Source organism: Microvirga lotononidis (assembly GCF_034627025.1).
Lineage (GTDB): Bacteria > Pseudomonadota > Alphaproteobacteria > Rhizobiales > Beijerinckiaceae > Microvirga > Microvirga lotononidis.
Genome location: NZ_CP141048.1, coordinates 4743247 through 4857238, shown reverse-complemented (window position 1 = coordinate 4857238; position 113992 = coordinate 4743247). Strand labels below are relative to the sequence as shown.

Below are 113992 nucleotides of genomic sequence, written 5' to 3'. Positions count from 1 at the left end.
ATCCTCAAGTTGTAAATATTCAACCTTCAATCAAGTTTCAGTTGCAGGTTCTCGTTAACTGCTCTGGCTACACAAGCGGGCAGGCGTTCATTCCGATCCGACCGAACCCTGTCCTTGTGCTCGCGTGCCTCATCCCGGCGAATGCAGCGCCGCATCGGCATCCCAGCCGCGCGAGAACACCACCCGGCCGTTCTCCAGCCGGGCGGTCCCGTCGCAGATCAGGCGCAACGCCTTCGGATAGAGCTTGTGCTCCTGGACGATCACGCGAGCCGCGAGGCTCTCCTGCGTGTCGCCGGGGACCACGGGCACGACGGCCTGGGCGATGATGGGGCCGGCGTCCAGTTCCGGTACCACGAAATGCACCGTGCAGCCGTGGACGAGAACGCCTTCTTCCAGGGCGCGGCGGTGGGTCTGCGTGCCCCGGAACAGGGGCAGGAGGGAGGGGTGGATGTTGACCGTCCGGCCAGCCCAGCGCTCCACGAACCAGTCGGTCAGCACCCGCATGAAGCCGGCGAGGCAGATGAAGTCGATGGCGTGCGAGGCGAGCGCCGCGTCCATCGCCTGTTCGAAATCCTCCCGGGTGGGATGCGCCTTGTGGTCGATGACGCAGGTGGCGATCCCGGCCTCCTTCGCCCGCTCGAGACCAGCCGCGTCCGGGCGGTTCGACAGGACGAGGGCGATCTCGGCCGGAAAGTCTTCGGCGCGAGCGGCCTCGATCAGCGAGACCATGTTCGAGCCGCGGCCCGAGATCAGAATGGCGGCGCGGCGGCGGGACATCAGAGTTTCAGGGACCCCGAGGTCCGGACGCGCTCGGCGCCCTCTTGGCCCACAGTCTCGCCGATGCGGACCGGGTTCTCGCCGGCCCCGGCCAGACGCTCCATCACGGCCGCGGCCTTGTCGGCGCTCGCCACCACGATCATGCCGATGCCGCAGTTGAAGGTGCGCAGCATCTCGGCCTCGGCCACGCCGCCGGTCCGAGAGAGCCATCCGAAGACGGGCGGGGCGGCGATGGCGTCGAGATCGAGGCGCACGCCGACGCCGTCGGGAAGGACGCGCGGGATGTTGTCCGGGAAGCCGCCGCCGGTGATATGGCAGAGCGCGTTGACGCCGTCGCCGCCCTTGAGCACCTCCAGAAGGGGTTTCACGTAGATCCGGGTCGGCTCCAGCAGGGCCTGGGCCAGCGTCTTGCCGGACGCGAAGGGGGCGGGGGCGTCCCAGGCGAGGCCCGAGTGCTCGACGATCCGCCGCACCAGCGAGAAGCCGTTGGAATGGACGCCGGAGGAGGGCAGGCCGATGAGCACGTCGCCGACGCTCACGTCCTTCGGCAGCAGGGTGCCGCGCTCGGCCGCGCCGACCGCGAAGCCCGCGAGGTCGTAATCGCCCCGGGCATAGAGCCCCGGCATCTCGGCCGTTTCGCCGCCGATCAGGGCGCAGCCCGCCTGGAGACAACCTTCGGCGATGCCTTTGACGATGTGGACGCCGACCTCGGGCGAGAGCTTTCCGGTGGCGAAGTAATCGAGGAAGAAGAGAGGTTCCGCGCCCTGGACGATGATGTCGTTCACACACATGGCCACGAGGTCGATGCCGATGGTGTCGTGGATCCCCGTGTCGATGGCGATCTTCACCTTGGTGCCGACGCCGTCATTGGCCGCCACCAGGATCGGGTCCTTGAAGCCGGCCGCCTTGAGGTCGAACAGTCCTCCGAACCCGCCGATCTCCGCATCGGCTCCGGGCCGGCGCGTGGACCGCACCAGGGGCTTGATCTGGTCGACCATGGCATTGCCCGCATCGATATCGACGCCCGCCTGGGCATAGGTCAAACCGTTCGTCTGCTTCTCGGTCGTCATGGTTCACCCCGTGTTGGCTCGGGCAGTAAGGCGAGAGGGAGCGGGAGGCAAGGGGAGAGTGTGCATTTTGCGAACCCGTCCCTTCACGTCATCACCGGCCTTGCGCCGGTGGTCCCGGTTCTGTGAAACGCCTTGCCTTTCGGATCGGGATGGCCGGGACAAGCCCGGGATAACGGCGGAGAGAGGCCATCTTATCCCCACCCGGCCGACCCGACGATTGAACTCCGCCCTCCGACCCGGCATCATCCCCTCCGATGACCATTCCGAACATCATCACCATCGGCCGCCTCATCATCGTGCCCATCGTGATCGTCATGATCATGCAGCAGCGGTGGGCCACGGCATTCGCGCTTTTCGTCGTGGCCGGGATATCCGATGCTGTCGACGGGTTCATCGCCCGCAAATTCGACATGAAGAGCGAGTTCGGGGCCTATATCGATCCCCTGGCCGACAAATCGCTCCTGGTCTCGATCTACGTAACCCTCGCCATCGTGGGGGCAATCCCCGGCTGGCTCGCCATCGTGGTGGTCTCGCGGGATGCCATGATCGTGGCGGCTGTGCTGTTGTCCTGGGTCATGAGCCGTCCAGTCGAGATCAAGCCGCTGATCGTCAGCAAGCTCAACACAGGGGCGCAGCTTGCCTTTGCCGCCTACGCGCTCGCCGCGAACGCCTTCGGCGTGGGACTCGGAGGGCTTGAGGAAATCGTCATGGTGCTGGTGGCGACCTTGACCATAGCCTCCGCCGGTGCCTATCTCGTGGGTTGGCTGCGCCACATGTCCACCTGACGGCCAAAAAGATACAGTATGGGGAACCGATGACGGTCCAACGGCAGATCGGATTTTGGATTGCGGCGCTGGTCGCCGCGGTTCTACTGCTGTTCGTCCTGCGCGGCATCCTCCTGCCGTTCGTTGCCGGCTTCGCTCTCGCCTACCTGCTCGATCCCCTCGCCGACCGGCTGCAGAAGGTCGGCATCGGGCGCCTCGGCGCGAGCCTCCTCATCCTGATTCTTTTCGTTTTCATCCTCATCATTGCCCTCATGATCCTGGTGCCGTTCGCGGCGCAGCAGGTGGGGGCGTTCGTGGAGCGGCTGCCCGGCTACGTGGCGAGGCTTCAGGAACTCGGGGCGGAGCAGATCGGTCCTCTGATCCGGAAGCTCGGAATCGAGGACGCGCTGCCTGCGGCGCCTCCTTCGGTGGGGAACCTCATCAGTCAGGGCATCGCCTGGATCACCGCCTTCCTGCAGGGCCTCTGGTCCGGCGGGCAGGCGCTCATCGGCATCTTCTCCCTGCTGGTGGTCACGCCGGTCGTCGCTTTCTACATGCTGGTCGACTGGGACCGCATGGTCAGAACAGTGGATTCCTGGATGCCCATGAGGCACCGGGACACGATCCGCGCCATCGCCCGCGATATCGACCGCGCCATTGCAGGGTTCGTCCGGGGCCAGGCCCTGGTCTGCCTCATCCTCGGCACGTTCTACGCGGTGAGCCTCGCCATCGTCGGGCTGAATTTCGGCGCCCTGATCGGGATGACGGCCGGGTTGTTGAGCTTCATCCCCTATGTGGGATCGCTCACGGGGCTCATCCTCTCGGTGGGGGTCGCCATCGTGCAGTTCTGGCCGGACTGGACCATGATCGCCGCGACGCTGGGCATCTTCATCTTCGGCCAGTTCGTGGAGGGCAACATCCTGTCGCCGAAGCTCGTGGGGGATTCCGTCGGCCTGCACCCGGTCTGGCTCATGTTCGCCCTTGTGGCGTTCGGCGCCCTCTTTGGATTCGTCGGGCTGCTGCTGGCCGTTCCCCTTGCCGCCGCCATGGGCGTCATCGCGCGCTTCGCCTTGCGGCAGTACTTGGCAAGCCCCCTCTATCGCGGCACGGAGCCGATGATCCTGAAACCCAAGGTCGGACCCGAGAAGGTCGATCTCGATGCGTGAGGTGCCCAAGCAGCTCGCCTTCGACTTGCCCCTCGATCCCCGTTTCGGCGCCGAAGATTTCCTCGTCAGCCCGTCGAACGAGCAGGCTTACGGCCTCATCGAGAGCTGGCCCGACTGGCCTGACACGATCCTGCTCCTCGTCGGCCCCCGTGGCAGCGGCAAGAGCCACCTCGCTTCGATCTGGGCGACGAATGCCCGCGCCTGGACCATCGATGCCTCCGGAATCACGCAGGACAAGGTTCCTCACCTCATATCCAACGGCGCGCTCGCCATCGAGGACATGGACCGGGGTGAGCGGGACGAGGCGGCCCTGTTCCATCTCCTGAATCTCGCGCGCGAGAGGAAGGCTTCGCTCCTGATCACCTGCGAGACGCCTCCCGACCGGTGGTCCCTGCGCACGCCGGATCTGCTGTCGCGCCTGCGCCTCGCCCCGAGCGTGTCGCTGGACGCGCCGGACGATGCGCTGCTCAAAGCCGTGCTGGTGAAGCTTTTCGTCGACAGGCAACTCGTGGTCGACACCTCCGTTGTCGATTATATTGCTCTGAGGATCGAACGCTCATTGGCGAAAGCCTCCGAACTCGTGGCGCTTCTCGATCGGGAAGCCCTGAGCCGGGGGCGCCGCGTGTCCCGGGCGATCGCGGCGGAGATTCTTGGTGCCGCACAGGAAACGGATGAGAGCGAGTGAAGTCTGACACTAACGCCGCACTGACGAACCGTCGTGAAACCGTCACGAAGCCGAGAGCAAAACGATCTCCGAAGAACGAGAATGCGGAGAACGAAGTGCGCAGCGCGATTGCTCTGAAAGAGGTGGAGACCGTCAGCGAGGCTCCGTTGCCGAAGGCGCCGCCGGACATCGAGCTCGATGGGGCGGTGCTGCGGAAGTTCCCCCAGCGCTTCATCAATCGCGAGCTGTCCTGGCTGGAGTTCAACCGCCGGGTCTTCGAGGAGGCATCGAACCGCAACCATCCGCTCCTCGAGCAATTGCGTTTCCTATCGATCTCGGCCGACAACCTGGACGAGTTCTTCATGGTCCGCGTCGCGGGCCTGATCGGGCAGGTTCGCTCGGGCGTCGCCACGGCCTCCCAGGATGGGCTCACGCCGCAGGAGCAGCTGGCGAAGATCTCCGTGGCGGTGTCCCATCTCGCCTCTGACCAGCAGCGGCGCTGGCGCGAGTTGCGGGACGCGCTGCTGGAGGAGGGCATCGTCCTCACCGAAGGGGCGGGGCTGACGAAGGCGGAGGCGTCCTGGCTAGAGGATTACTTCCTCAACCACGTCTTCCCCGTGCTGACGCCGCTCGCCATCGATCCGGCGCATCCCTTTCCGTTCATCCCCAATCTCGGCTCCTCCATCGCCCTGAAGCTTGTGCGCCAGAGCGACGGCAAGGTGCTGAATGCGTTGATCCGTCTGCCGTCGCGGGCCGAGCGGTTCATCCGCCTGCCGGATTTCGCCGAGACGGGCGCTACCCGCTTCATCGCGCTGGAGCAGATGATCGTCCTCTACACGAGCCGCCTTTTCCCCGGATACGCGGTGCAGGGGCAGGGCGCCTTCCGGGTGATCCGCGATTCCGACATCGAAGTGGAGGAGGAGGCGGAGGATCTCGTCCGCCTGTTCGAGACGGCGCTCAAGCAGCGCCGGCGCGGCAGCGTGATCCGGCTGGAGGTCGAGGCCGCCATGCCGGAGGACCTGCGCCTCTTCGTGGCCGAGGAGATGGAGGTGTCCAACGACGAGGTCTTCGTCGTCGAGGGCATGATGGGCCTGCGGGACCTGTCCCAGCTCGTCGCTCTGGAACGGCCCGACCTCAAGTTCAAGCCTTATAATCCGCGGTTCCCCGAGCGCATCCGCGAGCATAGCGGCGATTGCTTCGCGGCGATCCGCGAGAAGGACATCATCGTCCACCACCCTTACGAATCCTTCGACGCGGTGGTGCAGTTCCTGCGTCAGGCGGCCCGCGACCCGAACGTGGTGGCGATCAAGCAGACGCTCTACCGCACATCGTCGGATTCCCCCATCGTTGCGGCGCTCGCCGAAGCCGCCGAGGCCGGTAAGTCCGTCACCGCCCTCGTGGAGCTGAAGGCGCGCTTCGACGAGGAGGCCAATATCCGCTGGGCGCGCGACCTGGAGCGCGCCGGCGCCCAGGTGGTGTTCGGCTTCATCGAGCTGAAGACGCACGCGAAGCTGTCCATGGTCGTGCGCCGCGAAGGCAGCCAGCTCATCACCTATTGCCATGTGGGCACGGGCAACTACCACCCGATCACCGCGCGCATCTACACCGATCTGTCCTATTTCACCGCCGATCCGGCGATTGGGCGGGACGTGTCGCGCATCTTCAACTTCGTGACCGGCTATGCGGAACCCGCCGAGCTGGAACGCATGGCGGTGTCGCCCCTCACCCTGAAAAAGCGGCTGCTCCAGCATATCGAGGAAGAGGTGGCCCATGCCAAGGCGGGGCGGCCGGGGGCGATCTGGGGCAAGTGCAACTCCCTCGTCGACGCGGACATCATCGATGCGCTGTACGACGCGAGCGCGGCGGGCGTGCAGGTCGATCTCATCGTGCGCGGCATCTGCTGCCTCAGGCCGGGCATCCAGGGCCTGTCGGAGAACATCCGGGTCAAGTCCATCGTCGGGCGCTTCCTGGAGCACACGCGCATCTATGCCTTCGGCAACGGGCAGGGGCTGCCGAACCCGAAGGCCCATGTCTATATCTCGTCGGCCGATCTCATGTCGCGCAACCTCGACCGTCGCGTCGAGGCCCTGATGCCGATCCTCAATCCGACCGTGCACCAGCAGGTGCTCGACCAGATCATGCTCGCCAACCTCCTCGACAACGAGCAGAGCTGGACGGTGCTCCCCGACGGCTCGAGCCAGCGGGTGGTGCCGGCCAAGGGCGAGGAACCATTCAACGCTCACAAGTATTTCATGACAAATCCGAGTCTGTCGGGCCGTGGCAAATCCCTCAAAACCTCCAGCCCCAAGGCGCTCGCCAAGCGCGGGCAACGCTGACATGCAGGCCGTAAGCCAGGAGGCCCAGGGACGGCTCAAGATCGGCCGTCCCGTCGCCATCATCGATATCGGGTCGAACTCCGTGCGCCTCGTGGCCTACGAGGGGCTCTCCCGCGCCGTCACGCCGATCTACAACGAGAAGGTCCTCTGCGGCCTCGGGCGCCATGTGGCGACCACCGGCCGGTTGGACGACGAGGCCGTGGACCGGGCCCTGAGGGCGCTCGCCCGGTTCCGCGTCCTCTGCGACACGATGCACGTGTCCGAGGTCTTCGTGCTGGCGACCGCCGCGGCGCGTGACGCCTCCAATGGTCCCGCCTTCCTGGAGGCGGCCGCCGAGGCCTGCGGCCAGCCGATCAGCCTGCTGTCCGGGGCCGAGGAGGCGCGCGCCTCCGCGCTCGGCGTCATCGCGGGCTTCCACGAGCCGGACGGCATGGTCGGCGACATGGGCGGCGGCAGTCTGGAACTGGTCGACGTCCTGGGCTCCCGGGTCGGGCAGGGGATCACCATGCCCCTCGGCGGCCTCGCCCTGCAGGACGTCAGCGGCGGTTCGCTGAAGCGAGCCCAGCGGATCGTTCGCGAAGCCCTGGAACGGGCTCCGGAATACCTGGAAGACCTGCACGGCCGCACCTTCTATGCGGTCGGCGGCACATGGCGCGCCCTGGCGCGACTGCACCAGGCGGCGCGGGATTATCCGCTCCACGTGATGCACGGCTACGTGATCGACCCGGACGACGGGCTCGACTTCCTGCACCTCGTGGAGGAGGCCGATTCCAAGACCCTGAAGGACATCGAGAGCATCTCCGAGGCCCGGCGTCCGCTCCTCGCCTATGGGGCCATCGTGCTGGAGGAGATCATCCGCCTCGGAGAGCCGAAGGAAGTCGCCATCTCGGCCTTCGGCGTGCGCGAGGGCGTCCTGTTCGACCGCCTCGATCAGGAGTCCCGCGAGCGCGACCCGCTCCTCGCGGCGGCGAGCGACCTCAACCTCCTGCGCTCGCGCTCGCCCCGCCATGGGGTGGAGCTGTGCCAATGGACCGAAGCCTTCATCCGGAGCCTGGGCCTGCCGGAGACGGATTACGACACCCGCCTGCGCCGGGCGGCCTGCCTCCTGGCCGATATCGGCTGGCGGGCGCATCCCGATTACCGGGGCGAGCAGAGCCTCAACCTGATCGCCTACGGGGCCTTCGCCGGCCTCGACCATCCGGGCCGGGCCTATCTGGCCCTGTCGATCTTCTTCCGGCACGAGGGGCTCTCGCCCGACAAGGTCAGCTCGCGGATCAAGTCCCTCGCAGGCCCCCGGCTCCTCGAGCGGGCGCGGCTGCTCGCGGCCCTGATGCGCATCGCCTATCCGGTCTCGGTGGCCATGGAGGGGATCCTTCCCCAGGCGCCCCTCACTGCCCGCGGCAATCAGATCGTGCTGAGTCTCCCGGCCGGTCTGGAGCCGCTCGCCAACGAGCGCCTCACGGGCCGCCTTCGCGGCCTCGGCAAGCTTCTCAACATGGATCCCGTCGTCGAAATCCGTTAGAACGCCATCATCGGTCGCGGCTGAAGCTGATCGACTTCGGCCGCGCGCATGTTTATGGCTTTACAGAGCAAGGGACTTCAATACTTTCTCTTCCCACTGGGAAGGAAGCTTAGCCTTTGGGGACAACCATGGAATTGATCGACCTCACAGCCGTTCGCAACGCCGAGCGGTCCAGCGAGCCCTACAACTACGTTCTGGCTTCGAATCTTCTGAAGCAGGACAAGATCGACGAGCTGCGGCGGGACTTTCCCGACATCGACAAGCCCGGCTATTTGACCGTCGACGAGGTCAAGCTTCACGGCCGCTTCAAGAAGCTCATCGAGGAGCTGGAAGGCCCCGAGCTGACCGAGGAGCTGTCCAAGAAGTTCGGCCTGGACCTGCACCAGTATCCGCGCCTGACGACCATCATGAAGAAGTCGCAGCCCAAATACGGGTCCATCCACACGGACGGCCCGTCCAAGGTCATGACCATGCTGGTCTACATGAACGACGAGTGGCAGCAGGACGAAGGCGGCCGCCTGCGCGTCCTCTACGACGACAAGAATTACGACAAGTTCAAGCTGGAAGTGCCGCCCGTCATGGGCACCATGTTCGCCTTCCTGCGCTCCGACAATTCCTGGCACGGCCATCTGCCCTTCTCGGGTGAGCGCCGCGTGGTCCAGATCGCCTGGGTGAAGAGCCAGGCCGACGTGGACCGCAAGAAGAAGCACAACAAGCTTGCCCAGGTCTTCAAGGGCATCTTCGGGCGGTAACCCGCTTTCCGAACCGACGACTTCGTCATGGCCGGGCTTGTCCCGGCCATAGGCATTTAAGGGGGGCGATAATGTCGGATATCAGAACTACCGGGACGCGGACCGTCTACGAGAACCGCTGGATGCGCGTGAGGGAGGATGCGATCGTCCGCCAGGACGGATCGCCCGGCATTTATGGTGTGGTCGAGAAGACGGACTTTGCGATCATTGCCCCGGTCGACAACGGCGTCATCCACCTCGTGGAGCAGTACCGGTATCCGGTACAGGGCCGTTACTGGGAATTGCCGCAGGGCTCATGGGAGGACGCTCCCGGAACCGACCCGCTGGAACTGGCTCGCGCCGAATTGCGCGAGGAGACCGGTTTGACGGCACAGACCATGCGCCATGTGGGTCATCTGTTCGAATGTTACGGATACTCGAACCAGGGCTTCCACATCTACCTCGCGCAGGGGCTTCGGCAGGGCGAGGCCCGCCGTGAGCACGCCGAGCAGGATATGATCAGCCGGGCCTTCCCGTTGGACCAGGTCATGGCGATGATCACGGAAGGAATCATCAAGGATGCCGCGACGGTCGCGACACTCGGACTTCTGCGCCTGAAGGGGCTGATCTGACTCGTCAGACTTCAGCGATCGCCCTCAACTTCACCCGGCCGCGCTCCAGCACCAGACCGAGCTCGCCGTTCTTAAGGGCGAGCGCCTTGTCCCCGAACAGCTTGCGGCGCCAGCCGTGCAGGGACGGCACGTCGGCATCGTCGCTGTCGGCGATGGCTTCCAGCTCCTCGACGGTGGCGATGATCTTGGGCGCGACGCCCTCCTGCTCGGCCACCGCCTTGAGCAGCACCTTCAGCAGATCTACGACGGATCCGGTGTTCGAACGGCCGCGGCTGCGCTCCGGCACGGGGATGGTCGCCATGTCGCGGGCCAGCGCCCGTTCCACCGCGTCCAGGATCTCGCCCCCGGTGCGGGAGCGCTCGAAGCCGTTGGGGATGGTGCGCAGGCGGCCCAGTGCCTCGACGCTGCGCGGGGCCGAGGTGGCGATGTCGATCACCGCGTCGTCCTTGAGGATGCGCCCGCGGGGCACGTCCCGCGCCTGAGCCTCACGCTCGCGCCAGGCGGAGACCTCCATGAGCACGGCGATCTCGCGCGGCTTGCGGAGACGGCCGGCGAGACGGCGCCAGGCATTGCCCGGGTCGGCTTGGTAGGTTTCCGGAGAAGTGAGGATCGCCATCTCCTCGGCGAGCCATTCGAGCCGGCCGTTCTTCTGCAGCTGCGCCATCAGCGCCTCGTAGACCTGCACCAGATGGGTGACGTCCGAGAGGGCGTAGGTCAGCTGCGCGTCGGTCAGCGGGCGGCGCGACCAGTCGGTGAAGCGGGAGGATTTGTCGATCTTGGCCTTGGCCAGATCGTTGGCAAGCTGCTCGTAGGAGACCGAGTCCCCATAGCCGCACACCATGGCGGCGACCTGGGTGTCGAAGAGGGGGATCGGCACGATGCCGCCGAGGTTCCAGACGATCTCCAGGTCCTGCCGGGCCGAATGGAAGACCTTCACCACGTCCGGGTTGGCCATCAGCGTCATGAACGGCTCAAGGCTGATGCCCTCGGCCAGGGGATCGATGAGATAGGCGTCCGCAGGGTCGGGGCCCGCCATCTGGATCAGGCAGAGCTTCGGGTAATAGGTGGTCTCGCGCAGGAACTCCGTGTCGACGGTCACGAACGGATGCTGGCTGAGACGGTTGCAGGCGGCGGCCAGGGCGTCGGTGGAGGTGATCAGGTCCATGGAGCGTTCATAGCCTATCGGAAAGGGGCCCGCGAGTCCGTCATCGACGGACCCGCAGTTTGTCGGAGGATAAGGTAAAGCTTCGCCCGGGCGAAAGGAATAAGGTCAGGCGCCGGCTCGGTTCCGCGCAAGGTGCTTGCGCCGCGCCTTCGCCTGCCGCTCGGCGCGCTTCATGAGCCAGTCGAGGATGTTGTGCTCGACCACGAGGCCGGTCTCCGCGTCCTCCAGACGATGGATCCGGTCGACCCGGAAGCCGCGATAGCCGTCCTCGGACAGGATGTCGATCCCGCCCAGCAGCATCTTGCCCGGCCCCACCTTCAGCTCGCGCGCCAACACCCAGCGCCGGCTCGGATTGCCGGCCTGGTCCACATAGTCGAGTTCCAGCGCGCCCTCCAGCGGATAGACGTGCCAATTGCCCTCGATCCGCTCCTCGACGGGAGCGTTCCGGGCCGGTCTCAACAGGGATGTCGCAAGGGTGCTAACCATAGGAAGAATATGGGAATTCACCCTTTGTTCCGCAAGGATTTCTGAGCTGCTTGAGGTGGAAAATTCGTTGGAAAACAACGGAAGTGCGAAGGGGGACAGCGAAGATGCCGCTGTCATCACCGGCGGCCGTAAGGCCGGGAGGGGATTCATGGTGCTGTGCTTGTGAGTGGATTCCCTTCCCCTCCACTGCGCTTCGGCCGAGAATGACACTCTCGCCGATGACACCCTCTCCGTCATGGCCGGCCTCGTGCCATCCCGATGCCGAAAAGACCCCTGGCCGTCATTCCGGGGCCGCGCAGCGGAGCCCGGAACCCAGAACCGCTGACGACCCAAGGATCGAGCGCGACGGCTGATGCAGCGTTTTATTCTCGGGCGTCGTGTCTATGGGTTCCGGGTTCGCCTGCGGCGCCCCGGAATGACAGCCCCTCCCGGCCATGACGGCGAGAGTTGGTTGGGGCCATGTTATGTTCTCACTTTGTTCTTGACAGTTGCTGCAACCTTGGCTATATCGTTACGCATCCCCGCCTGACGAGGGGCGCGCTCGCGAGGCGTCGCAGTTGTGGGGTGGGGAACGGTCCTGCCGCAGGTCTCGCACACCTGGGGCCGGAGGCCCTTGGCAGCCCTGTGCTGGTCCAAGTCGAAACGCCTAAAAGTACCGTGCGGGACGAGCAGTTCGGCTCTTCCATCAAACATTAGACATCGAGCCGGGCTGCCATCGCGCCACCCTCGATCTCCTGAAAGGCTCGCAGCGCAAGCTGCGGGCCCCAAGGTGCTGGCTCTTTGACATCTCACCTTCACTCACCGTCATCCCGGACGGAGCGTAGCGCAGATCCGGGATCCAGACCCGCCGACAGTGCAAACAGAGGCGTCACGCGGCCCGACTGTTCTTGAGAAGGCGTGGCCCTGGGCTCCCACCAACGCAGGGACGATAGTATCGAGGTTCGGGCATCCCACTCGTCCAACGATCCCGCAAGGACGTTCGCTTGCAGATCGAGCTTGGCTATGAACTGAGAAACAGGGATTCCATGAAAACTTCCAAGGCCTTGGCAATAGGCTTCGGATGGGTCTCCAGGATCATGTGATATCCGTCGATCGGCACAATTTGGGCATCCGGCCTTAGTTCTTGAAACTGGCGGACATAGCGATACGGCAGAAGCCTATCTCTCGTCCCATGAATGACCAGAATGGCCTGGGGCAGTCCGGTGATGATTTGCCGAACATCCACATCAAGGGCGAGCTTGGCTCTGTGCTTGGCGATCTTCGGCGTGAGCAGCTTCAGGGCTTTGTGCATCTCTCTCCGAATATCCTCCGACCCGGTCTGCCCCATCAAGAGCCAGCTTATCGGGGCAAAGGGGATGGCGCGAAGGGGGATAAAGGGTAGCAAATGAACTGCGGCTCTCAGCAAGCCGAGTTTCGGGAAGGAAGCAATGAAAACGACACCCTTCACCTTGTCGGGGCGCTTTTCCGCGATCATGGCAACCAGAGGACCGCTGAAGGACTCTCCGGCCAAGACCAGGGGGCCTTCCGGTAACCGCTCTGCAAGCCACTGCGATAGGCCTTCATAATCGAGATCGGGATCTTCAGGCAGGCTAAAGATTTGGGCCTCGAAGCGGTCTTCGAGGCATTCCATCAGGCCGCGACGCAGCTCAGGGACGCCGTCAATTCCCGGGAAGAGCAGCAATTTCGGTTTCGGGCCGGACATGAGGCCTCAAGATGCTCGAGTCACTTATTGTGAACCTTGTTACGCATGGCATTGAAGTACAATCCTTTCCTTCCGCCTTGACTTCCCCCGACTCCCATGGATGTTGCGCTTAAATCGAACCAGCAGGCTTTTTCCATGTCCGCCTCCATGCACCGTTATCGTTCCCACACCTGCGGCGCGCTCCGCGAATCCGATGTCGGCCAGGTTGCCCGGCTCTCCGGCTGGTGCCACCGCATCCGCGACCATGGCGGCGTGCTGTTCATCGACCTGCGCGACCATTACGGGATGACGCAATGCGTGATCGATCCGGATTCGGCTGCCTTCAAGCAGGCCGAGGCGGCCCGGTCGGAATGGGTGATCCGGGTCGACGGCAAGGTGCGCAAGCGCCCGGCCGGCACCGAGAACCCGGAGCTGCCGACCGGCATGGTCGAGGTCTACATCACGGACATTGAGGTGTTGGGCCCGGCGGCCGAGCTGCCGATGCCGGTCTTCGGCGACCAGGAATACCCGGAGGAGACCCGTCTCACCTACCGGTATCTCGACCTGCGCCGCGAGAAGCTGCACAACAACATCATGAAGCGCGGCGCGATCATCAACTCGCTCCGCAGCCGCATGCAGCAGAGCGGCTTCTTCGAGTTCACGACGCCGATCCTGACCGCCTCCTCGCCGGAAGGCGCGCGCGACTTCCTCGTGCCGTCGCGGATCCATCCCGGCAAGTTCTACGCGCTGCCGCAGGCGCCGCAGCAGTTCAAGCAGCTGATCATGATCTCCGGCTTCGACCGGTACTTCCAGATGGCGCCCTGCTTCCGCGACGAGGACCCGCGCGCCGATCGCCTGCCGGGCGAGTTCTACCAGCTCGACGTGGAGATGAGCTTCGTCACCCAGGAAGACATCTTCCAGACCATGGAGCCGGTGATCCGCGACACCTTCAAGGAGTTCGCGGACGGCAAGCCGGTCACCGAGGTCTTCCCGCGCATCCCGTATTTCGAGTCGATGCTGAAATACGGCAACGACAAGCCGGACCTGCGCAACCCGCTGATCATCGCTGACGTGTCGGAGGTGTTCACCCGTGAGGACGTGACCTTCAACGCGTTCAAGAACGTCATCAAGTCGGGCGGCGTCGTGCGTGCCATCCCGGCGACGGGCGCCGCCTCGCAGCCGCGCTCCTTCTTCGACAAGCTGAACGACTGGGCCCGCTCGGAAGGCGCGCCGGGCCTCGGCTACATCGTGTTCGAGGAAGACAACGGCCAGATCATCGGCAAGGGCCCCATCGCCAAGTTCATCCCCGAAGCCGCGCAGGCCGCCATTCGCGAGAAGGCCGGGATCAAGGCGGGCGACGCGGTGTTCTTCTCGGCCGGCGTCGAGGACAAGGCGGCGTCTCTCGCCGGCAAGGCGCGCACCCGCATCGGCGAGGAGCTCAACCTCATCGACAAGGATCGGTACGAGTTCTGCTGGATCGTCGACTTCCCGCAATACGAGTGGAACGAGGACGAGAAGAAGATCGACTTCTCCCACAACCCGTTCTCCATGGCGAACTTCGACCACGACGCCTTCATGGCCCTCGACCCGACGGACAAGGACACGATCCTCAAGATCACGGCCTTCCAGTACGACATGGTCTGCAACGGCTACGAGATGGCCTCGGGCTCGATCCGCAATCATCGTCCCGACCGGATGGTGAAGGCCTTCGAGATCGCCGGCTACGGCGAGAAGGAGGTCATGGAGCGGTTCGGCGGCATGTATCGCGCGTTCCAGTACGGCGCACCGCCCCACGGCGGCATGGCGGCGGGCGTGGACCGGATCGTGATGCTTCTCTGCGGCGCGCATAACCTGCGCGAGATCACGCTCTTCCCCATGAACCAGAAGGCGGAAGACCTGCTGCTCGGCGCGCCCTCCGAGGCGACCCCGAAGCAGCTGCGCGAGCTGCACATCCGGACGAACCTGCCGGAGAAATGAGCCGCCAGGACGTCACCGCCATCGTCGTGACCTTCGACAGCGCCCATGCGCTGCCGGAGTGTCTTGGCGCGTTACAGACGGACGACGTGCCGGTGATCGTGGTGGACAATGCCTCGGCGGACGGCACCGCCGCGATGGCCGAGGGGCAGGGCGCCCGCGTCATCCGCAATGCCCGCAACGAGGGCTATGGCCGCGCCAACAATATCGGCGTGCGGGCGGCCGACAGCGAATTCGTGCTGATCGTCAATCCGGACTGCATCGTGGACGTGGGCGCGGTCGCGGCCCTCATCGATGCGGCGCGACGCTATCCCGATGCGGCGTTCTTCGCGCCGCAGATCGTGGAGCCGAGCGGACGGGTGTTCTATCAACCGCGCTCCCTCCTCGCCGCCTCGCTGACCAATCCCGGCGGCAAGCTCGTCCTGCCGGAAGGCGAGGCTTGTGCGCCGTTCTTCTCCGGCGCCTGCTTCCTCATCCGCCGCGAAACCTTCCTGCGGCTCGGCGGCTTCGACGAGAACATCTTCCTGTTCTACGAGGACGACGACCTCTGCCGCCGCGTGGCGGATTCCGGCTCTGCCCTGATCTATGTCCCGCAGGCCGTCGTCAGGCATGGACGCGGCCGGTCGAGCGGCGACAAGCCCGGCCGCGTCTTCACCTCCCGCTGGCATCAGGCCTGGTCGCGGGCCTATGTGAGCCGCAAATACGGGCTGCCGAACCCGGCGCCGGGCATGTTCGGCATCAATGCCCTCAAGACCCTGGCCGCGAGCCTGACGTTCCGGCGCAAGCTCGTCGAGCGCTACGGCGGCTCGGCGGCCGGAGCCTGGGCTGCGATGCGGGGCCGCAAGGCGTTCTGACGGGGCCACCGGGGGATACCTCGGGCGTATTGCCGTCGTACCGCGGTTCATTTAATGGCTTTGACGGACAAGCTCCGACAAGCGGGGCGCAGGAGAGAAGGTAGACCGGCACGATGGCTCCTGCGCGTCCCTGGCAAGGTGTGAGGATCGAGAGCGCGATCGCCGGACCTCACAACAATCTCACCTTGATCCGCCTTGCCCTCGCCCTCGCCGTCGTGGTGTCCCACGCCTTCAGCGTCACCACGGGCGAGTTGCTCGACGAGCCCCTGGCGGCGTCGACCGGCTTCACCCTGGGCGAGCATGCGGTGAACGGCTTCTTCGCCATCTCCGGCTTCCTCGTCACCATGAGCTTCGACCGGCGCGGCTGGCGTGACTATGTGATCGCCCGGACCTTGCGCATCGCGCCCGGACTGATCGTGGCGGTGCTCGTGGTGGCGCTCCTGCTCGGAACCGCCATGACCACGCTGCCTATCGGCGAGTATCTCGGGAGCCCGACCTTACGCCGCTTCATCACGGCGACGCTCACGAGCCTCAAGAGCAACACGGAGCTGCCAGGCGTGTTCACCGGCAATCCCCTGGTGCTTCCCATGGGAACCGTCTGGACCCTCAAATACGAGGTCATATGTTACGCGGGCGTCCTCCTCATGGGCCTTCTCGGATTGCTGCATTCCCGCACCGCCGCGCTCGTGCTTGTCGGCGGGCTTGCGATCGGGTTGGTGGGGCTTGATCTCCTTCAGCCGGACGCTCCGAAGGGCGTGCAGACGGCCCTCCGCCTGCCGCTGATCTTCGCGTTCGGCGGCGCGCTTTACGTCTGGCGAAGCCGGGTCCGTCTCTCGGGGCTACTCGTTCCGGTGCTGCTCCTCGCGACGTGGCTCAGCGCCGGATCCTTCCTGTACAAGACGCTGCTGTTCATGGGCTCAACCTACAGTATCCTGTGGCTGGCCTTCGCGCCGATGCTCACACGCTTCGGGTACGAGCCCAAGGCGGACCTGTCCTACGGCACCTACCTGTATGGCTGGCCGATCCAGCAGAGCCTGCATGCACTCTGGTCGGGCATATCCGCCGGCGCGCTGCTGGCGCCCTCGCTGGCGATTACCCTCATGGTCGCAGCCGTGTCATGGTATCTGATCGAGAAGCCGGCTTTGGGCCTCAAGGCCAAAGCGCTTGGTCGCCGCACGCTCAGGACGATTGAGCCCGCAGCACCTTGACGGCCGCGATCAGCTCGCGGATCCGGTCGCTCTGCAGAAGCGGAATGATGGTCGCGATCTTCTCCCGCGGCAGCTCCCACCATTGCACCTCGAGCAGGGCCGCGATGGTCTCCTCGTCGAAACGATAACGGATCACCTTCGCCGGATTGCCGCCGACGATGGCGTAGGGCGGGACATCCCTGGTCACGACGGCCTGGGCCGCGACCACGGCGCCATGCCCTACGGTCAAACCTGACATGATGATGGCGCCGGAGCCCAGCCAGACGTCGTGACCGATGACCACGTCGCCCCGGGAGGTATGATAATCCTCGCTCCTGGGCGCCCCGGGCCAAAGCTCCCGGAAGGCCGAGAAGGGATAGGTGGTGCCCCAATCCGTGCGGTGGTTGCCGCCGAGGAGGATCTCCACCTTGTCGGCGATGGATCCGTAGCGCCCGATGGTGAGCTTGCGGCCCGATTCCGGGAACCTGACCTTGGGCTTGCCGTAGGTAAACTCCCCGATCTCATACCCGTAACGCCCAGCCATGCGAGCCAGGTGGACACGGGTCTGGTTGTGCGGGTTGCGCCAGTTCTTCAGGCGATGCCGCAGCTTCATCGCGCGACCCCGCGGCTTAAGACAAGGACATTGACGACAGGGTGAAGGGCGCGCACAAGAGCCTCCAAATTGGTTTGGTCAGTGCAAGGAGCGTCGGGGATGGGAGACAACATCTCGCAGGATCTGAAATCGGGAGCGATGTTCTATCACCAGCATCCGCGCCCCGGAAAGCTCGAGATCCAGCCGACCAAGCCGCTCGGCAACCAGCGCGACCTGGCTTTGGCCTATTCTCCCGGCGTGGCTGCACCCTGTGAGGCCATCGCGGCCGATCCGGCGGAGGCCGCCAATCTCACGTCGCGCCAGAACCTGGTGGCCGTCATCTCCAACGGCACGGCCGTACTGGGCCTCGGCGACATCGGCCCGCTCGCCTCCAAGCCCGTGATGGAGGGCAAGGCGGTCCTGTTCAAGAAGTTCTCCGGCATCGACGTGTTCGACATCGAACTGGCCGAGAAGAACGTCGACAAGATGGTCGAGGTGATCGCCGCGCTCGAGCCGACCTTCGGTGGCATCAATCTCGAGGATATCAAGGCGCCCGAATGCTTCGAGGTCGAAGAGCGGCTGAAGGCCCGCATGGGCATTCCGGTCTTCCACGACGACCAGCACGGCACCGCCATCATCGTGGGCGCGGCGGTGACGAACGCGCTCGAACTCGCCGGCAAGCGCATCGAGGACGTGAAGATCGTCACCTCGGGCGCCGGCGCGGCGGCGCTCGCCTGCCTCAATCTCCTCGTGTCGCTCGGTGCCAAGCGCGAGAACATCTGGGTCACGGACATCGAAGGCGTGGTGCATGAGGGCCGCAACGAGCTCATGGACCGCTGGAAATCGGTCTACGCGCAGAAGACCGATGCACGAACGCTTGCCGATGTCATCCCCAATGCGGACGTGTTCCTCGGCCTTTCCGCCGGCGGCGTCCTGAAGCCGGAGCTGCTCGCCCAGATGGCGCCACGCCCGCTGATCATGGCGCTCGCCAATCCTTATCCCGAGATCATGCCGGAGGAGGCGGAGGCTGCCCGCCCCGACGCGATGATCTGCACCGGCCGCTCGGACTATCCGAACCAGGTGAACAACGTCCTGTGCTTCCCCTACATCTTCCGCGGCGCGCTCGACGTGCAGGCGACCACGATCAACGAGGAGATGAAGGCCGCTGCCGTGAAGGCTATCGCCGGATTGGCCCGTGAGGCCCCGTCCGAGGTGGTGGCGCGCGCCTATGGCGGCGAGGCGCATCCCTTCGGCCGCAAATCCCTGATCCCGAGCCCCTTCGATCCGCGCCTCATCCTGCGCATCGCTCCGGCGGTCGCGAAGGCGGCGATGGATTCCGGCGTCGCGAAGAAGCCTCTGGAGGATATCGAGGCTTACACGGAATCGCTCGGCCGGTTCGTGTTCCGCTCCGGCTTCATCATGAAGCCGTTGTTCTCGCAGGCGAAAGCCGATCCGAAGCGCGTCATCTATGCGGAAGGGGAGGATGAGCGCGTGCTGCGCGCCGTGCAGGTGATCGTCGAGGAAGGCATCGCCAACCCGATCCTGATCGGGCGCCCGAACGTCGTCGAGGCGCGCATGAAGCGCTTCGGTCTGTCGATGGAGATCGGACGGCATTTCGATCTGGTGAACCCCGAGGACGATCCGCGCTACCGCGATTACGTCGCCACCTATGTCGAGGCTGCGGGACGCAAGGGCATCACGCCCGACGCGGCGCGGACGCTGGTGCGCACCAACAACACCGTCATCGGCGCGCTCGCCGTGAGGCGAGGGGACGCGGATGCGCTGATCTGCGGTCTCGAAGGCCGCTTCCAGTCCCGCGTCAAGCACATCAAGGACATCATCGGGCTCGCGCCCGGCGTGCACGAGATGGCGGCCCTGTCGCTCGTCATCACGTCGAAGGGCGCGTACTTCCTTGCCGACACCCATGTGCAGTTCGATCCGACGGCGGAAGAGATCGCCGACATGACGATCGCCTGTGCCAGCCATGTGCGCCGTTTCGGCATGGAGCCCAAGATCGCGCTCCTATCCCACTCGGATTTCGGCGCGGCGGACAGCCGCTCGGCGCTGAAGATGCGCGAGGCCTTGGCCTGCATCAACGAGCGCGCGCCGGATCTCGAGGTCGACGGCGAGATGCAGGCGGACGCAGCCCTGTCCCAGATGATCCGCGACCGGATCAATCCTAACTCGCGCCTGAAGGGCGAGGCGAACGTGCTGATCATGCCGAACCTGGACGCGGCCAACATCGCGTTCCAGTTCACGAAGGTCCTAGCGGATTCGCTTCCCGTTGGCCCGATCCTCATCGGCCCGGCCAAGCCCGCCCATATCCTGACGCCGTCCGTGACGGCGCGCGGCATCGTCAACCTGACAGCCATCGCGGTCGTGGAGGCGCAGGCGGCGGAACAGGATCAGCCGTCGCTGATCTGAGGAACGGCCTAACAGGCGCCGCCTTGTCGGATTCTCCTCTCACGTCAGGCCGGGCCTGTCCCGGCCGTCCCGATACGGAGAAGCGCCGCGCCCTTCCGATCGAGATCACCGGCACAAGGCCGGTGATGACATGAAGGGTGATGGCGGGGCGTCACTCGGCCTTTGCGCTCACGTTCAGCTTGTCGAGAATGGCCTTGGGATCGGGGAGCACGACCGCTTCCGCGATGCCGAAACCTGACGGGTCCTTAGGAGTCGCATTGATCGTAAGCTTGCCGGGCTTGGCGATGAAGCGGGCAATGGCTTGGCTCAAGGCTTGAGCCTGATCCGAGCTGCCGAGCATCGCCGGCACTACGAAGGCCGCAGCCGCGGCATAGGTCCGGCGCAGCGATTCCGGCGTCGTCTTCTGCTCCTTGGCGGCCTTGGCCATGTAGCGCTCGAACAAGCCGCTGTTCTGGACCGTGAGGTCCAGGGCCTTGGCCTTGGCTCCGACCAGGGCGACGGTCGCAATGGCCGTGTCGGCGTTGAAGATGTCCTTGCCGACATTGCCGATGCGGCCGCTCAGGCCGACAGTGCCCATGTCCTGGCCCTGGAACGAGACTTCGTTGAGCATGATCTCGCTCGTAGACTCGTTCCATGTGGCGGCGGCGCCGAACGACACATCGACGTTCTTATAGCCTAGAGCCACAAGTTCCTTGATGCCGTCGTCGCTGCTGTTCGAGGGCAGCGCCATCGCAAAATTCTGCAGCCCGATGCGGATATTGGTCGGTACGGCGTTGATCGGGCGGTCCGCAGTCAGTTCGAAGCCCTTCAGCGCGGCTTGAACCTTCACCTTCTTGCCTTCGTCGTCCGTGGTTCCATCGATGGAGAGACCGGATAGACGCAACGTCCCCAGAGTCGGGACGAGGCTGCGCATCGCGGCCGGGTCGATATCATCGAAGGATTTCCCCTGGAGCGTTCTCAAGCCTTCGATCGTCTGCTTGAAGGAGAAACCCGTCAGGCTCAGGCCATCGATCTTCACCCGGTTGTCTTTGTCGGAAAACTCGAAGCCTTCCCATCGGACGTCCGCCGGCTGACCGTTTGCGCTGCCCGTATAGGCGATCCGGCTGATGCGGCCTTGGCCAGGGGAATCCTTGCCTTTCGAGCTCACCTCGATTCCCGAGGCTTCCATGCCGCCGATGTGAAACGCATCGAGGAGATCGGCGATGACGGAAACGAGGCGGGCCTGGTCGCCCGAGGACAGATCCTTGCGATCGGCCATCTCGGTCATGGCACTCACGGTGCCTGTCCAGGAATCCCTGGTCGGGCGTCCTTGGAAATCCTGCCCGTTGAGCCTGGCGATCCTGACGGTCACGCCGTCTTCATTGTCTGCGACTTCGGTATTCTCGATGGAAAAAGTGCCGTAGAGTCTGATGAGCGGAGCGTTATCGCTATCGGCCTTCGTCTCGTACAGCCGGGCCAGAGCGGGAAGATCGAGCTCGTTCAAGCTCGTGCGGCCCATGCTGATGAGAGCGCTGTTCTTGGGGCCGCTCGTCTCGGTCGCGCTGGTCTCGATCAGGATAGAGGCGACGCGGCCATCCGCAACATCGCTGAGCGTAGCGTTTCGATAGGTCGTCGTCTGCGACTGCGTGCCGACGGTCTGCGTCACCCGCGCCTCGGGAATGGTGATCCGCTTCACGGTGATGCGCTTCAGCCGGCTTTCCATCGGCTCGGTCGAAGTCGCGGAGAACAGTGCCTCGATGTCGGCCCGCGATGAAGAGACGCCGGAGAACTCGATCCGCTTGGCCTCATAGGTCGTCGACCCGAATGCGAAGCTCACGTTCTCCAGGCTGAAGGTGTCGGCGGATTGCGCGAAGGCCGCGCTCCAGAGGGGAACCTTGACGGCGCCTACCGTGACGCGGTGAGTGCCGTTGTCCAGCATGAGGTCCCGGATCACTGCAGGTTCGAGCTGCAGAGCCACGCAGCCTGCCGTCAAGGCGAGTGCGCAGACACCCGCGCGATAATGAAGTCCCATCTCAGTCCCCCAAAGCCGGCGAATCTGGCGCCGGTCGAACCTTAATGAAAATGTCCCGGGAGAATAGGGCGTGACGTAACGATTTTACAACGAGAACGAGGTGCCGCAGCCGCAAGAGGCGGTGGCATGGGGATTCTCGATCTTGAAGGATTGGCCGATCAGGTCGTCCACGAAATCGATGACGGAGCCGTCCATGTACTGGATCGACACCTCGTCCACGACCACGGTCGCCCCGTCCCTTTCGATCACGAGGTCGTCGTCCTGCCGAGTGCGGTCCACGTCGAATGCGTACTGGAAGCCGGAGCAGCCGCCTCCGTTGACGCTGATTCTCAGGTGGGAGCCGGCGGGCTCGGACGACATGATCTCGTTGATGCGGCGGGCGGCGCGGTCAGTCAGGGTGATACCGGTCATGGGCAATTCCAGTCCTTGGGCGGACGCAATTCTTGCATAAAGTGTTAAGAGCAAGGTAAGTGCGCACTGACAAGGCTTCAACCCGGGGAAGATCGTGCGGCCCTATGGCGAGAGATGGCGAGCCCCTTATGCCTGCGACCCTTGGGGAAGCAGAGGCCGGCTGTTCCCGGAGGCGGTGTCGCCGACCCGCAGCGAATTCCAGCGCGACCGGGACCGGATCATTCATTCCTCGGCCTTTCGGCGCCTGAAGCACAAGACGCAGGTGTTCGTCTATCACGAGGGCGATCACTTCCGGACCCGGCTGACCCATACCATCGAAGTGAGCCAGATCGCCCGGGCGCTCGCCCGCTCCCTCGGCCTCGACGAGGATCTGGCCGAGGCTCTGGCGCTGTCCCACGACCTCGGCCATACGCCCTTCGGCCATACCGGCGAGGACACCCTCGACGAGTGCATGGCCGGGTTCGGCGGCTTCGATCATAACGCCCAGGCCCTGCGGGTGGTGACCCGTCTGGAGCGCCGCTACGCGGAATATGACGGGCTCAACCTCACCTGGGAAACCCTGGAGGGGCTGGTCAAGCACAACGGCCCGCTCCTGGATGCCGGGGGGCAACCGACCCTGCGCTATGCCGCGCGGGGCGTCCCGCTGGCGATCCTCGAATACAACGCCCTCCAGGACCTGGAACTCGCCACCCATGCCGGAGGGGAGGCCCAGGCGGCCGCCATCGCGGACGACATCGCCTACGATGCCCACGACATCGACGACGGGTTGCGGGCTGGGCTGTTCAGGATCGAGGAATTGCGCGCGGTGCCGTTTCTCGACGGCCTCCTCACTGAGATCGACGCGCGTTATCCAACTCTCGATCTCTCCCGGCGCATCCATGAGCTGACCCGGCGCGTCATCACGCGCTTCGTCGAGGACGTGGTCGCCGAGGGCGAGCGCAGGATCGCCGCGCTGTCGCCGCAGAGCGCGCAGGACATCCGGCAGGCGGGCGACACCATGGTCTGCTTCTCGAAGGGCATGACGGAGGCCGACGCCTCCATCAAACGCTTCCTCTACGCCCACATGTACCGGCACCCGGACGTGATGCGGGTCCGCGCCCAGGCGGATTCCGTGCTGCGGGACCTTTTCAGACGCTTCAAGGCCGAGCCGGAGCTGATGCCGGAGGAATGGCAGGCCGACCTGCCGAAGGACGACGAGCCAAGGCTCGCCCGTCGGGTGGCTGACTACATCGCCGGCATGACGGACCGATATGCGATCCTTGAACACCGGCGGCTGTTTGACGTGACGCCGGACCTGCGTTAGCGCATCGTGCGGAAAAGTGGCTTCGGTTTTCCGCTCTGGACGGTGCGCTCATTTCGGGATGAGATCATCGGATGAGCCCCAAAGGTGGCTTCCGCTTTTGGGCCGATGACCGAGCGCACGATGGCATTCAGGGCCCGGGGCCCTTCAGAGATAAAGTACCATGAACATTTTCGGGCTGTTTGAGAAGCGGGTTGCGGATGCGCTCGGCCGGTTGGCCGAAGAGGGCAAGATTCCATCGGGGCTGAATGTCAGCCGCGTCGTGGTCGAGCCGCCGCGCGATCCCTCCCATGGCGACCTCGCCACGAACGCCGCCATGGTACTGGCCAAGGAGGCGCGCATGAACCCGCGTGCCCTGGCCGAGCTTCTCGTCGCCGACCTCAAGGACGATCCGCGCGTCACCAACGTGGAGATCGCCGGTCCCGGCTTCATCAATATCCGGTTGGTGCCCTCGACCCTGCGCGAGGTTCTGCGGGCCGCTGTCGTCGACAGCGACGGTTTCGGCCGGAGTGGGCAGGGGGCGGGCGCGCCGGTCAATGTCGAGTATGTCTCGGCCAATCCGACGGGGCCGATGCATGTGGGTCATTGCCGGGGCGCAGTGTTCGGCGACGCCCTGGCCGGGCTCCTGGATTTCGCCGGCTACAAGGTCACGCGCGAATACTACATCAACGATGCCGGCGCGCAGGTCGATGTTCTCGCCCGCTCGGCCTATCTCCGCTACAAGGAGGCCTTGGGCCACGATATCGGCGAGATTCCGGAGGGGCTTTATCCTGGCGATTACCTGAAGCCCGTCGGCGAGCGGATGGCCAAGGAATACGGCACGAGCCTGCTCGACAAACCCGAAGCCGAATGGCTGCCGCTCGTGCGCGAGACCTCCATCAATGCCATGATGGACATGATCCGGGAGGACCTCGCTGCCCTCAACATCCATCACGACGTGTTCTTCTCGGAACGCTCCCTGCAGCGGGGGCCTCAGGATCAGGTCAAGGAGCTCATCACGGAGCTGCGCGGCCGTGATCTGGTCTATATGGGCCGCCTGCCGCCCCCCAAGGGCCAGAAGGACGAGGACTGGGAGGACCGGGATCAATTGCTCTTCCGCGCCACCGCTTTCGGCGACGAGGTGGATCGCCCGCTCCTGAAGTCCGACGGATCCTACACTTATTTCGCCTCCGACATCGCCTATCACCGCTCCAAGTTCGAGCGGGGCTTCGCCTCTATGATCGACGTGTGGGGCGCGGACCACGGCGGCTACGTGAAGCGCATGCAGGCGGCCGTGAAAGCCGTTTCGGACAATAAGGCCGATCTCGACGTGAAGCTGTGCCAGCTCGTGAAGCTTCTCCGCGGCGGCGAGCCGGTGAAGATGTCGAAGCGCTCGGGTGACTTCGTGACCCTTCGCGAGGTGGTTGACGAGGTGGGCCGGGACGCCACCCGCTTCATGATGATCTTCCGCAAGAACGACGCAACCCTGGATTTCGACCTGGCCAAGGTGGTCGAGCAGTCCAAGGACAACCCGGTCTTCTACGTCCAGTACGCCCACGCACGGTGTGCTTCGGTCTTTCGTCAGGCGGCGGAGGCGTTCCCGGGCGCCGACTTCTCGGCGGCACAGCTCGAGAAGGCGGATCTGTCGATCCTGAGTGACGACGCGGAAATGGACATCGTCCATCGCATCGCCCAGTTCCCCCGGACGATCGAAGCCGCGGCCGAAGCCCACGAACCCCATCGCGTCGCGTTTTACCTGTACGACCTGGCGAGTGCCTTCCATAGTTTATGGAATAAGGGCAAAGACTTGCCGCAATTACGCTTTGTTAATCTAACTGATAAAGATTCAACACAAGCGAGACTCGCTCTCGTGCATGCCCTCAAGGGCGTGCTCGCATCTGGTCTCGCAATCCTGGGCGTCACGGCACCCGACGAAATGCGATAGTGTTTCTTCAGGCGGATCAACCGCTTACGAAGCGTTCGCGTCGGGTTTCGTTACGTCGTGCAGGCGGAGCAACGGTGCTCCTGTCGCGTAACTGGAGATCCGGCGCATGAGCGAATCAGTAAAGCCCCGTTTTGCCGTCGACCTTAACGAGATCGAACGGCAACTCGCGCAGGCGGGAACCCCGCAATCCCAGCCGGCTACCGCCGGGCGGAACGATCCGCTCGCGGAATTGGCCCGGATTGTAGGGCAAGACGATCCCTTCCAGGCCATTTTGGCTAATGATGGTTCCGCCCGGCCGCGCCAGCAGGGCTCGTCGATCGACGACCTCTTTGCCGTCCGCGACACCGTGCCGCACGCCGCGCGCGAAGTGCCGGTCCGCGCGCCGCAGGGAGGTCACGCCGCGCCGTCGTTCGATCTCGGCGGATATGCGCAGAGCCATGTTCGTGCGCCCGAGCCCGGTTATGCCCACCAGCCCGCTCACCAGGGGCACGACGCTTACGGCAACGAGGCCTACGCGCAGGACTACTATGCCGATCAGGCCGGGCCTTACGCGGACCAGGAGTACGATCAGCAGCAGGATTACGCTCCGGTCGAGAAAGGCCGGTCCCGCAAGAGCGTGGTAGCCATCGCCGCGGTCGTGGGTGCCGTCGTGCTCGGCGGCGGCGGAGCCTACCTGGCTTCGGGCTCGTCAGCGATCACCGGGGGAGAGCCGCCCCTCGTGAAGGCCAGCAACGAGCCCACGAAGGTCCAGCCGCAAAATCCGGGTGGGGTCGAAATCCCGAACCAGAACAAGCAGATCTACGAGCGCGCCAACCAGAATGCGGCGACAAAGGTCGTCAATCGGGAGGAGCAGCCGGTCGATCTGCAGCAGGCCGTGCGCATGAATGGCGGCGCTGTAGCCGACGCCACGGGCGGCACGATCCCCACCAGTTCGGTCAAGCCTCATCAGACCGCCAGCCTGAATCTCGGGGAGCCGAAGAAGGTCCGCACGGTCACCATCCGTCCCGACGGCACCGTGGCGGGCTCGGAGCGCCCGGCCGCCCAGCCGGCAACTCCCACGACCATGACGCTGCCGCCCCAGGCCCAGGCCCAGCCTGCTCCCGTTCAGACGGCGTCCACCCAGCCTCGCGCGGCGGCGAGCACCCCGGTCGCGGCGCCCGCTACGCCTTCTCCGGCTCCGAAGCCCGCGGCAGCCACGCCCGCACCGACGCAGGTCGCATCCGTTCAGCCGATCGCTCCCGCAACGGCAGCTGCGGAAACGACGCCCACCGGCGGTTTCGCCGTGCAGCTCGGCCTCGCCAATTCGGAAGCCGGCGCTCAGACGGCCTTTGCCTCGTTCCAGCGCAAGTATCCCGATCTCGAAGGCATGCCGTCCCTCATCCGCAAGGCCGAGGTGAACGGCAGCACCATCTATCGCGTGCGGGTCGGGCCCCTGTCCAAGGAAGAGGCATCCTCCCTCTGCTCCAAGCTGCAGGGACAGGGTGGGCAGTGCTTCGTCGCTAAGAACTGATACGGCTTGGCGGTCGAGATTTCTTGACCCTGCCGAGCAGGAGACTTAAGGCGCGGGTATGAACACCCGCGCCTTTATTGCTGGATGCTCCGGCACCGAGCTCACCCTGGACGAGGCCTCTTTCTTCAAGGAGGCAGATCCCTGGGGCTTCATCCTGTTCCGCCGCAACGTGGAGAGCCCCGAGCAGGTGAGGGCGCTCTGTGCCGCCTTGAGGGACGCGGTCGGCCGGTCCGACGCGCCGATCCTGATCGACCAGGAGGGTGGCCGGGTTCAGCGCCTCGGGCCGCCGCATTGGCCCAAATACCCCTCCGGCCGCACCTATGGCCGCCTTCATGCGAACGATCCGCTCGTTCAGCGCGAGATCGCCCGGCTCGGAGCCCGACTGATCGCTCACGACCTCCGCTCCGTCGGCATCACGGTCGATTGCCTGCCGGTCCTGGACGTCCCCTCGCCGGGCGCCCACGACGTGATCGGCGACCGGGCCTACGGCCCAACGCCGAGTCAGGTTGCCATCCTGGGCCGGGCGGCCGCCGAGGGACTCCTGGCGGGCGGCGTGCTGCCTGTGGTCAAACATATGCCGGGGCATGGCCGGGCCGGAGCCGACAGTCACCTGGCCCTGCCCGTTGTCGATGCCTCCCGGGACGAGCTTGAGCGGCACGATTTCGCGCCTTTCCGCATGCTCACCGACATGCCCCTCGCCATGACGGCACACGTTGTCTACACGGCCCTGGACCCGGAGCGTCCCGCGACGACCTCCCCGGTGGTCATGCAGGACATCATCCGCGGCCATATCGGCTATGACGGGCTGGTGATGACCGACGACCTGTCGATGCACGCCCTTTCCGGTTCGTTCCGGGATCGGACGGAGGCCGCCTTCGCGGCCGGCTGCGACATGGCCCTTCACTGCAACGGCAACATGGAGGAGATGCGCGCCGTCGCCGAGGCAGCCCCCATCCTGGGCGGGGAAGCCCTGCGCCGCGCTAACGCTGCGTTAGCACGCATCACCCATGATCCGGAGCCGTTGGATCCTGTGGATGCACGATCCAGGCTCGATTCTGCTCTTGCGATGATCGCCTAAAGCTAATGAAGCTTCGAACCCCATGAGTTGAGTACGGTCGATGGCAAACCCCTTACCCTTCGAGGATGTCGAGCGCACGGAGCGGGCCGAGAGCGAGCCCGCCCTGCTCGTCGACGTGGATGGGTTCGAAGGGCCGCTCGACCTGCTGCTGGAACTCGCCCGGCGTCAGAAGGTGGATCTCCACCGGATCTCGATCCTGGCCCTTGCCGAGCAGTACATCGCCTTCATCGAGGCGGCGCGGCGCATGCGCCTGGAACTGGCGGCCGATTACCTCGTGATGGCGGCCTGGCTTGCCTATCTCAAGTCGCGCCTCCTGCTGCCCGAGCCGCCGAAGGGCGAGGAGCCGAGCGCCGAGGAACTCGCCTCGGCCCTGGCCCTGCGCCTGCGCCGCCTGGAGGCGATCCGCGAGGCCGCCAAGAAGATGGGCGAGCGTGCGTGGCTCGGCCGTGATGTCTTCGCCCGGGGCGCACCGGAGCCCGTGATCATCCTCCGGGATTCCCGCTACGAGGCGAGCCTCTACGACCTTCTCAAGGCCTATGCCCAGCAGCGGCAGATCCAGTTCAACGCGAAGGTTTCCCTCCACAAGCGGAACGTCTGGTCGCTGGTCGATGCGCGGGAGGCCCTTGAGCGTCTGGTCGGCCACTTGAACGACTGGGTGACGCTCGACACCTATCTGATGGAATACATGGTCGAGCCCGCCATGCGACCGACAATTCTCGCCTCGGCCCTGTCCGCAACCCTGGAAATGGTGCGCGAGGGCAAGCTGACGGTCCGGCAGGACGAGGCCTTTGCTCCGGTCTGGGTCAAGCCCGTGGCCGACCCGGCCGAGGCAGGAGTTTGATCACGATGCTGCCCGACACGCAGGACGACACGACCGAGATGCCCGAAGCCGAGGCGCCCGAGATCAGCCATGTTCCCGATCACGGCGAGGCCATGCGGATCGCCGAGGCGCTTCTGTTCGCTGCGCCCGCGCCCTTGAGCGCCGACGAGTTGAGCGGGCGCCTGCCGGAAGGCGCGGATGTGGGCAAGATCCTTCAGGATCTGACCGAGCTGTATGCCTCCCGGGGCGTCAATCTCGTCCGGGTGGCCGGCAAGTGGACCTTCCGCACCGCCGGCGACCTGTCCTTCGTGCTCGCCCGCGACGTGGTCGAACAGCGCCGGCTGTCGCGCGCCGCCATGGAGACCCTGGCGATCATCGCCTATCACCAGCCGGTGACCCGCGCCGAGATCGAGGAGATCCGCGGCGTTGCCACCTCCAAGGGCACCATCGACACCCTGCTCGAGACGGGCTGGATCCGCCTGAGGGGGCGCAGGAAGGCTCCCGGCCGTCCGGTGACCTATGGCACGACGCCTGGCTTTCTTGAGCATTTCGGGCTCGACGCCATCGAGGACCTGCCGGGTCTCGAGGAACTCAAGGGCGCCGGCTTCATTGAGGGGCGCGTTCCCTCGGACTTTTCGGTGCCGACACCCTCCGATGCGGATGCCCTGCGCGAGGACGAGGATCCGCTGGAGGACGATCTGCTCCAGCCTCTCGACATGCATCAGACCGAAGTGGGCGAGGAATGAGCGCAAGGCCCGCCGGGTCCGCACGCGACCTGTTCCGTCTGCCCCGCTGGGGGCAGCGCGGAACGGCAGGCGCCTCGATCCCGGCCCAGCTGTCCTTCGAGAACATCGTCCAGGCCTATGACAGTCAGCGGGCGCTCGACGGCGTCTCGCTGACCATCGAGCCGGGCGAGATCGTCTGCCTGCTCGGCCATTCCGGCTGCGGCAAGACCACCCTGCTGCGCATCGCCGCGGGCGTCGAAATGCCGACCTCGGGCCGGGTGCTCATGGACGGGCGCGAAGTCAGCGGGCCGAAGACTTTCCTGGAGCCGGAGCGGCGGGGCATCGGGCTGATGTTCCAGGACTATGCCCTCTTCCCGCATATGACGATCCTGCAGAACATCATGTTCGGCCTGAAGGATCTGTCGGCCTCCGAGGCGGGCATCGCCGCGCGGCGCGCTTTGTCCCGCGTCGGTCTCGAGCATTATGCCAACGAGTACCCTCATACGCTCTCCGGCGGCGAGCAGCAGCGGGTGGCGCTGGCCCGTTCGATCGCGCCGCGTCCCGGCGTCCTGCTCATGGACGAGCCGTTCTCGAACCTCGACCGGCGCATGCGCGACGCGATCAGGGACGAGACTGTCGCAATCCTGAGAGAAACCGGCGCTACGACCATCGTCGTCACGCACGATCCGGAGGAGGCGATGCGGATCGCCGACAGGATCGTGCTCATGCGTTCCGGTACGATCATCCAGCAGGGCGAGGCGGAAGAGATCTATCGCCGGCCGGCGAACCTGTTCGCCGCTCGCTTCTTCTGCGACTTCAACGAGCTCGAGGGCGTGGTGCGCAACGGCCAGGTTTCCTGTCCGGTCGGAGTATTTCCGGCGCCGCACCTTGGCGATGGCCCGGCCATCGTCTGCGTGAGGCCTCAGGGCCTGAAGCTCAAGCCGGCAGGCTTCTGCCTGCCGGGACGTGTGATGTCTCGTCGCTTTCTCGGCGAGGTCGATCTGGTGCACATTGACGTGCAGGGGGTGGATCGCCCCTTGCAGGCCCGCGTTCACGATCCCGTCGGCGTGAAGGAGGGACAGGATGTGGGTATCGAGATCGCTACTAAGGATGTCCTTGTTTTCGCCGCCTCCGACGCATAGGTTGACGGCGAGTTCATATCGAGAAGTCGCGCCCTTCGGGGCGCTGGAGGAATTGCCATGGGTGGCACGAGTATTTGGCACTGGATCGTCGTCGGTCTGATCGTCGTCCTTCTGTTCGGACGCGGCAAGATCTCCGACATGATGGGTGACGTTGCGAAGGGCATCAAGGCCTTCAAGAAGGGCATGTCCGAGGACGACAACACCCCGGCAACGCCGGTGCAGCCGTCCGAGCCGGTCCGCACCCTCGACCATCAGGCCGGCGCTCCCACGAGCACCGCAACGACGGACCACAAGGTCGGCTAAGGTTCGTGCGCCGCCGCTTTGGAGCGGCGTGTCAGTACGCGTGAGTACCTAAGAGGCAGGTTCGAGGCCACGTCATGTTGGACATGAGCTGGGGTGAGGTCATGGTGATCGGCGCCGTCGCGTTGATCGTGATCGGCCCGAAGGACCTGCCGAAGGCGCTGCGGACGGTCGGGCAGGTGACGGGGAAGCTTCGCCGCATGGCGGCCGAGTTTCAGGGGCAGTTCAACGAGGCCATGCGCGAGGCCGAGCTCGACGATGTCAAGAAGCAGCTCCAGGGGATGAACGATTCCGTCTCGTCCGTGGGCACCCCGAACTTCAACCCGATTCAGACGATCCGGGACGAGCTCAAGACCTCGATCGAAGCGCCTGTCCCGGCCGCCGCCAAGGCTTCCGAGACCGAGACCGGACAGGTGGTCCCGCCGGTAACTGCCGAACAGGCGGCATCCGAGCCGGCGAATCCGGTCCAGGAAGCCTCCGACGCCTCGGTCCAGGCGGTGGTGGAGGGGCGCGAGCCGGCCCCCGCCGATCCGCTGATCGACCTGCCGCCTCCGCCGAACGTCGATCCGGCTGCGGAGATCGCCGAGTCCCTTAGGCGGGAGGCGGAGTACGAGGCCCAGCAGGCTGCCCTTGCCGAGCAACTTTCAGAAAAACCAGAAAAATCGGACGCGAAAGCCGGATGACCACCGCCGCTGAAGACGATGAGGTCGAAGCTTCGCGCGCGCCTCTGATCGAGCACCTGACCGAACTGCGCTCGCGCCTGATCAAGGCCCTGGCCGCTTTCGTGGTCATGTTCTTCATCTGCTTCGCCGCCGCGAAGTACATCTACAACGCGCTTGTCTGGCCCTACGTCCTGGCGGTCGGGTCGCCGGAGAAGGCGCACCTCGTCTATACTCACGGTCTGGAATATCTGTTCACGCAGATCCAGGTCGCGGCTTTCGGCGCCGGCTTCCTGGCCTTCCCGGTCATCGCCGTGCAGATCTACAAGTTCGTGGCGCCTGGCCTTTACAAGAACGAGCGCCGGGCCTTCGTCCCGTACCTCTTCGCGACGCCGATCCTGTTCATCATTGGCGCGGCCTGCGTCTATTTCATCGCCATGCCGCTCCTCATGCGCTTCTCCGTGGGCATGCAGCAGCTGGCGACGGACAATTCTCCCGCCATCGAGTTCCTGCCGAAGGTCAGCGAGTACCTGTCGCTGATCATGACGCTGATCTTCGCCTTCGGCATCTGCTTCCAGCTGCCCGTCATCCTGACCCTGCTCGCCCGCGCGGGGATCATCGACTCGCAGTTCCTGAAGGACAAGCGTCGCTACGCCATCGTCTTCGTCTTCGTGCTCGCCGCGGTTCTGACGCCGCCGGACGTGATCAGCCAGTTCGCCCTTGCGATCCCCACCTTGCTTCTTTACGAGGCATCCATCTTCTCCGTGACCATGGTCGAGAAGAAGCGTGCGGAAGCCGAGGCCGCACGCGCGGCAGAGGGGTAGAGGCCGAAAGGACTCCACATCGGCCGCCATCCTCGGCATATGTTGAAGAGGCGGCCCCGTCGGACAAGGGCAGGACCGCTCGACGAAGCAGGTCCTCATCCCATGCACGACATCCGTTCCATCCGCGAGAATCCCGCGGCTTTCGACCAAGGCCTCCGGAACCGGGGCATGGAGCCCCTGTCCGCGCAGCTGATCGCCCTCGACGATGCCCGGAAGGCCGCGATCTCTGCCCTGCAGGCCGCCACCGAGCGCCGCAATGCCCTGTCCAAGGAAATCGGCCAGGCCAAGGCCAAGAAGGACGAGGCCCGTGCCCAGGAGCTGATGGCCGAGGTCGCCCGGATCAAGGAGACGATGCCGGAGCTGGAGGAGAGCGAGCGGAACGCCGAGAAGGCGCTGTTCGAGGCACTTGCCGCCATTCCCAACATTCCGAAGGCCGATGTGCCGGTCGGAGCCGACGAGCACGGCAACGTGGAGCGCCATCGCTTCGGCACGCCGCCGACCATGAACAGCGCCAAGCAGCATTTCGAGATCGGCGAGGCTCTCGGCCTGATGGATTTCGAAACGGCGGCCAAGCTCTCCGGCTCGCGCTTCGTCGTGCTGAAAGGCGGCCTGGCGCGCCTGGAGCGCGCCCTCGGTCAGTTCATGATCGACCTCCACACCACCGAGCACGGCTACACGGAAGTGAACCCGCCGCTGCTGGTGCGGGACGATGCCATGTTCGGCACCGCGCAGCTGCCGAAGTTCGAGGACGACCAGTTCTGGGCCTTTCCGGGCAATGCGCTCGAGCAGATCGTGGCCGCCGCGCTCGAAGGTCAGCCGCGCGATGCGGTCGCCAAGCTGGTCAAGGACGCCCGCTACGGCATGATCCCGACCGCCGAGGTTACGCTCACCAACCTCGTGCGGGAGCAGGTCCTCTCCGAGGAAGAGCTGCCCCTGCGTTTCACGGCGCTCACCCCGAGCTTCCGCGCCGAGGCGGGATCCGCCGGGCGCGACACGCGCGGAATGATCCGCCAGCACCAGTTCGTGAAATGCGAACTCGTCTCAATCACGACGCCCGAGACCTCCGCCGACGAGCACGAGCGCATGCTCACGAGCGCCGAGAACGTGCTGAAGAAGCTCGAACTGCCGTTCCGCACCATGACGCTCTGCACGGGCGACATGGGCTTCTCCTCGACCAAGACCTATGACATCGAGGTGTGGTTGCCGGGGCAGGGGATGTATCGCGAAATTTCGAGCTGCTCGGTCTGCTCCGATTTCCAGGCCCGTCGCATGAATGCGCGCTACCGCGCGGCCGGCGAGAAGCAGCCGCGTTTCGTGCACACGCTCAACGGCTCCGGCCTCGCGGTCGGGCGTACGCTCGTGGCCGTGCTGGAGAACTATCAGAACGAGGACGGCAGCGTCACGATCCCGCCGGCGCTCCAGCCCTATATGGGCGGGATGGCTCGCCTCGAGCGTCAGGCCTGACATGCGCATCCTCTGCACCAACGACGACGGCATCTATGCTCCAGGGTTGAAGACGCTGGAGGCCATCGCCCGCAACCTGTCGGACGATGTCTGGGTCGTCGCGCCCGAAACCGATCAGAGCGGCGTCGCCCATTCGCTTTCGCTCAACGACCCCTTGCGACTGCGCGAGATTTCCAACCGGCACTTCGCCGTGAAGGGCACGCCGACGGATTGCGTGATCATGGGCGTGCGCCACCTCATGCGGGATGCCAGGCCCGATCTCGTCCTCTCTGGTGTGAACCGGGGCCAGAACGTGGCGGAGGACGTGACCTATTCGGGCACGGTGGCTGGCGCCATCGAGGGCACGATCCTCGGCATCCCATCCATCGCGCTCTCGCAGGCCTATGGGCCAGGAACGCGCAATGCGCCGCGCTGGCAATGCGCGGAGCATCACGGCCCCAAGGTCGTGCGCAAGATCCTCGAGGCGGGCGTCGACAAGGGTATTCTGGTCAACGTCAACTTTCCCGATTGCGAGCCCGAGGACGTCGAGGGCACCGCTCTCGTCAACCAGGGCCAGCGCACGCAGGAGCTCCTGCGCCTCGACGAGCGCCAGGACGGGCGCGGCAATCCTTACTTCTGGATCGCCTTCGAGCGCCGCCCCTTCACGCCCGGCAACGGCACGGATCTCTGGGCCATCGCGAACAGGCGCATCGCCGTCACGCCGCTTCGCATCGACATGACGGACGAGCCGACGCTGACGCGCTACGCGCAGGCCTTCGGCGGTTGAGCAGGCGGGCGCGATGAACCAGGACATGCCTTTCCTGCCTGAAGCGGATCTCCGCGACGAGCAGGAGGCGATCGGTGCCGCGTCCTTCATCCTGTCCCTGCGCGCCAAGGGCATCCGCGACACGGCGCTTCTGCGCGCGATGGAACTCGTGCCGCGCGAAGTCTTTGCGCCCCGTCGCTTCACCGATCTCGCCCGGACGGACGTGGCGCTCCCGCTGCCCTGCGGACAGACCATGACGGGACCTGCCACGGTCGCTGCGATGCTCCTGTCGCTGGGCGTCCAGGCGGGCCAGCGCGTTCTGGAAGTCGGCACCGGCAGCGGCTACGTGACCGCCTTGCTGGCGAGGCTCGGCGCGGAGGTCACGAGCGTCGAGCGCTTCAACACGCTGGCGGAAAGCGCCGCGCAGCATCTCAAGATCGTCGAGGCACGAAAGGTCCGCCTTGAAGTCGGGGACGGCCTGGCTGCGAGGGTTCGGGATCGCTTCGATCGCATTCTGCTCAACGGCGCCTGTCCCGCGATCCCCGAAACCGTGACGAACCTTCTCGGGCCGGGCAGCCGGCTGGTGGGAGCGGTCACCGTCGAGGGCGTGCCGCATCTTGTGCGGATCGAGCGCAATGCCGAGGGGGAATTGGCGCAATCGGTCGGCGCGGCCTTGCGCCTGTCGCCCCTTGTCACCGGCATTGCGGCAACTCTCTGACCGGATCGAAATAAATTTTCTGACAGGGTTACGACAATCCGCCTAACGTCAACCGTTGCTTAACCTGAACAGGCTTTTAATGGCTCCATCGAGTTGCGTTCGGTTGGGGTTGAGTGATGCGGTTGCGTGTGTGTTCTGGGCATTGGGGTGCGGTGTCGCGGATCGCTCTGGTGGGGTTGATCGGCAGTGCGGCGGCAGCCTGCAGTACCGATAGTGCGCGGTTCGCCGAGAACCCGTTCTCGAACCCCTTCGCGGCCAGCGAGCGCATGGACAGCACGGCTTCCATGGCGCCTCAGCCCGCTCCGTCCTATTCGGCTGCGCCGATGCCGACGCCGACCGTTCAGGCGCAGGCCCTGCCGCCTGTGCAGTCCCAGCCCCTGTCGCAGCCTGCCCGCATCGCCTCCGCTCCCGCCCCGGTCCAGCCGCGTCCCACGCCGGTCGCACAGGCTGCGCCGGCGCAGCCTGCGAGCCGCCCCCAGTTCCGTCTCGTCGACACTTCCAAAGTGCCCGCCGCGACCACACCGGTCACCGCCGCCGAGCCGGTGAAGCGTGTTCGTCCGGGTATGGCGCAAACGGCCCAGGCTCCCGCTCCGTCCGCTCCGGCTCCTGCCCGCTCCGCGCCGGTGCAGGTCGCGGCCGCGACCAACGAGCCGCTGGTCTCTGCGCCCAAGCCGCTCGTGTCCGCTCCGAAGCCCGTCGTGGAGCAGCCCAAGGTCGCGGCTCTCACCCAGCCCGAGCCGGTCAAGCCCGCCGTCGTGCAGCCGGTCGCGCCGGCTCCGCAGCCGGAGGCCGCCAAGGCCCCCGTGCCGGAGCCCGAGCAGACCGCCAGCCTGTCGGGTGACTTCCGCTGGCCGGCCCGCGGCCGCGTCATCGCCGGTTTCGGCGCCAATGGCGGCAATGAGGGCATCAATATCGCTGTTCCCGAAGGGACGCCGGTCAAGGCTGCCGAAGCCGGTACCGTGACCTATGCGGGCAGCGAGGTGAAAGGCTACGGCAATCTCGTCCTGATCAAGCACGAGAACGGCTACGTTTCCGCCTACGCCCATAACGGCTCGCTCAACGTGAAGCGCGGCGAGCAGGTGAAGCGCGGTCAGGTGATCGCCACCTCCGGCCAGACCGGCAACGTGACCTCGCCGCAGCTCCACTTCGAGATCCGCAAGGGCGCGCAGCCCGTCGACCCGATGAAGCATCTCGGCGGCTGATCAGGCCAATGGTTTAGATCGGTCCTCGACAGTCGAGGCCGGTCGAATGAGGGGACGGTGGAGCTCAGCCACCGTCCCTTTGCCGTTTCAGATTGTTTTCCCCAGCCGCCCCGCGAGGTCCTGGATGAACTGCCAGGCCGTGCGCCCGGAGCGGGCCCCTCGGGTCGTCGCCCATTCCAGCGCCTCGGCGCGAACGGCGTCGCGGTCCGCCTGAAGTCCGAGATGGTCGACATAGGCGAAGACCATGTCGAGATATTCGTCCTGGCTGCATTTGTGGAAGCCGAGCCACAGGCCGAAGCGATCGGAGAGGGAGACCTTCTCCTCCACGGCCTCGCCCGGATTGATGGCGGTGGAACGCTCGTTTTCCATCATGTCGCGCGGCAGCAGGTGGCGACGGTTGGAAGTGGCATAGAAGATCACGTTGTCGGGCCGCCCCTCGATCCCTCCTTCCAGCACCGCCTTGAGCGACTTGTAGGAGGTATCGTCCGCGTCGAAGGAGAGGTCGTCGCAGAAAACGATGAACCGGTGCGGATCCGAGCGCAGCAGGCCCATGAGGTCCGGCAGGGTCTCGATGTCCTCCCGGTGGATCTCGATCAGCTTGAGAGGAAGCGCATCGGCCGGCTTGGCGTGGTTGATCTCCGCGTGGACCGCCTTGACCAGGGAGGACTTGCCCATGCCCCGGGCACCCCAGAGGAGGGCATTGTTGGCCGGCAGGCCCCTGGCGAAGCGCTGCGTGTTCTCCGCCAGTTGGTCCCGGACCCGGTCGATGCCCCGCAAAAGACTCATCTCGACCCGGTTGACCCTGGGGACCGGGGAGAGCCTGCGACCGGCGGCCTGCCATACGAAGGCGTCGGCCTGAGTGAAATCGGCGTGAGCCGTGCCTGAGGGGACGAGGCGCTCGAGAGCGTCGGCGATCCGCGTCAAAAGCGCCAGGGATTCGGAGGAGTTCAGATCGGCGGGCATGAATTTCCGGCTTCAAGAAACGGTGAGGATGCCGTGCTTAGCGCGAAAATGGCGGCCCGGTCCATGGATTCGAGGGCATCGGCCGTGCAAGGAGCCTTGGGAAACGCCTTGAACTTCATTGATTTCGTCGAGTCGATGGGTATAGTCCGCCACGCTTTGTAATCCCGTCTGGCGCGGGTGGGCCCAAAACGGGCCTGCCACGCGCCTTTATCCATGGAGAGCCGCTTGTTCATTTCACCTGCCTTCGCACAAGGGGCCCCCGCCGGGGGCGGAACGGAGATGATCCTTCAATTCGTTCCGTTCATCCTCATATTCGTCATCATGTGGTTCCTGATCATCCGGCCGCAGCAGCGCCGGGTGAAGACTCACCAGGAGATGATCAAGAATGTGCGCCGCGGCGACACGGTGGTCACCTCGGGCGGCATCATCGGCAAGGTGACGAAGGTTCTTGAGGATTCGAACGACATCGAAGTCGAGATCGCCGACGGCGTGAAGGTGAAGGTGGCCCGGGCCATGATCTCCGAGGTCCGCTCCAAGAGCGAGCCGGTCAAGGCCTGATGTGAAAAGAAGCCGGTCCTCGACTCATGTGACGAGGGCCGGTTCGCCGCAGAACAGATGCGGCCGTGTGTGTGAGAAAGGTTGAGCTGACGATGCTGCGCTTCTCGAGGTCGAAGATCATCGCCACCATGGCGATCATTGTGATCGGCCTGCTTCTTGCGGTTCCGAGCATGATGAATCGCGAGCAGCGTCAGGCCTACCTGAATGCCATTCCGAGTTGGGTGCCCTCCTGGCTCGTCCCGTCCCGCGCCATCGTGCTGGGTCTCGACCTGCAGGGCGGCTCTCACGTCCTCCTCGAGGTCGATGCGCAGGACCTTTTGCGCGGCCAGATCACGCTCCTGCGCGACGATGTCCGCCGTATCCTGCGCGATACCCGCGTTTCGTCCCAGAACGGCATTCAGACGGTCCAGAGGGGTGTGCAGATCCGCGTGCCCGACGCGGCCGAACGTGATCGGCTGATGCCGCGCCTGAGGGAATTGTCGCAGCCCATCGGCAACGCCATGTTGGGCCAGTCCGGCGGCAATTCGGTTCAGATCAACACCACGCCGGACGGGGTGATCACGCTCACCTATACGGATGCGGGCATCAACGAGCGCGTTCGCCGCGCCGTCGACCAGTCCATCGAAGTCGTCCGTCGCCGTATCGATGCCACCGGCACCACGGAACCGAGCATTCAGCGCCAGGGCGCCGACCGCGTTCTGGTCCAAGTTCCAGGCCTGCAGGATCCGCAGCAGCTGAAGGCCCTGCTGGGCGAAACCGGCAATCTTGAATTCCGCCTTCTGGCTCAGCCGGGCGCCACCGACGTCGACATGCTGCCCATGGAAGACGCGGGCGGGCAGCGCGTTCCGGTCGAGCGTCGGGTGATCGCCGAAGGCGGCGACCTGACGGATGCCCAGCCGGCCTTCGACAGCCAGACCCGTCAGCCCATCGTCAATTTCCGCTTCAACATCCGTGGCGCCCAGCGCTTCGGTCAGGCGACGACGGAGAATCTCGGCCGCCAGCTCGCCATCGTCCTCGATAACCGGGTGATCTCGGCGCCGACGATCCAGTCGCCGATCACCGGCGGGTCGGGCCAGATCTCTGGCAGCTTCACCGTGGAGCAGGTCAACAACCTGGCGGTCCTGCTGCGCTCCGGCGCCCTGCCTGCCAAGCTCACGATCGTCGAAGAGCGCACGGTCGGTCCGGGCCTCGGACGCGATTCCATCGAGGCCGGCAAGCTGGCCACCTATGTGGCGGGCATCTTCGTCGTGATCTTCATGTTCGCGACTTACGGCGTCTTCGGGCTCATCGCGAATATCGCGCTCCTCGTCCACGTGGGCCTGATCTTCGGCCTCATGTCGGTGCTCGAAGCCACGCTGACCCTTCCGGGTATCGCGGGCATCGTTCTCACCATCGGCACTGCCGTGGACTCGAACGTGCTCATCTACGAGCGCATCCGCGAAGAGGTACGGTCCGGGCGCTCCATCGTATCGGGTATCCAGGCGGGCTTCGACCGGGCTTTCGCGACCATCATCGACTCGAACAGCACCATGGCGATCGCTGCCCTGATCCTGTTCTTCCTCGGTTCCGGCCCCGTGCGCGGCTTCGCCGTCGTGTTCATTCTCGGCATCCTGACGACCGTGCTCACTGCCGTCACCCTGACGCGCATGATGATCGCGCTCTGGTATCAGTGGATGCGTCCCAAAGTTCTTCCGTTTTAAGGAGTGCGTATCGTGCGCCTCATTCGCCTCTGGCCCGAAAACTCCCACTTCGACTTCATGCGCCTGCGGCGCTTCTCCTTTCCGCTGTCCGCTGCCATTTCGATTGCCACGGCAATCGTGCTCGTGACGATCGGCCTCAACTTCGGCATCGACTTCAAGGGCGGCACGCTCATGGAGATCCAGGCCAAGTCCGGCCAGGCCAACGTCGCGCAGATCCGTCAGACCGCCGAGGGCTTCGGCTTCGGCGACGTGGAAGTGCAGGAATTCGGCACGGGCGGCGAGGTCTCCCTTCGCTTCCCGATCCAGGCTGGCGGCGAATCCGCGCAAGCGGCCGTGGTGCAGAAGGCTCGTGATACGTTCAGCAACGAATACGAGTTTCGCCGCGTCGAAACGGTCGGCCCCCGCGTGTCGGGAGAGCTCGTGCAATCCGGCACCATCGGCGTCGTGCTCTCGGTCATCGCGGTGCTGTTCTATCTGTGGTTCCGGTTCGAGCGCGAGCTGGCGGTCGCGTCCATCATCGGCACGCTCCACGACATCGTGCTCACCATCGGCTTCTTCGTGATCACCCGTCACGAATTCAACATGACGTCCATCGCGGCGATCCTGACCATCGTGGGCTACTCGCTCAACGAGACCGTCGTGGTGTTCGACCGAACCCGCGAGCTGATGCGCCGCTACAAGACGATGCCGGCCGAAGAGCTGCTGAACCTGTCGATCAACCACACCATGTCCCGCACGATCATGACGGCTGCGACGACGGCGCTGTCGCTGCTGGCGCTGGTGCTCTTCGGTGGACAGGCGATCCAGGGCTTCGCGCAGGTCATGCTCTACGGCGTCGTCATCTGTACGTATTCGGCCATCTGCATTTCGTCCCCCATGCTGATCTATATCGGCCTGCGCGGGTCGGAATCCGTCAAGGTGCCGGAGGGCAGGGCCGCCGCAGCGGAGTAAGGACCATGAGCAATGGTCGCCTCTACGATGGCTTCCTGCCGGGGCGCCATCCGTTCGACGCCTACGGCAATGGCGGCTTTCGCTTCGCGGACATGTCCCATCGCGGCTCGGTGCTCGCCCTGCCGTCGGGGATCAGGGCTTGGTCGGTAAATTCAGTGGCTGAACTCACCGACGAGGCGCTCGACCCCATCTTTGCAGAGGCCGATTCCATCGACCTCCTGCTCCTTGGCACGGGCGCCGACATCGCGGCCATCCCGGGTGTGTTCCGCACCCGGTTTCGCGATGCGGGGATCGGTCTCGACGTAATGCAGACGGGCGCCGCCGCGCGCACCTACAACATCCTGCTCGCCGAGAACCGCAAGGTCGCCGCGGCGCTGATCGCCGTTCCCTGACATGGCAGAGGCAATCTCGAACTTCGCCCATTGCGAAGCGCTCGTGCGCGAGGCCGATCCGGATCGCTACTGGGCGAGCCTCTTCGCGCCCGCGGACAAGCGCCCGCATCTCCACGCACTCTATGCCTTCAACTTCGAAATTGCCCGTGTCCGCGAGGCGGTCCGCGAAGCGCTCGTCGGCGAGATCCGCCTGCAATGGTGGCGTGATGCTCTTCAAGGCGAGGCACGGGGCGACGTGCGCGCCAACCCGGTTGCCGCCGCGCTCGACGACACCATCGTGCAGTTCCGCCTGCCGCGGCAATCCTTCGTCGACCTGATCGATGCCCGGATCTTCGATCTCTACGACGACCCGATGCCGAGCCTGAACGACCTCGAGGGCTATTGCGGCGAGACTTCCTCCAGCCTGATCCAGCTCTCGAGCCTCATCCTCGCCGACGGCTCCAACCCCGGCACGGCGGACGCCGCAGGCCATGCGGGTGTCGCCTATGCGATCACCGGTCTTCTGCGCGCTTTCCCGCACCATGCGCGACAGGGGCAGGTCTTCGTTCCTGCCGACATCCTGACCCGCCACGGAGTGGTGCGCGAGGACATCGTCACCGGGAGGGGCGGGCCGGGGCTCAAAGGGGCTCTGGCCGATCTTCGCGCCGTCGCCCGTCGGCATCTCGAACAGGCGCGCCAGCTGCGGACGACCATTCCCGACGCCGCGAAGCCCGCCTTCCAGCCGCTCGCCCTGGTCGAGCCCTATCTCAAGGCCATGGAGCGGCGGGATTACGACCCGTTCCACACGCCCGTCGATCTGCCGCAATGGCGACGGGTCTGGGCGCTTTGGCGCGGGCCATTTTAAGGATCGAGCGCAGGCCCCAGAGGGAAATCGATCAGCCGTTGTCGCCGCTATCGACGATGACGTGCTTCCTACCCATTGAGCAGTACTCGATGTAGGTTTTGCCGTTACGGCGATACTCGATCTTATGCCGCCCCTCCACGGGCTTGCCGTCGACAACGCACTTCAGTTCGGGCTTCGGCTGCGCCTTCTCCTGGCCGTAGGCAGCGGGAAAAGAGCCGAGGGGGGCCATCAGCCCAAGAACCATTGCACGCTTCATGATCGACACTCCGTCGAGAGACAATCATACATTATATCGTGGCGTCGTGTTTGGCCAGTGTGGCGAGGGTTCGTGCGATGTAATTCGGGGTAGCGGACCAGAGCCATCCGGCCTGGAATGGCTCTGATCCCCTTGAGACAGGTTACCCGTTACTCTGCCGCCGCAGGCAAGGCGCCGGCCGACAGCCACGCTGCCAAGTCCGCCCGGGCCCGGTCCGTCAGCGCCTTCTTGCGGGCTACGGCCTTGGCCGGGCCGCGCAGGCGCTTCCCGTCCTCGGCCTTTGGGGCCTGGGCGAGCGGCGGGAACAGACCGAAATTGACGTTCATCGGCTGGAAGGAGCGCGGCCCCTCGTCGATGGTCTCGATGTGGCCGCCCGTGATGTGGTTGATCAGGGCTCCCAAGGCCGTGGTGTGCGGCAGGGGCTCGATCGGGCGGCCGAGCCGCTCGGCAGCGGCGAAGCGGCCGGTCATCAGGCCCACGGCTGCGCTTTCCACGTAGCCCTCGCAGCCGGTGATCTGGCCGGCGAAGCGCAGGCGCGGCATCGCCTTTAGGCGCAGGGTCGGGTCGAGGAGCTTGGGCGAGTTGAGATAGGTGTTGCGGTGAATGCCGCCGAGCCGTGCGAACTCGGCATTCTCCAGGCCCGGGATCATGCGGAAGATATCGCCTTGTGCGCCATATTTCAGCTTGGTCTGGAAACCCACCATGTTGAACAGCGTGCCGAGCGCGTTGTCCTGGCGCAACTGCACGATCGCATAAGGCTTCTTGTCGGGATTGCGCGGATCGGTCAGGCCGACGGGCTTCATCGGTCCATGGCGCAGGGTCTCGCGGCCGCGCTCGGCCATGACCTCGATGGGCAGGCAGCCGTCGAAATAGGGAGTGTCGGCTTCCCATTCCTTGAACTCGGTCTTGTCACCGGCGATCAGCGCATCGACGAAGGCGTCGTACTGCTCCTTGGTCATCGGGCAGTTGATATAGTCCTTGCCCGTGCCGCCCGGCCCGACCTTGTCGTAGCGGGACTGGAACCACGCGATCTCCATGTTGATGGATTCGCGATAGACGATGGGCGCGATGGCATCGAAGAACGCGAGCGACGTCTCGCCCGTCAGTCCGAGGATCGCCTCGGCCAAGGCGGGCGAGGTGAGGGGGCCTGTGGCGACGATGACGGAGGACCACTCCGCCGGCGGCAGGCCGGCGATCTCTCCACGCTCGATGGTGACGAGCGGATGCGATTCGAGCGCCGCCGTGACGGCGTCGGAAAAGCCGTCGCGGTCGACGGCGAGCGCGCCGCCGGCCGGCACTTGGTTGGCATCGCCCTTCGCCATGATGAGGGAACCGAGGCTGCGCATCTCCTGATGGAGCAGGCCGACCGCGTTCGTCTCGGCATCGTCCGAGCGGAAGGAGTTCGAGCAGACGAGCTCGGCAAGACCTTCCGTCTTGTGGGCGTCGGTCCCGCGCACCGGGCGCATCTCATGGAGCACGACGGGCACACCGGCTTGGGCGATCTGCCAGGTCGCTTCCGAACCGGCGAGGCCGCCGCCGATGACATGGATGGGTTCGATGGTGCTCATGGTCATTCTCCCGAGCGGCTTTGTTGACTCCCTGGGGAGCCCTGGTCAAGTTGAGCCGGTTCACTAAAGCATCGGATCCCGGAACGAAGGCCGCATTCGAGATCTGCACGATGCTCATTCTTCAGTTCATGTATCACTCGGAGCGGAAAACCGGGTCCCCGGTTCCGCACGACGTATCGTCGGAAAGGCTCAAGCGCCATGCAGTCCAAGCGTCCCGTTGTCCTTATTACAGGTGGAAGCCGCGGCATAGGGGCCGCGGTGGCGCAGCTTGCGGCGGCGCGCGGCTACGATGTCGCGATCACGTACAGGTCCGAACGCGATGCGGCCGAGCAGGTGCTCGCCGCCTGCCGTGCATCAGGAGCGGCTGCGGTCGCGTGCCAGGGCGATGTCGCTCTCGACGACGACGTGGTGCGCGTGTTCGACGAGGCGGAGGCCGCCTTGGGGCTCATCTCGCATGTGGTCAACAATGCGGGGATCACGGGCAAGTCCAGCCGGCTGGCGGAGGCATCGACCGAGACGATCCGCGCCTGCATGGATGTCAACGCCCTGGGTGCCATCTGGGTGGCACGCGAGGCAGCGCGGCGGCTTGCTACGAGCCGGGGCGGGCTAGGCGGCACGATCGTCAATATCTCGTCTGTCGCGGCCTCCCTGGGGAGCCCGAACGAGTACGTCTGGTATGCGGCCTCGAAAGGAGCCGTCGACTCGCTGACCGTCGGATTGGCGAAGGAGCTGGCGGGGGAGGGCATTCGGGTGAATGCCGTCTCGCCGGGGATGACGAAGACCGACATTCATGAGCGCAGCACCCAGGACGCCGGGCGCCTGGAGCGGCTTCGCCCCTTCATCCCCCTCAACCGGATCGGTGAGCCGGGGGAGATCGCCGAGGCCGTGCTGTTCCTGATGTCGGATGCCTCATCCTACATCACGGGCGCCAATATCCCGGTCTCGGGTGGTCGTTGAGCCTCTGGAGGCGAGGCTCCAGACAAGCGAAAGCCCGCCGGAGGGCGGGCTAGAGCCTTTGCTGCCATGCAGCGTAAATTTACGCAACGGCGTTCTGGCGAGCGATGCTCTCGATCTGGAAGCGGGAGATGCCGAGATCGTCGAGCTCGCGGTCCGAAAGCAGCGACAGCTCACGGACGGTTTCGCGATAACGCATGTAGGCGCGGACTTTAGAGAGAATGTAGGAAACGAACATGGGAAGCTCCTGAGTAGTACCGGCCCCTATGACCGGTGGCCTTTGTTCTTGCGTGTGCAGTGCGGATATATGTGTGTGCAGTGCCGAAGAGGAGTGGTAATAATGTAGGTCTGTTATGCTTTAGTAGCATACCGTCCTAATGCCACGTTAACCGTGTTGCGGACCGCGAATGGCTTCCCGGCCCAAATGGAAAACGGCCCCGCGATCGGGGCCGTTTCGGGCTACTTGGGAAAGGCGTCCTGTCAGGGCCGCTGGCGGGGGATCATGACGCCTGGGGGGCAGCGCCCAAGCTTCCAGCTACAGCAGGAAGAAGTCCGCCTTCGTGAGGGTCAGTCCCTTGTTGAGCTGGGCGAACTTGATGGCGGCGGCGCCACCGATGCCGTCGGGGTCGTAGAGCAGGGCGCCGGTCTGCTTGTTGTAGATGATCCGGTCGGAGGAATCCCTGGCGCCGGAGCCGGTGGTGAAGGCGCCGCCTGAAAGCCAGCCATCCCGACCGACGCGGGTGAAGACCTGATTGTCGAGCATGATGGTATCGTCGACAGGCCGGAAATCGACGATGCGGTCCACATTGGTGCGGGACGGCCGGGTGTCGAAGACGAAATAGTCCTTGCCGGACCCGCCGGTCAGCTCGTCGTTGTCCGCGCCACCGTTGAGGTAGTCGCTTCCGGCGCCGCCATTCAGGATATCGCGGCCGGTGCCGCCATACAGGTCGTCGTCGCCCCAGCTCCCGTAGAGATCGTCGGCTCCCGCATCCCCGTAAACGATGTCGTCGCCGTCATAGGCGTAGACCACGTCGTTGCCCGCGCCGGCGCGGATGAGATCGTCGTAATCGTTGCCGTAGAAGGTGTCGTGGCCTGCGTTCAGGTTCACGTACCAGGCATAACCCTGGAGCGCGTCCACCGTCGTATAGAGGTCGAGGTCCTGAATGGTCAGGATGTCGGCGCCGTTGTTCTCGTAATACAGGTCGTCGATGATGACCGTGTAGCCGTCGCTCCAATATCGGGCCGTGAAGTAGTCCACCAGGGGACTGCCATCAACCTCGAACTCGGCGACCGTGCCGTTGTCATAGACGAGATCCGTCGTGACGGAGGGGTGAGCCCCGATGAAGGCCCAGCCTGAGCTGTTGGTGCTGGACATGTCGAAGCCGACACCCGCTGCGTTGAAAGCCTTAAAGATTGCCATGGCTGTGCTGGTCCCGATGTACGTCCGATATCGTCAAGCTAGAACGATGAACGTGAATTTAAGCTGTATGCACGTTCGGGGCAGCATTCAGGGAAATGGTAAAGATTTAGTTCGGCAAAAGGTTTCATGGTTCATGGGTTTTGCTGGTGAGCGCCCGCGCGTCGAATCTTGAACGGTTGTTCATCTTGGGGCGCCGAATCTTCTATAAAATCTGTTACTTAAAGTTATTGGGAACAGTCTCGGTTGGTTGGCGTTCATCTCCCACGTTTACTATTGTGGAGATTGTTCCGTGAAGAAAATCGCCCTCGGGGCCGCCCTTCTCTTGTTGAGCAGCGCGGCTTACGCACAGACTTCAACGCAGACGAATACCAACGCCAACACCAGTTCTCCGTCGTCTTCGGAGTCGAATACGCTGCTGCGAAATCAGGGCGGCAGCGGCAATCGTGCCCAGACCGAGACCACGGGTGCGACGAGAAGCGAAACGTCGGGCGCGCAGATCAACGTCCGTAGCCGTCAGGAAACAGGCGCGCGCGTCGGCATCGAGACCCGCGAACGCTCCGGCGTGTCCGTTCGCTCCCATACGGTTCGCGAGGTCGACGAGCCGAGTGTTTCGGTGACGCGCCGCCGCAGCGTGACGACCTACGAAGAGCCGAGCTCCGAGATCCATCGCACCGTGGTGAAGAAGAAGCCCGCCAAGAAGGTCGCGGTGAAGAAGACGAAGCGGACCAACAAGGTCGTGTCGACGAAGCGCCGTTACCACGTTGTCGAGGAGCAGCCTGTGGAGGTTCGTCGCCGGACCGTGCGCCGTTACGAGCAGGTCAACGAGCCGAGCGTGTCGGTTCGCAGCCGCACGACAGTTCAGCGGACGCACGACACTTCCCCGAGCGTCGGAGTGTCCGTCGAGCAGCGCCGTTCCAACAACGTGAACGTGTCGACCAGCCGGACGCGCTCTGGCGCGCCTGACACCACCGGTTCCGTTTCGACCCGCAGCCGGATGGAGATGAACGGCAATACCAGCGGCAATTCCAGCGGCAACACGTCGAACTCCGGCAGCTCGACGAATATGCGCCTGCAGCAGGGTGGTTCCTCGTCGCAAAGCAGCGGCTCGAACCAGTAATCACAGCGAACCTAGGGAAGGGGCCTGATCGACGGCTCCTTCCCCGGCTCGCCTGATCCATCGAGTTCAGGAGTCCGACGATGAAGAAACTGATGGTGACGATCAGCGTAGCGCTCTTGGCTGCAACTTCCTTCAGCGGCGCTGCCGATGCCCGGCCCGGAAAGGGCAAGGGCCATGCCTATGGGCACTACAAACATCACGCCGCTCCGCGCTACTACGTTCAGAGGCGGGGCAACAACAATGCCGCCATCGCGGCCGGAGTGACCGGTGCGATCCTCGGCGGAGCCCTGGCGGCCACGGCCCGGCCGACATATCGGACCTACGACAGGCCTTATTACAGAACCTACGAGGCTCCTCGACGGAGCTATTACCGGGAAGACTACTACGATTACGGTTACTGAACGGAAAGAGCGCCTCGGGCGCTCTTTCCTTTTTCTTAGAGATCTAGGTTGCGCGAAGTGGATCCGGTTCGCCGCCAAAGGGCGGCTCAGCAAAGAAGGGTAGTGGTTCAACGCCCGTGGAAACTTACTCAGGCTTTGTCTTATCGCATCTTTCCACGCAAAACCGGTTCCCACTTTTGCGTTCGACGCTTCAGCGCCCGAGATTTCCGACTGAAATGACGGCCCGGAGCGGGCCGTATTCCGTCTGCTTTCTCACATCGAGGCGAACGCGCCCGCCGGCCTGCGTCTGGACGGAATCGGAGGCGCGCTGCCGCGATGAGCCGAGCAGCGTCTCACCCCGGACCTGTCCGCTGATGCGCACGCAGGTATCCGATGCCTGAAGCATGGCAAAGCCGGGTGGGCAAGCCGAGGCGGCTTGCGCCTGACTGGCTAGTGCAAGGCCGAGAAGAGTGAGGGCGAAGACGTGACGCTTCATGACGGGCTTGAGTGTAGCGACCTCGATCCCGTCATGGCAAGATGCCCGGGCCGGAGGCTCAGGCCCTGTCCGACCCGCTGCGCCGTCCATAGGCGGCGGCGACGTCAGGCCGATCCACCTCCACGTGGAACTGCTCGGCCTTGGGGCTGTAGTCCCGGATCGCGCCGATGCCGTAGCGATAGGCAAGCTCGCCGCCGAGCCAGCCGCTGAACAGCAGTAGGACGGTCTGGATGCCGGAGAGCCAGATGCCCCAGTTCTGCGCACCCGCGGCCGGATCGCTCAGGCGGACCCCCACATTGATGAGGGCCAGCGCGACCACCACGAGATTGGCCGTCATATGGGCCCAGGACACCCACAGATTGCGGACCCGGTTGATCGTCACGAAATCGACGAAGCCGGGAATCGCTGCGATCAGGGCGGTGACGATGCCGGCGATAAGGAGCCAGTAGGAAACCTGGGCCCAGAAGGGGTCATGCGTGGCCATGAAGGCAATGTCGGTTCCGAAGGCTCCGATCAGGAACGCGACCGGGAAGACGATCAGCATATGGTGCAGAGGATGGCCGGCAATGGCCGCCGTGCTCTGGACGCCGTGGCGATGGTACATGCCCATGGTTCTCTCTCCGGTATGGTCTGGAAGAATGCCCTGGCTGAATCTTCGTTCCGGCCGCGGCGCGACGAGCCGTCCCGATCCGCCGCACAGCAAGGTTCTGGACATCACGGAATGGATGAGAGATAGCGGTAGGCATGCATTCCCTTGCGGAATGGGTCGTGGGAATTCGTCTGCGGCCGTCCAGTCGAACCCACGGCAGACGCTTCGATGGTCCTTGATCCTGCTACGCTTACGGTTGCCTTCGTGCTGCTTTCGGCAGCGCTGGGAACGTTGTTGCTGTTTTCCTGGGCGCTGAACCCAAGGGTCAAGGCACTCGCCTGGTGGGGTGGCGCCTACTGGCTCATCGCCCTGGGAATTGGGTCGGCCAACATCAGACCGGGGCCGCCGGCCTATTCGCTTCTGCTCGTGGCGAATACCTTGGGGCTGCTGTGCTACGGTGCTCTCTACACCGGCTGTCGCGTCTTCAACGGCCGCTCCGCGCCTTTGGCGGCTACTTTGGGAGCGGCCGCAATCTGGCTCGGTGCCTTTCCGTTCATTTATACGTCACAGAGCCAGCGGCTGCTTCTCATAGCGTCGCTCACCCTTGTCTACTCGATCCTCGCGGCCTGGGAACTGGGGCGCCATGCGTCGCGCTCCTTGACCTCTTCTCGCGTGGTGCTTGTGCTTCTGCTGGGCCTTGCGGCGTTCAACCTGTCCAGGATCGGGCTTGCGCTCGCGCCGACCTCGGTTTCCTGGATCGATGCCCTCGCTCATCGCTGGTCGCCGTCCATGGCACTGCTTCTGGTGGTGTTCGGCCCGAGCCTCGCCTTCATGTTCCTGTCCATGGCCAAGGAAAGCGTCGAGCTTGAATACAAGCAGGCGGCCCTGGTCGACCCGCTGACCGGCGTGCCCAACCGGCGCGCCTTCATGCAGAACGCATCTCGCCTTCTCGCCCGATTGGGCAGCAAGCCCGTGAGCTGTCTTCTGTTCGACCTCGATAACTTCAAGGCCATCAACGATCGTCACGGCCACGATACGGGCGACCGGATCCTGAGGATCTTCGGCGAGGTGCTGACGAGCCACCTGCCGCAGGGCACCTTCGGACGGCTCGGCGGGGAGGAATTCGGTGCCATCCTGCCGCTCGCCGCGCGGGAGGCCGCGGTCCTTGCGGAGGGGGTCCGGCATGCTTTTTCGACCGCCGGTGCCGAGACCCTCGGCGATCTGGCCCGGGTGACGGTCAGCGTCGGTTGCGTTACGGGAGCCGGTGCCGATGCGGGGGCGCTGCTTCGGCGGGCCGATGCGGCGCTCTACCAGGCGAAGCGCAGCGGCCGGAACATCGTCATCGCAGCTTGACGGCAAGGCCAGCGGCAAGGCAGTCGCGCCAGGGGCGCCACCGGTCGCCTCGAGGATCTTCTAAGTGCCTCCCGACGTAACCTGTGTTAAAGCGCCTGGGCCCACAATGGGTATTCTATGGTCGGGGGTGAAGGACCGCCCATGCCCCGCTATTATTTTCATGTGCAAGTCGGAGAGCGTTTCGTACCGGATCGACACGGTGTCGATCTCCCGAACCTGATGACTGCGCGAGGACCGGAGGCCCGGGAGGCCCATGCGTCCTGGGACCGTGTGCTAAGTTTCATCGACGCCCTGCCCAATAGAACAACGGTCATTACCGACCAGGCTGGGCGGATTGTGTTCGTACTCTCCGTGTAGTGAATATCTTCGCGCCGCCGGGATGCGGTGCGGGCGCGTATTTAGACATCAGGAAGCGATCGCCGTGATGGAGGGGAGTGACATGCCCCGTTACTATTTCCATCTCCGCTCGAGGGACCAGTTCATCTGGGACCAGGAAGGTGTCGACCTGCCCGATCCCGCCATGGCGCGGGGAGCGGCCGAAAGGGCCGCGACGGAACTCCGCAGTGGCCTGCAGGAGAGCGATCCGATCTACTCCTGGACCGTCGCCGTGACGGACGAAAGTGATCAGCTCATCCATGTTGCATCGCTCTGATGCAAATTCGCCTTATTATGTTTTCAGGATAAAGAAGTCGTAGCCGCGTGACGGGTACGAACAGAGAAGGATCTCGGTCCAAGTACTAAAGTGCTAGTGAAATGCCATTCCTGAGAGCACAATCTCACATTACTCTACGTTAATTACTCTTCAATCAGATCGTGCAACGGTCTTCATGAATGGCGTGCGAAGTCTGGGGGCGGACGTGACCGACGAAGAAATTGAAGCCGTTGCAGAAGAACTGGCAAAGGCTGGCGGAACCTCGTGGTATCCTGGCCGCACGCGCGGCGCCCTCCTGCGATCCGTGAGCGAGCGATACAGGGACCGGGCAAGGCTGGCGATCGCCGCGCTCGACAGGGTCAGGGCCGGTCATGGCGAAGACCCGTCGTCGCAATCTCCGGAGACGGTAGCGCCGCCCGCTCCCGCGTCTGCGAACTACCCTGATGGAATCCAGGTGGGCGCGACAGTGGTGTATCGTCCTCCGGGAGACCAGCGGGCGATCACATGCCGGATCGAGCAGCTCGAGAACGGGCGCGCCTATCTCGTGCCTGTGGCGCGATCGGATGTCGGTTGGGTGGCTTTGGATAGCTTCGACCCTGTCGGCGAAGCGCCGACCAAAGATGAGTAACGATCTGTTGCTTAAGATCGCTTCACTTCGCTGTTGAAAACAGCTAGCAGACTTCATCCGGTTCGTGGGGGTGATGGTCCCGACATGCGCTGCTTCTTTCACCTTGTGAACGATCATGAAGAGATCGTCGACAATACAGGGATCGAAGTTCATGACTTGGAGAGCGCCATGGCTCAGGCTCTCCTTGCCATCACCGAACTGCGTGAGGAGATCGGCGTCGATATCGAGGACTGGTCCGGCTGGCGCCTCGACATCGTGTGCCCGCGAGGCACGCTTCTTCATTCCATGATGCTGAACAACACGGTGCACTGAGGTCGTTCGACAGGTGCCGTCGTCCGTCGCGAATTCCTGAAGCAAAGCTTGCGTCAGCTTTCAGTGAAGCGACGGTAAAGCCTCGATATGATCTATCGTAAAAACTTCAATGCGCAGTCGATGCCGAATATTTATCCAGAGTTGTGGAACTAATTTCCTCAGAGGCGAGTCTTTTCACGCGAGGGTCGAAAGGGGTAACTCCTAGGGAGTAGAGAGATGAATTCGCGTGAACGGTTATTGCGGTTCGGCCGTGAAGTCTCAGTCTGTAGCGTAGCAGTTCTTCTGTTTTCTTCTTTGTCCTTGCAGCCGGCCGACGCCCGCGACCGTGGGGGACGTTCGGATGGTATCGGCGGCGGGCTCGGCGTGAACATCGGCGGTGACAGAGGGATCTCCGCGGGCCTCGGCGCCAATGTGGGCGGAGCGAGCGGCGTCTCGGCCGGAGCTGGTGCCAATGTCGGTGGCTCGAATGACGTCACAGCCGGGACCGGCGCGAATATCGGAGGCTCCAACGGAGTGTCGGCCGGGCTCGGTGCGAATGTCGGAGGCGCAAGCGGCGTCGACGCGGGTCTGGGGGCGAATATCGGCGGTTCGTCCGGCGTGAACGCGGGTGGCCGGGCCAGCGTCGGCGGGTCGAGCGGAGTGACCGCCGGCCTTGGTGCGAATGTCGGCGGATCCGGTGGCGTCAACGCCGGCGTGGGTGCCGGGATCGGCGGTTCTAACGGTGTCGATGCGGGTGTCGGCATCGGGATCGGCGGTGGCGCCAGCAGTGGTGCCCCGGGTGGCGGGACTGGCGGAACCGGAGGCATCGGTAGGCCGGGCGGCACGGGCGGCTTCGCCAATTCCGACCCGACAGGGTCCGGCAGCGTGCGCAACCCGTCGACGACCGGCAGCCTCAATCCGGGACGGCCGAGCCGGTCCGGCCAGATGGATCGTCTCAGGGCCGAACTCCGCAGCATGAACGAGGATGAGCGCGTGAAGCTGCGTCGGAGCTGCGCCACCGTCTCCGCTTCGCCGGGTGCATTCGATTCCGACATGCAGGCGCTCTGCAGCCTGATGAGCCGCATGACCTCGCGTTGAGAAGCGCCTCATGAAAAAAGAAAACGGCGCGACCTTGAGGGGCCTCGCCGTTTTCTTTGGGAGTTACTCCGGCCTCGACATCGTTCTATGCAGACCCGGAGGTCCGCACGATGCTTTACCTTTTTGGTTCGATGCATCTATCCACGCAAACCCGGTTCCCACCTTTGCGTCCGATGCGCTAGCGCCAGGCGGTGACCACAAGGGCGCTCATGCGGTTCTCGAAGGCACCCGTGCCGAAGCGCGCCGCGAGGGCTTCGGTCACTTTGGTCGTGATGTCGTCGAGCTGCCCGGGGGACCTTGCCTCGAGTTCGGGTCGGAGCGGGCTGCCCTGGCAGAGGCCGATGGCGGGCTCGCGCGGCGAGGGCGCCTTCGTGACCTTTCCGACGACCTCGATATCGACATTCTCGAAGCCCGCCTGCTGCACCTCGCCGCGGATCCGGTCCGGGTCGAAATAGCCGAACGGCACTCGCTCGATGAACCGGGGAGGGTCGTCGGGAAACGCCTTGCCCGCCGCATCGGAGATGATGCGGCTGACCTCATTGTCGTCGAGGGAATTCCAGACGCTGAAGACGAGGCGGCCGCCGGGCTTGAGAAGACGCAGGGCCTCGCGATAGGCTGTCTGCTTGTCGGGAAAGAACATGACGCCGAACTGGCAGACGATTGCGTCGAAGGAGGCGTCGTCGAACGGAAGTTTCTGGGCGTCGGCCTGCCTCCATTCGACGTTCGGGGCCTGCAACCGTTGTGCGGCAAGATCGAGCATGGCCTGGTTGAGGTCCGTCGCGACGATCGTGACTCCGGGCGGAAGTGTCCTGGCGAGTGCCCGGGTCACGATCCCCGTTCCGGCTGCCGTCTCCAGAATGCGGCCCTGTGCGATGTCGCGCAGGCGGGCCGCCATGTCCTCAGCGAACGGCTCGAACATCAGGGGGCCGAGATAGCGCTCGTAGAGTGCCGGAATCGAGCCGGAAAAGGCTGCATCGGTGGAGCCCATCGTCTCCTCCAAGGTGACAGAGCGATGATCGCCTCGATGCCCTGAACGGGCAAGTGTCTCAAAAGAGGCAAGTGGCTCGAAAGGGGAATGCGAGCCGGACCGTCCCGACGCCGAACGCAACTTTTCCTGAGTCTCCTCGCCGGAAAACCTATGGCACGGGGCATGACGGCATGCTCTCTTATGCGGCCTCGCGGCGGTGCCGGCGAGGAGGCGCCTCGAGCAAGGAGCACGCATGGCGGCCATTCTGCAGATTCCGGCCTGGCTGGGGGCGTTCCTCGCGATGCTGCTGGCGGTTGCCGCCTCGGCTCTTCCGTTCATCGTGCTGCGGCGGCTCCTGAGCGACGATCTGCCGACCAAGACACGCGATGTCGCCGAAACGGTCGCCGTTCGCATCGGCACGGTCCACAGCCTGATCCTGGCACTGGTCTTCGCGGATGCCCAGTCCACGCACACGAACCTGCAGCAGGAGGTCTCGAAGGAGATCACCACGATCGAGCATATCGTGCTGGAATTGAACCAATGGAACGGGCCGGAGAAGGACGTGCTCCGGGGTCAGCTCGCCGCCTACGTGACGGCGGTCCTGCAGAACGAATGGCACGCGGCCGCCCATCCGCGCGGCAGCCGGGAGGCGCGGCAGGCCTATAACGAAATCGACATGGGCATCCTCAACCTGAAGGCCGATACGCCCCAGCAGCAATCCCTGCGAGGCCGGTTGATCATGAACATGGACGAGCTTCAGGACCACCGGAAGGCACGGCTGGCTCTCGCCCATCGCGGCCTGCCGGCACTGTTCTGGTGGATGGCGCTGACCGGCTTCGCCATCACGGTCGGCTTCTTTCTTATCTTCCCGGCCAATCCGGTGCACATCGCCATCCTGTCTGTCTACGGAGCCTATACGGGATTGGCGCTCTATTTCATCCTGGCCCTGAGCCATCCCTATGCCGGCCCCGCCGCCATCGACACGACGCCGTACGAGATGGTGCTGGAGGATGAGTTGAGGCCGCGCTAGGGCATTGTGCACCGGACTGGGAGACAGCTGCCATGTGGAACGATCGACGCATTCTCGAACTCTTCGGAATCGAGCTCCCCATCATTCAAGCCCCTATGGCTGGGGCAAACCTGTCGGAGATGGTCATCGCAGTGTCGGAAGCCGGAGGTCTGGGTTCGCTGCCCTGTGCCCTGCTGAGCCCCGACAAAGCCAGGGAGGAGCTGGCCAAGATCCGACGGAAGACCTCGAAGCCGATCAACGTCAACTTCTTCTGCCATCATTCGCCTGTCTTCGATGTCGAGCGTGAAGCCGCATGGAAGCAGCACCTGAAGGATTATTATCTGGAGCTCGGGCTTGATCCGGGGATGGAAACCGCACCTTCTGCGCGCGCTCCCTTCGACGAGACATTCCTAGGTTTGGTCGAAGAGTTCCGGCCGGAGGTCGTGAGCTTCCATTTCGGATTGCCGCATCAGGAGCTGTTGAAGCGAGTGAAGGACACGGGCGCCAAGGTCTTGTCTTCGGCCACGACGATCGACGAGGCCCGCTGGCTGGAGGACCAGGGATGCGATGCCATCATCGCACAGGGCTTCGAAGCCGGGGGGCATCGAGGAATCTTTCTGACCGATGACATCTCAACGCAGGTCGGCACCATGGCGCTGGTGCCGCAGGTGGTCGATGCGGTGAAGGTCCCTGTCATTGCCGCAGGTGGGATCGCCGATGCGAGGGGCATCGTCGCGGCTCTCGCCCTGGGGGCATCGGCGGTGCAGCTCGGAACGGCCTACCTGTTCACACCGGAAGCCACGATATCTTCGGTTCACAGGCAAGCGTTGAAGGGCGCCGGAGCGGAAAAGACCGCCTTGACGAACGTCTTCACCGGCCGTCCGGCCCGGGGCATCGTCAACCGTGTCATGCGCGAGATCGGACCGATCTCGGAACTCGCACCGGCCTTTCCTCTCGCGGGTGGCGCGCTTTCTCCCCTGCGTCAGAAATCCGAGCCGCTCGGTTCGGGAGATTTCATGTCTCTCTGGTCCGGGCAGGCGGCGCTTCTGAGCCGTGAGCTTCCCGCCGGAGAACTGACGAGGCGGCTGGCGGACGAGGCTTCCGAGCGCCTGCGATCCCGTTGAGAGCGCGTCAGGCTTACTCAGCCGCCTGCCGCGTCACCTTCTTGTCCTTCTTCGCCGGCGCCTTCTTGGCGGCGTCCTTCGGGGCCGCCTCCTTCTTGAGGGGGCGGCGCTCCAGCACCTCCTTGAGGAAGCGGCCGGTGTGGCTCGCCGTGGACTCGGCGATCTCCTCGGGCGTGCCCTGCGCCACGATCTGCCCGCCGCCGTTGCCGCCTTCGGGACCCATGTCGATCACCCAGTCGGCTGTCTTGATGACTTCGAGGTTGTGCTCGATCACCACGACCGTGTTGCCCTGATCGACCAGCTCGTGCAGCACTTCGAGGAGTTTCGCGACATCGTGGAAGTGCAGGCCCGTGGTCGGCTCGTCCAGAATGTAGAGCGTGCGGCCGGTGGCGCGCTTGGACAGCTCCTTCGAGAGCTTCACGCGCTGGGCTTCGCCGCCTGAGAGCGTCGTCGCCTGCTGGCCCACATGCACGTAATCGAGGCCGACGCGCGCGAGCGTCTGCATCTTCTCGCGGATCGACGGCACGGCCTTGAAGAGGTCGCGGGCTTCCTCCACCGTCATGTCGAGCACGTCGGCGATGGATTTCTCGCGGTACTTCACCTCCAGCGTCTCGCGATCGTAGCGCTTTCCCTTGCACACGTCGCAGGTGACGTAGACGTCGGGCAGGAAGTGCATCTCGATCTTGATCACGCCGTCGCCGGAGCAGGCCTCGCAGCGTCCGCCCTTCACGTTGAAGGAGAAGCGGCCGGCCTGATAGCCGCGCGCCTTCGCCTCGGGAAGGCCCGCGAACCACTCGCGGATCGGCGTGAAGGCGCCGACATAGGTGGCCGGGTTCGAGCGCGGCGTGCGGCCGATGGGCGACTGGTCGATGTCGATGACCTTGTCGAGATGCTCAAGCCCCTCGATGCGGTCATGCGGGGCAGGGTGCTCCAGCGCGCCGTTGAGCTTGCGCGCCACCGCCTTGTAGAGCGTGTCGATGACCAGCGTGGACTTGCCGCCGCCGGACACGCCGGTGATGCAGGTAAAGGTGCCGAGCGGAATCTCCGCCGTGACGTTCTTCAGGTTGTTGCCCTTCGCGCCGACGAGCTTGATCTTGCGCTTCGGGTCGGGCTTGCGGCGCTTGGCCGGCACCTTCACGGACATCTCGCCCGTCAGGTACTTGCCGGTCAGCGACTTCGCATTCGCCATGATCTCGTCCGGCGTGCCCTCGGCGACGATCTTGCCGCCGTGGATGCCGGCGCCCGGGCCGATATCGAACACGTAGTCGGCCTGAAGGATCGCATCCTCGTCATGCTCGACGACGATGACCGTGTTGCCGAGATCGCGCAGGCGCTTGAGGGTGACGAGCAGGCGCTCATTGTCGCGCTGGTGCAGGCCGATGGATGGCTCGTCGAGCACGTAGAGAACGCCCGTCAGGCCGGAGCCGATCTGGCTGGCGAGACGGATGCGCTGGCTCTCGCCGCCCGACAGGGTGCCGGAGGATCGGGCGAGCGTCAGGTATTCCAGGCCCACATCGACCAGGAAGGTGAGACGGTCGCGGATTTCCTTGAGAATGCGGCCGGCGATGTCGTTCTGCTTCTTGTTGAGCTTCTTGGAGAGGCCGCCGAACCACTCGTGGGCATCCTTCACGGAGAGCGCCGTGGCATCGCCGATGTCGGAACCGGCGATCTTCACCGCAAGCGCTTCGGGCTTCAGGCGCTTGCCGCCGCAGGCCTCGCAGGGCGTCTCGCTCATGAAGCGGCCGATCTCTTCGCGGGCCCAGTCGCTCTCGGTTTCCTTGTAGCGGCGTTCCAGGTTCGGGATCACGCCCTCGAATGGCTTCCTCACCTCGTAGGCGCGCATGCCGTCGTCATAGGCCATGCGGATCGACACGCCGTCCGAGCCGTAGAGAATGACGTTGCGCACCTCTTCCGACAGCTCGGACCAGGGCTTCGTCATGGAAGCCTTGTAGTGCTTGGTGAGCGCCTCGAGCGTCTGGCCGTAATAGGGCGAGGACGACTTGGCCCACGGCATGATGGCGCCGCGCTTCAGGGAGAGCGTCTCGTCCACCACGAGCGCCTCGTCGATGCGCATCTCGTGGCCGATGCCGCCACAGGTCGGGCAGGCGCCGAAGGGATTGTTGAACGAGAACAGGCGCGGCTCGATTTCGGGAATCGTGAAGCCGGAGACCGGGCAGGCGAACTTGGACGAGAAGACGATGTGCTTCGCCTTGCCCTTCTCGTCCTTCTCGTCCGCGTATTCGATGACCGCGATGCCGTCCGTCAGTTCGAGCGCCGTCTCGAAGGATTCCGCCAGGCGCGCGGCGATGTCGGCCCGCACCACGATACGGTCCACCACCACGTCGATGTCGTGCTTGAACTTCTTGTCGAGGGCAGGGGCCTCGTCGATGGCGTAATATTCGCCGTCGATCTTCAGGCGCTGAAAGCCCTTCTTCTGGAACTCGGCGATTTCCTTGCGGTATTCGCCCTTGCGGCCGCGCACCACCGGGGCCAGCAGGTAGAGGCGGGTCTTTTCCGGCAATTCCAGCACCCGGTCGACCATCTGGCTGACGGTCTGGCTCTCGATGGGCAGGCCGGTGGCCGGCGAATAGGGAATGCCGACGCGCGCCCAGAGCAGGCGCATGTAATCGTAGATCTCGGTGACGGTGCCGACCGTCGAGCGGGGATTCTTGGACGTGGTCTTCTGCTCGATGGAGATGGCGGGCGAAAGACCGTCGATCTGGTCCACGTCCGGCTTCTGCATCATTTCGAGGAACTGGCGGGCATAGGCCGAGAGGGACTCGACGTAACGGCGCTGCCCCTCGGCATAGATCGTGTCGAAAGCCAGCGACGACTTGCCCGAGCCGGAGAGCCCCGTGAACACGACGAACTTGTCCCGCGGGACCATGAGATCGACGTTCTTGAGGTTGTGCTCCCGCGCCCCGCGTACGGAGATCACGCGCGCGTCCGGATCGCCCGCCTTGGCGCGGTTGAACAATTCGTCGAGTTTAGCCATTGCCCGCAAAGCCTTGAAGTGGAAGGTCCAGCCTGAATCCGGCCGGCTCCCCGATATGTGGTGCCCGGACCGCCGGCGCAATGCGGCGGATGATTCCAGGGTTCGATCCTAGAACAAAGAGGGTACGACGGGCAAGCGGCGCCGCGGACATCTTCCGGCCCGACGGAAGACATGGCCGCCCTGAATGACAGGTCGGGACACCATGCGCCGGAAATAGGTCCGAAAGCCGAGATAAAGCCGTGTTTGCAGATCAGGATCGGCTATAATTCAAGCGCATCCTAGCTTGTCCGTTCGAGAGGAGTGCTGGTCATGGTTCATCGGCTTATCCTGCTTGGAAGTGTGTTCCTGCCCCTCATGATCCAACAGAGCCAAGCGGGTCCGTGCACGCAGGAGATCGACGGAGCCCAGGCACAGGTCGATGCCCGGATCGACTCGGCGGCAGGAGCGGGGCGAGCCGGCCCCGAATCCACGGCAGCATTGCTGCGACGGCAGCCGACGCCGGCCTCGATTGCCGCAGCGGAGCAGAAGCTTGGCGAGGGCAAGCCGGAGGAGGCGGCCCTGGCGGCGCTGGCCCGGGCGCGCGCGGCCGATGCCGCCGGTGACAGGGCGGGCTGCGACGAGGCCTTGGCCATGGTCCGGAAGGCTCTCGCGCATTGATCCGTGTCGGTGCCACGATCCAGGCGAGCATCCCTTAACTGGGGACAGCCCTGTGCAGAACCCGGCCGATGGCTTGCCGTGCGGCCGCTCCGGCTTCAGAACTCGCCCTCAAGCATCAAAGAGAGGCGCGCCCGATGGCAGGCAGTGTGAACAAGGTGATTTTGGTGGGGAACCTGGGTCGGGACCCTGAGGTGCGGCGTCTGTCGAACGGGGAGCCGGTGGTGAACCTGCGGATCGCCACGTCGGAGACGTGGAAGGACAAGGGCACGGGCGAGCGCAAGGAGAAGACCGAGTGGCACTCGGTGGTGATCTTCAACGAGAACCTGGCGCGGGTGGCGGAGCAGTACCTGAAGAAGGGCTCGAAGGTGTATGTCGAGGGCCAGCTGCAGACGCGCAAGTGGACGGACCAGCAGGGGCAGGAGAAGTACACCACCGAGGTGGTGCTGCAGCGCTTCCGCGGTGAGCTGACGATCCTGGACAGCCGCGGCGGGGGTGGCGCCTCCGAGTACGGCGACGAGGAGCCGGGCCAGATCAGCCGCGGCGGCGATTTCGGACGCTCGTCCCCGTCGCAGGATCGGCGACCGGCTCCGTCCTTCGGCGGCAGCGGTGGCGGTGGGGGAGGTGGCGGCGGCGGCTCCCGCTACAACGATCTCGACGACGACATTCCGTTCTAGAACCCTTCTCCGGGCGGATCCCGTTGGCCGCCAAAGTGAACGGAGGGTCACCAGGAGATCGCGAAGGGCCGTCGAAGCGGACGGCCCTTCGCGCCGGACCAATGCGTGGGCTGCGGAGCGGCCATGTGCCGACAGGCAAGGCCGGAGGGATGCCCGAACGTCCGGAGGATCCCTTGTTTTACCGGGAAAAAGCCGCCCCAAACCGGTCGGATGGTCTCGTTCGGCGCTTCGAGATAGTCCGCTGCGGCATGTCGTTCGCAGAGCGTGAGACTGAAAACTTACCTTGCGTTACACCATAGAAGCTGCTCATCTAGCGGCAGATTCCGGAGCCGTTGCGGCTTGACTGTCGAGTGAAGATTTCCAGGATTGTCCTGTCGTGCACTGCTACTTTCATCTTGTGCACATGCACGAACGGATCGTCGACGAGGCAGGAATCGAAGTCTCGGATCTGGAAGCCGCCCATTATCAGGCTCTCAAAGCCATTCAGGAATTGAGGCAGGAAGGCGAAGCCGACGAGGTCGACTGGCGCGGCTGGAACCTCGAAGTCGTCGACGAGGCCGGAAATGTCCTTCTGTCGATTCCGCTCAACGTGGCGCAGCACTGAGACCCCCTCGTTCAGGCAGTGTGCGGGAAGCCGGCCGATTTTCATCGTGGCCGTGCCTGATCCGGTCATGCTCGCATGCCGCGTCATAGGGTCGTCGCTCGAAGGCGTCCGGCTGCGATTGCCGGCATCTCAGGCTTGATGTTTCGGGCGAGGAGTGGTTAGCCAGCAGGCACCATCATTCGAAAACGAAGACATCATGAGCTCCTCCTCGCCGTCCCTCGATACGCTCTTGACCTGGATCCGCACGGAAAGCCCGACCCATGACCGGGCCGGGGTCAACCTGATGATGGACCTCGTCGTCGCGCAGATGCAGGACTCTCCGGTAGCGGTCGAGAGAATCCCGGGCACCGAGGGGCTCGGCGACGTTCTCGTGCTGCGTGCCGGACCGCAGACGGCCGAGCCGGGCCTTCTGGTCATGTCGCATCTCGACACGGTGCATCCCGTCGGCACCATCGAGAACGACCTGACGCTTCGCATCGAGGATGACCGGCTGTACGGGCCCGGCATCTACGACATGAAGGGCGGGGCCTGGTTTGCTCTGGAGGCGTTCAAGGAGGTCGCCCGCAAGGGCACGGCGGCGCGCCCCATGGTCTTCCTGGTGACGCCTGATGAGGAGATCGGCTCGCCGATCACCCGCCCGATGATCGAGGATCTCGGCCGTCGTTCGGCTTACGCGCTCGTGACGGAACCGGCTCGCGACGGCGGTCAGATCGTCACGGCCCGCAAGGGGGTGGGGCGCTTCGACGTGCATGTGGAGGGCCGCCCGGCCCATGCGGGATCTCGCCACAAGGAAGGGCGCAACGCCGTCTACGAGGCCGCCCGGCAGATCCTCGCTATCGAAGCCCTGACCGATTACGCGCGCGGGATCACCACGACGGTCGGGATGGTCTCCGGCGGTACGGCGGTGAACACCATCCCGCAGCATTGCCGCTTCCCGGTGGACCTGCGCGTCGAGACTGTGGCGGACGGTGAGGCCGTGACGGCCGCACTCCTCGGGCTGAAATCCTCCAACCCGGACTTCAAGGTCTCCGTCTCCGGCGGCATGAACCGGCCGCCCTACGAGCGGACCGAGTCGACCGCGAAGCTCTTCGACCACGCCAAGTCCCTCGCCGCCGAGATCGGCTTCGACCTCGTCTCCGCGCCCCGCGTCGGCGGCGGCTCGGACGGCAACTTCACGGCCGCGCTCGGCATTCCGACCCTCGACGGGCTCGGCATCGACGGCGACGGGGCGCATACCCTCCAGGAATACGGCCTGATCTCCTCCATCGCGCCCCGGCAGAAGCTCATGGCGCGCCTGCTGGAAACGCTGCGGTAACGGGTTAAGCCGCCGATCCCCGAACCAGCGCCAGCACGCCGTCGATGATGAACTGCACCGCAAGACCTGCCAGGATGACGCCGAGCAGGCGGGTCAGCACGACGTTGCCGGTCACGCCGAGCCACCGGGAGACCCGGTCGGCCGCCGAGAACACCACCAGACAGCTCAGGATGCCGAGCGCGATCAGGATCAGCAGGGCGGTGAGATAGGCGATGTTGCCGTCCGCCCGCCCGGCGAGCAGGATCACGGCCGTGATGGCGCCTGGGCCTGCCATCAACGGAATGGCGAGCGGGAAGGCCGCGACATTGCGGATGTGATCCTCGGTGATGGCGATGTCGGCCGTATGCTGCTTGCGCTCGTTGCGCCGCTCGAACACCATCTCGAAGGCGATCCAGAACAGCAGCAGGCCGCCGGAGATGCGGAAGGCCGGGATGCCGACCCCGAGAAGCCGCAGCAGCACCTCGCCTCCGAGGCCGAAGAAGGCCAGGATGCCGAAGGCGATCATGCAGGCCCGCATGGAGACCCTGCGGCGCTCTTGTGCGTTCATCCCCCGGGTCAGCGATACGAAGATCGGCGCCAGAGCCACCGGGTCGAGGGTGACGAGCAGGGTCACGAGAGCGGCGGATATGTAGTCGAGGAGCATCGGCTGGACCTTCCCTTAAGCTTTGCTTTATGGGGTCATCGGGCGGATTTGACGAGGGGCGATGCGACAATGTTCACTGTTTTGGATCGGATCAGCTGGCCGGGGCACCCGGACAAGCCCAACGAGGACATCTGCGGCGTCTCGGACGATTGGGCCTGGGTGATCGATACCTCGATCTTTCCGGGCACCAGCCCGGTCATTCATGACAAAAGCGACGCTGCCTGGCTCGCCCAATTCGCGAACGAGCGGCTGTCGGGTCTCGCACCGCAGGCTGAGGACGGCGTCACGCTCCTGCGGCACGTCATGGAGGAGGCCCGCATCGCTTACCGCGCCGTCGCGCCCGCGGAGCGGCATGAGGATTTCATCACGTGGCCCCTCGGAGCCATGACCTTGGTGCGCCGCAAGGGCAATGCTCTCGACGCCTGGACCTTCGGCGACACGACGGCCTATCTCCGGCAGCCGGACGGCTCGGTTCAGGTCCTGGGCGATGCTCCCGGTCTGCGCGAGGCGGAGGCCTCGAAGGCGGCCGAACTGATGCGGCAGTCGGGCTCACGGCCGACGGCCATCCTCGATGAACCCGTCTTCCTTGAATGGCTCGGCGAGCGCCGGGAGCGCCAGCGGAAAAGCGGCGTCCCGGCAGCGCTCCTGAGCTTCAACCCGGATGCGGTCGCCCGGCTGAGGCACGAGACGGCGCCCTGTGCGGATGGAACCGTGATCCTCCTCGCCTCCGACGGCTTCTCGGCCCTCGTCGATCTCTACAGAGCCATGGACGCCAAGGCCCTCGTGGATGAAGCCCTGGCGACGGGTCTCGAACCCCTGGCGAAGCTGGCGCGGGAGATCGAGACCGACCGCGACCCGGACGGCAAGCTCTTCCCGCGCTTCAAGGCCAGCGACGATACGACGGCGCTGCTGCTGCGGGCCTGACGGGGGCGGACGCACCGTCCGGCACCGCTCAAGCGGGCTCCTGCTCCATCGCGACAGGGCTTCTGACCTGCAGCACCGTCAATCGCCGCGTTTCGCCGGTGCGCGTGGTCCAGTCGATCGACTGGCCGAGCGGGAGGCCGATGAGGGCGGTTCCGATCGGCGTCAGGACGGAGATCCGTCCCTTCGAGATGTCGGCCTCGTGCGGATAGACCAGGGTCACGGTCTGCACCCGGCCTGTCGTGTCGTCCCGGAAATCGACCTCGCAGCCCATATGGACGGCGTCCGGGCGCTGTTTTCCGCCGGCCAGGACGTGAGCCCGGTCGAGCTCGCCGGAGAGCTCCTGGGCGACGTCCGGCATCGTGTGCGTGGCCGCTTCGGCCAGCTTTGTCAGCTTTTCGTAATCGGCCGCCATCAATGTGATCCGCGGCTTGGCGGTGCCGGGTGTTTTTCTGGACATGACGTGTCTCCTGTTCATGAAAGTGCCGCAGCGCGAGACGCTGCAACGGGTGCCGGAATCGCCATCGGATCCCGGAGGGTTGGAAAGATGCGATGCGCTCGCGCATCGGATTGGCTGATGGCTTCGCCGGCGGCATGCGCGGAGGCGAAGGGTCCGGGTGATCCGGTGCGAGGCAACGGCCTATCCAGGCGCGGTGCGCGAAGCCAAAGCCCGGCTTCGTCGGACGTCCTGCGTGTCAGATCACTGGGAAAGCGCCCCGAGCTCGGGGCGCGGACGCGCGTTGAGCTCGGGGCTACTTGCCCGCGATGAGATTGCCTGCCCGGTGCAGACCGCGACGGTATCGTAAGAAGCTCAACATGATGAACCGAGGCTCCTACACCTTGTCGCGTTTGTCAAATACCGGCTCGGCACCGCTCCTCAGATGCACGGAGAGGGACGACACCCTGCAGGTCATGGCCGCACGTGTTGCAGCCATCCCCTTCATTCTTGCCACCTCTCCGCCCTCATCCGGAGGAGGTCGCGCAGCGACCGTCTCGAAGGATCGTCCTGTCGAGGCCGGGATGACACACTCGACGTCATGGCCGGTACGAGGCCGGTGATGACGTGAGAGGGTGCGGCTGGGCCAGCGTTACGTTCTCACTTTGTTCTTGACAGGGGGATGAACCTTGGCTATATCGTTGCACAGCCTGATCCGACGAGGGGCGCGCTTCGCGAGGCGTCGCACGGTGTGGGATCCGGCACGGTCCTGTCCGCCGGTCACGCAGCCGGCGGCAGGAGGCCCTTGGCAGCCCTGTGCTGGTCCAAGTCGAAACGCCTAAAAGAACCGTGCGCGAGGAGCCGTCGGGTTCTTCCTTTAGCTAACACCGAGCCGGACGCCTTCTCGCGCCCTCCCTCGACTGACCTGCAGGCTCGCAGCGCAAGCGGCGGGCCCGCAGGCGCTGGCTCTTTGACAGGAAACCATCAACAGGCCCCTCCCTCGTCATGGCCGGGCTCGTCCCGGCCATCCCAATGGGGGGGCGCGGCGCTTCAGTCCATCGGGATCACCGGCACAAGGCCGGTGATGACGCGGCGGGGGTGTCGTCTCGGTACCGCGACGGCGGGAACCGGGACCTAGACCCGCTCGCGGCCGCACACGGTGCGACGCGCCCTGTCCGCATCCCTCCGCAGGTCCGGGCTCCCAGCCCTGCGGGAATGCCGGCGACGAGATGCGGTGCCATCCTGGACGCGGCCGATCCGACTGCACGGACGCGCTTTGCGTCAACGTCGTGAAGATCATATACCAGAAGGACTTGGACTCGGTGTTTAATCCAGTATGTCACGTTCGGATCGCGGCTGCGAAAGTGCCACAGGCGCAGGGACGCCGACCGGTATGTGCGGCTGAAGAATAAGTTGCTGAAACGTAAATGGATTTTGGTCATGCGCTTGCCTCTGGAAAACCCGTCAAAAAGCTTGAAAATTGCGCCGTTCTCGCCCATCTAAGAGACTGATTTCAATTGGATTCGCGGGCCTGCCGAACGGCTTGACGAAGCGGCATCGAAAGTCGCCTCTCGCGAAAGGGCAGACCGTTTTAAGAAAGACCAACCTTGACCGATCCGAACGATAACCGCCCTGGCGGTCCCGGCGGGGACCAGCCGGCGAGCGACATCAAGTTGATTTCCATCGTCGACGAGATGAAGCGCTCCTATCTCGATTACGCCATGAGCGTGATCGTGAGCCGCGCTCTGCCCGATGCGCGCGACGGCCTCAAGCCCGTGCACCGGCGCATCCTCTATTCGATGCACGAGAACGGCTACACGCCGGACAAGAAATACGTGAAGTCCGCCCGCATCGTCGGCGACGTGATGGGTCAATACCACCCGCACGGCGACAGCGCGATCTACGACGCCTTGGTGCGCATGGCGCAGGACTTCTCGCTGCGCCTGATGCTCGTGGACGGGCAGGGCAATTTCGGCTCCGTGGACGGCGATCCGCCGGCGGCCATGCGCTACACCGAGTCCCGTCTCGCCAAGGCGGCGATGCCGCTGCTCGACGATATCGACAAGGACACGGTCGATTTCACGCCCAACTACGACGAGTCGAAGGACGAGCCGTCGGTTCTGCCCGCGCGCTTCCCGAACCTGCTCGTCAACGGCGCCGGCGGCATCGCGGTCGGCATGGCGACCAACATGCCGCCCCACAACCTGGGCGAAGTCATCAACGGCTGCCTGGCCTTCATCGACAACGACGGCATCTCGGCCGAGGAGCTGATCGAGCTCATCCCCGGTCCGGACTTTCCGACCGGCGCGCTGATCCTCGGACGGTCGGGCGTCAAGTCCGCCTACACCACGGGCCGCGGCTCCATCGTCATGCGGGCGAAGTCCGAGGTCGAGGAGGTCCGCAAGGACCGCGAGGCGCTCATCTTCACCGAGATCCCGTATCAGGTGAACAAGGCCTCGCTGATCGAGAAGATCGCCGAGCTCGTGCGCGAGAAGAAGATCGAGGGCATCGCCGACCTGCGCGACGAATCCGACCGCGACGGCATGCGCATCGTGGTCGAGATCAAGCGCGACGCCATGGCCGACGTGGTGCTCAACCAGCTCTACCGCTATACGCCGCTGCAGACGAGCTTCGGCGCCAACATGGTGGCGCTCAACGGCGGCCGCCCCGAGCTGATGAACCTGAAGGACCTGATCAAGGCCTTCGTGGATTTCCGCGAGGAGGTCGTCTCCCGCCGCACCAAGTATCTGCTCAACAAGGCGCGCGAGCGCGCCCACGTCCTGTGCGGCCTCGCCATCGCGGTCGCCAATATCGACGAGGTCATCCGCCTCATCCGCACGGCGCCCGATCCGAACGCTGCCCGCGAGGCCCTCATGGGTCGCGACTGGCCGGCGCACGACATTGCGCCGCTGATCGCGCTCGTGGACGACCCGCGCCACAAGATCAACGACGACGGCACCTACCGCCTGTCCGAGACGCAGGCCCGCGCGATCCTCGACCTGCGCCTGCAGCGCCTCACCGCACTGGGCCGTGACGAGATCGGCGATGAGCTCTCCAAGCTCGCGGCGGAGATCTCGAACTATCTCGACATCCTGCGGTCCCGCGCCCGCATCATGGGAATCATCAAGGACGAGCTGATCGAGGTCCGCGACGCCTTCGCGACACCGCGCCGGACCCAGATCGTCGATTGGGATTCCGACGTCGACGACGAGGACCTGATCGCCCGCGAGGACATGGTCGTCACCGTGTCCCATGCCGGCTACATCAAGCGCGTTCCGCTCTCGACCTACCGGGCGCAGCGCCGCGGCGGCAAGGGCCGTTCCGCCATGACGACGAGGGACGAGGATTTCGTCACGCGCCTCTTCGTGGCCAACACCCACACGCCCGTGATCTTCTTCTCCTCCGAAGGCCAGGCCTACAAGGAGAAGGTGTGGCGCCTGCCGCTGGCTGCTCCCAACGCCAAGGGCAAGGCGCTGGTGAACATGCTGCCCATCAAGCAGGGCGAGCGCATCACCACCATCATGCCGCTGCCCGAGGACGAGGCGTCCTGGGACAAGCTGGACGTGATGTTCGCCACCTCGCGCGGCACGGTCCGCCGCAACAAGCTGTCGGACTTCGTCCAGGTCAATCGCGGCGGCAAGATCGCCATGAAGCTCGATGAGGGCGACCACATCGTCGACGTGCAGATCTGCTCGGAGAACGACGACGTGCTGCTCACCACGGCCAAGGGCCAGTGCATCCGCTTCCCGGTCACGGATGTGCGCGTGTTCAAGGGACGCGATTCCATGGGCGTGCGCGGCATCAATCTGGCCGATGGCGACGACATCATCTCCATGGCGATCCTGCGCCACGTGGAAGCGACCGGCGAGGAGCGGGCGGCCTATCTCAAGATGCGCCGCGCGGTCACCGGCGAGCAGATGGGCGCGGATGCCGACGCCTCCGAGGACGCGGAGGAGACCTCGGCTGAGAACTTCTCGCTCTCCCAGGAGCGCTATGCGGAGATGAGCGCGCAGGAGCAGTGCATCCTGACGATCTCCGAGAAGGGCTACGGCAAGCGGACCGTGTCCTACGAGTACCGCATCACGGGACGTGGCGGCAAAGGCATCACGGCCATGGCGGTCAACAGCCGCAACGGCAAGCTCGTGGCCTCCTTCCCGGTCGACAATGCCGACCAGATTATGCTCGTCACCGATGGCGGCCAGCTGATCCGCGTTCCGGTGGACGGCATCCGAGTCGTCGGCCGCAACTCGCAAGGCGTCACCATCTTCTCCACCCGCGATAAGGAGAAGGTGGTCTCGGTGGAGCACATCGAGGGTGAGGACGAGGAGAACGGCGAGGGCGTCGAGGACACTGAGTCCGAAGGTGGAGAGGCGACGGAAGAGTAAGAGCTTCCGGACCTTTGAGAATGAAAGAACCCGCCGGCTCAGGTCGGCGGGTTTTTGCTTGATATGAGGTCAAGATGACAGAGTCCTACAGGGCTGCCATCAGGAACTCTTGAACCTTTGGGTCCGATTCACGTTCGATGGCCTCACCAAGTTTCCCGGTGTGGTCCTGAAGCGTGAACCAACTATGCCACCGCGCGGCTTGCTCCTCAGCTCGCTCACTCCAGTGATTTGATTTCCTGAATTTCTTTGCTCCGATGCCAAAGATCAGAGTGCTGGCAAGACGCAAGTTCGCTTCACGTGCCTCGCATGCTTCCCAACGCTTCAGAAATTGCGTCGAGTCGAAAGGCGTAGGCAGGGCGATCTCGATGATCTCGCAGACATCATTGCCGAACCCTTCCCACCACGATTTGCTTTGAGCGGAAAGGGCGCAATCCAGTTCATTCGAAGAGATCGTCCGGCACAAAGCCTCCTCGAACAATGCCATGAACCACTCGCTGAATGCCGCAAACTCGAAATCCGTAAGGAAATTCTCGGGAGCATAGCGGAACCGGGAGAGGATATGGTCCGGGTCCAAGTCCGTCGGCCGCTCGCCCCGGCTGATCAAATCCATGTAGCGCGGCAACAGGGTGAGAAACTGATCCGACCAGCCATGCGCCGAATTGGTATATTCGGAGAGCTGCTCGTTCGACAGCTCTCGCAATGGGGTCTTGAGAATGCTCTCCGCCATCACTTCGGACATGCAGCATTCGCAGTGGCAAACCTCTAAAAGGCCGCTCAGGCTACGCCAGCCAAAAGCTTCATAGGCATTTTGTACGGCATTGTTCAGGCGCGAGTTCATTCTTGGCGGCAGCAAGATAAAAATGTCTGCAACCACACACTAGCAGAATGATATGCTGTTCGCCATCGGCTACGATTGCGAGAGATCGCAGGCCTTTGGAGTTGTCAGCCAAGGCTCGCCAGGGCGGCTGGGCTCAGGACCGCGATGGCCATGATGGCGACGATGAAAAGGCGGAAGACCATGGCACTCTCCTGACTTAAGGTGAGCCATATCTCTCATGGCTCCGCCCGGCTTGCCGTGCGCCAGCGCACCGCTTGCCCGCCGGCTCTAATCCGGCTACGCCTTGGGCCATGATCCGCACCGCGCTCTATACCGGCAGCTTCGATCCCGTCACCAACGGGCACCTGGACGTCCTGCGCCAGGCCTGCAGCGTGGCCGACAGGATCGTGGTCGCCATAGGGGTCCATTCCTCCAAGGCACCGATCTTTTCCGCCGAGGAGCGGGCCGAGATGCTGCGCGAGGTCTGCGGGCCGGTGCTGCAGGAGAGGGGCGTCGCCTTGGAGGTGGCAACCTTCAACGATCTGGCCGTCGAGGCGGCCCGCCGCCACGGGGCGAGCCTCATCGTGCGGGGCCTCAGGGACGGGACGGATTTCGACTACGAGATCCAGATGGCGTCCATGAACGCCGCCATGGCGCCCGAGGTCCAGACACTGTTCTTCGCGGCTTCGCCCCCGGTTCGCCCCATCACGGCCACGCTTGTGCGTCAGATCGCCGGAATGGGCGGCGACGTCTCGGCCTTCGTGCCAGGTCTTGTCGCCGAGCGCCTGAAGGCCAAATTCAAGCGGCCATAAAGTTTCATCATCCCCGAAGGAGATATCGACCCATGAAGCGTTTGCTCGCAGCCGGAGCGCTCGTACTCGCAAGCCTCGTCCCGGCCGTGGCCCAGCAGGCCAACGATCCGCAGAACACGGTTTTCCTCGACACCAAGGACGGCCGGATCACCATCCGCCTGCGGCCGGATCTGGCGCCCAAGCACGTCGAGCAGATCAAGACCCTGACGAAACAGGGCTTTTACAACGGCGTCGTCTTCCACAGGGTGATCGACGGCTTCATGGCCCAGACCGGCGATCCCACCGGCACCGGTACGGGCAAGTCCAGCCTGCCCAACATCCCGGCCGAATTCACCAAGACCCAGTACAAGCGCGGCTCGGTCGGCATGGCCCGTTCCCAGAGCCCGGATTCCGCCAACAGCCAGTTCTTCATCTGCTACGAGGGCTGCGGCCCGCTGACCGGCCAGTACACCCTCTTCGGCGAGGTCGTGTCCGGCATGGACGTGGCCGACAAGATCAAGAAGGGCGATTCGGCAGCCAACGGCATGGTCACGAACCCTGACAAGATCGTGAAGATGCAGCTCGCCGCCGACGCGAAGTGATGTGGGCGGGGCAATCATCCGGGGCGCGGCTTCTCATGGCCGCGTTCCTGCTTGAGGCCCTGACGAGTTCTCCGCTCGCCGCGCAGGTCCGCACGCCGTCCCCGGCATTCGACGAGTGGTACTGGCCCTACGACACCTCGCCTCCGCTTCCCGAAGGCATCATGGGCACGGTCCGTCCGCGCCTCGATGCCCCAAGGCTGGACCGCATCGACCGGATCACCCAGGTCTTCCAGGCGCTCCAGTCCTGCTGGCAGCCGCCGGCCGGCAGCGGCTATTCCGGCCAGGAGGTCACCCTGCGCCTGAGTTTCAAGCGCAACGGAGAGGTCCTGGGCCAGCCCCGCATCACCTACTACAAGGCTGGGACTCAGGCGGACCAGCGCGAGCCCTTCACCCGAGCCGTGCGCGAGGCGTTCGAGCGCTGCAGCCCGCTTCCCTTTACGGAAAGTTTCGGGCGTGCCATTGCCGGACGCGTCTTCTCCTTCCGTTTCATCGATGCCCGGCCTATGTGAGCGGGCAGGCGTTCCTATTTTCATCCGATCCAGCCAGAACAGGAGATCCCGATGGCAGACCCCGAAAACACCATCATCATGGAAACCACCAAGGGCCGTGTGGTCATCGAGCTGCGTCCGGACCTGGCTCCCGGCCATGTCGAGCGCATCAAGACGCTCTCCCGGCAGGGCTTCTACGACAACGTGCCGTTTCACCGGGTGATCGAGGGCTTCATGGCCCAGACCGGCGACCCGACCGGCACGGGCACCGGCGGTTCCGACCTGCCGGACCTCAAGGCCGAGTTCAACGCCGAGCCCCACGTGCGCGGCGTCTGCTCCATGGCCCGCACCAACTTCCCGCATTCCGCGAACTCGCAGTTCTTCATCGTGTTCGACGACGCCCGCTTCCTCGACAAGCAATACACCGTCTGGGGCAAGGTGACCGAAGGCATGGAGAACGTGGACAAGATCAAGCGCGGCGAGCCCGTGCGCGATCCCGACCGCATCGTGTCCATGAAGGTTGCGGCCGACGTGGCTTGAGTACCCTTTAGCGTCTACCGTCATGCCCGGGCTTGTCCCGGGCATCCACGTTTTCAGGCGAGTAGAGTTACCCTAAGCCCTCGTCCTGAGACGCAGCCGTGTCTCAGGACGAGGGTAGAGGCCTAGAATCCATGCGCGTCGACCTCTTCGATTTCGATCTCCCCGAGACCAATATCGCGCTCCGCCCCGTGGAGCCGCGGGATGCCGCGCGCATGCTCGTGGTCAGGCCCGAAACCGGCCTCGAGGACCGGATCGTCCGCGATCTGCCGGATCTGCTGCAGCCCGGCGATGTGCTGGTGCTCAACAACACCAAGGTCATTCCGTCCCGGCTCTACGGTCTGCGCGTTCGCGAGGAGAATGCGGCGCGGGTCGAGATCATGCTGCACAAGCGCGAAGGCGCCGACCATTGGCGCGCCTTTGCCCGCCCGGCCAAGAAACTCCATGTCGGCGACCGCATCCGCTTCGGAGACCCGTCCGAGAGCACGGCCTGCGAACTCGTTCGGCTCGACGCCGAGGTCGTGGAGAAAGGCGAGGGGGGCGATGTGGCGCTTCGCTTCTCCTTCGCGGGCGCTTTCCTGGACGAGGCCATCGCGCGCCTCGGCGAGCTTCCTCTGCCGCCCTACATCGCCGGCAAGCGTCCCACGGACGACAAGGACCTGAGCGACTATCAGACTGTCTATGCGAAAGACGAGGGGGCCGTCGCGGCCCCGACCGCCGGCCTGCATTTCACGGACGGTCTCTTCCGCCGCCTCGACGAGCGCGGCGTCGCCCGTCATTTCGTGACCCTCCACGTGGGAGCGGGCACGTTCCTGCCCGTGAAGGCCGACGATACCGACGAGCACCGCATGCATGCGGAATGGGGCTCCGTCTCGGAAGAGACCGCCCGGGCGCTCAACGAAGCCAGGGCCCGGGGAGGGCGGATCGTGGCGGTCGGCACCACGTCGCTGCGCCTTCTGGAGAGCGCCGCCCGTGAGGACGGCAGCATCGCGCCCTTCTCCGGCGACACGGCCATCTTCATCACGCCCGGCTACCGGTTCAAGGCCGTGGATGTGCTGATGACCAATTTCCACCTGCCACGCTCGACTCTCTTCATGCTGGTCTCTGCCTTTGCAGGCCTGGATTGCATGAGGGGGGCCTATGCCCACGCCATCGAAACAGGCTATCGCTTCTATTCCTACGGCGATGCGAGCCTGCTGTTCCGGCGCTGAGGCTCCGCACCATCCCCGGCGCGCGGAACGCGCGGCAGGGGGATCCATTGACAGGTGCTGCGGATCCGCGGATCCCGTTACCGGGCGGTTCGCTCCCGCGGGAGATGACAAGACGAGGTTTGAATGACCACCGACACCTTTTCCTTCACCGTCAATAAGACCGACGGTGCGGCGCGCACCGGCGAGATCCGGATGCCGCGCGGCGTCATCCGGACGCCCGCCTTCATGCCCGTCGGGACGGCCGCGACTGTGAAGGCCATGTATCCGGACCAGGTGAAGGCGCTCGGCGCCGACGTCGTGCTCGGCAATACCTATCACCTGATGCTGCGCCCAGGGGCGGAGCGGGTGGCCCGGCTTGGAGGGCTGCACCAGTTTATGAACTGGCCCTATCCGATCCTGACCGATTCCGGCGGTTTCCAGGTCATGTCGCTATCGGCCCTGCGCAAGATCGACGAGACGGGGGTCACATTCCAGTCCCATATCGATGGCTCGACCCATGTGCTGACCCCGGAGCGTTCCATTGAGATCCAGGGGCTCCTGGACTCCGACATCCAGATGCAGCTCGACGAATGCGTGAAGCTGCCGTGTTCCGACGACGTGGCCGAGAAGGCGATGCGCCTGTCGCTGCGCTGGGCGGAGCGCTGCCGGGTGGCCTTCGGCGAACAGCCGGGCAAAGCCATGTTCGGTATCGTCCAAGGGGGCGCAGTGGAGCGGTTGCGCATCGAGAGCGCGAAGGAACTCGCAACGCTCGATCTCAAGGGCTATGCCATCGGCGGCTTGGCCGTGGGCGAGCCGCAGGACGTGATGCTGCGCATGATCGAGACGGTCGAGCCGCACATGCCCAGGGAGAAGCCGCGCTACCTCATGGGCGTGGGCACGCCCGACGACATCGTCGAGGCGGTGCGCCGGGGCGTCGACATGTTCGATTGCGTCATGCCCACCCGCGCCGGACGCCATGGTCAGGTCTTCACCCGCCACGGCCGCATGAACCTGCGCAATGCGCGCTTTGCCGAGGATACCGGGCCGCTCGATCCGGAATCGAAATGCACGGCCTCGAACACCTATTCGCGCGCTTATCTGCACCATCTCGTCCGGTCGAACGAGATCCTGGGCATGATGCTTCTGACCTGGAACAACCTGGCCTATTACCAGGAACTCATGGCCGGTCTCCGCAAGGCCATCGCCGAGGGGCGGCTCGAGGATCATATCGGCGAGGTCAAGGAAGGCTGGGCCAAGGGCGAGCGTGACAGCAAGGCGGATATCGGCCGTCACGCGGACAACATCGCCATGGCGGACGAGGCGTGAACCGTTCGGCTCCAAGCATAACTTTCTTGGAGCGCTCTTCAGGAAACGGCGTCGCGGCGGTCGGAAGCTGAGGATTTGCCCGCCCAGCCAGGGCTTTTCGATTGACCCGGAGCCCGAGACCCCCTATTTCGGGCTCACCTCTGGGAGCGCGTAGCTCAGCCGGTAGAGCATCTGACTTTTAATCAGAGGGTCCTGGGTTCGAGTCCCAGCGCGCTCACCAACAATATCAAAGGGTTACCGGCATTTGCCCTTTGAGAAGATTTTTGCCAGGTAGCCAGACGTTTCGGACGGAAGGGGCTTGTGCGCGTCCGAGGCGGAGGCATCCTCCGAACTGGCATGCTGAGGTGAGTCGCTCCGTGCATGCGTCCCATCCACCGCTTCGGCTATATCTGAAGATCTGCCGCGGAACCGACGATGATGAGGCCTGAAAGGTCTGGTCTCTCGTCGTGAGCAGACCTTCACTTGGCACTCCTGAACTTCCCAGTTTGACCCGAAGTTGATGTTAGACGGTTTGGGATCATATACCTTGTACGCGACATGGTCCCATGACAGTCCTAGCACTGAACAATTGGGTCTGTTCTCGGCGAGAACTCCATTGACGATTCCGCCACGCGGAGGCGGAAGCTATTGGAAGTTATTCCTCTGGCGGGAGCATTGGATCACCCTAGATGTTCGGGGATCCGATATCTCGCCGAGCCCGCAATGCCAGAGAAAAGCAAGTTTCGATCCCTGACGACCGTGCAGGAAGGATCTGGGTTTGTCCGCGTTCGCGGCGCCCGCGAGCACAATCTCAAGAATATCGATCTTAAGATCCCGCGCGATGCCCTTGTTGTTTTCACGGGCGTATCCGGCTCCGGAAAATCTTCGCTGGCCTTCGGAACCCTTTATGCCGAGGCGCAACGGCGATATCTCGAGTCGGTGTCGCCTTATGCCAGGCGACTGTTCCACCAGATGCCGGTTCCCGATGTTGACGATATCGACGGTCTTCCGCCCGCCGTGGCGTTGCAGCAGCAGCGCGGCTCACCGACCACCCGCTCCTCGGTGGGCAGCGTCACGACCTTGTCCAACCTGCTGCGTATGCTCTACTCTCGGGCCGGCGACTATCCGCGCGGCCAGTCGATCCTCTATGCCGAGGCGTTCTCGCCCAATACGCCCGAAGGCGCCTGTCCCCGGTGCCATGGCCTGGGCCGGGTCTACGAGGTCACCGAGCAATCGATGGTGCCGGACGACACGCTGACCATTCGCGAGCGGGCGATCGCCGCCTGGCCGACCGCCTGGCATGGCCAGAACCTGCGCGATATTGCGACCACGCTTGGCTTCGACGTCGATCGGCCCTGGCGGGACCTGCCCAAGAAAGATCGCAACTGGCTTCTGTTCACCGATGAGCAGCCGACCGTTCCTGTCTACCCCGGGTATACGCAGCAGGAGGTTCGACGCGCGCTCAAGCGCAAGGAAGAGCCAGCCTATCAGGGCACCTTCACAAGCGCCAAGCGGCACGTGCTGCACACCTTCGCCAACACGCAAAGCCCGCTGATGAAGCGGCGGGTGGCGCAATACATGGTGAGCACCGAATGCCCGCTCTGCCACGGCAAGCGCCTTCGGCCCGAGTCCCTGTCCGTCACGTTCGCGGGACTGGACATCGCCGACATCTCCAGTCTGTCGCTCGCCCGCCTCGCCGACATCTTCCGTTCCTATGCAGACGGAAGGGCTCCGCGGCTAGCCAAGATTGAGGCCGAGCATCCGGAAAAGGCAGTGGTCGCGCAGCGCATCGCGCAGGATCTTGTCGCCCGGCTCAGCGTCATGCTCGACCTCGGGCTCGGCTATCTTTCCATCGACCGTAGCACCCCGACGCTTTCGCCGGGCGAACTCCAACGGCTGCGGCTGGCCACCCAGGTACGCTCCAATCTCTTCGGCGTGGTCTATGTGCTCGATGAGCCGTCGGCTGGACTCCATCCAGCAGATACCGAGGCGCTGCTGAAGGCACTTGGGCAACTGAAGGCGTCCGGGAACTCGCAGTTCGTGGTCGAGCACAATCTCGATGTCATTCGTCATGCCGACTGGATCGTCGATGTTGGCCCGGGTGCGGGAGAGCAGGGCGGCCGTGTGATCTATAGCGGTCCCCCGGACGGGCTCGGCCAGGTCGAGGCCTCGCAGACCCGACGTTTCCTGTTCGGCGAAAACGCTCTCCCGCCTCGGGACGTGCGCCCACCGAGCGGCTGGCTGCGCCTCGCGGGGGTGACGCGCAATAACCTGCACGAGCTTGATGTCGCATTTCCCTTAGGCGTGCTCACGACCGTGACGGGTGTCTCCGGCTCAGGCAAGTCAAGCTTGGTCAGCCAGGCACTGGTCGAACTGGTGGCGGAGTACCTAGGGCACGAGATCCCTGAGCCGGAAGAGGAGGGTGAGGAACTAGAACGGCCTGCGACAGAGACCAGCGAGGGCCGGATCGTCGGCGGCATGGAAGGGATCAAGCGCTTGGTGCGGGTCGATCAGAAGCCGATCGGGCGCACGCCACGTTCGAATCTCGCCACCTATACCGGCCTTTTTGATCACGTCCGCAAGCTGTTTGCCGCAACCAAGCAGGCTCGCACCCGCCACTACGATGCAGGACGCTTCTCCTTTAACGTCGCCAAAGGCCGCTGCCCGCATTGCGAGGGTGAAGGCTTCGTGATGGTCGAGCTGCTGTTCCTGCCGAGCGTCTACGCCCCATGTCCGACCTGCCACGGTGCCCGCTACAATGCCGACACGCTAAAGATCAAATACCGCGACAAATCCATCGCTGACGTGCTCGGAATGACCGTCGATGCGGCCTGGGAGTTTTTCGCCGACGAGCCGCCTTTGCGTCGGTCGCTCACGATCGTGCGCGAGGTGGGCTTGGGCTATCTGCGGCTGGGCCAACCCGCGACCGAATTGTCAGGAGGGGAGGCGCAACGGATCAAGCTCGCGACAGAGCTTCAACGGATCCAGCGTGGCGATACGCTCTACGTCCTCGACGAGCCGACGACCGGACTGCATCCCGCCGATGTGGAGAGGCTCGTGGCTCAGCTCGATGGGCTGGTCGAAGCCGGCAACACGGTCATCGTGGTCGAGCACAACATGCGGGTTGCCGCGAGCAGTGATTGGGTCATGGACCTCGGTCCGGGAGCCGGCGACGAGGGCGGGCAGGTGGTTGCATCCGGTCCGCCGGGCGAAGTCGCAAAAGCACCAGGCAGCCGTACGGCGCCTTACCTGGCACGAGCTCTCGTTTGATGCACTTCAAGCTATCAGGTGCCTTGGACAAAGGCCCATTTAGAGCGTGATGTATTTCCAAGTGGGCAGTTACAATCTCTGTTTTAGGGAATAAACACAGAGCGGACGCAACCGTCGTCCTTATGCTTGAACATGGCGTAGCCACGCGGTGCATCTTCGAGCGAGAAACGATGCGTCGCCAGGAACGATGGGTTCAGCTCCCCCTTCTGGGCATGATCGAGCAGGCGGTCCATGTAGGCCTGCCCATGCTGCTGGGCCGTGCGCACCGTCAGGCCCTTGTTCATGATCGCCCCAAATGGAAACTTGTCCATCACGCCGTAGACGCCCAGGATCGAAAGTGTCCCGCCTTTGCGGCAGGCGAGGATCGCCTCGCGTAGCGCCTGGCCGCGATCCGTGTGCATGTACATGAGCTGCTTGGCGCGGTCGTAGGCGTATTGAAGGCCGGTGCCGTGCGCCTCCATGCCGACCGCGTCGATGCAGGCGTCCGGACCCCGGCCACCTGTCATTTCCTTGAGCACCTCCAGGACGCTGTCGACCTCCTCGTAGTTGATGGTCTCGGAGCCGACATGCTCGCGGGCCATCTGCAGCCGCTCGGGCAGGCGGTCGATCCCAATCACCCGCTCGGCTCCCATCAGGAAGGCGCTCTTCTGGGCCATCAGGCCGACGCCGCCGCAGCCCCACACGGCCACGACGTCGCCGGGCTGAATGTTGCAGAAATCCGCCCCCATGTAGCCGGTCGGCGCCGCATCGGAGAGAAACAGCACCTGCTCGTCGGGCAGACCATCCGGCACCTTGAAGCAATCGTTGTCGGCAAACGGTACGCGCACATACTGGGCGTGCGCTCCGGCATAGCCGCCGAACGCGTGGGTATAGCCGTAGATGCCGGCGGTCGGATAGCCGAGGATGGGCTCCTGCAGCTCGGGCTTGGGATGGGTGTTGTCGCACAGCGAATAAAGTTTGTTCTTGCAGTACCAGCACTGGCCGCAGGTGATGAAGGACGGCACCACGACCCGATCCCCCTTCTTGACCTTCTTCACCTCAGGCCCGACGTCCTCGACCACGCCCATGAACTCATGGCCGATCACGTCACCGGCCTTCATCGTCGGGATGTAGCCGTCAATGAAGTGCAGATCCGAGCCGCAGGTGGTCGACATGGTGACCCGCAGGATGCAGTCATGCGGATTGACGATCTCGGGATCCTTGACGGTCTCGACACGCAGATCGTTGACGCCGTTCCAGATGAGCGCACGCATGAGAAGCCTCCTCGTCAGCGGGGGTCGGGCCGAGCCGCCGGCTGGCGCTCGGTGGTCGGGATCTCGCCGGTCTGGACGAGCGCCTTGAAGTAGTGCAGCGTCTTGCTCGCAAGCGCCGCCGGTAGCGTATTGCCCAGCATCTGGGCGGCGATCCGGCCGAGCATGCCACCGGGCGGATCGAGGCTGGCACGCAGGACCACCACCGTGCCGCGGTTGCCGGCAGCGGAACGGAAGCGCACCGACGCCTCCCGGATCAGGGCGCCCCCGCCTTGGGCCTCCCAGCGCATGAACTCGCCCGGCTGGTCATCGGCCAGGCGCATGTCCCAGGAGCCCAGATGGGGGCCGGCGTTCCAGCGTGTCTGCCCGTCACCCGTGGGCTGGACATCGGCAAACGGCGCCATGATCCGCCTGAAGTTTTCTGGATCGCGCCAGCGACGATAGAGTTCGTCCGCGGGAACATCCTCGATTGTGATCGAGCGTTCGAGCTCCGGCTCGTGGCCAGCAGCCGATCGCCGGTTCTGACCGGTCCTGGTCCGGCGCCCGGTATCGCGCATTTGGGCTTCGATCAGACCGATGGCGGCCACGCCGGCAGCGGCCGCGAGGGTAAATCCAACGATGCCAAGGCTTGGACGGCCCCCGCGAGCTTCCTGTCGCCCTTGCCGTTGCCCCGGCCAGGGCTGAGCGGCTCCCATTGCTCGTGGGCGACCCGGGCTATCGTTGCGGGTCCGTCGAAGTCGTTCGTCGTGTTGGTCCGCCATGGCACACCTCAGTGGCGTTGAGGGATCTCAGCAGTGTCGCGCCTGATGAGATCGGATTGCTGACGCAAACGATCGTCGTTCAGCCGGAGTCGCGGAGGGTAACAATTGGAATGGCCCATACGGATAACGGTCCATTCCTGAGGGAAAGTACGTGACTGCAAACGAAACAGTGTAGGTTGATCTTTGCCAACCCACCCTACAACACGGAGCAGCCCAACCAGGTAGTCAGTGGTCTTCCGGGCGCTAGCTACCGCCCTGATCCCATTAAAGCCTCTGGAGCATCCTTCATACGGAATTGGCCGCGAACGACACGTAGCCGTCGTCCCTTCTGGCCAGCCGACCTTCTCACCCTACAGTACTGTCGGAAGGCCCCTCATGATGTCTTTCCAAGGAGAATAAATGAGCACAGCGGAAGCTTTCCCCGGCGGCGGCATCATGGGGGAACGCGTGCGGACCCACGATTGGGCTTGCACGCCCCTCGGACCGGCAGAGGCTTGGCCGCAGTCGCTGCGCACCGCCTTAAGCATCATGCTGAGCTCCGCCTTCCCAACCTACCTGGCCTGGGGACCGGAACTGACCAGCTTCTACAATGATGCCTACATTCCGATCATGGGTGACAAGCCGAACGGCCTCGGGCGGCCGTTTCCCGAGGTCTGGTCGGAGGTATGGGACACCATCGGTCCGATCACCAAGCGGGCCATGCAAGGCGAGGCCAGTTACTTCGAGGACCTGCCGCTGACGCTTATGCGCAGGGATCACCCTGAGCAAACCTGGTTCTCCTTCTCTTACAGCCCCATCCGTGACGAAACCGGGGGAGTCGGAGGGGTGCTGTGCACGGTCCACGAGACCACCGAGAGTGTCCGGGTCGAGGCAGCCCTGCGCGAAAGCGAGAACAAGCTTGCAGCCATTCTGGAGCAATTGCCGATTGGAGTGGGCCTCGTCGACCCGGAGGGGGACATCGTCCTGAGCAATCGGGCCCTCCAGCAGTACGCTCTTGAGAAAGTCCCCTCCAGAGATCCCATGCAAGGCGAGCGCTGGCGGAGCTACACCCCTGAGGGCAAGCGTCTCAGCCCCTCCGACTATCCGAGCGCGCGAGCGCTGCGGGGTGAAACGGTTGTTCCAGGTGTCGACTTCCTCGTCACACTTCCCAATGGACAGGAGATCTGGACGCGGGTGAGCGCTGCGCCCTTCTGCAACACCGCTCAGGAGGGTCTGGGCGCAGTCTTCGTGGTGCAGGTCATCGAGCAGGAGAAGCGGACGGAGCAGGCGTTGCGCGAAAGCCAGGCGCGGCTCCAGGCTGCCATCGATCTTGTCGGTCTGTCGCCTTACACCTGGGATCCGGCCACGGGAGCACTGGACTGGGATGCCCGGCTCAAGGCGATGTGGGGGCTGCCGCCTGATGCTCCTGCCAACGAGGAGGTGTTTCTGTCCGGCATCCATCCCGAGGATCGCCCGCGCGTCGAGGCCGCGATCGCCCAGTGCCGTGATCCTGCCGGTTCGGGGATCTACGCCATTGAATATCGAGTCATCGGGATCGGGGATGGGATCGAGCGCTGGGTTTCCACCCAGGGTCGAACGACCTTTGAAAATCGCCAGCCGGTGGGATTCACCGGAGCTGTGCTTGACATCACGACACGCAAGCGAGCCGAAGCAGCCCTGCGTGAGAGCGAGGAGCGCTTCCGGCAGTTCGCCGAGAACTCCAACAGCACCCTTTGGATCCTGAACTTCGAGACGATGAACCTCGAATATCTGAGCTCCGCTTTCGAACCCATTTGGGGCGAGCCGCGGGAAGGAGTGCTCAGCGATCCCAGTCGGTGGAGCCGCTTCCTCCATCCGGATGACCGGCAGCGGGTATTAGATGCTCTTGACCGGGTCAGGCTGGGAGAAGCCTTCACGGAAGAGTTCCGCATCATCCGGCAGGACCGGGTCGTGCGCTGGATCCGCAACACCTTCTTCCCTATGCGTGACGCGCAGGGCCGGATCCGCCTCGCCGGCGGCGTTGCCCAGGACATCACCCGCCATGACGGGCGCTTCGTCTATGTGGTCGATGCCGACGAGCCCTCGCGTCAGGATCTGACACGAGGGTTGCGTGACGCCGGCTATGACGTGAGAGCCTTCCCATCCGGCAAGGCTTTCCTGGAGGCTGCCCCGGCTCTCGCGGCCGGCTGCGTGGTACTCGACATGCGCCAACCCGAGGCGGGCGAACTGACCATCCCGCGGGAGCTCAAGGCCCGGCGCATCCGCCTGCCGGTGATCGTCTTGGGCGAGCTCCAGAGCGATGTAAAGTCTGCCGTGCAGGTGATGAAGGCCGGCGCGGTGGACTTCCTGCCGGTCCCCTATGCTCCGGATGAGCTGCTGGCCGCCCTTGCGTCGGCAGCCGCTGACATTTCCCAGGCCGACGAGCACGGTCAGGAATCCAACCGGGCCCGGGGGCGCATTGCCGAGATGCCGGTCCGCGAACGCGAGGTCCTGGAGGGCCTGCTGGCCGGCCAGACCAACAAGCAGATCGGGCGGGCCATCGGCATCAGCCCGCGTACGGTTGAAACCCACCGCGCTCATGTCATGCAGCGCCTGGGCGCCAGGACAATCCCGGAACTGGTGCGGATCGCCGCCCTGGCGGGCGTGCAAGCCCGCCCTCAATTGAGCCGTGACGAAGGATCCGACGAACCTTGATCTCCACCAGGACGTGACCGCCCGAAGGCCGCTGCAAGGATACGGAACGATCCCCGGTCACCACCGGATGCCGCGTTCATCCTCATCCATGACACTGCGCCAATGCGCATGTGGCCGCACCAGGGATCTTCGGAACGGTTGGGCCACACGCAGCATCAAAGCTCTGAGGCCACCAGGAAAAGGACGAGGCAAGCCCATGACCTTATCAAAGTCGCAAGCAAGTTTGATCAACCGCCACGTGCTGATCGTCGAGGATGAGTACCTCATTGCCGACGACATCGCACAAGTTCTGGAGCAAGCTGGGGCGGCGGTGGTCGGACCGGCTCCAACTCGGGCGACAGCGCTGGCCCTGCTGACCTCTGAAAGGATCGACATTGCCGTTCTCGATATTGAGCTGCACGGCAAACTGGTGTTCCCGGTCGCCAATTATCTCAGGGCGCGAGCGATCCCCTTCGTCTTTGCGACAGGCTACAGCCAAACCTCTCTTCCAGCCGAGTATCGAGACGTCGCGACTTGGGAGAAGCCATTCGACGCCTACGCCTTGGCACTGGCTCTTGCTAACCTGACGGGAGATGCCGGATCCGGCCCCGCCTTGGGAGATCCCGATGCACCCTTCCAGACGATCCCCATCGGCCCTGCTCGGCAGGGCCCCTGGCCATGTCCGGCTTTCCCGCTCACGCCGCCGAACCCGTTGGCCTCAGCCCTCGGGCGGTAGAGAAGCGCCGGGCCCACGTCATGCAGCGGCTTGGCATACAGACCCTGTCACGAGCCATGCTGGTCGCAACCTCCGCGGGGTTCCGAGGCGCCCAGCCCGGGGCCGAAGATGCCTCAGGGATCAGACACGCCCGAAACCTGACCGGCTGGCAGGAATGTCCCTCAGGGATCATCCGCAGCACTTCCCCTCAGCGCAGTCGTTCATAAGCCACGACCCCTGACGGCCATCCCACGACGCCCTCGCCAAGGTGACAAGTCGCGCCTGTCGAGCATGCGGCTTTAGATTGGGAGAACACGATGAGAGCAGTTGTCTATAACGGGCAGCGCGATGTTGCGGTACAGGACGTGCCCGACGCGCGGATCGAGAGGCCGACGGACGTTCTGGTACGGATCACGAGCACCAACATCTGCGGCTCGGACCTGCACATGTATGAGGGCCGGACCGACTTCCCGCGCGGCGGCGTGTTCGGGCACGAGAACCTCGGTCAGGTGGCAGAAGTGGGCGACGCGGTCGATCGGGTGAAGGTTGGGGACTGGGTGGCCATCCCCTTCAATATCGGCTGCGGGTTTTGCAAGAACTGCGAGCGCGGCTTGAGCGCGTTCTGCCTGACCACGGCGGATCGAAGCGTCGTGCCGAACATGGCCAGCGCCGCGTACGGCTTCGCCGATATGGGGCCGTATCGGGGCGGCCAAGCCGACCTTCTTCGCGTCCCCTACGGCGACTACAATTGCCTGAAGCTGCCACCGGACGCGGAGGAACGACAAATCGACTATGTGATGCTGGCCGACATCTTCCCAACCGGCTGGCACGTCACAGAACTTGCAGGATTGCGTCCCGGCGAGTCGGTCGTCATCTACGGGGCCGGTCCGGTCGGACTCATGGCTGCTCATTCCGCGATGATCAAGGGCGCCTGCATGGTCATGGTCGTCGACCGCCATCCCGACCGTCTGCGCCTCGCAGAGTCGATCGGGGCCTTACCCATTGACGATTCCAAGGGCTCCCCGGTGGACCAAGTCCTTGCTTTGACGAACGGCATCGGCGCCGATCGCGGCTGCGAGTGCGTCGGCTACCAGGCCCACGACCCGGAGGGCCACGAGCACCCCAACATGATCATGAACGACTTGGTGAGGTCAGTGAAATTCACCGGCGGCATCGGCGTGGTCGGCGTCTATGTGCCCCAGGATCCAGCTCCGCAGGACCCGCTCTACAAGCAGGGCGAGATCGTTTTCGATTACGGGCTCTTCTGGTTCAAGGGTCAGACGATCGGCACCGGCCAGTGCAACGTGAAGGCATATAACCGGCAGCTGCGAGATCTGATCTCGACTGGCCGTGCGAAGCCGTCCTTCATCGTCTCGCATGAGCTGCCGCTGGGTGAGGCACCAAACGCCTACCAGCACTTCGACGCGCGCGACGAGGGCTGGACCAAGGTGGTTCTCAAGCCCGCCGCATGACTAGCCGCGGGCCGGGCGGGCAGTCACGCGCTCGGCCTGTGTGCCTTCTCGCCGAACGAGTTCGAACGTGAGGACGCCATGCCGATCTACGACTACCAGTGCCAAGGGTGCGGGCCGTTCACTGCTATGCAGCCCATGGCGCGGTTCCAGGACCCATGCGCATGCCCGAAATGCGGGGCTGAAGCGTCACGAGCAGTTCTCAGCGCACCAGCCATCGCTAGCATGGATCCGACCCGGCGCAGCACCCTGGCCTCGAACGAGCGCAATGCGAGCGGCCAACGCCCCACGAAGGCGGCCCATCCAGCCGGCTGCGGCTGTTGCGTACGCCGGTTGCCGCTGCCGGGCGCCCTGTCTGCGGACGGACGGATCTTCACGTCGCATGGGCCAGTCCGGTGTAGCTGGCAGTGATGGCTGCAGCGCGGGGCTGACCAATCGAGCGCAACCCTTTGGAATGTTGGCTGCGTGGTACTCGACATGCGCCAACCCGAGGCGGGCGATCTGACCATCCCGCGGGAGCTCAAGGCCCGGCGCATCCGCCTGCCGGTGATCGTCTTGGGCGAGCTCCAGAGCGATGTAAAGTCTGCCGTGCAGGTGATGAAGGCCGGCGCGGTGGACTTCCTGCCGGTCCCCTATGCTCCGGATGAGCTGCTGGCCGCCCTTGCGTCGGCAGCCGCTGACATTTCCCAGGCCGACGAGCACGGTCAGGAATCCAACCGGGCCCGGGGGCGCATTGCCGAGATGCCGGTCCGCGAACGCGAGGTCCTGGAGGGCCTGCTGGCCGGCCAGACCAACAAGCAGATCGGGCGGGACATCGGCATCAGCCCGCGTACGGTGGAAACCCATCGTGCTCATGTCATGCAGCGCCTGGGCGTACAGACCCTGCCCCAAGCCGTGCTGGTCGCACCCTCCGCGGGGTTTGAGTCACTCAGCCCGGGGCGAAGGTGCCTCAGGGAGCAGATAAGCCTGAAACCTGACCGCTTGGCAGAAATTCCCGCTCAGGTGCTGTTCTCGCTATCCGTCGGCGGAGTGAGAGAACCGCGCTGCATCAAACAGAGCGGGATATCCCTCAGGGATCATCCGCAGCACTTCCCCCCAGCGCAGACGTTCATGAGCCACGACCCTTGACGACCATCCCCGCAGAGATCTGCCTCGTGCCGTAACGTTTTCCGGACGCAGGAGCCTCTGCATCTTCGTTGGACAAGAGGAGGAGGAAGGCATGCGAGCCCTCGTTTGGCATGGCAAGGAAGATATCCGCTGCGACACCGTCACAGACCCTGAGATCGAGCAGCCGCGTGACGCCATCGTCAAGGTGACGAGCTGCGCCATATGCGGCTCGGACCTGCATCTGTTTCATAATTTCATTCCTGCCATGCTGCCTGGCGATGTCATGGGGCACGAGATGATGGGAGAGGTTGTCGAGGTCGGGCCCGAAGCGAGGGGCAAGCTCAAGAAGGGGGACCGTGTCGTTGTCCCCTTCACGATCATCTGTGGCGAATGCGATCAGTGCAAGCGCGGCAACTTCTCCGTTTGTCAGCGGAGCAACCGCAAGAAGGATATCGCCGACAAGGTGTTCGGCCACACGACCGCAGGCCTGTTCGGCTACACGCATCTGACCGGCGGCTATCCTGGCGGGCAGGCCGAGTATCTGCGCGTTCCCTTTGCCGATGCGACCCACATCAAGGTGCCGGATGGGATCCCGGACGAGAAGGTTCTCTTCCTCGGCGACATCTTCCCGACCGGCTGGCAGGCCGCTGTCCAGTGCGACATCCAGCCGACGGACACGGTGGCGATCTGGGGCTGCGGTCCCGTCGGCCAGATGGCGATCCGCAGCGCCGTGCTCCTCGGGGCCAAGCAGGTGGTTGCCATCGATCATTTGCCCGAGCGCCTGGAAATGGCAGAAGCCGGCGGTGCCATCACCATCAACTTCGATGAAGAGAGCGTGGTCGAGCGCCTGAACGAGCTCACCGGCGGCGAGGGCCCGGAGAAGTGCATCGACGCGATCGGAATGGAAGCCCATGTCTCGCCCTCGATGCCGGATACGGTCTACGACCGCGCCAAGCAGATGCTGGGAGCCGAAAGCGACCGGCCGCACGTTCTTCGCGAGATGATCTACGTCTGCCGCCCGGCCGGGGTGATCTCGATCCCCGGTGTCTATAGCGGCCTCGATGACAAGATCCCGATGGGCCAGCTGATGAACAAGGGCCTGACCATCCGGACGGGTCAGACGCACGTCAACCGTTGGACCGATGACCTTCTGCGCCGCATCGAGGAGGGGCAGATCGACCCATCGTTTGTCATCACCCACACCGTGAGCCTCGAGGAGGGGCCCGAGATGTACAAGGTGTTCCGCGACAAGCAGGACAGCTGCATCAAGGTGGTTTTGAAGCCCTGAGGAACCGGGAGAGAAGACATGGCTTATTACATCTCGAACATCGCCCGGTCCAAGGGTGACCCAAAGGTCCTCCACTCCGGCCCCAACTCGCTGGGGGCCGCTGACCGCTTGGCCAAAGCGTTAGGTTGGTACAGCATTGGGCTGGGCATAGCGGAGCTGATCGCGCCGGAGCGCTTCACCCGGGCATTAGGGATGGAGGGTAAGGAGGGTCTCGTACGGGCCTATGGCGTCCGCGAACTCGGGCACGGCATCGTCTCGCTTTCGCCCGATAAGCATCTCGGATTGTGGAGCCGCGTCGCCGGAGACGGGCTCGACATCGCCACCCTGATGGCGGCCATGCGGCACGACAATCCGAAGCGCGACAATGTCGGGATTGCTCTTGCGGCGGTGCTGGGGGTGACGTTGCTGGACATCATTGGCGCGCAGAGCGTCACGGCCCGCCACAGCCGCCCTCGCGGTCGGCTACGCTCTTACCGGAATCGGACAGGCTTCCCGCAGGGTGTCCAGGCGGCGCGAGGCGCCGCCAAGGACTTCCAGGTACCGCCGGACATGCGGGCCGCACCAACCCTCGCGGCGGTGTCCGATCGTGCTCCGCAGGAGAGGGCACGCCCTCACTGACCGAGCGACGATATGGCTGCATTCGAGCGGCGTTCAGGCCGCGAGGGGGCAGCCGTATCCCACACGATCATTGCCGCACGATGGAGGCGAACATGCTCAGGCTCACACCGGCGACCCTGCTTCTCGGGACGCTCTTGGCTACCACATCCATGGCACAGCAGAGTGCGGCCCCATCTCAGGGCCCGGCTCAACTACAGCAGGTCGCCAACTTTGAGCACCAGGTGACCGGAGTGACCGTGTCGAAGGATGGGCGCATCTTCGTCAACTTCCCGCGGTGGACGGAGGATGCCCCGATCTCGGTGGCCGAGGTGACGCGCGACGGCCAGATCAGACCTTATCCGGATGACGAGTGGAACTCCTGGCGCAATGCCAAGAAGAACCAGATGTCGGCCGGGGATCACTTCGTGTGCGTCCAGAGCGTCGTGGCCGATGCGCACGGCAATCTCTGGGTCGTCGATCCGGCCGCGCCAGCCACAGCAGCCGTCGTGCAGGGTGGGCCCAAGCTCGTCAGGATCGACCTGAAATCAAACAAGGTTGCGCAGGCGATCCGCTTCGACGAGACGGTCGCGCCTCAGGGCAGCTACCTGAACGATGTGCGGTTTTCGCCGGATGGGCGGCATGCCTACCTGACCGATTCCGGGGCCAAAGGTGCACTCGTCGTTGTGGATCTGCAGAACGGCAAGGCTCGTCGCGTCCTTGACGGCCACCCGAGTACCGAGCCGGAAAAGGATGTGGTGGTGAAGACCGATGGGCAGGAGTTGCGCCGGCCCGACGGGCGTGGGGTCGAATTTGCCGCCGACAGCATCGCTCTCTCTCCCGATGGGCGCACACTCTATTGGAAAGCTCTGACCGGCCGGACGCTCTATCGCATCCCGACAGATGCCTTGGAGAACCCACGTCTGTCTGAGAAGGACCTCGAAGCTCGGGTGGAGCGTGTCGCCGAAACCGAGCCGACGGACGGTCTTTGGATCGACGGGCGCGGGCGGCTTTATCTGAGCGCGATCGAGCAGGATGCCGTGAAGGTCCGCGATGGGGATCGCATCACCACCCTTGTCCAGGATAAGCGGCTGCGCTGGCCCGATACATTCTCGGAGGGACCCGACGGGACGATCTACATCACCAGCTCCCGCATCCAGGACATGAGCTGGTTCAAGCCCGAAACCGGTCCGCGCCTTGAGACGCAGCTGTGGCGCATCGAGCCTGGGCAGAACGGGGAGGCCACCGGCTCAACCCGGCAGCCCCAACGACCCTGACCGAGCAGTTGGGACGACAGGAGGCCTGGCATGATGGGGCGAATGGAGCAGGGCCTCGGGACACTGCTGATCCTGATCATCTTGCTCGATATCTTTCTGACCGTGCTCTACGCCCGGATTGGCACCAGCATTATCGGATCCCGGGTCGGGCGGCTCGTCTGGGCCTCCGCCGTCAAGGGCTCAAAGGTTTTCGGCTCCAGACGAGGAGCGGCTCTGTCCTTCTGCGGTCCGGTCATCCTCGTGCTGCTGGTTGGGGTCTGGGCTCTCGGGCTGACCCTCGGGGCGGCGTTGATCATGCACCCGGACCTCGGTACGTCCATCCGCGCCACGAACGGCGAGACGCCCACTGACTTCGTCACCGCGATGTATGCCGGGGGCACCAGCATGGCCATCGTCGGCGCGAGCGACTTCACCCCGCACACGAGCCCGACGCGGCTGCTCTTCCTGTTTAACTCGCTCATCGGCATGTCAGTGATGTCGCTGACGCTGACCTATCTCATGCAGGTCTATACAGCGCTCCAGCGGCGCAACGTGCTGGCCATGAACATCCATTTCCTCTCTGGGTGCACAGGCGATGCCGCCGAATTGCTGGCACGTCTCGGGCCTCAGGGGCAGTTCAGTGGCGGCTACACGAACCTGTCGGAAATCGCTGTCGAGATGACCCAAGCCAAGGAGGCGCACCACTTCTACCCGGTACTGTTCTATTTCCGCTTCAGTGACCCATACCACTCGGTATCCCGTTCCACGCTGGTCGCCCTGGACACGGTGAGTTTGATCAAGAGCGCCCTGGATGATCGGAAGTACCGCTGGCTAAAGGAGGCAGGAGGCGTCGCGCAGCTGTGGGAGGCGTCGATGATGCTGGTCATCACCCTGGAGAACACTTTTCTCCCCCATGGGGCACCGGACCGGGAGGCTCAACCGGATCAGCAGACCCGGGACCGCTGGCGAGCACGCTACCGCGATGCCCTGCTTCGGCTTCAGCAGGCGGGTATCGAGATCACGGCTGACGGGCAGGCCGGTGCCGAGGCCTATATCGCCTGCCGAATGCAATGGGACCATCACATCACGAACTTGGCTCCTTCCATGGCTTACCGCATGGAGGAAATCGATGCCGCAACGAGCCGCATAGGATCGAAAGACAGGCCGAACGATTCCGGGTTCCGCCTACACGTGGCCGAGTAGCGGGAGCTGATCCGGTGGAGGCGAGAATGCCGCTTAGCGAGACGGCCTGCGAGATCCTCAGGTTCTTTCGTGATACGCACCGAGAACCCGGCGCCTGCATGACAATGGCAACACTGGATGCGCATTTGGGGACAGATCCCACTGTTGCCGTGGCCATTTCCGAGTTGGAGCAGCTTGGATACGCGACCGTGCCGGATGCTGGTAGGCCGAATTGACGGACCTTGGCTTCGACGCGATCCATCGTGGCGTTGCATGAACGTCTTCTTCTGGCATGTCCCCGGAGTACGCCAGATGTCCACTTTGAAAGGGGACCACGGACGTTCCTGAGACGTTGCCAATTTCCTTGGAGGGCCCCAACTGAAGTTGGCGAGGGTGCGGGAGACCGTGACTAAAGTGGCGTCAACGGTGAGTCAGGTGAGTTTGGTGATGCCGCCACTGCTCACGGAGGCGAGTAGCTCCACAATGCGCCTTCCGCCAAGCCTCAGCTCAGGGGCGACCTCGGCCAGTGGAACGAGCACGAAGGCGCGTTCCGCCGCATAGGGGTGGGGAAGTGTCAGAGCTGGCGTGCCTATCTCCAAGTCATCATAGGTCAGGATATCAATGTCGATTGCTCGGGGACCCCATCTGGTCCCACGGACGCGCCCAAGATCCTGTTCGACGTGCATGCAGAGAGCCAGAAGGCCTTCCGGCGGGAGATCGGTCTCAGCAAGAGCACAGGCATTCACAAACCAGTCCTGGGCAACAGGTCCCCACGGCTCGGTGCGAAAGTCGGCTGAGCGGGCTATAATCCGTGCTCCGCCCCGATCAAGGGCAGAAAGAGCCCTGGCAATGTTGCCGCTCTTGTCGCCCAAGTTGCTGCCTAGGCTGAGTGCCACCTTAGCCATCGCGCGAGCGCCGAATCTCGACCGCAACGCTGTCGAGGATGAACGGAACCGGCGCCTCAGGCTTCTCGACCCGCACCGTCAGGGACGTAATCCGTGGAAATCGTTCCAGCACGCCTGCGGCAATGGCCTCCGCCAATCCTTCGATCGTGTGAAAGCGGCGCGTGGTGCCGATTTCATAGGCCAACGTGGCAAGGCTCGCATAGCAGACGGACTGGTGATAGTCGTCCGCCTGCCCGGCGGGCCTGAGATTGAGAGTGCAGGCGAGGCTTACGTAAAAGCGCTGCCCCAGGCGCGCCTCCTCGGCGTGAACGCCATGGTGCGCATAGAGCGCCAGCCGGGAGAGGATGATCGTATCGGTCAAGGTTGACCTCTCAACAGAATATCGGCGACCCGGCACGCTTCGACGTGAGCCTTCACGTCGTGAACCCTAATGATGTCTGCGCCGCGCGACACCGCCGCGAGATGTGCGCCCATGGTCCCATACAACCGGTCGCGCGGGGGCACCTCGGGCTTGTAGAACCGGCCAAGAACCGATTTGCGGGAGGCTCCCACCAGAACGGGGAAGCCCATGGCCCTGAGCTCGGATAGGCGGCGCAAAGCCTCGAGGTTCTGTTCGGCCGTCTTGCCGAAGCCGATGCCGGGATCAAGGATCAGATGCGTGTCGGGAATGCCGGCCCGCCGGGCGAGGTCTAGGGAGCGCCCGAAAAAGCGCTGCATGTCCACCATGAGATCGAGCGAAGGATCCGCCTCCGCCCGATTGTGCATGACGACCGCCGTAGCCCTATGCTCCGCCACGGTGGCGGCCATATCGGGATCGTACTGGAATCCCCAGATGTCGTTCACGATCCTGGCGCCTGCCGCCAGGGCCGCGCGAGCGGTCGCGGCCCGGTAGGTATCGATTGAGATAGGCACATTGAGAATGCCGGCCAGGTCGCGGATGACAGGAATAATCCGCCGCTGTTCCTCCTCAGCTCCAACCGGAGTGTGTCCCGGGCGCGTGGACTCCCCACCGATATCGATGATGTCGGCCCCAGCGTCCTCCATCTCGCGGGCATGTCGAAGCGCGGCCTCGTGATCGCTAAACAGGCCGCCATCCGAGAACGAGTCGGGCGTGACGTTCAAGACACCCATGATCAGGGTGCGCAAGCCCAGGCGGGCCAAGGTTGGTGACATGGTCGATCTCGAATTCATCAGACACCTCGCGCGGCAGGTATGCCAAAGGCAATCGCGAGCATGATGGCGTTGCGATTGTGCACCACGGTTACCCACTTGGTGTCTCCCGCGTAATGCCTTTCGGGAACGGGTTCGCCACTGGTCAGGGCCGACCCTGCCAGGAGGCGTCCGACGGCGGAGATGTCGACAATGTCCATGCGGCACGCTGAGGCGGATGGCGCAGGCTCGCGCTCCATTTTGTGACGCTGGCCATAGTCGAAAGACACGAGGCGGGTGAGGGTTCGCTCCGCCACGACCTTGTGGGCGAGAGTGACGGAGACCAATCCGCCGGAACAGATGACGAGGGCCTTCACGAGGACTCCTTGTTTTGACCGGGTAGGCTGCGACCGGATCGGCTCAGGGGCCGATAAGCATGAGACGGATCGCACCTGAAAAGGGAACCAATCGCAATGCGATCGGATGGAGCACAAGAGTGCTTCATCCGCTTTCCCGCGTAGAAAGACCCGTATTGAGAGGAGGTCAACTTCGCGTGGGCCGGAAAAACCGTCGCGCTGGAAGAAGGCTGACCGGGGGCGAGCGGAAGCCAAAGTACGACTGCCGCACACGCCATCACGAAAGCCGATCTTAGAACGCGGTCCGCAAATCCAGGAGTTGCCACCTGACGAGTAGCTGAAGATGCGCGCGTTGGCTCTGCCATATCGGCTGTGACTGGCGCAGTGAGTGATCCGCTATAGGCTTCCAAGCATAAACTTGGATCGAGAACTGAAAAGAAATGTAAGCACAGCAGCTTGATCGCTCAGAGGAGGGGGCATCTATCCATGCCGAATGCGGGGCCAAGTGCCACGCCGATACACAGTTTTTGCTTGCCGCCATTGCTGGCACCAGACAGATCGGGCGCCTTTCAGATCTGGGACCGACCGCTATTGGTACGCCCAAGACGTAGGTGCTTGGTCCGCTTCAGCGCTCAAGGGCTGATATTTATTGAGCGTCCGGATTGTGAAAATCTGACCCATCCGGACCATCGGCCAGGCGCGACCCGTCGTATATGGAACGAGCTAAGCTGCCGGCAGAACGACCTCATCCCATATATCGCATCGAGCGGTGTCCCGACCCGGCAGGGCTAATGCCGACACGTCGACCCGAAGGTATCCGCTCGTAGGCATGGCCTGCCTGCGGCTGGTATGGGCCTCTGAGGAAGAGAAACAGCGATCTAGCCTCTTAGTTGTTCAGAGCCGACCAACGGCAACATCATTGAATATGGCTCGGAACTAATCAAAGAAGCCGGCATCCTCATCTCTAAGATAGCGCTTGGCGGCTTTAGCGTCGATATCGAGACCAAGACCTGGTCCGGGTAGCAGATCGATCATCGAATCATTGACGATGCGGCCTGTCGGGAGCCCTAGGATGATCTCGTGCCACCACGGGTCCGATGCTGTAGGATACTCGAAGGCGATGTAGTTGGCCGGCAACGTGGCGCACACGTTGATCAATGCGCCCAGCCCCAGGAGGCCGTTGGCGGTGCCATGGGGCGCCATGAGGATCGAGTGCATGTAGGCGTGCTCGGCGATCCATTTGAGTTCTGCGATGCCGCCGACGTCAGCCGGATCGGGGCCGATGATGCGCACGGCCTGTGTCTCAATGAGTTCCTTAAAGTTGTGCCGCAGATAGATCTGCTCGCCTGTATGGATCGGCGTTGACGTTGAGAGGGTCAGTTCGCGATAGGCTTGCGGATTGACCCACGGCACGTAATCGCCCGTGAGCATATCCTCGAGCCACGCGATGTTGTATTTCTCGACCGCCCGCGCGAACTTGATCGCATCGGGCAACATCCAGCCTGGGCCGCAATCGAGCGCCAAGCTGATTTTGTCGCCCAGCACCTCCTTCATCGCGATAACGCAATCGAGCATATGGTTGAAACCATGCTCACTGATCATACCTTGATCCATTGCGCCGTGGTAGCCCGAGCGCGTCTGGCGCACACCATAATGGAAGTCGTCAACCGTATCCTTCATGTTGGAGTGAAAGCTGATGCCCTGCTTCACCATGAAGAAGTTTTCGGGGAGCTCTGCCATCCACCTCGCATCAGCAGCGTAGTCCTCCGGGCGATCACCCGTCCGCTTCCTGCGCATGTTCCCGTTGTAGCAACGAACCTTGTCGCGCACTTTGCCGCCGAGCAGCTTGTACGTCGGGACGTTTGCCGCCTTGCCAGCAATGTCCCAGAGCGCATGCTCGATGGCACTGACGGCCGCACCGTAGGGCTTGAAAGAGCCACGCTGACGAATCTTCAGCATCACTCGCTCGACGTCAGTCGGATCCTCGCCAATCAATGCTTCGCGAAAGTGCATCACCCACGGCTTGATGTAGCCCTTGGTGTGTTCCACTTCGCCAAGCCCGTGGATTCCTTCGTCGGTGGTAATGCGGACGATCGGATGCTTGCCAATGACGGCGCAGCGCAAATCAGTGATCTTCATGGCTGATGCCTCTTCGTAGGACGGATGAGCGGAGTGCGATGGCCGGGTGCGATCCTGATGACCGGCGACAGGCGCCGTTGCGATGCCACCAGGCGCGCCTGCCTTTTGAATGGCGCCGTTAGCTCCAGGTGCGGTCCCAGGAATACTCGTGATCCCAGTGGTCCGTCGGTTGCCAGATGCCGGCGACACCCGGCTGCAGATGCTGGACGATGACCTCGTCAACGACATCATCGATGCCGAGGCCCGGCTTATCGGAGACTTCAATGAAACCGTTCTTCAGCAGCGGTCTGGGAAGGCCCGTCACGATATCATCCCACCAAGGTACGTCGGCCGAGTGGTATTCAAGTGCCATGAAGTTTTCGGTAGCGACGGCGACATGGGCCGCAGCCATAGCAGCGATCGGGCTTTCCGCCATGTGGATCGCCATGGCGACGCCAAATTCCTGGGCCATGTCGCCGATCTTTTTAGTCTCGAGAATGCCGCCCGACGTGAGCAGGTCAGGGTGGATAATCGAAATTCCGGCCCTGAGCAGCGGCTCGAAGCTCTCTTTCAAATAGATATCTTCGCCCGTGCAAATCGGAACCGATGTCGCCGCCTGTAACTGCCGATACTGTTCCGTGTATTGCCATGGAATCACGTCCTCGAGCCAGGCCGGAACGTATTTTTCGATGCGGTTGGCGAGTCTGATGCCATTTTGCAGCGAGATATGTCCAACGTGATCAATGGCAAGCGGAATGTCCGAGCCGATGATATCGCGGACCTCGCAAATGTATTGTTCGAGGTAATCTAGACCTTTGTCCGTAAAGTGGAGACCGGTGAACGGATGACGCACATTCTGCGCGTCATAGGCCGTATTGCGCCTTCGGCGCTCCTCGGGCGTGTGCGTCCTGCCTTGCGCCGAATGAGAGCGGAGGCCTTCAAGAGTGCCGGCCGGCGCCACTACGGCCCCCGGCAGGTCGGCAATCTGCATCAGCCCGAGATCCATCTTGAGGAACGTGAAACCAAGGTCCATGCGCTCTTTGAGGCGCTTACCGGTCGCCGTGCCACTGGGTTGCTCTGCATCGGTGTCGCAATACATGCGTACCTTGTCACGAAACCTGCCACCCAGCATCTGATAGATCGGTACGCCATAGGCCTTCCCGGCAAGATCCCATAAGGCGATCTCGACAGCCGAGACGCCACCGCCCTGCCTGCCGTGTCCACCAAACTGCTTAATGCGGCGGAACAGACGGTCGATGTCGCAGGGGTTCTCGCCGAGCAGCCGACTCTTCAACATTAGCGCATAGGTCGCGCTAGCGCCATCGCGCACCTCGCCAAGTCCGATGAGGCCTTGATTGGTGTATATTTTGACCAGTGCTGAGGCGAAGGGTGCGCCGACGATCTCGGCCACTCGCATGTCGGTGATGCGAAGCTCCGACGGCTTGGAAAACGGATTGACTCGATTTAGCGCCTCGTCAGCACTTTCCAACTTCGTCATGACGGCATCCTCCCTGTCCTGGGCTTTCGGTCCGCAGGATTGACCGTGATCGCTTCGCCGGCGTGTGTTTGTGGATTTCAGGCGTTATTCACTCTCGACCTCGCCTTCGCTTGCGCGCCGGGAGTTTGACGGCTCCGGCTCGACGAACTTCGCGCATTGTGCCTCAATCAACGACGTTGTTCTCAAGGTACTCCCGGTTCATCTCGATGCCGAGTCCCGGTGCGGGGTTAAGCTTGAGGCTGCCGTTGGAATTGTCGAGCGGCACGTTAATGAGAGGATCATATTTGGAGAGGTTCCATTCTGATGTTTCGAGCTTGTAGAAATTGGGCACCGTCATCATGACCTGCGCTCCGGCCACGACATTGATCGGCCCGGCGGCATCATGAGGCGAGACTGGAATGTAATAAGCCTCGCAGAGCGCTGAGATCTTCTTCAGCTCGGTAATGCCACCGGTCCAGGTCACATCGGGCATGATGTAGTCGGCCAGCTTATTCTCGAGAATGGGGACGAAGTCCCACTTTGTATGTCCACGTTCGCCCCAAGAGATCGGCACGTTGATCTTCTCTCGCACCTGCTTGAGGGCGTTGATGCTTTCCGGCGGGCACGGTTCCTCGAACCAGTCGATGTTTCCGGCCTCCTCGAGGGACCGGCAGAGCCGGATGGCCGTTGGCACGTCGAAGCGGCCATGCGCGTCGATCAGGATTTCGATCTGTGGTCCAGATGTCTCCCGGATTAGTGCCGTCAACTCCGCGGCCTCGCGCTCGTCTTGGCGCGTCACGCTGCCATCCAGATAGCCGTCGCGCTGCTCGCGCGCGATTCCATCCACATATGGACCCTGCGGAGGAAACGGATCGAACTTGAGCGCAGTATGTCCCGACTTCACAATCGCCTGGATCTCGGCTATGACGGTTTCCTTGCTCGTGAACTTGCGCTGATCCGGGTGGGTGTAGAGCGCAATCTCATCGCGCACAGGTCCGCCGAGAAGCTCGTAGATCGGCTTTCCGAGTGCCTTTCCCCGGATGTCCCAAAGCGCGATGTCGATGGCGCTGAGGCACTCCACCGCAGCGCCCCGGCTCCCCATATAGGTGAAGCTGCGAAAGAGCTTGTGCCAGAGACGTTCGATATGCGCGGGATCTTCGCCGATCATTATCGTGCTGATTTGCCTTAGCATCGCCGTCAGCGCGCGGTTCGCGATCTTTGTTGTCGTAGTGATCTCGCCCCAGCCGGTGATGCTCTCATCCGTGCTGACTTCTACAAACAGGAACTCGCCCCAGTAGGAAGCTGCCGACTTGATAAGCCACGGCCTGACGCTGGTAATCTTCATGAGCTTCGCTTTCCTGTAAATTTGAGGAGAGGCTGCGTGTTAGATCGGTAACCTACCCTGCCTGAGCCGCCGCCATGGCCCGCATATGCTCGAGGATGTGAAGTCCGGACCCTTCGACGTGCCGTGCCACGAGTTCGGCCGCCCGATCGGCGTCACCTGCCTTGATATTGGCGATCAGCTCACGATGGTCACTGATGACCTGCGCTCTCCGTGCGAGGGTGAAGCCAAACCTGCGGCTGACCGCTCGGAGCACCTCGCGATGCTTCCACCACAACTCGGCGGCGTGTCGATTGTAGTGACGCTGGTAGATCACGGTATGGAATCTTGTGTCGAGCTCGCTGTGCAAGATCTGGTCAGCAAAATTGTTGTCCTCAATCTGGCTCTGGACCAATTCTAGTTCCGCGATGTCGGCCTCTGTGGCCATCCCGACGAACCAACGCGTCAGGGACGGCTCGATCAGAACGCCGATCTCGTAGATGTCGCGAATAAAATCTCGGTCGATCGGTCGGACGCGCGCGCCGCAATTTCGGGTGAAAATGACGAAGCCTTCGCCGCGCAGGAGCTGAAGCACCTCCCGAACCGGCGTTGTCGAACTGCCGTGACGCTTGGCGAGGTCGGTAACGACGAGGCGCTGATTGGCAGCAAGCCGCCCCGAGACGATATCGTCGCGGATCGCCTTATAGAGCAGCGCTGTGGAATCGGTGGAGGCGCCGATTGGGTCTATCCCGAGAGGCGGCGCCGCATGGTAGTCGCTTGCCTCCTCCAACCTTACCTCCAATGCTCAAATCATATGTCGACTGGCCGAGACAATATACGATCTAAGTCAATTGACATACAAGTCCGGCTCTGTAATCGTTTCCTGGTAGGAGTTCTGACTAAGAAAAGCTCCAGACGAGGGTGGAGGCCACAGTGCCAGTGTGCGCTGGCGCTGAAGAATTGGAGGGACATTATGTCAGCCTTTGACTTCGGCCGCGCCATTCGCGGCAGTGTTTCCGCGGCTGTTCTCACATCGTTTCTGACGTCGCCTGTATTGGCTGCGCCTCCCGTCGACCTGAGCAAATGGTCGCCGGAATATGTGCGTTCGATTGCTGGCACAAAGGACTTCGACACTGCTGCTGAATGCAATAAAGTGACGCCGCTCAATTACAAAGGCCGCCTTACGTTCTGGTACCAGGGCGTGTTCGAAGGCGACCCTGATCTTTTGAGGCAATACTATAAAGATTTCTTTGTGGCTTTCCGAAAGACTTACCCCAACATAGATCTGCAGGACCAGGCGCTCACGTACAACGACTTGCTCGACAAGTTCCGCACGGCGCTGCTCGGGAATGCTGGACCGATGATGGTTCGGTTGCAGATCCTGGGCGGCGTGGAATTCGCCTCCAAAGGATATCTCCAGGAGCTGAAGCCCGAAGATGTCGGCTACGCAACGGAGGACTTCTGGCCTGGCGCCATGAAGTCGAACATGTGGAAGGGCAAGACGTACGGCATCCCGACCAACAACGAGACGATGGCGTTGATCTGGAACGCGGACATCTTCAAACGGGCCGGTCTCGATCCCGACCGGCCGCCCGCCACATGGGACGACGTGGTCAAATACTCCAAGCAGATCCACGACAAGCTCGGGATCGCGGGCTATGGCCTCGTCGCACGCAAGAACGCCGGCAACACGCCTTACCGCTTCTTGCCTCAGCTCTGGGGTTACGGCGGCGGCGTGTTCGACGAAACCGCCCAGTCCCCGACCTACTCGAAGGTCCAGATCAACAGCCCGGCCAGCAAGCAGGCATTGCAGGCCTCCTACGACATGTACGTGCGCGACAAGTCTGTGCCGGTTTCGGCATTGACCAATCAGCAGGCTGACAACCAGCCGCTTTTTCTGGCGGGGCAGCTCGGCATGATGATTTCGCACCCGTCCGACTACGATGTGATGCTGGATCTCAAGAAAAAGACTTCTGGCAGCGACACACAGAAGGCACAGACGGTCATCGACAATATGCGCTACGGGCTGATCCCGACCGGTCCGGACGGCAAGCGCGCGGTCGTGTTCGGCGGCTCGAACATCCACATCCTGAAGCCGGAATATGTAGACGGGGGCAAGGTGGATCTGCCAGCTGCCAAAGCGCTCGCTTGTTTCTGGACGAGCCCGGAATGGTCACTTAAAATGGCTTACGCTGGTTCAAACCCAGGTAACCTGAACGGCTTCAAGACGAAGTGGATGAAAGAGCGCCTGGACAATATCAAGTTCCTTGACGTCACGACTTCCATGCTGCCCTACGGCGTCCCGTTCCCGACGATTCCTGAGACGCCCGAAATCATGAACATCGTCGTGCCCGACATGCTGCAGAATGCACTCACGGGCGCGATGACCGTGGATCAAGCAGCCGACGATGCGGCCAAGAAGATCAAGAACATAATGGACGGCGGAAAGCTCTAACCAGCTTGGCCGGCGGCGATCGCCGCCGGTCAGTTTCCTCACAGGAGAAGGGCGCCCCGATGACCATGGCGACTGGCCTGGTTGACGCTCCATTAGTGGCGAAAGCGAAGCGTCTTGGTTTCGTTCAGCAGGCATGGGCTCATCGCTCCGATTATCTCTACGTGCTACCCGCGATTGTGGTGATGCTGATCGTGATCGCCTATCCGATCTACTACACCGTGGAGTTGTCGTTTTTTACGACACCGCCTAGCCTCCAGTTGCGCGACAAGGAGTTCGTCGGTATCGACAACTATACACTGATCCTGAGTAGCGACGTGTTCTGGCGCGTTACTGCCAACACATTCATCTGGACACTCGCCTCGACTGCATTTGCTTTCATTCTAGGACTGGGGAGCGCGCTCGCTCTGAACCAGGAGTTTATCGGCCGAGGTGTCCTACGCGCCATCCTCATTATCCCATGGGTCATCAGCGCAGTGGCGGCGTCCTACATCTGGAAATGGATATACCATTCAGATTTTGGCCTGATCGGCGCCGTTTTAGTCGGCCTTGGACTTACCAACCGGCCGCCAAATCTCATCGATAGCGTGGGCACCGTTCTGCCGTCGTTGATCGTCGTTAACGTATGGCGTGAGTTTCCATTCGCGATGATCATGCTGACGGCAGGCCTGCAGACTGTGCCCGATCAACTGCTTCGGGCGGCGAAAGTTGATGGCGCCAGTGCATGGCAGCGTTTCTGGCACGTCACGTTCCCGCATCTTCAAGGTGTGTCCACCGTGACGATCCTGCTGCTCGCTGTCTCGAACTTCAACTCCTTCATCATTCCTTGGATCATGACTGGCGGCGGCCCATCGAATGCGTCTCATATCTGGATCACCCATATCTACGAGCTGGCCTTCGGGCGCCAGAGATGGGGCATAGCGTCGGCCTATTCCGTACTCCTATTCCTCATTCTGATGACCCTGGGCTATTTCTACGTACGTGCACTGACCCGTGGCGAAAAAAGGGAGGGCGTTGCCTGATGTCAACGGCCCGCATTGGCACGACTCGGAGAGGAAAGCCGATCGACGTCTGGCGCTGGATAGGGCGGATCTTTCTCGTTGCCATCCTGCTCTACACAGCGGTGCCAATGGCATGGATGTTGTTGACATCGATAAAGTCCGGCTTCGCTGCCATGCAGTTCCCGCCGCAATGGTTGCCGAAAGAGCCGACACTCGCGAGCTATGAGAAGCTGCTCGATCCAAGTAACAGTGTGGGTCAGGATTTCCTGCGCTTCTTTTGGAACAGTCTTTTTGTGGCGTCCATGACGACGGTGCTCGCCGTCGCCGTAGCCGTCCCTGCGGCCTACGCTTTCTCACGGTTCGACTTTCCAGGGCGTAAGTTCCTGTTCTTCGCGGTCTTGCTGCGCAACATGTTCCCTGCCGTGATCTTCCTCGTGCCGCTCTTCATTCTGATGCGGCTGCTTGGTCTTGTGAACACGCACGGCTCTCTGGTCTTAACCTATCTCACGTTTGGCCTACCGCTCGCGATTTGGCTGCTCAAGGGCTTCTACGACAACATTCCTTACCAACTTGAACAGGCAGCGCGCATCGACGGAGCCACCCGGTTCCAAGCGTTCGTTCTGATCGTCATGCCTCTTTCCGCGCCGGGAATAATCGCCACGGCTATCTATTCCTTCATTGGTGCCTGGAACGAGTACATTTTCGCCTACACGTTCCTCAACAAAAACGAACAGTTAACGCTGCCGGTCGGCATCCAACGCTTCTTCTCTGAAAACACGACTGACTTCCCAGGCCTCATGGCGGCCAGTTTCATGATGAGCGTGCCGGTCGTCGTGCTTTTCCTCCTGCTGCAACGCTACTTTGTGCGCGCCCTCACTGAAGGTGCCGTCAAACATTAGAGGAAAGCTTTCATGGCCCACGTGGTCCTGGAGAATCTCGTTAAGACCTATGGCGCCTTCACGGCCGTCAACAACGTCTCGCTCAAAGTTGAGGACGGCGAGTTTGTTGCGCTGGTCGGCCCGTCGGGATGCGGCAAGACAACTACGCTCAATCTGGTCGCGGGGTTGATTCCGGTTACTTCTGGCGAGATCGCGATCGGGGATCAGATTGTCAACGACATCGACCCGAAGGATCGCAACATTGCGATGGTGTTCCAGAACTACGCGCTATACCCACAAAAATCAGTATACAAGAACTTGGCGTTTCCGCTTCAAATGCGCAAGCTCCCTCGCGATGAGATTGATCGGAAGGTCAGGGAAGCTGCCCGTGTGCTCGACATGACGCACCTGCTCGAGCGAAAGCCGCGGGAGCTATCCGGCGGACAACAGCAGCGCGTGGCGCTTGGCCGGGCACTGGTGCGCGATCCGGCGGTCTTCCTTATGGATGAGCCGCTCTCTAACCTCGATGCCAAGCTGCGCGTGCAGATGCGCTCCGAGATCAAGCGCTTTCACCAGGATCTCAAGGCGACGATCATTTACGTGACGCACGATCAACTCGAAGCCGTTACCATGGCCGACAAGATGGCCGTGATGAACGGCGGTTTCCTGCAGCAGTACGATTCGCCGGCCCAAGTCTTCGCCCATCCGGTCAACATGTTCGTGGCCAGCTTCATCGGAAGCCCGGCGATGAGCCTCATCCCGCTGGAGGCATCGACGGTGAATGGCCAAACGGTATTGACCGGCGCGGAAGGCTGGACCATGGCGCTCTCGCCGCTCAACGCCCGGAAGGTGCAGCGCTCGACCACAAGGAAGATCGTGCTGGGAGCTCGCCACTCCACGATCAAACTGGCCAAGAGTGCGTCTCCGGACGCGATCCCTGCCAAGGCCTACACTGTGGAACCAACCGGAGATGTGACTTTCGTGCAGGTGTCACTGTCGGGGGCTGTCGTTAACATAAGCGTGCCACCCAACGTCGCCATCGCACCGGACGAACAGATCTGGCTTGAGTTCGACCAGGATCGCATCCATCTTTTCGATGGTGCGACCGAGCTGGCCTTGAAGCTCGATTGAGGCGGGTCATTCCGATGCGATCTGAGGCACAGATGACTGCAAAGTTTAAGATCGCTGCAATCATTCCCTACCCAGTCTGGTTCGGGATCCCGAACCAAATGCTCGTGGAGGTCGAAACTGATCAGAGTGTTATCGGCTGGGGCGAAAGTGGCCTGAGTGGACGCGAGAGAGCAGTTGCCGGCGCTATTGAGAATTATCGCGACTTCCTGCGCGGTCGTGATCCGATGCAGATCGGACGAATCTGGCAGGAGATATATCGCAGTCCGTACTTCGAAGGTGGACGCGTGCTGCAGGCTGCGATTTCCGCGATTGACATCGCTCTGCACGATATCAAGGGCAAGATCTTGGGAGTGCCGGTGTGCGATCCGCTCGGCGGCAAGCAGCGCGATCGTGTTCCCACTTTCGCTTCCACCGGGGACGAGGCGGAGGGTGATGTTGCCATCGAGCGCGCTCGCGAGCTAGTTGCACAGGAGTGGCAAACGATCCGCTTCTTCCCGGTCGGGCAGAGCAGCGAGGAGATCTTCGAGCCGCGCGAGTCCACCGGTTCGTCTGCCACAATGCTCAACAGGGCGCGCGAGGAACTGGGCAATGAAGTCGTCCTCGGCATCGATTACCATCACTGCCTCTCGATTGCTGAGGCCGCAAGCTTCTGCAGCAAGCTCGGCCGAGGTATGCTCAATGTCCTGGAGGAGCCGACACGCGACGAAGCGCCCGAGGCCTACGAAGCACTGCGTGGAATAAATGACGTTCCATTTGCCATCGGCGAAGAATTTGTCAGCAAGCAGCAGTTCTTGCCCTATATGGAGCACGGCATCCACCAGTTTAATCGGGTCGACGTTTGCAATGTTGGCGGGCTCACCGAGGCGATGAAGGTGGCTGGCTGGAGCGAAGCGCATTACGTCGATTTGATGCCGCAAAATCCACTCCAACCCGTCTGCACGGCAGCATCGGTACACCTTGCCGCAGCGGTGCCTAACATCGCGTGGCTCGAAACGAAAGCTCCTGAAGCGAAGCTGGGATCCGACAACTCGGACTTCTTCCCGGTCCAGCCGCACCTCGATGGTTCCGATTACCTAGTCAGCGACATCATAGGACTCGGCGTAGAAGTCAACGAGGCTGCGGTTCGGGCACAAAGCCTGCGTTTTTGGGAAGCGCCGCATCTCAGGCGCCGCGACGGATCTGTCACTAACTGGTAACCCATTCGACCGAGAGAACAATGACACAAACATCCGATATCGTACGGCCCGCCAAAGAACTGATCGAGGGACTCAAGGAAATCGGTGCTGCGACCGTCGCCGGTACGCTTGGACACATGGGGTTTCGCAATCCCCACATCGTAGGCCCGGTTGCTCAAAACCCTGGCAAGTCGATCGTCGGCCCGGCTTTGACTCTTCAGTTCCTGCCCCAGCGACCTGATCTTTTCTCTGAAGGCGAGTATGCCGATCCTGAGACGCAGCTGCACCGGCACGTACTGTACCATGTCCAGGAAGGCGATGTCGTCGTAGTGGACGCGCGCGGAGACATGAGTTCAGGGGTCTTCGGTGATATGATGAGTACCTATTTCAAGGGGAGAGGCGGGGCAGGAATTGTCATTGATGGGTGCATGCGCGATCGGCCCAATGTCAAGCAACTTGACCTTCCTCTCTGGTTGCGGGGCTGGACGCCCAATTATCATGTGCAGACAAGTATCTTTCCCAACGCTGTGAATGTTCCCATTGCATGTGGCGGCGTAACAGTGATGCCCGGCGATATCATCGTGGCTGATGACGACGGAGCCGTAGTCGTGCCCGTGACCATGGCGCAAGCGGTAATAGAAGAAGCACAGAAGCATCATGATTGGGAAAAGTTTTCACGGATGAAACTGTTGGAAGGGGCGCCATTGCAGCGGTACTACCCATTGCACCCGGATGCGGATGAGGAGTATCGGGCTTGGCGAGCTTCTCACTCGAATTAGTTCACGCGGACCTCGTCGGCGGCCACTCGAATAGGGTCGTCAAACCGGATCGGCCGAGGCAGAAGTTCGGCAGGGCCACTCTCCAGCGTGCCGAGGGAACCGATGAAGATCACCGACGTCAAGACGGCAGTCGTTGCATACCACGGTCAGGCGACGCTCATCAGGATCGATACTGACATTGGCATTTCGGGATATGGCGAGGCCAACCCCGACGCCGGTGCTGCGGCGATCGTGGGTCTGATCTCCGAGTTGAAACTGGAACTCGTTGGCGAGGATCCTCGTAACGTCGAATCTTGCTGGGAGAAGATCCGACGGAAACACGTTTTTTCCGGCGCACAGTCAGGCATCTTTCTAATTGCGCTAAGCGGCATCGAAATGGCACTTTGGGATCTCGCAGCCAAGGCAGCGGATCAGCCGTTGTACCGCATGTTCGGCGGCAAGTTCCGCGACCGTATCCGCCTCTACGCTGATTGCGGCGATGGAGACGACCCTTCAGGGTCCCCCGAGGGTTGCGCTGTCAGGGCGAGGCGCATGGTTTCGGGGGGTTTCACGGCCCTCAAGTTCGACATCGACGATCTTAAGCATCAAGCCAAGTTCGACCCAGCCAATCACACGATCAACGGCGCAGAACTGCGCTCCATGGTAGAGCGAGTGGCCGCAGTTCGCGATGCAATCGGGCCCGACATCGATTTATGCATCGACCTTCACGCGCGGTACGACGTGCCGAGTGCATGCCGCATTGCCAGCGAGATGGAGCGCTTCAGCTTGCTCTGGCTGGAAGAGCCGATCCCGGCGGAGAATGTCGAAGCGCTGAAGCAGATACGTATGCGCAGCAAGACGCCGATCTGCGTTGGTGAGAATCTTTATCTACGTTGGGGGTTTCGTGAACTTCTCCAGGGCCAGAGCGCCGACGTGGTGATGCCGGACGTTCCGAAGTGCGGGGGACTATCAGAAAGCCGGAAAATTGCGCATCTCGCAGAGATTTACTACATTCCTTTCGCTCCCCATCTGGTGTCCACCCCGCTTGGTACAATGGCTACCTGCCATGTCTGCGGTTCGGTCCCGAACTTCCTCGTTCTTGAGTGGCACGCCCTTGAGGAGCGCGAGCTGTGGGACAGCTACGTCCATGTCCCGAACGGCGGAAGGTCGATTGTCAATGACGGGCATATTGCCCTTCCTGATGCACCGGGAATTGGCGTCGAATTGAACCTCAATGGCGTCCGCAAGCATGCCGTCGCTGGCTATGGCGTATTTGAATAGGGCTTCATGCATGATGGCCCGTCACTCTAATGCCCCGGAGGTCGGCTATGAGACGTTCCGAGTGACGTAGAGAGCCTTTCTGGATGCAGCACTAAAGTTTGTCATCGCGCTCCCATCCCGAAGTAGTCTCCGCGATCGGCAGCTCATAAATCTCAGGCCAGCATCATTGTAGCCGCTATGATTTCCGATACTGAAGCGAGAGCGAAAAGCAAGGGCGCAAGCTGCCCGTCTCTGAGCAGGTTGTGTACTCCTGGCTACTTCTAGCGGTACACTCCGGCCATATCAGGGTAGCGATCACCCGCGGCCGCACCCAGGGGGATTGCTTCAGAGATGTGCAGCACATCCTCTGCCGATAGACGCACTTGCAGGGCGCCCAAGTTTTCGTCCAGCCGCTCGTGTCGCTTCGTGCCGGGGATCGGCACCACATCCGGTCCTTGGGCCAGAAGCCATGCCAACACGAGTTGCGCCGGCGTGCATCCTTTCTCCCGCGCAAGGGCCTCCACGCGGTCGACCAAGGAGCGATTGCGCGCGAAATGCTCCGCCTGAAAGCGGGGATGCTGGGCCCGGCGATCCCCTTTGACTTGGTCCGGATCATGGATTCCGCCTGCGAGAAATCCGCGACCGAGTGGCGAGTAAGCCACAAAGCCGATGCCCAGTTCTCGAGTGGTCTGCAAGGTCTCTTCCGCCTCCTGACGGTAGAGCAGGGAAAACTCCGTCTGGACGGTACTGATCGGATGAACGCTGTGGGCCCGGCGGATGGTTTCCGGCCGAGCTTCCGATAGTCCAAGATAGCGGACTTTGCCCTGCCGCACGAGGTCAGCCATGGCCCCGACCGTCTCTTCGATCTGCACGTGAGGGTCGACACGATGCTGGTAGTAAAGGTCGATGACATCGATATTGAGCCGCCTCAGGCTGGCCTCACAGGCTTGGCGCACGTATTCGGGCCGGCCGTTCACGCCCTGACCCTTCTCGGATCGCACCTGCCCGAACTTGGTAGCAAGAACCACCTCGCTGCGACGCGCGGCGATCGCCCGTCCGACCAACTCCTCGTTTTGGCCCCAGCCGTACATGTCGGCCGTGTCGAGCAGTGTCACGCCTTGGTCGAGGGCATAGCGGATGAGCGATACAGCCTCCTCGTCATTGCTCTGCCCATAGACGCCAGAAAGAGACATGCACCCGAGACCAAGGGCCGACACAAGAGGGCCTGTCCTTCCAAGCTGCCGGGCCTCCATCTGTTTTGGCTGTGTCATGGTTGGGTTCCTTATCTCCACAATCGTCGGAAAGGGACAGGCAGGTGTACCAGGGCGATTGGATGGGAAGTCCTTCGCGTCGTTCGGCTCTAGCGAGCACCCTGACAAGGGTAGGTATGGTCAATTCGTTCTGATCGGCTAAGTTATGTTGATCATCCGGCAGCGATTTCCACCCCCCAGACGCGACATGATCCGAAAATTCGATCCCAATTCATTGGGGTTCCTGGCCCTGGTCGCGCTCTTCGGCGGACTTGCCGCCCTTGGCACGGACATGGCGCTCTCTGGTGTGCCGCACATCGCGTCGGTCTTCTCCGTCTCGCCGAGCACGGTCGGGCTGACCCTGAGCGCCTTCATGGTGGGCTTCGCGGGTTCGCCCTTGGTGTACGGACCGGTGAGTGATCGGTTTGGGCGCAAACCCGTCATTCTGGTTTCAACGGCGATCTACACCCTGGCTGGGCTCGGCTGTGCGTTGTCTCCAAGCTTCGAGACCCTGGTCGTTTGGCGCTTCGTGCAAGGCTGCGGCGCTGGGGCAAGCCGCGCCCTGTCGGCCGCGATCATTCGGGACCTGTTCTCTGGTTCCGCAGGGCGCTCCAAGCAGTCCTACGTTCAGGTGATGCAATTGCTGGCGCCTCTCTCGGCCCCGACCATCGGCTCGGGTCTCCTGCTGCTGTTCCATAACTGGCGCAGCATCTACTTCTTTCTGGCTGCGACCGGAGCTCTCACCTTTGCCCTGATGATGCTGTGCTACGCGGAGTCACATCAGCCCGATGCCCAGAACCGACTGTCCGTTCGGCAACTCGCCGTCAATTATCTACGCGTGTTTACCACGCGGCAGAGCGTCAAATTTCTTCTGGTGCAGACGCTCATGTTTGGCGGCCTGTTCTCTTACGTGACGGGGTCGCCACTCGTCATGATGGAAGTGTACGGGCTCTCGCCGACGTTCTATGGGGCAACTTTTGCTCTGACCGCATCAGGCATCGTGGCCGGAAGCTTCATCAATGGGCGACTGAACGCGCGAGGCGTTGAACCACGATATCCTCTCATCACAGGCTTGGTCATGGGGGCGACATGCGGCGGCGTTCTGCTCGTGCTCACCTCGATCGATGCCTTGCCCCTTTCGGTCCTGCTGCCTTTGGTTGTTCTGGTGTGCCTCTCATTCGGCCTCGTGGGGGGTAATGCTGTTCAACTGGCCCTGGATCCGATGGGCGACATTGCAGGGCTGGCATCCTCCATGCTGTCAGCGAGTTCTCTCGGATTCGGGGCCGCTATGGGTGTCGCTGTGTCGCTTTTCCACAATGGCACGCCACTTTCCACTGTTGCATCAATGACGGCCTGTTCCACTCTTGCGCTTGCCGTCTACCGGGTGCTGTAGGGGCAGAGTTCCGTAGCCGCGCACCAGAGGGCCTTCCGCGCATGATTACCTTTAGGCGTTAAATCAACATTCAACGGTTGACAGGGGAAACGTCGCCTTTTGGCACGACACGGAAGTAAACTAGAGGATGTCCGGAAATTTAAGTGACTGCATGGGCTAATCTCTTGGTCATGAGGCGGCTCATCGCGAGGTAGATCCACGTCTCGGTGGTAGCCGAGAGGCGCTCCCAGTCCTTCGCTAAACGCCGGTTGCGGATCAGCCACGCGAAGGTGCGCTCGACGATCCAACGTTGAGGCAGAATGGAAAAACCGGCTGGCATCTCGGGCGCAGGCTGATCGGCTGACACCCGCACCCAGCGTCGCGGCCGCTTCACGATCAGCGGCGAACTTCGCCTGCAGCGGCCCCTTGGTGCCGCGCCGCCACGTGACCCGCCGCCATGGCGCTGAGGCCAGCATGGCCTCGGCCGAAGCCGCTTCGGCATCCGGGAGCAGCGTCTTGCGCGGGCGTCCGCGCGTGGTCGCCGAGGCGATCATCTGCACATCAGCGGGATAGACCTTCTGAATGCGCACGGTTCCCACCGCCCAGCGCAATCCCAGAGCCGAGAGCGCCTGCCGGAAGGGCGCGCTGATGCCGTAGCCGGCATCGGCCAGCACCGCCCCGAAGCTCACACCCGCTTGCATGACCCGCTGGAGCTCCGCCAATGCGGTCTCGGGCTCGGAGCGCTCCCCCCAGAACGCCTCGGGCACCCCGGCCCGCTGCAGGCGCTCCGGATCCTTAATCCACGTCTCCGGCAGAAACAGTCGCAAGACCAGTGGGACTGGCATCTCATCTTTGGCGAGCGTGAGCGAGACCAAGCTCTGACAATTGGCGTAGTCAAGTTTCTAAACGATCGGCACGCGCATCTCGCGATGTCGCTTCTGAAAGACGCCGCTGTTTTTGAAGAAGTAGCAAGAAGCGGAAATGCGCAGGGTTTGCAGAATGCTCAAACGATTTGGAGGGCAACGCTCTCAGACTGGCGGCGTGACCTGCTCAAGCAATACCGTGATAAGTTCGTTGCACATCGGGCGGAGCCTCATCCGGACAAGTCAGTCCCGGAATTAGATCACCTCATAGCAATCTCAGGGCGTGCCGTGATCATGCTGGCTCAACTCGCAACCGGCGCTGGATATCCAATCGACCAGAAAGAGCTGGACTCGTATGGCTACTACCAAAATGCCCGAGCATTTTGGAGGCCGTGGCTCCCGATCCATCCGCAGTAACCAAGTTCATGGGACGCAGATAGCGGAGTAAGGGCATCTTCTCTTTCGGTGCATTAATCCGGTTCGACCACCTTGGGCGTGGTGTCCTCGACCTTCAAGGCCGTCGTGTTTCTCTGTTTCAAGCTTCCTTTGGACGGCAGTCCGCCAATGCCCTAGTTCCGCGGTATCCTGCGCGAGCCGCTCGTTAGCTATGATCTTCTCCAAGTCGAGTCCCTTTTCATAAGCGGGCTGATGAGCCCGAGCCATCATTTCTTCATTGAATGTCGGCTTAGGGCGGGAATGCGGGCGTTCCCGCGTGGTAGTGGATCGTCGCTGCCTGACCCGCTACAGACTTTGTCACCCGAGTAGGGTGCCGGCTGGCCGCTTTCCCAGGCGGGTCCCTTCTGGTCTCTTGGACCGCGCCTATTAGGTCGCACGAAGCCCCACTTTTCCACTTGGTAGTTTACAGCTAAACGGTTTCTGGCGCGGGCTTGCTCCCCTCCTGCCAAGCCGAGCGCTACCTCGTATCCAATGGAAATAGAATGCATTCCACGCCTGCCCCCAAGCACCCGCAGCACGACGACCACGACGACATTGTCTATCCCCAAACGATTCCCTTCATCCTCGTTCATCTGGCGTGCTTTGCCGCCATCTGGACCGGTGTGACTTGGGAGGCGGTCACCATTGCGGTCAGCCTCTATTGGCTGCGGATGTTCGGGATCACCGCCGGGTATCACCGCTACTTCTCACACCGTTCCTTTGCCACCGGCCGCGTGTTCCAGTTTATTCTGGCGTGCCTTGCTCAGAGCACCGCTCAGAAGAGCGTGCTGTGGTGGGCTGCCAAGCACCGGCATCATCATCTGTTCTCGGATACCGAACACGACGTGCATTCGCCGCGACACGCGGGCTTTCTCTCTGCCCATGTGCGCTGGATCTTTATCCCTAAGCACGAGAAGGCTGATCTGGTGAAAGTCGGCGACTTCACCAAGTACCCGGAGCTGATGTGGCTGCATAAGTACGAGCTCGTGCCCGCTGTCGTCCTCGCCGGGATCACCTACCTAATCGCCGGCTGGTCGGGTCTTATTGTGGGCTTCTTCTGGAGCACGGTGGTGGTCTATCACGCCACCTTCTGCATCAACTCTCTCGCTCATGTGCACGGGTCCAAGCGCTACGTGACCGGCGACGACTCCCGCAACAACTGGCTGCTCGCCTTCTTCACAATGGGCGAGGGCTGGCACAACAACCATCATGCCTATCAGGCCAGCGTGCGCCAGGGCTTCCGCTGGTGGGAGATCGATCCGACCTTCTACATCATCAAGGCGCTGTCCTGTCTCGGCATCGTGTGGGATCTCAAGAGCCCACCCGAGGCGGTGCTCAGGAACGAGCAGAGGCTCGGCTCACGGGTGATCGACCGCGCCGCGAAGGATGTCGTGGCCACGTTCAACGTGGAGAGCATCTCGGCCAAATTGAGCCATGCCCTAGAAACGACCCCTGGTCTTGCTGACCTGCGGGTGAGGCTGGCCGCCGCCCAGCACAGAGCGCACGAAGTGCTGGCCCACGTGCATCTGCCACATGTTCCCACGCGGGATGAGATCTGGGATCGCGCATCGACCATGTTCGTGAAAACCCGGTCCCTGGACGAGATCGTCGAACGGGCCCACCGCCTGATCCTGGAATCGGTGGGCACCCGGCTGGTCACCACAATCGGGTGATGGACCAAACGAGAGGAGGGAGACCTCATGCTTCCTTCTCTCATTCAGAGCCTTGGCACCCGCAATCGGGAAATGTCTCCTCCTGGCACGAGACAGACGAAAGCCGAACTTCCGCAGTCACAGGATAGCCGGACCTTCATTTAATTGCTGTTCGTTACTCTTTGATCCTCAGCCGACCTTCAGCAGCCTGTCAGGGCGACGGTTTGGAACAACGGCAAAGATGGTTGGTTGGCAGAGTTTGGTCCACTTGCTCCTGCGGATATGCCGACCAGCCAGCCCTCAAAGGCCGATCTTAACCGCACACTGGGGCGGGTGCGCCAGCACGAGACCATCCTGGTCGAGTTCGCCCGCGTCTCGGCCGAGAGCACCGATCTTCAGCGCCTGCTCGACATCGCCTGCCAGCATGCCGCCCGGGCCACCGGCGTCGATCACGCCAAGGTCATGCAGTATCGCAGTGACAAGGGCGACCTGCTGATGATCGCCGGCAAGGGCTGGAAACCCGGCGCGGTCGGGCACGCGCGGCTTGGTGCCGACATGCTCTCACCTCCCGGCCGTGCCTACCAGACCCGCGAGGCCATCAGCAGCGGATCGATCAACGACGATCCAGACCTCCGCTACTCCTCGCTCCTGAAGGACCACGGCATCGTCTCGCTCCTCAATGCTCCGATTGCTGTCGACGGCGTGGTCTGGGGCGTCCTGGAGGTCGATTCCACCACGCCCGATGCTTTCGACGAGGACGACCAGCGCTTCCTGGTGGCGTTCTCGCTCGTCCTGGCCCTGGCGGTCCGGCATCGGCAGGGCCAGTCCGAGCGCGAGCGCAAGGCCGAGGAGATGGGCCGCCGGCTGGCCCAGGCCGAGACCTACATGCAGGAGCAGAACCACCGGGTCCGCAACTACTTCCAGATGATCCTCTCGATCCTGGGCAGCCGCAGCCGCCGGGCGGCCAGTGGTCAGGCCCGCACGGAGCTCGAAGAGGTGATGGAGCGGGTGACCGCCATCGGCCTCGCCCATGACCTGCTCACGGTGGAGAGCGGTCAAAGCGTGCTCGATGCCGCCACCTATCTCGATGCGCTCTGCCTCGGCATCGAGCGCGGCATGACCGATGAGCTGCGGATCGAGCGCGATCTCGAACCCGTCCAGCTCCGGCCAGACCGGGCAGTGCCGCTCGGGCTGATCCTGAACGAGCTGGTGACGAACTGCATCAAGTATGCCGTGAAGGAGCAGCCTGACGCCTTCATCAAGGTTCGGTTCCGCTCGGACTTGGGAACGTCCGAGGCGCTGCTGAGCGTGCAGGACAACGGGCCGGGCATGGGCGAACTGCGGCCAGGCAGCTTAGGATTACGGCTCGTCCGCTCGCTCGCAGGCCAGCTCAGCGGGCGCATCAACATCGACAGCTCGGCGTCCGGAACGGAGGTGACGCTGATCTTCCCAATGATCGAATGACGAGCATCGGCCGCTGGGATTCTGATCGTCGGAGACGTCGCCTCAGGGCACGAGGTTGACGAAGGCCGAAGTTCCGTCGGCATAGAGTAAGCTGACCTTCACACGACCAAGCTGAAGGGCAGTCCGTGACCCAAACCAGCCATTCGAGATCGAGACGGAGCTCTTGTCTGCATTCAGAGGGACCAGTCCGCTCTTGAACTCGGAACGCCTTCACGGGAATGTGGCGGGTATGCCGCTATCGTCTCGGTAGTTGTTTCCGCCTTCCTAGGGTTTCACCTGAGCAACGCGTTCCCTTGGACGGACGTTGTCCCCAAAGGTCAAAGCCGATGCCGGGAACATCTCATGCGCCATCTCATCCTACTCTGTGCCTCGATCGTGCCGATGTTGGCCTTCGTGGCCAATGAGGCCTTTGCCCAGCGACGGTTCGGCGGTGGCGGCTTCCATGGTGGGGGCATTCGGGCCGGAGGGTTCGGCGGCGGCGGCTTCCGGCCAGCCATCCGCCCGGGGTTCCGTCCCGGCGGCGTCGCGCCCGGCCGCTTCGGTCCCGGCTACCGTCCTGGCTTCGTCCCCGGCCGCACCCGCTGGCAGGTCGGTCCCGACCGCCGCTGGGGGCCCAGCTGGCGGCCCTCTCCGTACCGTCCGTACCCTTACCGCCGCGGCTGGGTGGGACCTGCCTATTGGGGGCCAGGGTACTACCCGTACGGCTACTACGGCGGCTGGGGCTGGGGCGCTGCCGGACTTGCGACCGGCGTTGCCATCGGGGCGGCCGCGGCATCGACGTACCCGGCCTATGCGACCCCGGTTCCCACGGGGTCGGGCGGATACTGCGCCACGCCCGTCCGGACCTGCGCCCTCACGAGCCGGGCACCGCTCGGCACGGGTTGCTCGTGCCGCGTGTCGGGC

Annotated in this window: 106 protein-coding genes, 1 tRNA gene and 3 pseudogenes (1 of these 110 cut by a window edge); 76 read left to right on the top strand and 34 right to left on the bottom strand. The window is 63.5% G+C overall.

Features of this window, described 5'->3' with window-relative positions:
- Positions 1-129: 129 nt before the first annotated feature.
- Complete coding sequence (purN, locus tag U0023_RS22865; RefSeq protein WP_009764531.1) at positions 130-777, bottom strand: phosphoribosylglycinamide formyltransferase; 648 nt, start codon at positions 775-777, stop codon at positions 130-132.
- Positions 777-1847 carry a phosphoribosylformylglycinamidine cyclo-ligase gene (purM, locus tag U0023_RS22860; protein WP_009764532.1) on the bottom strand — a complete coding sequence of 357 codons (1071 nt, stop codon included), beginning with the start codon at positions 1845-1847 and terminating at the stop codon, positions 777-779. Before purM ends, purN begins: the two co-directional genes overlap by 1 nt.
- 254 nt (positions 1848-2101) lie before the next feature.
- On the opposite strand from purM, the gene U0023_RS22855 reads away from it, so the two are divergent.
- The 7 genes from U0023_RS22855 (at position 2102) to U0023_RS22825 (ending at position 9662) form a co-directional block, all read left to right on the top strand.
- Entirely contained in the window at positions 2102-2632 is a 531-nt protein-coding gene (locus U0023_RS22855; protein WP_009764533.1) for a CDP-alcohol phosphatidyltransferase family protein, read from the top strand.
- A 29-nt stretch (positions 2633-2661) separates the two neighbouring features.
- Positions 2662-3777, top strand: coding sequence for an AI-2E family transporter (locus U0023_RS22850; RefSeq protein ID WP_009764534.1), 1116 nt, complete (start codon positions 2662-2664; stop codon positions 3775-3777).
- Positions 3770-4462: a P-loop NTPase family protein gene (locus tag U0023_RS22845; protein WP_009764535.1), complete on the top strand. Its 693-nt coding sequence runs from the start codon at positions 3770-3772 to the stop codon at positions 4460-4462. Before U0023_RS22850 ends, U0023_RS22845 begins: the two co-directional genes overlap by 8 nt.
- Before the next feature lie 122 nt (positions 4463-4584).
- The gene (locus tag U0023_RS22840; RefSeq protein ID WP_407667421.1) at positions 4585-6777 is read left to right on the top strand and encodes an RNA degradosome polyphosphate kinase; all 2193 of its coding nucleotides are present in this window, start codon (positions 4585-4587) and stop codon (positions 6775-6777) included.
- 1 nt (position 6778) lies between these two features.
- Positions 6779-8299: an exopolyphosphatase gene (gene ppx, locus U0023_RS22835; protein ID WP_009764537.1), complete on the top strand. Its 1521-nt coding sequence runs from the start codon at positions 6779-6781 to the stop codon at positions 8297-8299.
- 128 nt (positions 8300-8427) lie between these two features.
- Positions 8428-9051 carry a 2OG-Fe(II) oxygenase gene (locus U0023_RS22830; RefSeq protein ID WP_009764538.1) on the top strand — a complete coding sequence of 208 codons (624 nt, stop codon included), beginning with the start codon at positions 8428-8430 and terminating at the stop codon, positions 9049-9051.
- Positions 9052-9122: 71 nt separating this feature from the next.
- Positions 9123-9662: an NUDIX domain-containing protein gene (locus tag U0023_RS22825; RefSeq protein ID WP_009764539.1), complete on the top strand. Its 540-nt coding sequence runs from the start codon at positions 9123-9125 to the stop codon at positions 9660-9662.
- Positions 9663-9666: 4 nt separating this feature from the next.
- On the opposite strand, the gene rnd is transcribed toward U0023_RS22825, so the two are convergent.
- The 3 genes from rnd to U0023_RS22810 form a co-directional block, all read right to left on the bottom strand.
- Positions 9667-10827: a ribonuclease D gene (rnd, locus tag U0023_RS22820; RefSeq protein ID WP_009764540.1), complete on the bottom strand. Its 1161-nt coding sequence runs from the start codon at positions 10825-10827 to the stop codon at positions 9667-9669.
- A gap of 105 nt (positions 10828-10932) precedes the next feature.
- Positions 10933-11286, bottom strand: coding sequence for a hypothetical protein (locus tag U0023_RS22815; RefSeq protein ID WP_245273004.1), 354 nt, complete (start codon positions 11284-11286; stop codon positions 10933-10935).
- A 1027-nt stretch (positions 11287-12313) separates the two neighbouring features.
- On the bottom strand, positions 12314-13015 hold the full coding sequence (locus U0023_RS22810; RefSeq protein ID WP_009764542.1) for an alpha/beta fold hydrolase: 702 nt from the start codon (positions 13013-13015) through the stop codon (positions 12314-12316).
- Between the two features lie 147 nt (positions 13016-13162).
- Here U0023_RS22810 and aspS point away from each other — a divergent pair, with 147 nt between their 5' ends.
- From aspS to U0023_RS22795, 3 genes are all read left to right on the top strand, one after another.
- The gene (gene aspS, locus U0023_RS22805) at positions 13163-14971 is read left to right on the top strand and encodes an aspartate--tRNA ligase (RefSeq protein ID WP_040639204.1); all 1809 of its coding nucleotides are present in this window, start codon (positions 13163-13165) and stop codon (positions 14969-14971) included.
- Positions 14968-15822: a glycosyltransferase family 2 protein gene (locus tag U0023_RS22800; RefSeq protein ID WP_009764544.1), complete on the top strand. Its 855-nt coding sequence runs from the start codon at positions 14968-14970 to the stop codon at positions 15820-15822. Before aspS ends, U0023_RS22800 begins: the two co-directional genes overlap by 4 nt.
- 113 nt (positions 15823-15935) lie before the next feature.
- A complete protein-coding gene (locus tag U0023_RS22795; protein WP_009764545.1) occupies positions 15936-17030 on the top strand; it encodes an acyltransferase family protein in 1095 nt (364 codons plus the stop codon).
- On the opposite strand, the gene U0023_RS22790 is transcribed toward U0023_RS22795, so the two are convergent.
- A complete protein-coding gene (locus tag U0023_RS22790; protein ID WP_009764546.1) occupies positions 17002-17622 on the bottom strand; it encodes a CatB-related O-acetyltransferase in 621 nt (206 codons plus the stop codon). The two genes, U0023_RS22795 and U0023_RS22790, sit on opposite strands and share 29 nt — an antisense overlap.
- Positions 17623-17721: 99 nt before the next feature.
- Here U0023_RS22790 and U0023_RS22785 point away from each other — a divergent pair, with 99 nt between their 5' ends.
- Positions 17722-20025, top strand: coding sequence for an NADP-dependent malic enzyme (locus U0023_RS22785; protein WP_009764547.1), 2304 nt, complete (start codon positions 17722-17724; stop codon positions 20023-20025).
- Positions 20026-20176: 151 nt separating this feature from the next.
- On the opposite strand, the gene U0023_RS22780 is transcribed toward U0023_RS22785, so the two are convergent.
- Both U0023_RS22780 and erpA read right to left on the bottom strand, forming a co-directional pair.
- The gene (locus tag U0023_RS22780) at positions 20177-22036 is read right to left on the bottom strand and encodes a hypothetical protein (RefSeq protein ID WP_009764548.1); all 1860 of its coding nucleotides are present in this window, start codon (positions 22034-22036) and stop codon (positions 20177-20179) included.
- A gap of 84 nt (positions 22037-22120) precedes the next feature.
- A complete protein-coding gene (gene erpA, locus U0023_RS22775) occupies positions 22121-22447 on the bottom strand; it encodes an iron-sulfur cluster insertion protein ErpA (RefSeq protein ID WP_009764549.1) in 327 nt (108 codons plus the stop codon).
- A gap of 94 nt (positions 22448-22541) precedes the next feature.
- On the opposite strand from erpA, the gene U0023_RS22770 reads away from it, so the two are divergent.
- The 14 genes from U0023_RS22770 to U0023_RS22705 all read left to right on the top strand — a co-directional run bounded on the left by U0023_RS22770 (position 22542) and on the right by U0023_RS22705 (position 36858).
- Positions 22542-23750: a deoxyguanosinetriphosphate triphosphohydrolase gene (locus tag U0023_RS22770; RefSeq protein ID WP_009764550.1), complete on the top strand. Its 1209-nt coding sequence runs from the start codon at positions 22542-22544 to the stop codon at positions 23748-23750.
- Between the two features lie 160 nt (positions 23751-23910).
- Positions 23911-25671 (top strand): arginine--tRNA ligase, encoded by a 1761-nt coding sequence (gene argS, locus U0023_RS22765; protein WP_009764551.1) that lies wholly within the window; start codon positions 23911-23913, stop codon positions 25669-25671.
- A gap of 106 nt (positions 25672-25777) precedes the next feature.
- Entirely contained in the window at positions 25778-27181 is a 1404-nt protein-coding gene (locus tag U0023_RS22760) for an SPOR domain-containing protein (protein ID WP_009764552.1), read from the top strand.
- Between the two features lie 58 nt (positions 27182-27239).
- A complete protein-coding gene (gene nagZ, locus U0023_RS22755) occupies positions 27240-28259 on the top strand; it encodes a beta-N-acetylhexosaminidase (RefSeq protein ID WP_009764553.1) in 1020 nt (339 codons plus the stop codon).
- 40 nt (positions 28260-28299) lie between these two features.
- Positions 28300-29100: a segregation and condensation protein A gene (locus tag U0023_RS22750; RefSeq protein WP_009764554.1), complete on the top strand. Its 801-nt coding sequence runs from the start codon at positions 28300-28302 to the stop codon at positions 29098-29100.
- A 5-nt stretch (positions 29101-29105) separates the two neighbouring features.
- Positions 29106-29825, top strand: coding sequence for an SMC-Scp complex subunit ScpB (gene scpB, locus U0023_RS22745; RefSeq protein ID WP_009764555.1), 720 nt, complete (start codon positions 29106-29108; stop codon positions 29823-29825).
- Positions 29822-30946, top strand: coding sequence for an ABC transporter ATP-binding protein (locus U0023_RS22740; RefSeq protein WP_009764556.1), 1125 nt, complete (start codon positions 29822-29824; stop codon positions 30944-30946). The genes scpB and U0023_RS22740 overlap by 4 nt, the downstream gene beginning before the upstream one ends.
- Before the next feature lie 57 nt (positions 30947-31003).
- A complete protein-coding gene (locus U0023_RS22735; protein WP_009764557.1) occupies positions 31004-31249 on the top strand; it encodes a twin-arginine translocase TatA/TatE family subunit in 246 nt (81 codons plus the stop codon).
- Between the two features lie 74 nt (positions 31250-31323).
- Positions 31324-31929, top strand: coding sequence for a Sec-independent protein translocase protein TatB (tatB, locus tag U0023_RS22730; RefSeq protein WP_009764558.1), 606 nt, complete (start codon positions 31324-31326; stop codon positions 31927-31929).
- Positions 31926-32729 carry a twin-arginine translocase subunit TatC gene (tatC, locus tag U0023_RS22725; RefSeq protein ID WP_009764559.1) on the top strand — a complete coding sequence of 268 codons (804 nt, stop codon included), beginning with the start codon at positions 31926-31928 and terminating at the stop codon, positions 32727-32729. The genes tatB and tatC overlap by 4 nt, the downstream gene beginning before the upstream one ends.
- A 102-nt stretch (positions 32730-32831) precedes the next feature.
- Entirely contained in the window at positions 32832-34193 is a 1362-nt protein-coding gene (gene serS / locus U0023_RS22720) for a serine--tRNA ligase (RefSeq protein WP_009764560.1), read from the top strand.
- A gap of 1 nt (position 34194) precedes the next feature.
- Complete coding sequence (gene surE, locus U0023_RS22715; protein WP_009764561.1) at positions 34195-34959, top strand: 5'/3'-nucleotidase SurE; 765 nt, start codon at positions 34195-34197, stop codon at positions 34957-34959.
- A gap of 13 nt (positions 34960-34972) precedes the next feature.
- Complete coding sequence (locus U0023_RS22710) at positions 34973-35656, top strand: protein-L-isoaspartate O-methyltransferase family protein (RefSeq protein ID WP_009764562.1); 684 nt, start codon at positions 34973-34975, stop codon at positions 35654-35656.
- A gap of 116 nt (positions 35657-35772) precedes the next feature.
- Positions 35773-36858: a peptidoglycan DD-metalloendopeptidase family protein gene (locus U0023_RS22705; RefSeq protein WP_009764563.1), complete on the top strand. Its 1086-nt coding sequence runs from the start codon at positions 35773-35775 to the stop codon at positions 36856-36858.
- 87 nt (positions 36859-36945) lie between these two features.
- Here U0023_RS22705 and U0023_RS22700 read toward each other — a convergent pair whose 3' ends face one another.
- Both U0023_RS22700 and U0023_RS22695 read right to left on the bottom strand, forming a co-directional pair.
- Complete coding sequence (locus U0023_RS22700) at positions 36946-37821, bottom strand: ATP-binding protein (RefSeq protein WP_009764564.1); 876 nt, start codon at positions 37819-37821, stop codon at positions 36946-36948.
- Entirely contained in the window at positions 37806-38054 is a 249-nt protein-coding gene (locus tag U0023_RS22695) for a hypothetical protein (RefSeq protein ID WP_009764565.1), read from the bottom strand. Before U0023_RS22695 ends, U0023_RS22700 begins: the two co-directional genes overlap by 16 nt.
- Here U0023_RS22695 and yajC point away from each other — a divergent pair.
- The 5 genes from yajC to U0023_RS22670 all read left to right on the top strand — a co-directional run bounded on the left by yajC (position 38047) and on the right by U0023_RS22670 (position 42266).
- Positions 38047-38379 (top strand): preprotein translocase subunit YajC, encoded by a 333-nt coding sequence (gene yajC, locus U0023_RS22690; RefSeq protein ID WP_245273005.1) that lies wholly within the window; start codon positions 38047-38049, stop codon positions 38377-38379. The genes U0023_RS22695 and yajC overlap by 8 nt on opposite strands.
- 92 nt (positions 38380-38471) lie before the next feature.
- Positions 38472-40079 (top strand): protein translocase subunit SecD, encoded by a 1608-nt coding sequence (secD, locus tag U0023_RS22685; RefSeq protein ID WP_009764567.1) that lies wholly within the window; start codon positions 38472-38474, stop codon positions 40077-40079.
- A 12-nt stretch (positions 40080-40091) separates the two neighbouring features.
- The gene (gene secF, locus U0023_RS22680) at positions 40092-41030 is read left to right on the top strand and encodes a protein translocase subunit SecF (RefSeq protein WP_009764568.1); all 939 of its coding nucleotides are present in this window, start codon (positions 40092-40094) and stop codon (positions 41028-41030) included.
- Between the two features lie 5 nt (positions 41031-41035).
- Positions 41036-41422 (top strand): Mth938-like domain-containing protein, encoded by a 387-nt coding sequence (locus U0023_RS22675; protein ID WP_009764569.1) that lies wholly within the window; start codon positions 41036-41038, stop codon positions 41420-41422.
- A gap of 1 nt (position 41423) precedes the next feature.
- Entirely contained in the window at positions 41424-42266 is an 843-nt protein-coding gene (locus tag U0023_RS22670) for a phytoene/squalene synthase family protein (protein ID WP_009764570.1), read from the top strand.
- 31 nt (positions 42267-42297) lie between these two features.
- Here the strand turns inward: U0023_RS22670 and U0023_RS22665 are convergent, their stop codons facing one another.
- A complete protein-coding gene (locus U0023_RS22665) occupies positions 42298-42522 on the bottom strand; it encodes a hypothetical protein (protein ID WP_009764571.1) in 225 nt (74 codons plus the stop codon).
- A 149-nt stretch (positions 42523-42671) separates the two neighbouring features.
- A complete protein-coding gene (gene trmFO / locus U0023_RS22660) occupies positions 42672-44090 on the bottom strand; it encodes a methylenetetrahydrofolate--tRNA-(uracil(54)-C(5))-methyltransferase (FADH(2)-oxidizing) TrmFO (protein ID WP_009764572.1) in 1419 nt (472 codons plus the stop codon).
- A 198-nt stretch (positions 44091-44288) separates the two neighbouring features.
- Here trmFO and U0023_RS22655 point away from each other — a divergent pair, with 198 nt between their 5' ends.
- Complete coding sequence (locus tag U0023_RS22655; protein WP_009764573.1) at positions 44289-45047, top strand: glucose 1-dehydrogenase; 759 nt, start codon at positions 44289-44291, stop codon at positions 45045-45047.
- Between the two features lie 79 nt (positions 45048-45126).
- Here U0023_RS22655 and U0023_RS22650 read toward each other — a convergent pair whose 3' ends face one another.
- Positions 45127-45282 carry a DUF1127 domain-containing protein gene (locus U0023_RS22650; RefSeq protein ID WP_009764574.1) on the bottom strand — a complete coding sequence of 52 codons (156 nt, stop codon included), beginning with the start codon at positions 45280-45282 and terminating at the stop codon, positions 45127-45129.
- A 297-nt stretch (positions 45283-45579) separates the two neighbouring features.
- Positions 45580-46464: a calcium-binding protein gene (locus U0023_RS22645; protein ID WP_009764575.1), complete on the bottom strand. Its 885-nt coding sequence runs from the start codon at positions 46462-46464 to the stop codon at positions 45580-45582.
- A 289-nt stretch (positions 46465-46753) separates the two neighbouring features.
- Between U0023_RS22645 and U0023_RS22640 the strand changes: the two genes are divergently transcribed.
- Together U0023_RS22640 and U0023_RS22635 are read left to right on the top strand one after the other, a co-directional pair.
- On the top strand, positions 46754-47581 hold the full coding sequence (locus tag U0023_RS22640; protein WP_009764576.1) for a hypothetical protein: 828 nt from the start codon (positions 46754-46756) through the stop codon (positions 47579-47581).
- A gap of 80 nt (positions 47582-47661) precedes the next feature.
- A complete protein-coding gene (locus U0023_RS22635; RefSeq protein WP_009764577.1) occupies positions 47662-47982 on the top strand; it encodes a hypothetical protein in 321 nt (106 codons plus the stop codon).
- Between the two features lie 190 nt (positions 47983-48172).
- Here the strand turns inward: U0023_RS22635 and U0023_RS22630 are convergent, their stop codons facing one another.
- Both U0023_RS22630 and U0023_RS22625 read right to left on the bottom strand, forming a co-directional pair.
- Positions 48173-48457, bottom strand: a complete 285-nt coding sequence (locus U0023_RS22630) for a porin (RefSeq protein WP_009764578.1) — start codon at positions 48455-48457, stop codon at positions 48173-48175.
- A 58-nt stretch (positions 48458-48515) separates the two neighbouring features.
- Complete coding sequence (locus U0023_RS22625) at positions 48516-49067, bottom strand: DUF2231 domain-containing protein (protein WP_009764579.1); 552 nt, start codon at positions 49065-49067, stop codon at positions 48516-48518.
- Positions 49068-49274: 207 nt separating this feature from the next.
- Between U0023_RS22625 and U0023_RS22620 the strand changes: the two genes are divergently transcribed.
- The 6 genes from U0023_RS22620 to U0023_RS22600 all read left to right on the top strand — a co-directional run bounded on the left by U0023_RS22620 (position 49275) and on the right by U0023_RS22600 (position 53068).
- Positions 49275-50399, top strand: coding sequence for a GGDEF domain-containing protein (locus tag U0023_RS22620; protein WP_009764580.1), 1125 nt, complete (start codon positions 49275-49277; stop codon positions 50397-50399).
- A gap of 117 nt (positions 50400-50516) precedes the next feature.
- A complete protein-coding gene (locus tag U0023_RS35590; protein ID WP_407667362.1) occupies positions 50517-50756 on the top strand; it encodes a DUF6894 family protein in 240 nt (79 codons plus the stop codon).
- 82 nt (positions 50757-50838) lie between these two features.
- Positions 50839-51051: a DUF6894 family protein gene (locus tag U0023_RS22615; protein ID WP_009764582.1), complete on the top strand. Its 213-nt coding sequence runs from the start codon at positions 50839-50841 to the stop codon at positions 51049-51051.
- Between the two features lie 205 nt (positions 51052-51256).
- Positions 51257-51679: a hypothetical protein gene (locus U0023_RS22610; RefSeq protein WP_154661165.1), complete on the top strand. Its 423-nt coding sequence runs from the start codon at positions 51257-51259 to the stop codon at positions 51677-51679.
- Between the two features lie 84 nt (positions 51680-51763).
- On the top strand, positions 51764-51991 hold the full coding sequence (locus U0023_RS35585) for a DUF6894 family protein (RefSeq protein ID WP_009764584.1): 228 nt from the start codon (positions 51764-51766) through the stop codon (positions 51989-51991).
- 294 nt (positions 51992-52285) lie between these two features.
- Complete coding sequence (locus U0023_RS22600; protein ID WP_322883767.1) at positions 52286-53068, top strand: hypothetical protein; 783 nt, start codon at positions 52286-52288, stop codon at positions 53066-53068.
- Positions 53069-53246: 178 nt separating this feature from the next.
- On the opposite strand, the gene U0023_RS22595 is transcribed toward U0023_RS22600, so the two are convergent.
- Entirely contained in the window at positions 53247-54056 is an 810-nt protein-coding gene (locus tag U0023_RS22595) for a class I SAM-dependent methyltransferase (RefSeq protein ID WP_009764586.1), read from the bottom strand.
- Between the two features lie 232 nt (positions 54057-54288).
- Here U0023_RS22595 and U0023_RS22590 point away from each other — a divergent pair, with 232 nt between their 5' ends.
- Together U0023_RS22590 and U0023_RS22585 are read left to right on the top strand one after the other, a co-directional pair.
- Positions 54289-55065, top strand: coding sequence for a bestrophin-like domain (locus U0023_RS22590; RefSeq protein WP_009764587.1), 777 nt, complete (start codon positions 54289-54291; stop codon positions 55063-55065).
- A gap of 32 nt (positions 55066-55097) precedes the next feature.
- Positions 55098-56168 carry an NAD(P)H-dependent flavin oxidoreductase gene (locus tag U0023_RS22585; RefSeq protein WP_009764588.1) on the top strand — a complete coding sequence of 357 codons (1071 nt, stop codon included), beginning with the start codon at positions 55098-55100 and terminating at the stop codon, positions 56166-56168.
- Between the two features lie 13 nt (positions 56169-56181).
- On the opposite strand, the gene uvrA (U0023_RS22580) is transcribed toward U0023_RS22585, so the two are convergent.
- Positions 56182-59163: an excinuclease ABC subunit UvrA gene (gene uvrA, locus U0023_RS22580; protein WP_009764589.1), complete on the bottom strand. Its 2982-nt coding sequence runs from the start codon at positions 59161-59163 to the stop codon at positions 56182-56184.
- Positions 59164-59472: 309 nt separating this feature from the next.
- Here uvrA (U0023_RS22580) and U0023_RS22575 point away from each other — a divergent pair, with 309 nt between their 5' ends.
- The 4 genes from U0023_RS22575 (at position 59473) to U0023_RS22560 (ending at position 62413) form a co-directional block, all read left to right on the top strand.
- On the top strand, positions 59473-59820 hold the full coding sequence (locus U0023_RS22575) for a hypothetical protein (protein WP_009764590.1): 348 nt from the start codon (positions 59473-59475) through the stop codon (positions 59818-59820).
- A gap of 134 nt (positions 59821-59954) precedes the next feature.
- A complete protein-coding gene (ssb, locus tag U0023_RS22570; RefSeq protein WP_322883766.1) occupies positions 59955-60494 on the top strand; it encodes a single-stranded DNA-binding protein in 540 nt (179 codons plus the stop codon).
- Between the two features lie 376 nt (positions 60495-60870).
- Positions 60871-61098 (top strand): DUF6894 family protein, encoded by a 228-nt coding sequence (locus U0023_RS22565; RefSeq protein WP_040638787.1) that lies wholly within the window; start codon positions 60871-60873, stop codon positions 61096-61098.
- Positions 61099-61294: 196 nt separating this feature from the next.
- Complete coding sequence (locus tag U0023_RS22560; protein ID WP_009764593.1) at positions 61295-62413, top strand: M20 family metallopeptidase; 1119 nt, start codon at positions 61295-61297, stop codon at positions 62411-62413.
- A gap of 4 nt (positions 62414-62417) precedes the next feature.
- Here U0023_RS22560 and U0023_RS22555 read toward each other — a convergent pair whose 3' ends face one another.
- On the bottom strand, positions 62418-63056 hold the full coding sequence (locus U0023_RS22555) for a MarC family protein (RefSeq protein WP_009764594.1): 639 nt from the start codon (positions 63054-63056) through the stop codon (positions 62418-62420).
- Positions 63057-63125: 69 nt separating this feature from the next.
- Here U0023_RS22555 and U0023_RS22550 point away from each other — a divergent pair, with 69 nt between their 5' ends.
- Positions 63126-63980: a protein phosphatase 2C domain-containing protein gene (locus U0023_RS22550; protein ID WP_009764595.1), complete on the top strand. Its 855-nt coding sequence runs from the start codon at positions 63126-63128 to the stop codon at positions 63978-63980.
- A 28-nt stretch (positions 63981-64008) separates the two neighbouring features.
- Here the strand turns inward: U0023_RS22550 and rnk are convergent, their stop codons facing one another.
- Positions 64009-64437 carry a nucleoside diphosphate kinase regulator gene (gene rnk, locus U0023_RS22545; protein ID WP_009764596.1) on the bottom strand — a complete coding sequence of 143 codons (429 nt, stop codon included), beginning with the start codon at positions 64435-64437 and terminating at the stop codon, positions 64009-64011.
- A gap of 1583 nt (positions 64438-66020) precedes the next feature.
- On the opposite strand from rnk, the gene gyrA reads away from it, so the two are divergent.
- The gene (gyrA, locus tag U0023_RS22540) at positions 66021-68798 is read left to right on the top strand and encodes a DNA gyrase subunit A (RefSeq protein WP_009493711.1); all 2778 of its coding nucleotides are present in this window, start codon (positions 66021-66023) and stop codon (positions 68796-68798) included.
- An 85-nt stretch (positions 68799-68883) separates the two neighbouring features.
- On the opposite strand, the gene U0023_RS22535 is transcribed toward gyrA, so the two are convergent.
- The gene (locus U0023_RS22535; protein WP_009493713.1) at positions 68884-69636 is read right to left on the bottom strand and encodes a hypothetical protein; all 753 of its coding nucleotides are present in this window, start codon (positions 69634-69636) and stop codon (positions 68884-68886) included.
- Positions 69637-69926: 290 nt separating this feature from the next.
- Between U0023_RS22535 and coaD the strand changes: the two genes are divergently transcribed.
- From coaD to uvrA (U0023_RS22495), 8 genes are all read left to right on the top strand, one after another.
- A complete protein-coding gene (coaD, locus tag U0023_RS22530; protein ID WP_009493715.1) occupies positions 69927-70427 on the top strand; it encodes a pantetheine-phosphate adenylyltransferase in 501 nt (166 codons plus the stop codon).
- Between the two features lie 32 nt (positions 70428-70459).
- A complete protein-coding gene (locus U0023_RS22525; protein ID WP_009493717.1) occupies positions 70460-71008 on the top strand; it encodes a peptidylprolyl isomerase in 549 nt (182 codons plus the stop codon).
- A 35-nt stretch (positions 71009-71043) separates the two neighbouring features.
- Positions 71044-71517 carry a hypothetical protein gene (locus U0023_RS22520; RefSeq protein ID WP_245273090.1) on the top strand — a complete coding sequence of 158 codons (474 nt, stop codon included), beginning with the start codon at positions 71044-71046 and terminating at the stop codon, positions 71515-71517.
- Between the two features lie 51 nt (positions 71518-71568).
- A complete protein-coding gene (locus tag U0023_RS22515) occupies positions 71569-72036 on the top strand; it encodes a peptidylprolyl isomerase (RefSeq protein ID WP_009493721.1) in 468 nt (155 codons plus the stop codon).
- Between the two features lie 131 nt (positions 72037-72167).
- The gene (queA, locus tag U0023_RS22510) at positions 72168-73244 is read left to right on the top strand and encodes a tRNA preQ1(34) S-adenosylmethionine ribosyltransferase-isomerase QueA (protein WP_009493723.1); all 1077 of its coding nucleotides are present in this window, start codon (positions 72168-72170) and stop codon (positions 73242-73244) included.
- A 123-nt stretch (positions 73245-73367) separates the two neighbouring features.
- A complete protein-coding gene (gene tgt, locus U0023_RS22505) occupies positions 73368-74549 on the top strand; it encodes a tRNA guanosine(34) transglycosylase Tgt (RefSeq protein WP_009493725.1) in 1182 nt (393 codons plus the stop codon).
- Positions 74550-74693: 144 nt separating this feature from the next.
- Positions 74694-74769 (top strand) — tRNA-Lys (locus tag U0023_RS22500).
- Between the two features lie 482 nt (positions 74770-75251).
- Positions 75252-77798, top strand: coding sequence for an excinuclease ABC subunit UvrA (gene uvrA, locus U0023_RS22495; protein ID WP_009493727.1), 2547 nt, complete (start codon positions 75252-75254; stop codon positions 77796-77798).
- Positions 77799-77881: 83 nt separating this feature from the next.
- Here the strand turns inward: uvrA (U0023_RS22495) and U0023_RS22490 are convergent, their stop codons facing one another.
- Together U0023_RS22490 and U0023_RS22485 are read right to left on the bottom strand one after the other, a co-directional pair.
- Entirely contained in the window at positions 77882-79051 is a 1170-nt protein-coding gene (locus U0023_RS22490; RefSeq protein WP_009493729.1) for a zinc-dependent alcohol dehydrogenase, read from the bottom strand.
- A gap of 14 nt (positions 79052-79065) precedes the next feature.
- Positions 79066-79809 (bottom strand): SRPBCC family protein, encoded by a 744-nt coding sequence (locus tag U0023_RS22485; protein ID WP_009493731.1) that lies wholly within the window; start codon positions 79807-79809, stop codon positions 79066-79068.
- Between the two features lie 399 nt (positions 79810-80208).
- Between U0023_RS22485 and U0023_RS22480 the strand changes: the two genes are divergently transcribed.
- From U0023_RS22480 to U0023_RS22440, 9 genes are all read left to right on the top strand, one after another.
- Complete coding sequence (locus tag U0023_RS22480; RefSeq protein WP_009493733.1) at positions 80209-82482, top strand: PAS domain S-box protein; 2274 nt, start codon at positions 80209-80211, stop codon at positions 82480-82482.
- A gap of 196 nt (positions 82483-82678) precedes the next feature.
- Positions 82679-83197, top strand: a complete 519-nt coding sequence (locus tag U0023_RS22475) for a response regulator (protein ID WP_009493735.1) — start codon at positions 82679-82681, stop codon at positions 83195-83197.
- A 296-nt stretch (positions 83198-83493) separates the two neighbouring features.
- On the top strand, positions 83494-84648 hold the full coding sequence (locus U0023_RS22470) for a glutathione-independent formaldehyde dehydrogenase (protein WP_009493737.1): 1155 nt from the start codon (positions 83494-83496) through the stop codon (positions 84646-84648).
- A 78-nt stretch (positions 84649-84726) separates the two neighbouring features.
- Positions 84727-85056 (top strand): FmdB family zinc ribbon protein, encoded by a 330-nt coding sequence (locus U0023_RS22465; RefSeq protein WP_083861506.1) that lies wholly within the window; start codon positions 84727-84729, stop codon positions 85054-85056.
- A gap of 54 nt (positions 85057-85110) precedes the next feature.
- Positions 85111-85773, top strand: a complete 663-nt coding sequence (locus U0023_RS22460; protein WP_280943215.1) for a response regulator transcription factor — start codon at positions 85111-85113, stop codon at positions 85771-85773.
- A gap of 91 nt (positions 85774-85864) precedes the next feature.
- Positions 85865-87040 carry a zinc-dependent alcohol dehydrogenase gene (locus tag U0023_RS22455; protein WP_009493741.1) on the top strand — a complete coding sequence of 392 codons (1176 nt, stop codon included), beginning with the start codon at positions 85865-85867 and terminating at the stop codon, positions 87038-87040.
- An 18-nt stretch (positions 87041-87058) separates the two neighbouring features.
- Positions 87059-87658, top strand: a complete 600-nt coding sequence (locus U0023_RS22450) for a hypothetical protein (protein ID WP_009493743.1) — start codon at positions 87059-87061, stop codon at positions 87656-87658.
- 92 nt (positions 87659-87750) lie between these two features.
- Positions 87751-88911, top strand: coding sequence for an SMP-30/gluconolactonase/LRE family protein (locus U0023_RS22445; RefSeq protein ID WP_009493745.1), 1161 nt, complete (start codon positions 87751-87753; stop codon positions 88909-88911).
- Between the two features lie 30 nt (positions 88912-88941).
- On the top strand, positions 88942-90093 hold the full coding sequence (locus tag U0023_RS22440; protein ID WP_009493747.1) for a potassium channel family protein: 1152 nt from the start codon (positions 88942-88944) through the stop codon (positions 90091-90093).
- Positions 90094-90503: 410 nt separating this feature from the next.
- Here U0023_RS22440 and folK read toward each other — a convergent pair whose 3' ends face one another.
- The 8 genes and pseudogenes from folK to U0023_RS22400 all read right to left on the bottom strand — a co-directional run bounded on the left by folK (position 90504) and on the right by U0023_RS22400 (position 98188).
- Positions 90504-90977, bottom strand: coding sequence for a 2-amino-4-hydroxy-6-hydroxymethyldihydropteridine diphosphokinase (folK, locus tag U0023_RS22435; protein ID WP_009493750.1), 474 nt, complete (start codon positions 90975-90977; stop codon positions 90504-90506).
- Positions 90970-91338: a dihydroneopterin aldolase gene (gene folB / locus U0023_RS22430; RefSeq protein WP_009493751.1), complete on the bottom strand. Its 369-nt coding sequence runs from the start codon at positions 91336-91338 to the stop codon at positions 90970-90972. Before folB ends, folK begins: the two co-directional genes overlap by 8 nt.
- Complete coding sequence (folP, locus tag U0023_RS22425; protein ID WP_195904246.1) at positions 91335-92150, bottom strand: dihydropteroate synthase; 816 nt, start codon at positions 92148-92150, stop codon at positions 91335-91337. The genes folB and folP overlap by 4 nt, the downstream gene beginning before the upstream one ends.
- A 26-nt stretch (positions 92151-92176) precedes the next feature.
- Positions 92177-92503 (bottom strand): annotated as a pseudogene (locus U0023_RS22420) (7-cyano-7-deazaguanine synthase); the annotation flags it as partial.
- A gap of 915 nt (positions 92504-93418) precedes the next feature.
- Positions 93419-94621 carry a mandelate racemase/muconate lactonizing enzyme family protein gene (locus tag U0023_RS22415; protein ID WP_009493755.1) on the bottom strand — a complete coding sequence of 401 codons (1203 nt, stop codon included), beginning with the start codon at positions 94619-94621 and terminating at the stop codon, positions 93419-93421.
- A gap of 118 nt (positions 94622-94739) precedes the next feature.
- Entirely contained in the window at positions 94740-96098 is a 1359-nt protein-coding gene (locus tag U0023_RS22410; protein WP_009493756.1) for a mandelate racemase/muconate lactonizing enzyme family protein, read from the bottom strand.
- Positions 96099-96261: 163 nt separating this feature from the next.
- Positions 96262-97422, bottom strand: a complete 1161-nt coding sequence (locus tag U0023_RS22405) for a mandelate racemase/muconate lactonizing enzyme family protein (RefSeq protein WP_009493757.1) — start codon at positions 97420-97422, stop codon at positions 96262-96264.
- Between the two features lie 52 nt (positions 97423-97474).
- Positions 97475-98188 (bottom strand): GntR family transcriptional regulator, encoded by a 714-nt coding sequence (locus U0023_RS22400; RefSeq protein ID WP_009493763.1) that lies wholly within the window; start codon positions 98186-98188, stop codon positions 97475-97477.
- Between the two features lie 183 nt (positions 98189-98371).
- On the opposite strand from U0023_RS22400, the gene U0023_RS22395 reads away from it, so the two are divergent.
- The 7 genes from U0023_RS22395 (at position 98372) to U0023_RS22365 (ending at position 106074) form a co-directional block, all read left to right on the top strand.
- Positions 98372-99853, top strand: coding sequence for an ABC transporter substrate-binding protein (locus tag U0023_RS22395; RefSeq protein WP_009493765.1), 1482 nt, complete (start codon positions 98372-98374; stop codon positions 99851-99853).
- Between the two features lie 59 nt (positions 99854-99912).
- Positions 99913-100872 carry a carbohydrate ABC transporter permease gene (locus U0023_RS22390; RefSeq protein ID WP_009493766.1) on the top strand — a complete coding sequence of 320 codons (960 nt, stop codon included), beginning with the start codon at positions 99913-99915 and terminating at the stop codon, positions 100870-100872.
- Positions 100872-101750, top strand: coding sequence for a carbohydrate ABC transporter permease (locus U0023_RS22385; protein WP_009493767.1), 879 nt, complete (start codon positions 100872-100874; stop codon positions 101748-101750). The genes U0023_RS22390 and U0023_RS22385 overlap by 1 nt, the downstream gene beginning before the upstream one ends.
- 12 nt (positions 101751-101762) lie before the next feature.
- Entirely contained in the window at positions 101763-102860 is a 1098-nt protein-coding gene (locus U0023_RS22380; protein WP_009493768.1) for an ABC transporter ATP-binding protein, read from the top strand.
- A gap of 32 nt (positions 102861-102892) precedes the next feature.
- Positions 102893-104056 carry a mandelate racemase/muconate lactonizing enzyme family protein gene (locus tag U0023_RS22375; RefSeq protein WP_009493770.1) on the top strand — a complete coding sequence of 388 codons (1164 nt, stop codon included), beginning with the start codon at positions 102893-102895 and terminating at the stop codon, positions 104054-104056.
- Between the two features lie 20 nt (positions 104057-104076).
- Positions 104077-104814 (top strand): ribonuclease activity regulator RraA, encoded by a 738-nt coding sequence (locus U0023_RS22370; protein WP_009493772.1) that lies wholly within the window; start codon positions 104077-104079, stop codon positions 104812-104814.
- 102 nt (positions 104815-104916) lie between these two features.
- Positions 104917-106074 carry a mandelate racemase/muconate lactonizing enzyme family protein gene (locus tag U0023_RS22365; protein ID WP_009493774.1) on the top strand — a complete coding sequence of 386 codons (1158 nt, stop codon included), beginning with the start codon at positions 104917-104919 and terminating at the stop codon, positions 106072-106074.
- A gap of 260 nt (positions 106075-106334) precedes the next feature.
- On the opposite strand, the gene U0023_RS22360 is transcribed toward U0023_RS22365, so the two are convergent.
- Positions 106335-107324: an aldo/keto reductase gene (locus U0023_RS22360; RefSeq protein ID WP_009493779.1), complete on the bottom strand. Its 990-nt coding sequence runs from the start codon at positions 107322-107324 to the stop codon at positions 106335-106337.
- Between the two features lie 187 nt (positions 107325-107511).
- Here U0023_RS22360 and U0023_RS22355 point away from each other — a divergent pair, with 187 nt between their 5' ends.
- Complete coding sequence (locus U0023_RS22355) at positions 107512-108696, top strand: multidrug effflux MFS transporter (RefSeq protein ID WP_009493781.1); 1185 nt, start codon at positions 107512-107514, stop codon at positions 108694-108696.
- 139 nt (positions 108697-108835) lie between these two features.
- Here U0023_RS22355 and U0023_RS22350 read toward each other — a convergent pair.
- Positions 108836-109006 (bottom strand): annotated as a pseudogene (locus U0023_RS22350) (transposase); the annotation flags it as partial.
- A gap of 61 nt (positions 109007-109067) precedes the next feature.
- Positions 109068-109565: pseudogene (locus U0023_RS22345) on the bottom strand (transposase); the annotation flags it as partial.
- 39 nt (positions 109566-109604) lie between these two features.
- Here U0023_RS22345 and U0023_RS22340 point away from each other — a divergent pair.
- The 4 genes from U0023_RS22340 to U0023_RS22325 all read left to right on the top strand — a co-directional run.
- Positions 109605-109955, top strand: coding sequence for a hypothetical protein (locus U0023_RS22340; protein ID WP_040639290.1), 351 nt, complete (start codon positions 109605-109607; stop codon positions 109953-109955).
- Positions 109956-110476: 521 nt separating this feature from the next.
- Positions 110477-111646 carry an acyl-CoA desaturase gene (locus tag U0023_RS22335; protein ID WP_009493783.1) on the top strand — a complete coding sequence of 390 codons (1170 nt, stop codon included), beginning with the start codon at positions 110477-110479 and terminating at the stop codon, positions 111644-111646.
- 228 nt (positions 111647-111874) lie between these two features.
- Entirely contained in the window at positions 111875-113089 is a 1215-nt protein-coding gene (locus tag U0023_RS22330; protein ID WP_154661267.1) for a sensor histidine kinase, read from the top strand.
- Between the two features lie 342 nt (positions 113090-113431).
- Positions 113432-113992: the 5' portion of a hypothetical protein gene (locus tag U0023_RS22325; protein ID WP_009493786.1), read on the top strand. It continues 33 nt past the right edge of the window; the window shows 561 of its 594 coding nt (coding positions 1-561); it begins with the start codon at positions 113432-113434; its stop codon lies off the right edge, out of view.

What these genes read in the sequence shown, in the direction of transcription:
- purN (WP_009764531.1), bottom strand. Translation starts at nt 777, where the DNA reads ATGTCCCGCCGCCGCGCCGCCATTCTGATCTCGGGCCGCGGCTCGAAC.
- purM (WP_009764532.1), bottom strand. Translation starts at nt 1,847, where the DNA reads ATGACGACCGAGAAGCAGACGAACGGTTTGACCTATGCCCAGGCGGGC.
- U0023_RS22855 (WP_009764533.1), top strand. Translation starts at nt 2,102, where the DNA reads ATGACCATTCCGAACATCATCACCATCGGCCGCCTCATCATCGTGCCC.
- U0023_RS22850 (WP_009764534.1), top strand. Translation starts at nt 2,662, where the DNA reads ATGACGGTCCAACGGCAGATCGGATTTTGGATTGCGGCGCTGGTCGCC.
- U0023_RS22845 (WP_009764535.1), top strand. Translation starts at nt 3,770, where the DNA reads ATGCGTGAGGTGCCCAAGCAGCTCGCCTTCGACTTGCCCCTCGATCCC.
- ppx (WP_009764537.1), top strand. Translation starts at nt 6,779, where the DNA reads ATGCAGGCCGTAAGCCAGGAGGCCCAGGGACGGCTCAAGATCGGCCGT.
- U0023_RS22830 (WP_009764538.1), top strand. Translation starts at nt 8,428, where the DNA reads ATGGAATTGATCGACCTCACAGCCGTTCGCAACGCCGAGCGGTCCAGC.
- U0023_RS22825 (WP_009764539.1), top strand. Translation starts at nt 9,123, where the DNA reads ATGTCGGATATCAGAACTACCGGGACGCGGACCGTCTACGAGAACCGC.
- rnd (WP_009764540.1), bottom strand. Translation starts at nt 10,827, where the DNA reads ATGGACCTGATCACCTCCACCGACGCCCTGGCCGCCGCCTGCAACCGT.
- U0023_RS22810 (WP_009764542.1), bottom strand. Translation starts at nt 13,015, where the DNA reads ATGTCCGGCCCGAAACCGAAATTGCTGCTCTTCCCGGGAATTGACGGC.
- aspS (WP_040639204.1), top strand. Translation starts at nt 13,163, where the DNA reads ATGCACCGTTATCGTTCCCACACCTGCGGCGCGCTCCGCGAATCCGAT.
- U0023_RS22800 (WP_009764544.1), top strand. Translation starts at nt 14,968, where the DNA reads ATGAGCCGCCAGGACGTCACCGCCATCGTCGTGACCTTCGACAGCGCC.
- U0023_RS22795 (WP_009764545.1), top strand. Translation starts at nt 15,936, where the DNA reads ATGGCTCCTGCGCGTCCCTGGCAAGGTGTGAGGATCGAGAGCGCGATC.
- U0023_RS22790 (WP_009764546.1), bottom strand. Translation starts at nt 17,622, where the DNA reads ATGAAGCTGCGGCATCGCCTGAAGAACTGGCGCAACCCGCACAACCAG.
- U0023_RS22785 (WP_009764547.1), top strand. Translation starts at nt 17,722, where the DNA reads ATGGGAGACAACATCTCGCAGGATCTGAAATCGGGAGCGATGTTCTAT.
- U0023_RS22780 (WP_009764548.1), bottom strand. Translation starts at nt 22,036, where the DNA reads ATGGGACTTCATTATCGCGCGGGTGTCTGCGCACTCGCCTTGACGGCA.
- erpA (WP_009764549.1), bottom strand. Translation starts at nt 22,447, where the DNA reads ATGACCGGTATCACCCTGACTGACCGCGCCGCCCGCCGCATCAACGAG.
- argS (WP_009764551.1), top strand. Translation starts at nt 23,911, where the DNA reads ATGAACATTTTCGGGCTGTTTGAGAAGCGGGTTGCGGATGCGCTCGGC.
- U0023_RS22760 (WP_009764552.1), top strand. Translation starts at nt 25,778, where the DNA reads ATGAGCGAATCAGTAAAGCCCCGTTTTGCCGTCGACCTTAACGAGATC.
- nagZ (WP_009764553.1), top strand. Translation starts at nt 27,240, where the DNA reads ATGAACACCCGCGCCTTTATTGCTGGATGCTCCGGCACCGAGCTCACC.
- U0023_RS22750 (WP_009764554.1), top strand. Translation starts at nt 28,300, where the DNA reads ATGGCAAACCCCTTACCCTTCGAGGATGTCGAGCGCACGGAGCGGGCC.
- scpB (WP_009764555.1), top strand. Translation starts at nt 29,106, where the DNA reads ATGCTGCCCGACACGCAGGACGACACGACCGAGATGCCCGAAGCCGAG.
- U0023_RS22740 (WP_009764556.1), top strand. Translation starts at nt 29,822, where the DNA reads ATGAGCGCAAGGCCCGCCGGGTCCGCACGCGACCTGTTCCGTCTGCCC.
- U0023_RS22735 (WP_009764557.1), top strand. Translation starts at nt 31,004, where the DNA reads ATGGGTGGCACGAGTATTTGGCACTGGATCGTCGTCGGTCTGATCGTC.
- tatB (WP_009764558.1), top strand. Translation starts at nt 31,324, where the DNA reads ATGTTGGACATGAGCTGGGGTGAGGTCATGGTGATCGGCGCCGTCGCG.
- tatC (WP_009764559.1), top strand. Translation starts at nt 31,926, where the DNA reads ATGACCACCGCCGCTGAAGACGATGAGGTCGAAGCTTCGCGCGCGCCT.
- serS (WP_009764560.1), top strand. Translation starts at nt 32,832, where the DNA reads ATGCACGACATCCGTTCCATCCGCGAGAATCCCGCGGCTTTCGACCAA.
- surE (WP_009764561.1), top strand. Translation starts at nt 34,195, where the DNA reads ATGCGCATCCTCTGCACCAACGACGACGGCATCTATGCTCCAGGGTTG.
- U0023_RS22710 (WP_009764562.1), top strand. Translation starts at nt 34,973, where the DNA reads ATGAACCAGGACATGCCTTTCCTGCCTGAAGCGGATCTCCGCGACGAG.
- U0023_RS22705 (WP_009764563.1), top strand. Translation starts at nt 35,773, where the DNA reads ATGCGGTTGCGTGTGTGTTCTGGGCATTGGGGTGCGGTGTCGCGGATC.
- U0023_RS22700 (WP_009764564.1), bottom strand. Translation starts at nt 37,821, where the DNA reads ATGCCCGCCGATCTGAACTCCTCCGAATCCCTGGCGCTTTTGACGCGG.
- U0023_RS22695 (WP_009764565.1), bottom strand. Translation starts at nt 38,054, where the DNA reads ATGAACAAGCGGCTCTCCATGGATAAAGGCGCGTGGCAGGCCCGTTTT.
- secD (WP_009764567.1), top strand. Translation starts at nt 38,472, where the DNA reads ATGCTGCGCTTCTCGAGGTCGAAGATCATCGCCACCATGGCGATCATT.
- U0023_RS22675 (WP_009764569.1), top strand. Translation starts at nt 41,036, where the DNA reads ATGAGCAATGGTCGCCTCTACGATGGCTTCCTGCCGGGGCGCCATCCG.
- U0023_RS22670 (WP_009764570.1), top strand. Translation starts at nt 41,424, where the DNA reads ATGGCAGAGGCAATCTCGAACTTCGCCCATTGCGAAGCGCTCGTGCGC.
- U0023_RS22665 (WP_009764571.1), bottom strand. Translation starts at nt 42,522, where the DNA reads ATGAAGCGTGCAATGGTTCTTGGGCTGATGGCCCCCCTCGGCTCTTTT.
- trmFO (WP_009764572.1), bottom strand. Translation starts at nt 44,090, where the DNA reads ATGAGCACCATCGAACCCATCCATGTCATCGGCGGCGGCCTCGCCGGT.
- U0023_RS22655 (WP_009764573.1), top strand. Translation starts at nt 44,289, where the DNA reads ATGCAGTCCAAGCGTCCCGTTGTCCTTATTACAGGTGGAAGCCGCGGC.
- U0023_RS22650 (WP_009764574.1), bottom strand. Translation starts at nt 45,282, where the DNA reads ATGTTCGTTTCCTACATTCTCTCTAAAGTCCGCGCCTACATGCGTTAT.
- U0023_RS22645 (WP_009764575.1), bottom strand. Translation starts at nt 46,464, where the DNA reads ATGGCAATCTTTAAGGCTTTCAACGCAGCGGGTGTCGGCTTCGACATG.
- U0023_RS22635 (WP_009764577.1), top strand. Translation starts at nt 47,662, where the DNA reads ATGAAGAAACTGATGGTGACGATCAGCGTAGCGCTCTTGGCTGCAACT.
- U0023_RS22630 (WP_009764578.1), bottom strand. Translation starts at nt 48,457, where the DNA reads ATGAAGCGTCACGTCTTCGCCCTCACTCTTCTCGGCCTTGCACTAGCC.
- U0023_RS22625 (WP_009764579.1), bottom strand. Translation starts at nt 49,067, where the DNA reads ATGGGCATGTACCATCGCCACGGCGTCCAGAGCACGGCGGCCATTGCC.
- U0023_RS22620 (WP_009764580.1), top strand. Translation starts at nt 49,275, where the DNA reads ATGGTCCTTGATCCTGCTACGCTTACGGTTGCCTTCGTGCTGCTTTCG.
- U0023_RS35590 (WP_407667362.1), top strand. Translation starts at nt 50,517, where the DNA reads ATGGTCGGGGGTGAAGGACCGCCCATGCCCCGCTATTATTTTCATGTG.
- U0023_RS22615 (WP_009764582.1), top strand. Translation starts at nt 50,839, where the DNA reads ATGCCCCGTTACTATTTCCATCTCCGCTCGAGGGACCAGTTCATCTGG.
- U0023_RS35585 (WP_009764584.1), top strand. Translation starts at nt 51,764, where the DNA reads ATGCGCTGCTTCTTTCACCTTGTGAACGATCATGAAGAGATCGTCGAC.
- U0023_RS22595 (WP_009764586.1), bottom strand. Translation starts at nt 54,056, where the DNA reads ATGGGCTCCACCGATGCAGCCTTTTCCGGCTCGATTCCGGCACTCTAC.
- U0023_RS22590 (WP_009764587.1), top strand. Translation starts at nt 54,289, where the DNA reads ATGGCGGCCATTCTGCAGATTCCGGCCTGGCTGGGGGCGTTCCTCGCG.
- U0023_RS22585 (WP_009764588.1), top strand. Translation starts at nt 55,098, where the DNA reads ATGTGGAACGATCGACGCATTCTCGAACTCTTCGGAATCGAGCTCCCC.
- uvrA (WP_009764589.1), bottom strand. Translation starts at nt 59,163, where the DNA reads ATGGCTAAACTCGACGAATTGTTCAACCGCGCCAAGGCGGGCGATCCG.
- U0023_RS22575 (WP_009764590.1), top strand. Translation starts at nt 59,473, where the DNA reads ATGGTTCATCGGCTTATCCTGCTTGGAAGTGTGTTCCTGCCCCTCATG.
- ssb (WP_322883766.1), top strand. Translation starts at nt 59,955, where the DNA reads ATGGCAGGCAGTGTGAACAAGGTGATTTTGGTGGGGAACCTGGGTCGG.
- U0023_RS22560 (WP_009764593.1), top strand. Translation starts at nt 61,295, where the DNA reads ATGAGCTCCTCCTCGCCGTCCCTCGATACGCTCTTGACCTGGATCCGC.
- U0023_RS22555 (WP_009764594.1), bottom strand. Translation starts at nt 63,056, where the DNA reads ATGCTCCTCGACTACATATCCGCCGCTCTCGTGACCCTGCTCGTCACC.
- U0023_RS22550 (WP_009764595.1), top strand. Translation starts at nt 63,126, where the DNA reads ATGTTCACTGTTTTGGATCGGATCAGCTGGCCGGGGCACCCGGACAAG.
- rnk (WP_009764596.1), bottom strand. Translation starts at nt 64,437, where the DNA reads ATGTCCAGAAAAACACCCGGCACCGCCAAGCCGCGGATCACATTGATG.
- U0023_RS22535 (WP_009493713.1), bottom strand. Translation starts at nt 69,636, where the DNA reads ATGAACTCGCGCCTGAACAATGCCGTACAAAATGCCTATGAAGCTTTT.
- coaD (WP_009493715.1), top strand. Translation starts at nt 69,927, where the DNA reads ATGATCCGCACCGCGCTCTATACCGGCAGCTTCGATCCCGTCACCAAC.
- U0023_RS22525 (WP_009493717.1), top strand. Translation starts at nt 70,460, where the DNA reads ATGAAGCGTTTGCTCGCAGCCGGAGCGCTCGTACTCGCAAGCCTCGTC.
- U0023_RS22520 (WP_245273090.1), top strand. Translation starts at nt 71,044, where the DNA reads ATGGCCGCGTTCCTGCTTGAGGCCCTGACGAGTTCTCCGCTCGCCGCG.
- U0023_RS22515 (WP_009493721.1), top strand. Translation starts at nt 71,569, where the DNA reads ATGGCAGACCCCGAAAACACCATCATCATGGAAACCACCAAGGGCCGT.
- queA (WP_009493723.1), top strand. Translation starts at nt 72,168, where the DNA reads ATGCGCGTCGACCTCTTCGATTTCGATCTCCCCGAGACCAATATCGCG.
- tgt (WP_009493725.1), top strand. Translation starts at nt 73,368, where the DNA reads ATGACCACCGACACCTTTTCCTTCACCGTCAATAAGACCGACGGTGCG.
- uvrA (WP_009493727.1), top strand. Translation starts at nt 75,252, where the DNA reads ATGCCAGAGAAAAGCAAGTTTCGATCCCTGACGACCGTGCAGGAAGGA.
- U0023_RS22490 (WP_009493729.1), bottom strand. Translation starts at nt 79,051, where the DNA reads ATGCGTGCGCTCATCTGGAACGGCGTCAACGATCTGCGTGTCGAGACC.
- U0023_RS22485 (WP_009493731.1), bottom strand. Translation starts at nt 79,809, where the DNA reads ATGGCGGACCAACACGACGAACGACTTCGACGGACCCGCAACGATAGC.
- U0023_RS22480 (WP_009493733.1), top strand. Translation starts at nt 80,209, where the DNA reads ATGAGCACAGCGGAAGCTTTCCCCGGCGGCGGCATCATGGGGGAACGC.
- U0023_RS22475 (WP_009493735.1), top strand. Translation starts at nt 82,679, where the DNA reads ATGACCTTATCAAAGTCGCAAGCAAGTTTGATCAACCGCCACGTGCTG.
- U0023_RS22470 (WP_009493737.1), top strand. Translation starts at nt 83,494, where the DNA reads ATGAGAGCAGTTGTCTATAACGGGCAGCGCGATGTTGCGGTACAGGAC.
- U0023_RS22465 (WP_083861506.1), top strand. Translation starts at nt 84,727, where the DNA reads ATGCCGATCTACGACTACCAGTGCCAAGGGTGCGGGCCGTTCACTGCT.
- U0023_RS22455 (WP_009493741.1), top strand. Translation starts at nt 85,865, where the DNA reads ATGCGAGCCCTCGTTTGGCATGGCAAGGAAGATATCCGCTGCGACACC.
- U0023_RS22450 (WP_009493743.1), top strand. Translation starts at nt 87,059, where the DNA reads ATGGCTTATTACATCTCGAACATCGCCCGGTCCAAGGGTGACCCAAAG.
- U0023_RS22445 (WP_009493745.1), top strand. Translation starts at nt 87,751, where the DNA reads ATGCTCAGGCTCACACCGGCGACCCTGCTTCTCGGGACGCTCTTGGCT.
- U0023_RS22440 (WP_009493747.1), top strand. Translation starts at nt 88,942, where the DNA reads ATGATGGGGCGAATGGAGCAGGGCCTCGGGACACTGCTGATCCTGATC.
- folK (WP_009493750.1), bottom strand. Translation starts at nt 90,977, where the DNA reads ATGGCTAAGGTGGCACTCAGCCTAGGCAGCAACTTGGGCGACAAGAGC.
- folP (WP_195904246.1), bottom strand. Translation starts at nt 92,150, where the DNA reads ATGTCACCAACCTTGGCCCGCCTGGGCTTGCGCACCCTGATCATGGGT.
- U0023_RS22415 (WP_009493755.1), bottom strand. Translation starts at nt 94,621, where the DNA reads ATGAAGATCACTGATTTGCGCTGCGCCGTCATTGGCAAGCATCCGATC.
- U0023_RS22410 (WP_009493756.1), bottom strand. Translation starts at nt 96,098, where the DNA reads ATGACGAAGTTGGAAAGTGCTGACGAGGCGCTAAATCGAGTCAATCCG.
- U0023_RS22405 (WP_009493757.1), bottom strand. Translation starts at nt 97,422, where the DNA reads ATGAAGATTACCAGCGTCAGGCCGTGGCTTATCAAGTCGGCAGCTTCC.
- U0023_RS22395 (WP_009493765.1), top strand. Translation starts at nt 98,372, where the DNA reads ATGTCAGCCTTTGACTTCGGCCGCGCCATTCGCGGCAGTGTTTCCGCG.
- U0023_RS22390 (WP_009493766.1), top strand. Translation starts at nt 99,913, where the DNA reads ATGACCATGGCGACTGGCCTGGTTGACGCTCCATTAGTGGCGAAAGCG.
- U0023_RS22385 (WP_009493767.1), top strand. Translation starts at nt 100,872, where the DNA reads ATGTCAACGGCCCGCATTGGCACGACTCGGAGAGGAAAGCCGATCGAC.
- U0023_RS22380 (WP_009493768.1), top strand. Translation starts at nt 101,763, where the DNA reads ATGGCCCACGTGGTCCTGGAGAATCTCGTTAAGACCTATGGCGCCTTC.
- U0023_RS22375 (WP_009493770.1), top strand. Translation starts at nt 102,893, where the DNA reads ATGACTGCAAAGTTTAAGATCGCTGCAATCATTCCCTACCCAGTCTGG.
- U0023_RS22370 (WP_009493772.1), top strand. Translation starts at nt 104,077, where the DNA reads ATGACACAAACATCCGATATCGTACGGCCCGCCAAAGAACTGATCGAG.
- U0023_RS22365 (WP_009493774.1), top strand. Translation starts at nt 104,917, where the DNA reads ATGAAGATCACCGACGTCAAGACGGCAGTCGTTGCATACCACGGTCAG.
- U0023_RS22360 (WP_009493779.1), bottom strand. Translation starts at nt 107,324, where the DNA reads ATGACACAGCCAAAACAGATGGAGGCCCGGCAGCTTGGAAGGACAGGC.
- U0023_RS22355 (WP_009493781.1), top strand. Translation starts at nt 107,512, where the DNA reads ATGATCCGAAAATTCGATCCCAATTCATTGGGGTTCCTGGCCCTGGTC.
- U0023_RS22340 (WP_040639290.1), top strand. Translation starts at nt 109,605, where the DNA reads ATGTCGCTTCTGAAAGACGCCGCTGTTTTTGAAGAAGTAGCAAGAAGC.
- U0023_RS22335 (WP_009493783.1), top strand. Translation starts at nt 110,477, where the DNA reads ATGCATTCCACGCCTGCCCCCAAGCACCCGCAGCACGACGACCACGAC.